Annotated in this window: 107 protein-coding genes and 6 pseudogenes (2 of these 113 only partly in view); 78 read left to right on the forward strand and 35 right to left on the reverse strand. The window is 70.8% G+C overall.

Annotated elements, in window-relative coordinates:
- Together AB0M62_RS15405 and AB0M62_RS15410 are read left to right on the forward strand one after the other, a co-directional pair.
- Positions 1–317 carry the 3' portion of an RNA-binding S4 domain-containing protein gene (locus AB0M62_RS15405; protein ID WP_366074678.1) on the forward strand. Its footprint begins 58 nt before the window's first position, so the window shows 317 of its 375 coding nt (coding positions 59–375); the start codon falls outside the window, past its left edge; its stop codon occupies positions 315–317.
- Positions 318–458: 141 nt separating this feature from the next.
- Positions 459–1,424, forward strand: a complete 966-nt coding sequence (locus AB0M62_RS15410; RefSeq protein WP_366074679.1) for a YihY/virulence factor BrkB family protein — start codon at positions 459–461, stop codon at positions 1,422–1,424.
- A gap of 24 nt (positions 1,425–1,448) precedes the next feature.
- Here AB0M62_RS15410 and AB0M62_RS15415 read toward each other — a convergent pair whose 3' ends face one another.
- The 4 genes from AB0M62_RS15415 to dhaK all read right to left on the reverse strand — a co-directional run bounded on the left by AB0M62_RS15415 (position 1,449) and on the right by dhaK (position 3,808).
- Positions 1,449–1,595 (reverse strand): hypothetical protein, encoded by a 147-nt coding sequence (locus AB0M62_RS15415; protein ID WP_366074680.1) that lies wholly within the window; start codon positions 1,593–1,595, stop codon positions 1,449–1,451.
- A gap of 175 nt (positions 1,596–1,770) precedes the next feature.
- Positions 1,771–2,181 (reverse strand): PTS fructose transporter subunit IIA, encoded by a 411-nt coding sequence (locus tag AB0M62_RS15420; RefSeq protein ID WP_366074681.1) that lies wholly within the window; start codon positions 2,179–2,181, stop codon positions 1,771–1,773.
- Entirely contained in the window at positions 2,178–2,777 is a 600-nt protein-coding gene (gene dhaL / locus AB0M62_RS15425) for a dihydroxyacetone kinase subunit DhaL (protein ID WP_366074682.1), read from the reverse strand. The genes AB0M62_RS15420 and dhaL overlap by 4 nt, the downstream gene beginning before the upstream one ends.
- A 38-nt stretch (positions 2,778–2,815) precedes the next feature.
- Positions 2,816–3,808, reverse strand: a complete 993-nt coding sequence (dhaK, locus tag AB0M62_RS15430) for a dihydroxyacetone kinase subunit DhaK (RefSeq protein ID WP_366074683.1) — start codon at positions 3,806–3,808, stop codon at positions 2,816–2,818.
- Positions 3,809–4,066: 258 nt separating this feature from the next.
- Here dhaK and AB0M62_RS15435 point away from each other — a divergent pair, with 258 nt between their 5' ends.
- The 7 genes from AB0M62_RS15435 to AB0M62_RS15465 all read left to right on the forward strand — a co-directional run bounded on the left by AB0M62_RS15435 (position 4,067) and on the right by AB0M62_RS15465 (position 11,112).
- On the forward strand, positions 4,067–5,341 hold the full coding sequence (locus AB0M62_RS15435) for a phytase (protein WP_366074804.1): 1,275 nt from the start codon (positions 4,067–4,069) through the stop codon (positions 5,339–5,341).
- Between the two features lie 154 nt (positions 5,342–5,495).
- Positions 5,496–6,419: a MurR/RpiR family transcriptional regulator gene (locus tag AB0M62_RS15440; RefSeq protein WP_366074684.1), complete on the forward strand. Its 924-nt coding sequence runs from the start codon at positions 5,496–5,498 to the stop codon at positions 6,417–6,419.
- A 184-nt stretch (positions 6,420–6,603) separates the two neighbouring features.
- A complete protein-coding gene (locus tag AB0M62_RS15445) occupies positions 6,604–7,005 on the forward strand; it encodes an ATP-binding protein (protein WP_366074685.1) in 402 nt (133 codons plus the stop codon).
- Positions 7,006–7,187: 182 nt separating this feature from the next.
- Entirely contained in the window at positions 7,188–7,586 is a 399-nt protein-coding gene (locus tag AB0M62_RS15450; protein ID WP_366074686.1) for a hypothetical protein, read from the forward strand.
- A gap of 131 nt (positions 7,587–7,717) precedes the next feature.
- On the forward strand, positions 7,718–8,752 hold the full coding sequence (locus AB0M62_RS15455; protein WP_366074687.1) for a rod shape-determining protein: 1,035 nt from the start codon (positions 7,718–7,720) through the stop codon (positions 8,750–8,752).
- A gap of 16 nt (positions 8,753–8,768) precedes the next feature.
- Positions 8,769–9,617: a YhjD/YihY/BrkB family envelope integrity protein gene (locus AB0M62_RS15460; RefSeq protein ID WP_366074688.1), complete on the forward strand. Its 849-nt coding sequence runs from the start codon at positions 8,769–8,771 to the stop codon at positions 9,615–9,617.
- A gap of 217 nt (positions 9,618–9,834) precedes the next feature.
- Complete coding sequence (locus AB0M62_RS15465; protein ID WP_366074689.1) at positions 9,835–11,112, forward strand: cation:proton antiporter; 1,278 nt, start codon at positions 9,835–9,837, stop codon at positions 11,110–11,112.
- 9 nt (positions 11,113–11,121) lie between these two features.
- Here the strand turns inward: AB0M62_RS15465 and AB0M62_RS15470 are convergent, their stop codons facing one another.
- Positions 11,122–11,562 (reverse strand): hypothetical protein, encoded by a 441-nt coding sequence (locus tag AB0M62_RS15470; RefSeq protein WP_366074690.1) that lies wholly within the window; start codon positions 11,560–11,562, stop codon positions 11,122–11,124.
- Positions 11,563–11,751: 189 nt separating this feature from the next.
- Here AB0M62_RS15470 and AB0M62_RS15475 point away from each other — a divergent pair, with 189 nt between their 5' ends.
- Both AB0M62_RS15475 and AB0M62_RS15480 read left to right on the forward strand, forming a co-directional pair.
- Complete coding sequence (locus AB0M62_RS15475; protein ID WP_366074691.1) at positions 11,752–12,159, forward strand: STAS domain-containing protein; 408 nt, start codon at positions 11,752–11,754, stop codon at positions 12,157–12,159.
- A 28-nt stretch (positions 12,160–12,187) separates the two neighbouring features.
- Positions 12,188–12,649 (forward strand): ATP-binding protein, encoded by a 462-nt coding sequence (locus tag AB0M62_RS15480; RefSeq protein ID WP_366074692.1) that lies wholly within the window; start codon positions 12,188–12,190, stop codon positions 12,647–12,649.
- A gap of 23 nt (positions 12,650–12,672) precedes the next feature.
- Here the strand turns inward: AB0M62_RS15480 and AB0M62_RS15485 are convergent, their stop codons facing one another.
- A complete protein-coding gene (locus AB0M62_RS15485; RefSeq protein WP_366074693.1) occupies positions 12,673–13,644 on the reverse strand; it encodes a SigB/SigF/SigG family RNA polymerase sigma factor in 972 nt (323 codons plus the stop codon).
- Between the two features lie 122 nt (positions 13,645–13,766).
- On the opposite strand from AB0M62_RS15485, the gene AB0M62_RS15490 reads away from it, so the two are divergent.
- Both AB0M62_RS15490 and AB0M62_RS15495 read left to right on the forward strand, forming a co-directional pair.
- Positions 13,767–14,183, forward strand: a complete 417-nt coding sequence (locus AB0M62_RS15490) for an ATP-binding protein (protein ID WP_366074694.1) — start codon at positions 13,767–13,769, stop codon at positions 14,181–14,183.
- Between the two features lie 152 nt (positions 14,184–14,335).
- On the forward strand, positions 14,336–17,281 hold the full coding sequence (locus tag AB0M62_RS15495; RefSeq protein WP_366074695.1) for a HAMP domain-containing protein: 2,946 nt from the start codon (positions 14,336–14,338) through the stop codon (positions 17,279–17,281).
- A gap of 25 nt (positions 17,282–17,306) precedes the next feature.
- Here AB0M62_RS15495 and AB0M62_RS15500 read toward each other — a convergent pair whose 3' ends face one another.
- Positions 17,307–19,571, reverse strand: coding sequence for a SpoIIE family protein phosphatase (locus AB0M62_RS15500; RefSeq protein WP_366074696.1), 2,265 nt, complete (start codon positions 19,569–19,571; stop codon positions 17,307–17,309).
- Between the two features lie 931 nt (positions 19,572–20,502).
- Between AB0M62_RS15500 and AB0M62_RS15505 the strand changes: the two genes are divergently transcribed.
- The 9 genes and pseudogenes from AB0M62_RS15505 (at position 20,503) to AB0M62_RS15545 (ending at position 28,519) form a co-directional block, all read left to right on the forward strand.
- A complete protein-coding gene (locus tag AB0M62_RS15505; protein WP_366074698.1) occupies positions 20,503–20,895 on the forward strand; it encodes a lipocalin-like domain-containing protein in 393 nt (130 codons plus the stop codon).
- Positions 20,896–21,020: 125 nt separating this feature from the next.
- The gene (locus AB0M62_RS15510) at positions 21,021–21,896 is read left to right on the forward strand and encodes a fumarylacetoacetate hydrolase family protein (RefSeq protein ID WP_366074699.1); all 876 of its coding nucleotides are present in this window, start codon (positions 21,021–21,023) and stop codon (positions 21,894–21,896) included.
- Positions 21,897–21,957: 61 nt separating this feature from the next.
- A complete protein-coding gene (locus AB0M62_RS15515; protein WP_366074700.1) occupies positions 21,958–22,881 on the forward strand; it encodes a VOC family protein in 924 nt (307 codons plus the stop codon).
- A gap of 26 nt (positions 22,882–22,907) precedes the next feature.
- Positions 22,908–24,548, forward strand: a complete 1,641-nt coding sequence (locus tag AB0M62_RS15520) for a bifunctional 3-(3-hydroxy-phenyl)propionate/3-hydroxycinnamic acid hydroxylase (RefSeq protein WP_366074701.1) — start codon at positions 22,908–22,910, stop codon at positions 24,546–24,548.
- Between the two features lie 290 nt (positions 24,549–24,838).
- Entirely contained in the window at positions 24,839–26,143 is a 1,305-nt protein-coding gene (locus AB0M62_RS15525; RefSeq protein WP_366074702.1) for a helix-turn-helix domain-containing protein, read from the forward strand.
- Positions 26,140–26,253 (forward strand): annotated as a pseudogene (locus tag AB0M62_RS15530) (DUF317 domain-containing protein); the annotation flags it as partial. The gene AB0M62_RS15525 and the pseudogene AB0M62_RS15530, both read left to right, overlap by 4 nt.
- A gap of 9 nt (positions 26,254–26,262) precedes the next feature.
- Positions 26,263–26,463 carry a hypothetical protein gene (locus AB0M62_RS15535; protein ID WP_366074704.1) on the forward strand — a complete coding sequence of 67 codons (201 nt, stop codon included), beginning with the start codon at positions 26,263–26,265 and terminating at the stop codon, positions 26,461–26,463.
- Positions 26,464–26,496: 33 nt separating this feature from the next.
- Positions 26,497–26,817, forward strand: a pseudogene (locus tag AB0M62_RS15540) (hypothetical protein); the annotation flags it as partial.
- 142 nt (positions 26,818–26,959) lie between these two features.
- Positions 26,960–28,519 carry an FAD-dependent oxidoreductase gene (locus tag AB0M62_RS15545; RefSeq protein ID WP_366074705.1) on the forward strand — a complete coding sequence of 520 codons (1,560 nt, stop codon included), beginning with the start codon at positions 26,960–26,962 and terminating at the stop codon, positions 28,517–28,519.
- A 51-nt stretch (positions 28,520–28,570) separates the two neighbouring features.
- Here AB0M62_RS15545 and AB0M62_RS15550 read toward each other — a convergent pair whose 3' ends face one another.
- A complete protein-coding gene (locus tag AB0M62_RS15550; protein WP_366074706.1) occupies positions 28,571–28,780 on the reverse strand; it encodes a DUF6381 family protein in 210 nt (69 codons plus the stop codon).
- Positions 28,781–28,953: 173 nt separating this feature from the next.
- On the opposite strand from AB0M62_RS15550, the gene AB0M62_RS15555 reads away from it, so the two are divergent.
- The gene (locus AB0M62_RS15555; protein ID WP_366074805.1) at positions 28,954–29,487 is read left to right on the forward strand and encodes a type 1 glutamine amidotransferase domain-containing protein; all 534 of its coding nucleotides are present in this window, start codon (positions 28,954–28,956) and stop codon (positions 29,485–29,487) included.
- A 332-nt stretch (positions 29,488–29,819) separates the two neighbouring features.
- Positions 29,820–29,996, forward strand: a complete 177-nt coding sequence (locus AB0M62_RS15560; RefSeq protein WP_366074707.1) for a CsbD family protein — start codon at positions 29,820–29,822, stop codon at positions 29,994–29,996.
- 69 nt (positions 29,997–30,065) lie between these two features.
- Here the strand turns inward: AB0M62_RS15560 and AB0M62_RS15565 are convergent, their stop codons facing one another.
- The gene (locus AB0M62_RS15565) at positions 30,066–30,491 is read right to left on the reverse strand and encodes a CBS domain-containing protein (RefSeq protein WP_366074708.1); all 426 of its coding nucleotides are present in this window, start codon (positions 30,489–30,491) and stop codon (positions 30,066–30,068) included.
- Between the two features lie 86 nt (positions 30,492–30,577).
- Here AB0M62_RS15565 and AB0M62_RS15570 point away from each other — a divergent pair, with 86 nt between their 5' ends.
- Both AB0M62_RS15570 and AB0M62_RS15575 read left to right on the forward strand, forming a co-directional pair.
- Positions 30,578–31,078, forward strand: coding sequence for a flavin reductase family protein (locus AB0M62_RS15570; RefSeq protein ID WP_366074709.1), 501 nt, complete (start codon positions 30,578–30,580; stop codon positions 31,076–31,078).
- A gap of 10 nt (positions 31,079–31,088) precedes the next feature.
- Positions 31,089–31,328, forward strand: coding sequence for a DUF5133 domain-containing protein (locus AB0M62_RS15575; protein ID WP_366074710.1), 240 nt, complete (start codon positions 31,089–31,091; stop codon positions 31,326–31,328).
- Positions 31,329–31,368: 40 nt separating this feature from the next.
- Here AB0M62_RS15575 and AB0M62_RS15580 read toward each other — a convergent pair whose 3' ends face one another.
- On the reverse strand, positions 31,369–31,725 hold the full coding sequence (locus AB0M62_RS15580) for a DUF6479 family protein (protein ID WP_366074711.1): 357 nt from the start codon (positions 31,723–31,725) through the stop codon (positions 31,369–31,371).
- Positions 31,726–31,792: 67 nt separating this feature from the next.
- Here AB0M62_RS15580 and AB0M62_RS15585 point away from each other — a divergent pair, with 67 nt between their 5' ends.
- Genes AB0M62_RS15585 through AB0M62_RS15595 form a run of 3 tightly spaced genes read left to right on the forward strand, consistent with a single transcriptional unit; the run spans position 31,793 to position 33,728 of the window.
- Positions 31,793–32,761: an LLM class F420-dependent oxidoreductase gene (locus tag AB0M62_RS15585; protein WP_366074712.1), complete on the forward strand. Its 969-nt coding sequence runs from the start codon at positions 31,793–31,795 to the stop codon at positions 32,759–32,761.
- Positions 32,762–32,773: 12 nt separating this feature from the next.
- Positions 32,774–33,436 carry a HemK2/MTQ2 family protein methyltransferase gene (locus tag AB0M62_RS15590; protein WP_366074713.1) on the forward strand — a complete coding sequence of 221 codons (663 nt, stop codon included), beginning with the start codon at positions 32,774–32,776 and terminating at the stop codon, positions 33,434–33,436.
- Between the two features lie 34 nt (positions 33,437–33,470).
- Positions 33,471–33,728 (forward strand): CDGSH iron-sulfur domain-containing protein, encoded by a 258-nt coding sequence (locus AB0M62_RS15595; RefSeq protein ID WP_366074806.1) that lies wholly within the window; start codon positions 33,471–33,473, stop codon positions 33,726–33,728.
- 14 nt (positions 33,729–33,742) lie between these two features.
- Here AB0M62_RS15595 and AB0M62_RS15600 read toward each other — a convergent pair whose 3' ends face one another.
- Positions 33,743–34,144, reverse strand: coding sequence for a VOC family protein (locus AB0M62_RS15600; RefSeq protein WP_366074714.1), 402 nt, complete (start codon positions 34,142–34,144; stop codon positions 33,743–33,745).
- 180 nt (positions 34,145–34,324) lie between these two features.
- Between AB0M62_RS15600 and AB0M62_RS15605 the strand changes: the two genes are divergently transcribed.
- The 3 genes from AB0M62_RS15605 (at position 34,325) to AB0M62_RS15615 (ending at position 35,869) form a co-directional block, all read left to right on the forward strand.
- Positions 34,325–34,693: a hypothetical protein gene (locus AB0M62_RS15605; RefSeq protein WP_366074715.1), complete on the forward strand. Its 369-nt coding sequence runs from the start codon at positions 34,325–34,327 to the stop codon at positions 34,691–34,693.
- Between the two features lie 6 nt (positions 34,694–34,699).
- Positions 34,700–35,236: an isochorismatase family cysteine hydrolase gene (locus AB0M62_RS15610; RefSeq protein ID WP_366074716.1), complete on the forward strand. Its 537-nt coding sequence runs from the start codon at positions 34,700–34,702 to the stop codon at positions 35,234–35,236.
- Between the two features lie 111 nt (positions 35,237–35,347).
- Positions 35,348–35,869, forward strand: coding sequence for a DUF6328 family protein (locus AB0M62_RS15615; RefSeq protein WP_366074717.1), 522 nt, complete (start codon positions 35,348–35,350; stop codon positions 35,867–35,869).
- A gap of 91 nt (positions 35,870–35,960) precedes the next feature.
- Here AB0M62_RS15615 and AB0M62_RS15620 read toward each other — a convergent pair whose 3' ends face one another.
- The 3 genes from AB0M62_RS15620 to AB0M62_RS15630 form a co-directional block, all read right to left on the reverse strand.
- Positions 35,961–36,752 (reverse strand): hypothetical protein, encoded by a 792-nt coding sequence (locus AB0M62_RS15620; protein WP_366074718.1) that lies wholly within the window; start codon positions 36,750–36,752, stop codon positions 35,961–35,963.
- Complete coding sequence (locus AB0M62_RS15625; protein ID WP_366074719.1) at positions 36,752–38,026, reverse strand: VWA domain-containing protein; 1,275 nt, start codon at positions 38,024–38,026, stop codon at positions 36,752–36,754. Before AB0M62_RS15625 ends, AB0M62_RS15620 begins: the two co-directional genes overlap by 1 nt.
- Positions 38,027–38,138: 112 nt before the next feature.
- Positions 38,139–38,714 (reverse strand): TerD family protein, encoded by a 576-nt coding sequence (locus AB0M62_RS15630; protein ID WP_366074720.1) that lies wholly within the window; start codon positions 38,712–38,714, stop codon positions 38,139–38,141.
- A gap of 215 nt (positions 38,715–38,929) precedes the next feature.
- Between AB0M62_RS15630 and AB0M62_RS15635 the strand changes: the two genes are divergently transcribed.
- The gene (locus AB0M62_RS15635) at positions 38,930–40,060 is read left to right on the forward strand and encodes a PP2C family protein-serine/threonine phosphatase (protein WP_366074721.1); all 1,131 of its coding nucleotides are present in this window, start codon (positions 38,930–38,932) and stop codon (positions 40,058–40,060) included.
- 29 nt (positions 40,061–40,089) lie between these two features.
- Here the strand turns inward: AB0M62_RS15635 and corA are convergent, their stop codons facing one another.
- Together corA and AB0M62_RS15645 are read right to left on the reverse strand one after the other, a co-directional pair.
- Entirely contained in the window at positions 40,090–41,178 is a 1,089-nt protein-coding gene (gene corA, locus AB0M62_RS15640; protein WP_366074722.1) for a magnesium/cobalt transporter CorA, read from the reverse strand.
- Positions 41,179–41,299: 121 nt separating this feature from the next.
- On the reverse strand, positions 41,300–42,109 hold the full coding sequence (locus AB0M62_RS15645; RefSeq protein ID WP_366074808.1) for a UbiA family prenyltransferase: 810 nt from the start codon (positions 42,107–42,109) through the stop codon (positions 41,300–41,302).
- Positions 42,110–42,312: 203 nt separating this feature from the next.
- On the opposite strand from AB0M62_RS15645, the gene AB0M62_RS15650 reads away from it, so the two are divergent.
- From AB0M62_RS15650 to AB0M62_RS15675, 6 genes are all read left to right on the forward strand, one after another.
- Positions 42,313–43,368, forward strand: a complete 1,056-nt coding sequence (locus tag AB0M62_RS15650) for a 3-oxoacyl-[acyl-carrier-protein] synthase III C-terminal domain-containing protein (RefSeq protein WP_366074723.1) — start codon at positions 42,313–42,315, stop codon at positions 43,366–43,368.
- 13 nt (positions 43,369–43,381) lie between these two features.
- Entirely contained in the window at positions 43,382–43,906 is a 525-nt protein-coding gene (locus AB0M62_RS15655; protein WP_366074724.1) for an isoprenylcysteine carboxylmethyltransferase family protein, read from the forward strand.
- Positions 43,903–44,922, forward strand: a complete 1,020-nt coding sequence (locus AB0M62_RS15660) for an NAD(P)/FAD-dependent oxidoreductase (RefSeq protein WP_366074725.1) — start codon at positions 43,903–43,905, stop codon at positions 44,920–44,922. The genes AB0M62_RS15655 and AB0M62_RS15660 overlap by 4 nt, the downstream gene beginning before the upstream one ends.
- A gap of 141 nt (positions 44,923–45,063) precedes the next feature.
- Positions 45,064–46,092, forward strand: coding sequence for an L-threonine 3-dehydrogenase (gene tdh, locus AB0M62_RS15665; protein WP_366074726.1), 1,029 nt, complete (start codon positions 45,064–45,066; stop codon positions 46,090–46,092).
- 151 nt (positions 46,093–46,243) lie between these two features.
- Entirely contained in the window at positions 46,244–47,455 is a 1,212-nt protein-coding gene (locus AB0M62_RS15670) for a glycine C-acetyltransferase (RefSeq protein ID WP_366074727.1), read from the forward strand.
- Positions 47,456–47,539: 84 nt separating this feature from the next.
- Complete coding sequence (locus AB0M62_RS15675) at positions 47,540–48,454, forward strand: LysR family transcriptional regulator (RefSeq protein WP_366074729.1); 915 nt, start codon at positions 47,540–47,542, stop codon at positions 48,452–48,454.
- Positions 48,455–48,520: 66 nt separating this feature from the next.
- Here the strand turns inward: AB0M62_RS15675 and AB0M62_RS15680 are convergent, their stop codons facing one another.
- Entirely contained in the window at positions 48,521–49,300 is a 780-nt protein-coding gene (locus AB0M62_RS15680) for a DeoR/GlpR family DNA-binding transcription regulator (RefSeq protein WP_366074730.1), read from the reverse strand.
- A 137-nt stretch (positions 49,301–49,437) separates the two neighbouring features.
- On the opposite strand from AB0M62_RS15680, the gene AB0M62_RS15685 reads away from it, so the two are divergent.
- The 3 genes from AB0M62_RS15685 to AB0M62_RS15695 all read left to right on the forward strand — a co-directional run bounded on the left by AB0M62_RS15685 (position 49,438) and on the right by AB0M62_RS15695 (position 52,466).
- Positions 49,438–50,322 carry a sugar isomerase gene (locus AB0M62_RS15685; RefSeq protein ID WP_366074731.1) on the forward strand — a complete coding sequence of 295 codons (885 nt, stop codon included), beginning with the start codon at positions 49,438–49,440 and terminating at the stop codon, positions 50,320–50,322.
- 4 nt (positions 50,323–50,326) lie between these two features.
- Positions 50,327–51,190, forward strand: a complete 864-nt coding sequence (locus AB0M62_RS15690; RefSeq protein ID WP_366074732.1) for a ketose-bisphosphate aldolase — start codon at positions 50,327–50,329, stop codon at positions 51,188–51,190.
- Positions 51,191–51,266: 76 nt separating this feature from the next.
- Positions 51,267–52,466: an acyl-CoA dehydrogenase family protein gene (locus AB0M62_RS15695; RefSeq protein ID WP_366074733.1), complete on the forward strand. Its 1,200-nt coding sequence runs from the start codon at positions 51,267–51,269 to the stop codon at positions 52,464–52,466.
- A 118-nt stretch (positions 52,467–52,584) separates the two neighbouring features.
- On the opposite strand, the gene AB0M62_RS15700 is transcribed toward AB0M62_RS15695, so the two are convergent.
- Both AB0M62_RS15700 and AB0M62_RS15705 read right to left on the reverse strand, forming a co-directional pair.
- On the reverse strand, positions 52,585–52,737 hold the full coding sequence (locus AB0M62_RS15700; protein ID WP_366074734.1) for a group II intron maturase-specific domain-containing protein: 153 nt from the start codon (positions 52,735–52,737) through the stop codon (positions 52,585–52,587).
- 103 nt (positions 52,738–52,840) lie between these two features.
- Entirely contained in the window at positions 52,841–53,002 is a 162-nt protein-coding gene (locus AB0M62_RS15705; protein ID WP_366074735.1) for a hypothetical protein, read from the reverse strand.
- 165 nt (positions 53,003–53,167) lie between these two features.
- Here AB0M62_RS15705 and AB0M62_RS15710 point away from each other — a divergent pair, with 165 nt between their 5' ends.
- Together AB0M62_RS15710 and AB0M62_RS15715 are read left to right on the forward strand one after the other, a co-directional pair.
- Complete coding sequence (locus AB0M62_RS15710) at positions 53,168–54,154, forward strand: aldo/keto reductase (RefSeq protein WP_366074736.1); 987 nt, start codon at positions 53,168–53,170, stop codon at positions 54,152–54,154.
- Between the two features lie 28 nt (positions 54,155–54,182).
- The gene (locus AB0M62_RS15715) at positions 54,183–54,836 is read left to right on the forward strand and encodes a zinc ribbon domain-containing protein (protein WP_366074737.1); all 654 of its coding nucleotides are present in this window, start codon (positions 54,183–54,185) and stop codon (positions 54,834–54,836) included.
- Here the strand turns inward: AB0M62_RS15715 and AB0M62_RS15720 are convergent, their stop codons facing one another.
- Complete coding sequence (locus AB0M62_RS15720; RefSeq protein ID WP_366074809.1) at positions 54,837–55,037, reverse strand: PTS sugar transporter subunit IIA; 201 nt, start codon at positions 55,035–55,037, stop codon at positions 54,837–54,839.
- Positions 55,038–55,588: 551 nt separating this feature from the next.
- Positions 55,589–56,062: a carboxymuconolactone decarboxylase family protein gene (locus tag AB0M62_RS15725; RefSeq protein WP_366074738.1), complete on the reverse strand. Its 474-nt coding sequence runs from the start codon at positions 56,060–56,062 to the stop codon at positions 55,589–55,591.
- A 566-nt stretch (positions 56,063–56,628) separates the two neighbouring features.
- On the opposite strand from AB0M62_RS15725, the pseudogene AB0M62_RS15730 reads away from it, so the two are divergent.
- The 3 genes and pseudogenes from AB0M62_RS15730 to AB0M62_RS15740 form a co-directional block, all read left to right on the forward strand.
- Positions 56,629–56,820, forward strand: a pseudogene (locus AB0M62_RS15730) (IS982 family transposase); the annotation flags it as partial.
- A 262-nt stretch (positions 56,821–57,082) separates the two neighbouring features.
- Positions 57,083–59,659, forward strand: a complete 2,577-nt coding sequence (locus AB0M62_RS15735; RefSeq protein WP_366074739.1) for a SpoIIE family protein phosphatase — start codon at positions 57,083–57,085, stop codon at positions 59,657–59,659.
- Between the two features lie 570 nt (positions 59,660–60,229).
- Positions 60,230–60,715: a MarR family transcriptional regulator gene (locus AB0M62_RS15740; RefSeq protein WP_366074740.1), complete on the forward strand. Its 486-nt coding sequence runs from the start codon at positions 60,230–60,232 to the stop codon at positions 60,713–60,715.
- Between the two features lie 384 nt (positions 60,716–61,099).
- Here the strand turns inward: AB0M62_RS15740 and AB0M62_RS15745 are convergent, their stop codons facing one another.
- A complete protein-coding gene (locus AB0M62_RS15745) occupies positions 61,100–61,750 on the reverse strand; it encodes an NAD(P)H-dependent oxidoreductase (protein WP_366074741.1) in 651 nt (216 codons plus the stop codon).
- Between the two features lie 142 nt (positions 61,751–61,892).
- Here AB0M62_RS15745 and AB0M62_RS15750 point away from each other — a divergent pair.
- The 5 genes and pseudogenes from AB0M62_RS15750 to AB0M62_RS15770 all read left to right on the forward strand — a co-directional run.
- A pseudogene (locus tag AB0M62_RS15750) lies at positions 61,893–62,552 on the forward strand (nitroreductase); the annotation flags it as partial.
- A gap of 452 nt (positions 62,553–63,004) precedes the next feature.
- Positions 63,005–63,883: a patatin-like phospholipase family protein gene (locus tag AB0M62_RS15755; RefSeq protein ID WP_366074742.1), complete on the forward strand. Its 879-nt coding sequence runs from the start codon at positions 63,005–63,007 to the stop codon at positions 63,881–63,883.
- The gene (locus AB0M62_RS15760) at positions 63,880–65,103 is read left to right on the forward strand and encodes a macrolide family glycosyltransferase (RefSeq protein ID WP_366074743.1); all 1,224 of its coding nucleotides are present in this window, start codon (positions 63,880–63,882) and stop codon (positions 65,101–65,103) included. The genes AB0M62_RS15755 and AB0M62_RS15760 overlap by 4 nt, the downstream gene beginning before the upstream one ends.
- Before the next feature lie 3 nt (positions 65,104–65,106).
- The gene (locus AB0M62_RS15765) at positions 65,107–65,589 is read left to right on the forward strand and encodes a hypothetical protein (protein WP_366074744.1); all 483 of its coding nucleotides are present in this window, start codon (positions 65,107–65,109) and stop codon (positions 65,587–65,589) included.
- A complete protein-coding gene (locus tag AB0M62_RS15770; protein ID WP_366074745.1) occupies positions 65,586–66,518 on the forward strand; it encodes a hypothetical protein in 933 nt (310 codons plus the stop codon). Before AB0M62_RS15765 ends, AB0M62_RS15770 begins: the two co-directional genes overlap by 4 nt.
- Before the next feature lie 632 nt (positions 66,519–67,150).
- On the opposite strand, the gene AB0M62_RS15775 is transcribed toward AB0M62_RS15770, so the two are convergent.
- Positions 67,151–68,050 (reverse strand): aminoglycoside phosphotransferase family protein, encoded by a 900-nt coding sequence (locus AB0M62_RS15775; protein ID WP_366074746.1) that lies wholly within the window; start codon positions 68,048–68,050, stop codon positions 67,151–67,153.
- A gap of 276 nt (positions 68,051–68,326) precedes the next feature.
- Here AB0M62_RS15775 and AB0M62_RS15780 point away from each other — a divergent pair, with 276 nt between their 5' ends.
- The 4 genes from AB0M62_RS15780 to AB0M62_RS15795 are packed head-to-tail and all read left to right on the forward strand — an operon-like array spanning position 68,327 to position 73,588.
- On the forward strand, positions 68,327–68,779 hold the full coding sequence (locus AB0M62_RS15780) for a hypothetical protein (RefSeq protein WP_366074747.1): 453 nt from the start codon (positions 68,327–68,329) through the stop codon (positions 68,777–68,779).
- A 25-nt stretch (positions 68,780–68,804) separates the two neighbouring features.
- Positions 68,805–69,695: an oxygenase MpaB family protein gene (locus tag AB0M62_RS15785; protein ID WP_366074748.1), complete on the forward strand. Its 891-nt coding sequence runs from the start codon at positions 68,805–68,807 to the stop codon at positions 69,693–69,695.
- Between the two features lie 23 nt (positions 69,696–69,718).
- Positions 69,719–71,974, forward strand: coding sequence for a tetratricopeptide repeat protein (locus AB0M62_RS15790; protein WP_366074749.1), 2,256 nt, complete (start codon positions 69,719–69,721; stop codon positions 71,972–71,974).
- A gap of 39 nt (positions 71,975–72,013) precedes the next feature.
- Entirely contained in the window at positions 72,014–73,588 is a 1,575-nt protein-coding gene (locus tag AB0M62_RS15795) for an NAD(P)/FAD-dependent oxidoreductase (protein WP_366074750.1), read from the forward strand.
- A gap of 40 nt (positions 73,589–73,628) precedes the next feature.
- Here AB0M62_RS15795 and AB0M62_RS15800 read toward each other — a convergent pair whose 3' ends face one another.
- Positions 73,629–75,416, reverse strand: a complete 1,788-nt coding sequence (locus tag AB0M62_RS15800; protein WP_366074751.1) for a serine hydrolase — start codon at positions 75,414–75,416, stop codon at positions 73,629–73,631.
- Positions 75,417–75,564: 148 nt separating this feature from the next.
- On the opposite strand from AB0M62_RS15800, the gene AB0M62_RS15805 reads away from it, so the two are divergent.
- The 3 genes from AB0M62_RS15805 (at position 75,565) to AB0M62_RS15815 (ending at position 79,482) form a co-directional block, all read left to right on the forward strand.
- The gene (locus tag AB0M62_RS15805) at positions 75,565–76,683 is read left to right on the forward strand and encodes a nitronate monooxygenase family protein (protein WP_366074752.1); all 1,119 of its coding nucleotides are present in this window, start codon (positions 75,565–75,567) and stop codon (positions 76,681–76,683) included.
- A gap of 46 nt (positions 76,684–76,729) precedes the next feature.
- On the forward strand, positions 76,730–78,280 hold the full coding sequence (locus AB0M62_RS15810) for an acyl-CoA synthetase (protein WP_366074753.1): 1,551 nt from the start codon (positions 76,730–76,732) through the stop codon (positions 78,278–78,280).
- Positions 78,281–78,384: 104 nt separating this feature from the next.
- Entirely contained in the window at positions 78,385–79,482 is a 1,098-nt protein-coding gene (locus tag AB0M62_RS15815) for an ionic transporter y4hA (RefSeq protein ID WP_366074754.1), read from the forward strand.
- A 60-nt stretch (positions 79,483–79,542) separates the two neighbouring features.
- Here AB0M62_RS15815 and AB0M62_RS15820 read toward each other — a convergent pair whose 3' ends face one another.
- On the reverse strand, positions 79,543–81,981 hold the full coding sequence (locus tag AB0M62_RS15820) for a penicillin acylase family protein (RefSeq protein ID WP_366074755.1): 2,439 nt from the start codon (positions 81,979–81,981) through the stop codon (positions 79,543–79,545).
- Positions 81,982–82,150: 169 nt separating this feature from the next.
- Between AB0M62_RS15820 and AB0M62_RS15825 the strand changes: the two are divergent.
- Positions 82,151–82,756 (forward strand): annotated as a pseudogene (locus tag AB0M62_RS15825) (AMP-binding protein); the annotation flags it as partial.
- Positions 82,757–83,028: 272 nt separating this feature from the next.
- On the opposite strand, the gene AB0M62_RS15830 reads toward AB0M62_RS15825, so the two are convergent.
- Positions 83,029–84,675 carry an FAD-dependent monooxygenase gene (locus AB0M62_RS15830; protein WP_366074756.1) on the reverse strand — a complete coding sequence of 549 codons (1,647 nt, stop codon included), beginning with the start codon at positions 84,673–84,675 and terminating at the stop codon, positions 83,029–83,031.
- A gap of 187 nt (positions 84,676–84,862) precedes the next feature.
- On the opposite strand from AB0M62_RS15830, the gene AB0M62_RS15835 reads away from it, so the two are divergent.
- From AB0M62_RS15835 to AB0M62_RS15865, 7 genes are all read left to right on the forward strand, one after another.
- The gene (locus AB0M62_RS15835) at positions 84,863–85,981 is read left to right on the forward strand and encodes a SchA/CurD-like domain-containing protein (RefSeq protein WP_366074810.1); all 1,119 of its coding nucleotides are present in this window, start codon (positions 84,863–84,865) and stop codon (positions 85,979–85,981) included.
- Between the two features lie 67 nt (positions 85,982–86,048).
- Entirely contained in the window at positions 86,049–86,483 is a 435-nt protein-coding gene (locus AB0M62_RS15840; RefSeq protein ID WP_366074757.1) for a cupin domain-containing protein, read from the forward strand.
- Entirely contained in the window at positions 86,480–87,748 is a 1,269-nt protein-coding gene (locus AB0M62_RS15845) for a beta-ketoacyl-[acyl-carrier-protein] synthase family protein (RefSeq protein ID WP_366074758.1), read from the forward strand. Before AB0M62_RS15840 ends, AB0M62_RS15845 begins: the two co-directional genes overlap by 4 nt.
- A complete protein-coding gene (locus AB0M62_RS15850) occupies positions 87,745–88,995 on the forward strand; it encodes a beta-ketoacyl synthase N-terminal-like domain-containing protein (RefSeq protein WP_366074759.1) in 1,251 nt (416 codons plus the stop codon). Before AB0M62_RS15845 ends, AB0M62_RS15850 begins: the two co-directional genes overlap by 4 nt.
- A 14-nt stretch (positions 88,996–89,009) precedes the next feature.
- A complete protein-coding gene (locus AB0M62_RS15855) occupies positions 89,010–89,267 on the forward strand; it encodes an acyl carrier protein (protein WP_366074760.1) in 258 nt (85 codons plus the stop codon).
- A 1-nt stretch (position 89,268) separates the two neighbouring features.
- Positions 89,269–89,751: an SRPBCC family protein gene (locus AB0M62_RS15860; RefSeq protein WP_366074761.1), complete on the forward strand. Its 483-nt coding sequence runs from the start codon at positions 89,269–89,271 to the stop codon at positions 89,749–89,751.
- A 60-nt stretch (positions 89,752–89,811) separates the two neighbouring features.
- Positions 89,812–90,144 carry a TcmI family type II polyketide cyclase gene (locus AB0M62_RS15865; protein ID WP_366074762.1) on the forward strand — a complete coding sequence of 111 codons (333 nt, stop codon included), beginning with the start codon at positions 89,812–89,814 and terminating at the stop codon, positions 90,142–90,144.
- A gap of 123 nt (positions 90,145–90,267) precedes the next feature.
- Here the strand turns inward: AB0M62_RS15865 and AB0M62_RS15870 are convergent, their stop codons facing one another.
- The 4 genes and pseudogenes from AB0M62_RS15870 to AB0M62_RS15885 form a co-directional block, all read right to left on the reverse strand.
- Positions 90,268–91,341, reverse strand: a complete 1,074-nt coding sequence (locus tag AB0M62_RS15870; protein WP_366074763.1) for a methyltransferase — start codon at positions 91,339–91,341, stop codon at positions 90,268–90,270.
- A gap of 35 nt (positions 91,342–91,376) precedes the next feature.
- Positions 91,377–92,438 (reverse strand): right-handed parallel beta-helix repeat-containing protein, encoded by a 1,062-nt coding sequence (locus tag AB0M62_RS15875; RefSeq protein ID WP_366074764.1) that lies wholly within the window; start codon positions 92,436–92,438, stop codon positions 91,377–91,379.
- 75 nt (positions 92,439–92,513) lie between these two features.
- A pseudogene (locus AB0M62_RS15880) lies at positions 92,514–92,925 on the reverse strand (DUF3626 domain-containing protein); the annotation flags it as partial.
- Between the two features lie 22 nt (positions 92,926–92,947).
- Complete coding sequence (locus AB0M62_RS15885) at positions 92,948–94,576, reverse strand: acyl-CoA synthetase (RefSeq protein WP_366074766.1); 1,629 nt, start codon at positions 94,574–94,576, stop codon at positions 92,948–92,950.
- Positions 94,577–94,744: 168 nt separating this feature from the next.
- On the opposite strand from AB0M62_RS15885, the gene AB0M62_RS15890 reads away from it, so the two are divergent.
- The 7 genes from AB0M62_RS15890 (at position 94,745) to AB0M62_RS15920 (ending at position 100,413) form a co-directional block, all read left to right on the forward strand.
- Entirely contained in the window at positions 94,745–95,545 is an 801-nt protein-coding gene (locus AB0M62_RS15890; RefSeq protein WP_366074767.1) for a crotonase/enoyl-CoA hydratase family protein, read from the forward strand.
- A 110-nt stretch (positions 95,546–95,655) separates the two neighbouring features.
- The gene (locus AB0M62_RS15895) at positions 95,656–96,624 is read left to right on the forward strand and encodes an OB-fold domain-containing protein (protein WP_366074768.1); all 969 of its coding nucleotides are present in this window, start codon (positions 95,656–95,658) and stop codon (positions 96,622–96,624) included.
- The gene (locus AB0M62_RS15900) at positions 96,624–97,679 is read left to right on the forward strand and encodes a thiolase domain-containing protein (RefSeq protein ID WP_366074769.1); all 1,056 of its coding nucleotides are present in this window, start codon (positions 96,624–96,626) and stop codon (positions 97,677–97,679) included. Before AB0M62_RS15895 ends, AB0M62_RS15900 begins: the two co-directional genes overlap by 1 nt.
- Positions 97,676–98,842 (forward strand): thiolase domain-containing protein, encoded by a 1,167-nt coding sequence (locus tag AB0M62_RS15905; protein WP_366074770.1) that lies wholly within the window; start codon positions 97,676–97,678, stop codon positions 98,840–98,842. Before AB0M62_RS15900 ends, AB0M62_RS15905 begins: the two co-directional genes overlap by 4 nt.
- Before the next feature lie 108 nt (positions 98,843–98,950).
- The gene (locus AB0M62_RS15910; RefSeq protein WP_366074771.1) at positions 98,951–99,190 is read left to right on the forward strand and encodes a DUF397 domain-containing protein; all 240 of its coding nucleotides are present in this window, start codon (positions 98,951–98,953) and stop codon (positions 99,188–99,190) included.
- A gap of 35 nt (positions 99,191–99,225) precedes the next feature.
- A complete protein-coding gene (locus AB0M62_RS15915) occupies positions 99,226–99,633 on the forward strand; it encodes an ACT domain-containing protein (RefSeq protein ID WP_366074772.1) in 408 nt (135 codons plus the stop codon).
- 279 nt (positions 99,634–99,912) lie between these two features.
- On the forward strand, positions 99,913–100,413 hold the full coding sequence (locus AB0M62_RS15920) for a hypothetical protein (protein WP_366074773.1): 501 nt from the start codon (positions 99,913–99,915) through the stop codon (positions 100,411–100,413).
- A gap of 60 nt (positions 100,414–100,473) precedes the next feature.
- On the opposite strand, the gene AB0M62_RS15925 is transcribed toward AB0M62_RS15920, so the two are convergent.
- Positions 100,474–102,396: a peptidoglycan recognition family protein gene (locus AB0M62_RS15925; RefSeq protein WP_366074812.1), complete on the reverse strand. Its 1,923-nt coding sequence runs from the start codon at positions 102,394–102,396 to the stop codon at positions 100,474–100,476.
- Positions 102,397–102,774: 378 nt separating this feature from the next.
- Between AB0M62_RS15925 and AB0M62_RS15930 the strand changes: the two genes are divergently transcribed.
- Positions 102,775–103,206 (forward strand): VOC family protein, encoded by a 432-nt coding sequence (locus AB0M62_RS15930; protein ID WP_366074774.1) that lies wholly within the window; start codon positions 102,775–102,777, stop codon positions 103,204–103,206.
- A gap of 45 nt (positions 103,207–103,251) precedes the next feature.
- Here the strand turns inward: AB0M62_RS15930 and AB0M62_RS15935 are convergent, their stop codons facing one another.
- Together AB0M62_RS15935 and AB0M62_RS15940 are read right to left on the reverse strand one after the other, a co-directional pair.
- On the reverse strand, positions 103,252–103,743 hold the full coding sequence (locus AB0M62_RS15935; RefSeq protein WP_366074775.1) for a GNAT family N-acetyltransferase: 492 nt from the start codon (positions 103,741–103,743) through the stop codon (positions 103,252–103,254).
- A gap of 353 nt (positions 103,744–104,096) precedes the next feature.
- Positions 104,097–105,236, reverse strand: coding sequence for an aminoglycoside phosphotransferase family protein (locus AB0M62_RS15940; RefSeq protein ID WP_366074776.1), 1,140 nt, complete (start codon positions 105,234–105,236; stop codon positions 104,097–104,099).
- A 233-nt stretch (positions 105,237–105,469) separates the two neighbouring features.
- On the opposite strand from AB0M62_RS15940, the gene AB0M62_RS15945 reads away from it, so the two are divergent.
- Positions 105,470–106,978 carry a hypothetical protein gene (locus tag AB0M62_RS15945; protein ID WP_366074777.1) on the forward strand — a complete coding sequence of 503 codons (1,509 nt, stop codon included), beginning with the start codon at positions 105,470–105,472 and terminating at the stop codon, positions 106,976–106,978.
- 59 nt (positions 106,979–107,037) lie between these two features.
- On the opposite strand, the gene AB0M62_RS15950 is transcribed toward AB0M62_RS15945, so the two are convergent.
- Both AB0M62_RS15950 and AB0M62_RS15955 read right to left on the reverse strand, forming a co-directional pair.
- On the reverse strand, positions 107,038–108,483 hold the full coding sequence (locus tag AB0M62_RS15950; protein ID WP_366074778.1) for a SpoIIE family protein phosphatase: 1,446 nt from the start codon (positions 108,481–108,483) through the stop codon (positions 107,038–107,040).
- A 174-nt stretch (positions 108,484–108,657) separates the two neighbouring features.
- A complete protein-coding gene (locus AB0M62_RS15955; RefSeq protein WP_366074779.1) occupies positions 108,658–109,431 on the reverse strand; it encodes a class I SAM-dependent methyltransferase in 774 nt (257 codons plus the stop codon).
- Between the two features lie 216 nt (positions 109,432–109,647).
- Between AB0M62_RS15955 and AB0M62_RS15960 the strand changes: the two genes are divergently transcribed.
- Positions 109,648–110,535 (forward strand): ABC transporter substrate-binding protein, encoded by an 888-nt coding sequence (locus AB0M62_RS15960; RefSeq protein WP_366074780.1) that lies wholly within the window; start codon positions 109,648–109,650, stop codon positions 110,533–110,535.
- A 97-nt stretch (positions 110,536–110,632) separates the two neighbouring features.
- Positions 110,633–112,275: the 5' portion of a methylmalonyl-CoA mutase family protein gene (locus AB0M62_RS15965; protein WP_366074781.1), read on the forward strand. It continues 262 nt past the right edge of the window; the window shows 1,643 of its 1,905 coding nt (coding positions 1–1,643); the start codon lies at positions 110,633–110,635; its stop codon lies off the right edge, out of view.

Consider the following 112,275-nt stretch of genomic DNA (forward strand, 5'->3'; position numbering starts at 1 on the left):
CCAAGACACGTTCGCAGGCCGCGGCCGCGTGCCGGGCCGGCCACGTCCGCGTCAACAATGACCGGGCGAAGCCGGCCCAGCCGGTGCGCACCGGGGACGAGGTGCGGCTTCACCACGCGGGGCGCGAGCGCGTCGTGGTCGTCTCGCGGCTGGTGTCCAAGCGCGTGGGCCCGCCCGTCGCCGTGGAGTGCTTCGTCGACAACAGCCCACCGGCGCCGACGCGCGAGGAAGCCGCGGCCGTCGGACACCGCGACCGCGGCGCCGGCCGTCCGACGAAGCGGGACCGGCGCGAGCTGGAACAGCTGCGCGGCCGCTGACCACGCGCCCACTTCCGTGACCGTGCGGGTGCGCCTCGTGGTCCGCCTGCGGTCGGCCTGAGCTCCCCGGCGATGCGGCTGCTCGAAATCCAGCCGCGCGATTCTGCTGCGCCGCAAGCGCCGGGATGTGATCGTTGCGGCATGGGGACTGTGGTGCACGTTCCGCAGACGCGGGACATGATCGGTGCGGAACTTTCCGGTGACGAGGCGCTGATGGCGCTGCGGCACTACGGGGGGCGCCAGCTGCTGCTCGACGCCTTCTCGCGGTTCCGCTACGCCGACGGCTTCAGCAATGCCCGCTCCCTCGCCTACCAAGTGGTCCTGGCCATGGTGCCCTTCACCATCGCCCTGGTCGGCGTGGCCACCACCGTGCACACCGAAAGCGTCGGCCGAGTGATCGAGTTGACGCTCGCACGCATCGCGCCCGGTGCCAGCGTCGAGCTGATCGAGGACGCCCTCGCCGACACCCGGCGCAGTGCGGGCACGGGCGTGGGGGGCGCGATCGCGATGTGGGTGGGCCTGGGGTTCGCCCTGCTGAACCTGACCTCGGCGATGGCGCAGATCGAGCGGGGCATCAACCGGATCTACGGCATCGAGCGGGACCGGCCGTTCCTGGCCAAGTACGCGCGGGCCCTGGTGCTCACTGTGACCGCCGGCGCTCCGATGGTGGTGGGTTTCCTCGTGCTCGTCGCGGGCGACGCCGTGAGCAGCTCCCTCGCCGAGGTACTGCACTGGCCGGAGAGCCGGCTCATGTGGTGGGAGGTGCTCCAGCTGCCGGCCGGTGTACTGCTGGTGTGGGTCGCCTCGGCGGTCATCTTCCGCTGGGCTCCTCGCCGGGATCAGCCCGGCTACACCTGGCTGGCCTTCGGCTCGGCCGTACACCTCGTGCTCTGGGTCACGGCGACCTGGCTGCTGGCCGTCTACGTGGCGAGAAGCGGCGGGTTCGGTGCGGTCTACGGGCCCCTCACGGCGTTTGTCGCCCTGTTGATCTGGGCGAACCTGACGGCCGTCGCGCTGTTCCTCGGCGTCGCGTTCGCCGCCCAACTGGAAGCGGCCCGGGCCGGGATCACCGACGCGGTGCAGCCCGACCCGGGCCCCGGCCCATGACGGTGGCCGTCGAGGCTGCCCGCCTCAGTGGCCCTTGCGCAGCTTGCTGAGCGCCTGCCTGGCCTGAGCGCGCTTCCTGGGATCGGCAGCCGCTCGCCTGCCCTGTTCCGTCAGCCTGCGCCCCTTGGGGCTGCGCGCGAACGCCTTGATCCGGCTCACGATTCCCGCCACGAGTCCTCCTTTGCCGTAGGTGCAGGTGTCATAGCGCGTACCCCGATCGGCCCGGCAGATGCCTGCCCGTCGATGCCTGCCGATGGCTGCCTGCCGACGACCGCGGACCAGGGACCCGGACCGCGCCGCGCCCGCGCCACCCGAGCCGCGGGGAAAGCGCCGAGGGTACGAGCGCTCAAGCCTTGCGGTACTCGTACGCCTCCGCGGCGGCGGCCGCCACCGCGTCGAGGTCCGCCCCGGCCGAGGCGGTGACCACCGCGGCCACCGCGCCCTCCACGAACGGTGCGTCCACCAGCCGTGCTCCGGCCGGCAGTTCGTCACCCTCGGCCAGCAGGGCCTTCACGGTCAGCACCGCGCTTCCCAGATCCGCGAGGACCGCGACGCCCGCGCCGCGGTCGACTGCTGCGGCCGCCTCCGTGATCAGGTCGGAGCTGGTGCCGAAGCTGCCGTCGGGCGCGCCCCCGGCCGCCGCCACCGGCGCGATCGTGCCGCCGCCCGCGAGCCCCTTCGCCAGTTCGGCGACGGAGGCCGCGACCTGTGCGCTGTGCGAGACCAGTACGACCCCGACGAGCTTCTCCCCGCTCATGCCGCCGCCACGTCGGCCAGGGCCCCGATGATGAGCGCGGAGGAGGTCGCGCCCGGATCCTGGTGCCCGATGCTGCGTTCACCCAGGTAGCTCGCACGGCCCTTGCGGGCCTGCAGGGGTACGGTCGCCAGTGCGCCGTTCTCCGCCGCTTCGCGAGCCGCCTCGTACGACGTGGCCAGCGCGTCCACGGCGGGTACCAGGGCATCGAGCATCGTCTTGTCGCCCGGCGCCGCCCCGCCCAGCTGGGCCACCGCGTCCACGCCGGTACGGAGCGCGTCCCGCAGCTCTTCGTCGGACACTTCGGCGGCCTCCCCGAGCGCCTTGCCGGTACGGCGCAGCAGCGTGCCGTACAGCGGTCCGGATGCCCCGCCCACCGTGGAGATCAACGTCCGTCCGGCCAGCGTCAGTACGGCGCCCGGGGTGTCCGGCACACCCTTCTCCAGCGCCGCGCCGACGGCCGTGAAACCCCGCTGCATATTCGCGCCGTGGTCGGCGTCCCCGATCGGCGAGTCGAGTTCCGTGAGGTGGGCCGCCTCACGGTCCACGGCGGCCGAGGCGGCCGCCATCCAGCGGCGGAAGAATGCCGTGTCGCGCACCTGGTCTCCTCTGTGCTGTGAGTTGCGTACCGAACTGCTCAGCGGCCCCAGCGGAGCCCGGGCGTCTGCACGGGCGCGTCCCACAGGCGCAGCAGTTCCTCATCGACCTGGCAAAGCGTCACCGAACAGCCCGCCATGTCGAGTGAGGTGACATAGTTCCCGACGAGGGTACGGGCCACGGTCACCCCCCGCCGGGCGAGTACGTCATGCACCTCGGCGTTGAAGCCGTACAGTTCCAACAGCGGTGTGGCACCCATCCCGTTGACGAGTGCCAGCACCGGCTGCTTGGGCCGCAGGTCCTCCAGCACCACGTCCACCGCGTACTCGGCGATCTCGCGGGCGGTCATCATGGGCCGCCGCTCCCGTCCTGGCTCGCCGTGAATGCCGATGCCCAACTCCAGCTCACCGGACGGGAGATCGAAGGTCGGGCTGCCCTTGGCAGGGGTGGTGCAGGCGCTCAGGGCGACTCCGAAACTGCGAGAGGACTCGTTGGTCTGCCGGGCGACGGCCTGCACCCGCTGCAGCGGCGCGCCCTCCTCGGCCGCGGCGCCCGCCAGCTTCTCGACGAACAGGGTCGCGCCGGTGCCTCGCCGGCCCGCCGTGTAGAGGCTGTCGGTGACCGCGACGTCGTCATTGACGAGGACCTTGGCGATCTGGATGCCCTCGTCCTCGGCGAGTTCGGCGGCCATGTCGAAGTTGAGTACGTCACCGGTGTAGTTCTTGACGATGAAGAGCACGCCCTGACCGCTGTCGACGGCGGCCGCGGCCCGCGCCATCTGGTCCGGCACGGGTGAGGTGAACACCTCACCGGGACAGGCGGCCGAGAGCATCCCGGGTCCCACGAACCCGCCGTGCAGCGGCTCGTGCCCGGACCCGCCGCCCGAGACCAGCCCCACCTTGCCCGCCACGGGCGCGTCCCGGCGCACGATGACCCGGTTCTCGACGTCCACCTTCAGCTCCGGGTGGGCGGCGGCCATCCCGCGCAGCCCGTCCGCGACGACCGTCTCGGGAACGTTGATCAGCATCCTCATGGGAACCTCCTGGTGGAATCCATCGGCTCACGGCCAGTATCGAGGGAACGGGCCCGGCCCGCTCCTTCGCCGGCGAGCGCGATTCCCCAGGGGCGAGTTCACGCGCTCAACACCCGGGTATCACCGGGACGACCACCGGGCGCCGTCCGCACGCAGCACGCTTCCCGACGGACCAACAGCCCAGTCCCCGACCTTGAGGAAGCGTCTGTGAGAGCGTCTGTGAGAACGCATCGCCGCGCCGGGGTGGCGGCCGCCGCCCTGGGCCTCGCGCTGGTCACCCTCCTTCCGTCGTCTCCCGCGCAGGCGGGCCCGGCTGCCCTGCCGGCCGTGCAGCCCACCTCGGAAACGCCCGCCCTGTACGACGACGAGGACGGCGGGAACGCCAACGCGGACGACCCCGCGATCTGGCGGAATGCCGCAGATCCGGGTCGCAGCCTCGTCGTCGCCACCGCCAAGGAAGGCGGCCTGCGCGTCTACGACCTGGGCGCGCGGCTGGTGCAGTCCATACCCGCACCGCCGCCGGTCTCCGCCGGTGACGCGCCCGGCCGGTTCAACAACGTCGACCTCGTCACCGGACTGCGGCTGCCGTCCGGCCGGGCCGACGTCGCCGTCGTGAGCGACCGCGGGCACGACCGCCTGCGGATCTACCGCATCGATCCTGCCCGGCGGGACAGCCCGCTGAGGGACATCACGGATCCGGCAGCCGCGCCGGTGTTCTCCGCGGACCAGTCGGAGGTCAACGAGCAGCGGACCGCGTACGGTCTGGCGGCGTGGACGGACCGTGGCACCAACCGTTCGTACGCGCTGGTCAGCCGGCGCAACGAGACCCGTGTCGGCCTGCTCGAACTCACGGTGAACACATCCGGGACCGTGGGCTACCGCAAGGTCCGCACGCTCGACCTGCCCGCCTCGTTCCGGCTGCCGAACGGCGACAGGTGGACCCCCTGCGCGGAGCCCGGCGAACGGCCACAGGTGGAGGGCATGGTCGTCGACCCGGCCAACGGCACCCTCTACGCCGGCCAGGAGGACGTCGGCATCTGGCGGCTGCGTGCCGATCTCACCGGAACCCCGGTGCTCGTGGACAAGGTCAAGGAGTACGGCGTCCCCGGCGTCTACGACGAGGAGAGCGAGGAGTGCGGGCCGGGCGCCGATCCCGGCTACGGCGGCAAGCGCCTGGCAGCCGACGTCGAGGGCCTGACGCTCTTCCAGGAGCGCGACGGCGACGGATACCTACTCGCCTCGAGTCAGGGTGACAACACCTTCGCGCTGTACGACCGTGAGGTCGGCGACGACAACGAGTACGAGGGCGGCTTCCGTGTCCCGGCGGCGACGGCGGTGCTCGACGGTTCGGAGGAGTGCGACGGAGCCGCGGTGCTCAACGCTCCCCTGGGAGCCCGCTACCCCCGTGGCCTGCTGGTCGTCCAGGACGGCCATGACACGCCCGAAGTACCGGACGGCGAGGGCGGCACGCGGGAGGCGACGGGCTTCAAGTTCGTGGACCTCGGAGCAGTGGTCGACGCCGCCGGCATGTGACGCCGCCGGCATGTGACGCCGGGGGAGCGGGGCACGCGGATTCCGGCCGTGTGCCCCGCGCACCGGCCCCGGCGGGACCTCCTGACGAGCTGCCCTGTGCCCACAGCGAGTGAGCTATGTTGAAGCACGAGTGGGACGAGAAGGAGGCACGCCGGTGCCATCAGGGCAGCAGGCACGCGCACAGGCGTCTGCGATCACCTCGGGACAGCAATCTTCGGACAACGAGGGAGCCCCGACGTCCAGGCTGCTCGCCCTCTTCGACGGCCACCGGCTCTCCCCCGCCCAGCGGCGCATCGCGCAGTACATGGTCGACCACCTTCCCGAGGCGGCCTTCCTGTCCATCACGGACCTCGCCGAACGCGTGGGCGTGAGCCAGCCGTCCGTGACGCGATTCGCCTCCGCCCTGGGGTTCAGCGGCTTCCCGGCGCTCCGCGAGGCCCTGCACCCGATCGCGCTCAGCGCAGTCGCGGGTTCGCCCGACACCCCGGAGGAGATCCGCCGCAACGAGCTCCAGGCGGCCATCGACACCGAGATCGAGAACCTGGAGAACCTGCGCCGACTGCTCGGCGATCCGAACCGGGTCATCGAACTGGGCCGCGACCTGGCCCGGTCGGTGCCGCTGACGGTCCTCGGCCTGCGTATCTCCGTCTCACTGGCGGAGTACTTCGCGTACGCGGCGAGACGGATCCACCCCGATGTACGGCTGGTGACCCGTGGCGGCAGCGTCGCCTTCGACGCGCTTCTCCAGTCCCGGGAGGCCGGCGGGACATGGGTGCTGGCGTTCTCGATGCCCCGGTACGCCGAGGAAACCCTGGCAGCGATCCGGGACGCCCGCAGCACGGGGCTCCGCGTCGCGCTGATCACCGATCAGCCGCTGGGACCGTTCGTGGACGAAGTGGATGTGGCGCTCAGCGCGAGCACCGGATCGCGGCTCGTCTTCGACTCCTACGCGGCTCCTGGAGTGCTGTCCGCGGCGGTGCTCCAGGCGATGGCCGACGCCGACCCTGAGCGCACCCAGGCTCGTCTTGAGGGGTACGAGCAGGTCGCGGAGCAGCACCACTTCTTCCACGAGGGCTGACGGCGGAGGGCCCGACCAGGGCGAGCGGGGCGGCGCTCGGGTTTTCATCCGAAAATATGCATGAATTTTTTCATGCCCTTGCTTACTCGACGGTATATATATTTACTGCGTCTGCGCGGCTTCGGGATGTCCCCGCAGTCCCGAGCAGGTCCATACCCTCAGCAAGGAGCCGGCGGTCCGCACCATGTACTCAGTCATCGCCGCACCCGCACGCGAGCGGCATGTGTCCACGGTCCGGCGTCATGCGGCCGCCTGTCCGCACGCATGGTGCCTCGCCGAGGACGACCAGCACTACAGCCTCCTCATCGTGGGGGAACTGGCCGGGAACGCGGCGGTGCACGGGCGGGACACCATGACGCTGGGCCTCGCGCCGGCCGCCCCGCACCGGACCCTGTGCATCCAGGTGACCGACTACAGCGGCCCGTCCCGGATCACGCCGAGGGCCTCGCTCGACGATCTCGACAAGGAATTCGGCCGCGGACTGGGCATCGTGTGCAGCCTGGCGCAGTCGGTGGACAGCACCACAACCGTCAATACCAACCAGGTGCGGGCCATTCACCGCATCGAGCCCCTACGGGCCACTTGAACGGACACCCGGGGACGACGCGGACTCCTCTCGTCGGCTCCCAGGTGTTCTACCCGGGCGCTCCGCTTCCGCGGACGCCCATGGCGGCCCCGGTCATCCCCTAGGCCGGGGCCGCCAGAAACCGCGCCACCAGCGCCCGTTGCACGTGCCTCCGCACCCCATCCGCACCTCACCCGGAAGCGATGACGATGCCTCAGACCCTCTCCCCGACCGCCGCCGACTGGCCGCGTCAGGTCAAGGCCCCCGGCAGCCACGACTGGGAGCGCACGGCCGCCCGGTGGCTGCGGGATCTGCTGCCCGCCCGGTACGCCGGCTACTCCACGCTCACCCGCAATCACGTCATACTCGCCCGCCACGCGCATCTCCACGTCCAGCACGAGATCCGTGCCGTGCGCGTGGCGCTGCAGACTTCGCGGGCCGAGCTGCCGACCCTGGGTGTGTCGGAGAGCGTCATCGAGAACACCATCCGGCTGTACGCCCTCGAACTGGACGAGCTCAGCCGTATCGCGCGTGGCGTCCGGGTCATCAGCGAGGCCCTCCTCGCCGGCAGCGGCGTCCGGCGCGGACGGCTGCGCGTCTGAGTCACGCGCCCGGCCCCACTTCGCGAACCGCCGCATCGGGCGGGACGGCCACGCCCGGAGCACCCTGATGGGCGGCCGACGCCAAACGCCCGCAGGGTGGGAGGTACGTGCCGCTCAGCGAGGGAGGTCCCGTGGAGGACATACGCGTCAGCGATCCGATCCTGGCCGTGCGAGAGCGCCTGCAGCGCTGCTCCGTCGCTGTCGACCTGGCCGCGGACCGGACCCGCATCTATCTGAGGAAACGCGGCCTGGTCGCCGACGAACCCAGCCTGGTCGCCGTGAACCAGGAGTGCGGCACCGTCGTCGCGGTCGGCACCAGGGCGGAGCAGATGGCCGGCCGCTCGCCCGGCCACATCGCCGTCATACGGCCGATCCTCGGCGGCATGGTGGTCGACGTCGATCTCGCCCGGAGTCTGCTGCGGCACGTGGCCGGGGCCAGACTGCGCCGGGTCTGGCAGCGCGCCCCGCTCACCAGGGCGGCGGTGTGCCTCCCCTACGGCAGCCCGCCCGTGGCCTGCCGCTCCGCCGTCGAGACCCTCAGCGGCGCCGGGATACGGCGGGTCGAACTCGTCGACAGCCTGCTGGCCACGGCGGTCGGGTGCGGACTCCCCGTCGAGCGCCCCGAAGCGGCCATGATTGTGGTGGCCGGCCCCGACCGTACCCAGGTGGCCGTACTCTCCCTGGGGGCCGTCGTCGCGTGGTCGAGCGCTCCTGTGGGCAGTGATGTGGTCGCCCAGAGCGTCGTCGAGCACTTCCGCGCCCGGTACGGACTGTCGGTCCACAGCCAGTCCGTTCGCGCCCTGCTCCACCAGCTCAGCGCCACGTCGCACGAAACGGATCCCAGGATCGAGGTCAGCGGCCGGGACGTGAGCAACGGAACGGTGCGCTCCGTGACCGTCGACGTCGCCGCCCTCCGGGAGGCGACGGGCGCCCCGCTGGGCGCCGTCATGGACAGCGTGTTCACCGTGCTGCGCCGCTGCTCGCCCGACCTCGTCGTCGACATAGAAGACCGCGGCATCGTGCTCGCCGGCGCGGTGACCCGCCTGCCGGGCCTCGACGTGCTGCTGCGGCAGGCCGTCACCGTGCCCGTCCACATTGCCGACGCTCCCGAGGAGTGCGCCGTCCTCGGGCTGGGAGCGATGATCGACGGCAGGGCCGCGGCCTGAATCCCGGACGGCGCAGATGACCCCGAGGCGCTGGGATGTGGCGCACCACGCCCGGCGGATCCCGCACCTGCCAACGAGGCTGCGCGCCTCCTGGGCCGGCCTCGCCTGGAGTCGCGGGCGCGAGATGGAGCTGATGCACCGCGCCATGGGCTTCGCGGCACTCGCCTTCCTGACCATGGTGCCGCTCCTCATCGTCGTCGCGGCGGCGGATCCGGCGAGCGGGCAGGGCTTCGGCCGGTGGCTCGGGCACGCGCTGGGAGTGTCGAAGTCCTCTCAGGACGAGGTCGAGCGCCTCTTCGGACTGCCGGGGCAGGCGTTGCAGCGCACGACCGCCTTCGGTCTCGGCGCCCTCACGGTCTTCGGCCTGACCTTCGGATCCGCCGTACAGACCGGCTACGAGAAGGTCTGGGACCTGCCGACGGCCCGCTGGCACACCATGTGGCGGCACGTCGTCTGGCTCGCCATGCTCATCGTCGGTCTCGTGGTGTTCGTCAACACACCCACCCCCGGCGAGTCTGCCGGCGTCGACCTGATCGTGGTCCTGGGTGACCTGATCGGCACGTTCCTGTTCTTCTGGTGGTCCCAGCGGCTGCTTCTCACCGGCCGGGTCCGCTGGCGTGCCCTGCTCCCCGGCGCGGTGGCCACCGCCCTGGCCCTGCTGGGGCTGCGCATATTCTCTCAGCTCGTCTTCTCACCCCTGATCGCCTCCAACGCCATCGTCTACGGCCCCTTCGGGACCTTTCTGGTCATCCAGTCCTGGCTGGTCGGCGTGGGCGTGGTCGTCTACGGCGGAGCCCTGATGGGACGCCTCTTCCACGAACACCGCACGCACCGCCGACTGCGGCGCGAGGCGGCAGCCGAGTGACCCCCCGGCGACGGGCGGGCATGCCCCAGTGATCGCCGGGTAGCCGCACCTCCGCGTTGCGAGAGAGCCCGCGCCGCGCCACGGTCGAAGGGGCGAACCGGCGGAGGGGACGACGAATGCGCGACGGTCGTTATCGCGCAGTACGGCTGTCAGCGGCCCATGCACCGCCCCGGCCGCCGCGGGCCGGCTCGCCTCGGCCACGGGACGGGCGGTTGCGATGACGATGACGCATGTGGGGTACGCCTGTCTGGGCCTGGGTGCGCTGCTGGCCGCGGTCCTGCCCCGGGTGGTGGCGAGACGCCCCCTGTCCGTGCCGATGGTCTTCCTCGGGGTCGGCGTGCTGGTGTTCCTGCTGCCGGTCGAGCTGCCGGATCCCGACCCGGTGCGGGACCGGGAATGGGTGGAGCATCTGAGCGAGGTGTGCGTGATCGCCTCGCTGATGGGCGCCGGGCTCGCCATCAACCGGCCGTTCGGCCTCCGCATGTGGTCGACCACCTGGCGGCTTCTGGGCATCACCATGCCGCTGACCGTGATCGCTACGGCACTCACCGCCTGGTGGCTGCTGGACTGGCCGCCCGCCGTGGCGCTGCTGCTGGCCGCGGTCCTCGCACCGACTGATCCCGTGCTCGCCGCGGAGGTCAGGGTAGGGGAGCCGACCGACGCCGAGCACGACGAGGACGAGGTGCGGTTCGCGCTCACCAGCGAAGCCGGCCTCAACGACGGACTGGCCTTTCCGTTCGTCCTCGCGGCGATCGCGTTCTTCACGACTGCCGGGACCGGCTGGTCCGGCCGATGGATCGGGCCCTGGCTCTGGAGCGACGTGGCGCTCAGGGTGGCTGTGGGTGTGCTCACCGGTCTTGCAGTGGGACGGCTGCTCGGCTGGATGCTGTTCCGGGCCAACTGGGAAGCGCTGCGGCTGTCCGAGCACCGGGAGGGCTTCGTCGCACTGGGCGCCACCTTCCTGTCGTACGGGCTGACGGAAGTCCTCCACGGATACGGCTTCCTGGCGGTGTTCACGGCCGCCTGCGCCATCCGGGCCGCCGAGCGGGCGCATGGCTATCACAAGGTGCTGCACGCCTTTATGGAGCAGGTGGAGCGCCTGCTCACCGCGGGGGTTCTCTTCCTCCTGGGCGGTTTCATCGCCGTGGGAGGGTTGTCGGCGCTCACTTGGCGCGGCGCCGCGGCCGGACTGCTCCTGATCCTGGTGATCCGCCCCCTCACCGGCTGGGCGGCTCAGCTCGGCGGCAGGACTGAACCCAGGGAGCGCGCGGTGGCGGCTCTCTTCGGAATCCGGGGCATCGGGTCGGTGTACTACATGGCCTACGCCCTGGGAGAGAGCAGCTTCGGCGGCTTCGAGCGGGAACTGTGGGCGGTCGTGACGTTCACCGTCCTGGTGTCCGTGGTGGTGCACGGGACAGCCGCCACCCCGGTCATCTCCCGGCTCGACCGGCTGAACCGGAGAGCTGGGCGCATCGCGGGTCCGCCTCCCGAATGAGGACGGGGGTCAGCTGTCGCGCCAGTCCTTCATGATCACGAAGGCGTGGTTCTCATGGCCGAGGATGTGGCCGTCGGAGTCGACGAAGGTCCCGGTCACCTCGTAGGTGTCGCGGGCCAGATGGCCGATGGGCAGCCGCTCCGGCGGCAGTACCACCTCGTACGGGCCGCCCGGCCGGTAACCGCCGAGGAGCACCTCGGAGCAGCCGATCACCGACCCCTGCCGGTGCCGCACATCCGTGAACGTGAGGCCTTCGACGGGCTTGCCCAGGCGGAAGGCCAGCATGACGCGGACTTCCGCACCCTCCTTCAATGTGAAAGGAGCAGTTCGGGGAACGATGGAGGTTTCCCCGGGTACAGGAAGCGGGACATCGATGTCCTCGTGCCCCTCCGCCTGCAGGGTGACACTCAGCAGCTCGAATTCCTGAACGCTGCCGATCGGTTCTTCCACGGGCGTTCTCATCGGTCAACCAGCTTTCGGGACGACGGTGCCAGCATATGCGTAAGTCCGCTTGTTCGGGGCACGTGCATGCCGAGGCAGTGACTCATCGACTGGTACCGCTGGTTGGCGTACGGGCCTCTGCCGCAGCGGCGGGCGCCGCGGACTCCGATGGATCCGCACTGAACGGGAGTGTTCCGCATGGTGTCGGGAGTGACCGGGCAGCCGGAGGGTGAAAGCGTTCTGCCGGCGAGATTCAGCGTCCGACGGAGAGCGGCCGCCGGCACTGTGGTGCTGGCGCTCGCGGGCGAGCTGGACCATGACACCGCCGGTCCGCTGCGCGAAGCCCTCGGCGACGCGCTGGGCGCCGGAACGGACCGGATCGTGGTCGACTGCGCCGAACTGCGGTTCTGCGACTCGACGGGGCTGAATGTCCTCCTTCGGGGCAGGCTGGCCGCCCAGGAGGCGGGGGCACGGCTCGAGCTCGCCGCTCTGCAGCCGCCGGTCGCCCGGATGTTGCACATCACCGGAGCCGACGGTGTGTTCCGGGTGCACACAGAGCTGGCCGAAGCGCTGGCGGAGAGTCCGCGGGCAGAGCGGCAGACGTAGCGGGAGAGCAGCGGCGGGAGGACAAGTGATGAGCGGGAGCCTCCTGGCACAGGGCCAGACCCGGCGTCTCGCGCTGTACGGCACCAAGGGCCTGGTGACACGGTGCCGCGACTTCACCCGCGAAGCCCTGGCGGACTGGGGGTGGACCCCGGCCCGGAACGAGGAGCACCAGGCCGTCGTCGACGATGTGCTGCTGCTGGTCTCCGAATTGATCACCAATGCCTGCCTGCACACCGACGGACCGACGGAGTTCGTGCTGCACTGCACGGACGAGCGGCTGCGGGTGGAGGTCGCCGACGCCAGCCCCGAGCACCCGCGACCCCGCCCGCCCGGCAGCGCCGCGATGCCCGGCGGGCACGGTCTGGTGGTGGTGCAGCGGCTGGCGCTGCGGTGGGGTTCGGCAGCGCGGAAGGACGGCAAGACCGTGTGGCTGGAGGTGGCGTCACCGGTTCGCGGCGCCGGGCAGCGGCAGCCCGTTCCGCGCCGGTAGCCGGCGGGCGTGGAAGGGGAGGGCTATGCGTCGTCGCCGGCGGCCTGCGCGGCTTCCGCCGGCAGGTCCTCCAGCAGGCCGACGCGCAGTGTGGCCAGGGCACGGGCGAGCAGTCGCGAGACATGCATCTGGGAGATGCCCAGCCGGGCGCCGATCTCCGACTGAGTGAGCTCCTCGCCGAAGCGCAGCGACAGGATCGTGCGGTCGCGCTCGGGCAGGGCCGCGATCAGAGGCTTGAGGGACTCCAGGCACTCGATGACATCGAATGCCCGGTCCTCTTCGCCGAGCGAGCGGTTCACCGCGCTGCGGGCCTCGTCCTCCTTCAGCGGAGCGTCGAGCGAGCGGGCGATGTAGCCGTTGGCCGCCTGCTGGCCCTCGACCACTTCCGCCTCGGTGAGTCCGAGGCGCTCGGCGAGCTCGGCCGCGGTCGGTACGCGGCCCAGGCCCTGCTCCAGGGTGTCGTACGCCTTGGCCAGGTCGATCCGCAGCTCCTGGAGCCGGCGCGGCACCCGGACCGCCCAGCTGGTGTCCCGGAAGAAGCGTTTGATCTCGCCCACGATCGTCGGCAGCGCGAACGACGCGAACTCCACCTCGCGCTCCACGTCGAACCGGTTGATGGCCTTGATCAGGCCGATCGTCCCGACCTGAATGATGTCCTCCACCGGCTCGCTGCGGTTGCGGAACCGCGTCACGGCGTACTTCACCAGGCTGAGGTTGAGTTCGACGAGGGTGTTGCGGACGTAGGAGTACTCCGGAGAGCCTTCCTCCAGCCTGCGCAGCCGCAGGAAGAGGGCCGTCGAGAGCGTCCGCGCGTCCAGGGTGCTCAGGGTCCGGAAGTCGGGGATCTCCGGGAGTCCGGCGAGAGGGGAGGCCTCCCGCCGACGCGGTCGGCGCGGCACGAGTTCTGTGGACACCGGAGTACGGCCGGACGCCCTGGCGGTGCGGGTGGTTCCGGCGGTACGGGCGGCTCTGGCGGTACGGGCAGTACTGGACATGAGGCTCCTCCGACGGAAAGCGGCCGGCGCTGTCGGCTGCAGCGGGACCGTCGCGTGAGCGTCCCTAGAGGCCTTACCCAATTATGCCGATTTGACCCTTTTTTGCTGGGCAGGCGTATCGCATGGAGGGAGCACAGAGCCGGACCCGCACCCGTCGGTTCCCGCTGGAGGGCGGGCCGGGCGCCGTGGGGCGGTGCCGTGACCTGACCCGCCAGGTGCTGGCGGATTGGTTCACCCTCTCCGGAGCGGCCGGTCGAGTGATGGCCCAGGACGTCCTGCTCCTCGTCTCCGAGGTCGTCACCAACGCGTGCAGGCACGGCGGCGCTCCGTACGAGCTCAGACTCGACCGCGCACCCGGAAGGCTCCTGGTGCAGGTCAGTGACACCGGGCCCGGACAGCCGACGCCGCACGGGCCGCACCGTGCCGCCCGCGCGTCCGGCCACGGCCTCTATCTGCTGGAACGGCTGTCGTCGCGATGGGGATGGGTCCGGCGGGAGGCCGGCAAGACGGTCTGGTTCGAGATGACCGTCCCGGAGTGATCGGACCGTGTCACAAGAGGCTCGTTCCTACCGCCCCGACCCCGGATGACCGGCGCGCGGCCGCGTGCCACAGTGGAGCCCAGGCCGTGGAGGACCCTCGCCCTGCGGGGACCGAATGCCCGGCGTCGTGAGTCATGAGCGCGAGGTCAGCCATGGAAGAGTCCGACCGGATCAGCGGGGCCGGGCCTGTCCGCCCCACCGCGGAGCTGAGCGAAGAGGGACTCCGCAGGCTGCTGGCCGGGCTCACCGCCGTACGTGACGGAGACTTCAGCACCCGCCTCCCCGAAGACGCCGACGGTTTGCTGGGCGAGATCGCGTCGGTCTACAACGGGATGGCCGACCAGCTGTCGCTGGTCACGGCCGAGGTCACCCGGGTGGCCCGGGAAGTCGGCGGACAGGGCCTGCTCGGCGGCCATGCGCGGGTGCCCCGGGTCAGCGGCGTGTGGCAGGAGCTCACCACAGGCGTCAACACCATGGCCGACAACCTCACCTCGCAGGTACGGTCCATCGCACAGGTCGCCACAGCCGTCGCGCGGGGAGACCTGACCCAGAAGATCAGAGTCGACGCACGTGGGGAGATCCTCGAACTGAAGGAGACCATCAACACGATGGTCGAGCGGCTCTCCTCGTTCGCCGAGGAGGTGACCCGCGTCGCCCGTGAAGTCGGCACCGAGGGAGACCTGGGCGGGCAGGCGACGGTCCGGGGCGTTTCCGGCACTTGGAAGGACCTGACCGACAACGTCAACTCCATGGCGACCAATCTGACCAACCAGGTCCGCAACATCGCCCAGGTCACCACGGCGGTGGCGCAGGGTGATCTGACCAGGAAGATCGACGTCGACGCCCGGGGCGAGATCCTCGAACTGAAGACGACCATCAACACCATGGTCGACCAGCTGTCGTCCTTCGCCGCCGAGGTCACCCGGGTGGCGCGCGAGGTCGGGAGCGAGGGCAGGCTGGGCGGCCAGGCAGAGGTGGCAGGCGTTTCCGGCACCTGGAAGCGGCTCACCGAGAACGTCAACGAGCTGGCCGGCAACCTGACCCGCCAGGTGCGCGCCATCGCCGAGGTGACCAGCGCGGTCGCCGAGGGAGACCTGACCCGCTCGATCACGGTCGAGGCCCCCGGAGAGGTCGGCGACCTCAAGGACAACATCAACGCCATGGTGGAGTCGCTGCGCGCGACCACCCGTGCCAACGAGGAGCAGGACTGGCTCAAGACCAACCTGGCCCGGATCGCCGGACTGATGCAGGGCACCCGGGACCTCGGCGCGGTCGCCGAGCTCATCATGGACGGTGTCCCTCCGCTGGTCTCCGCACAGTACGGAGCCTTCTTCCTGGCCCAGGAGAGCGCCGCCGGCACCGAACTCGTCAGGATCGCCGCGTACGGAGCGCCGGACGACCCCGCCACCGGTCCCCGGCGCTTCCGGATCGGGCAGTCCCTGGTCGGCCAGGCCGCGCAGAGCCGCCGCACCATCACGGTCCACGAGGTGCCCCCCGGCTACGCGACGATCGCCTCGGGCACCGGCTCCCTCGACCCGAGCACCTTGATCGTGCTGCCGATCGTGGCGGAGGAGCAGGTCCTCGGCGCCATCGAACTGGCCTCGCTGCGCCCGTTCACCGCCATACATCTCGACTTCCTGGAGCAGTTCATCGAGACGGTCGGCGTCAACGTCAGCTCACTCATCGCCAATGCGCGCACCGACGAACTGCTGGACCGCTCGCAGCGGCTCACGGCGGAACTGAGCGCCCGGTCCCAAGAGTTGCAGGCCCGGCAGGAGGAGCTTCAGCAGTCCAACGCCGAACTCAAGGAGAAGGCGGCCCTGCTGGCGGACCGCAACCGCGACATCGAGCGCAAGAACCTGGAGATCGAGCAGGCCCGTCAGGAGCTGGAGACCCGGGCGCAGCAGCTCTCCCGTACGTCAATGTACAAATCCGAGTTCCTGGCCAACATGAGCCACGAACTTCGTACCCCGCTGAACAGCCTGCTCATTCTCGCCCAGCTGCTCGCACAGAACCCCGAGGGCAATCTGACGGAGAAGCAGGTCGACTACGCGGAGGTCATCCACTCCGCCGGTTCCGACCTGCTCCAGCTGATCAACGACATCCTGGACCTGTCGAAGGTCGAGGCCGGAAAGATGGACATCCATCCCGAGCCGGTCTCGCTGAACCTCCTCGTCGAGTACGTCGAGGCCACATTCCGCCCGGTGGCGAGTGAACGCGAGCTGGACTTCCGGGTGATCGCCGGACCGGGAATACCCGACGAGCTCATCACCGACGAGTCCCGGCTCCGGCAGGTGCTGCGCAACCTGCTCTCCAACGCACTGAAGTTCACCGACGAGGGACACGTCGAACTGCGCGTCGACCTTGCCGGGGACGAGGAACTGCCGCCGGCCCTCCGTGGCGGCGGGCCGGCGCTCGCCTTCCGCGTCACCGACACCGGCATCGGTATCCCGGCCGAGCGCCTGGAGACCATCTTCGGGGCCTTCCAGCAGGGTGAGGGCACCACCGCCCGCCGCTACGGCGGCACCGGCCTCGGCCTCTCCATCAGCCGGGAGGTGGCGCAGCTCCTCGGCGGCGCCGTCGTGGCCGAGAGCAGCCCGGGGCGGGGCAGCCGCTTCACGCTCTACCTTCCGGTACACCTGGAGCACAGCCCGGAACGGCCCCACGCCGGCGGCAGAATGCGCTGGGAGCTGGAGGGTGCGCCGCCCCCGGGCGCTCCGGCGGCCGGCCGCACGGTCCTCGTGGTCGACGACGACAGTCGCAACGTCTTCGCACTCACCGAAGTCCTGCAGCGGGAGGGGATGCGCGTCCTGCAGGCGGACAACGGCAGGGCCGGACTGGATCTGCTGGCCGTGCACGACGACGTGGACCTCATCGTGATGGACGTGATGATGGCCGGAATGGACGGCTACGCCACCACCGCCGCCATCCGGGAGATGCCTCGGTTCGCCGACGTCCCTGTCATCGCGGTCACCGCCAAGGCGATGCCCGGCGACCGGGCCAAGGCGCTGGCGGCCGGTGCCAATGACTACGTCACCAAGCCCGTCGACACGGATGACCTGGTCGGCCGGATACGCAACTGGCTGACCGGCGGCTGACCGGACCGGGACGGCGGCCGACCGGTCAGGACACCTTTACCACCACCAGACTGGTGTCGTCGTCCGTGTCGCCGATGACGGCCCCCATCAGCCGGTCAGCGTGCTCGTCCATCCCGCCGGGACCGAGCCCCTCGGCCGCGCGCCGCAGGATCGCCAGGCTCTCGTCGAGGCCCGTGTGGCGCCGCTCGATGAACCCGTCGGTGTAGAGCAGCAGCGTGTCCCCGGGCATCAGCTGCGTCACGGTCTCCTGATAGCGCGCGGACGGGACGGCTCCGAGCAGGATGTTGCGCGGGGGTTCCAGGAACTCGGCCATTCCCTCCCGCAGCAGCAGCAGAGGCAGGTGGCCCGCGCTCGACCAGCACAGGGTTCGGTCGGCCGGGTCGTACAACGCGCACACCGCGGTGGCCGTCGGATGCCCGTGCGTGTGCAGCGTGACCTCGTTCAGCCACGTCATGAGCCGGCCGGGGGAGTGGCCGGTGAAGGCCAGCCCGCGCAGCGCGTTGCGCAGGGCGACCATCCCGGTCGCGGCGTCGATACCGTGCCCGGCGATGTCACCGACCACCACCAGCACCTGGCCGCTGGGCAGCGGCAGCACGTCGTACCAGTCGCCACCGATGCGGTACTCCTCCGCCGCCGGCCGGTAGCGGGCCGCGACCTGGAGCCCCGGCGACTCCTCCAGCCTCGGCACCTCAGGGACGATCGCCTGCTGGAGCTGGAGGGCCAGCTGATGGCGCAGCGCCGACTGCGCCTGAACGGCGGTCAGCTGGTCGAAGGTGGCGGTCAGCGCGACCTCGGTGTGGTGCCGGGCGGAGACGTCCTGGTAGATACCGGTGACGCCGGTGAGTACGCCATCGGTCAGCAGCGGCTCGGCGGCGATACGCACATGGCGCAGTCCCCCGTCGTCACGGATGACGCGTACCAGGGTGTGCGCACCTTCCAGCCTGCCGGTCACCTCGGTGAGCAGCTCCTCCAGCCGGCCGGTGTCCGCCGCGTGCAGCCGCGGCCCGAGCTTGCGCAGGGGCACCGGGTCGGTGTCCCGGGGGATCCCGAAGATCGTGTACGCCTGGTCGCTCCACCGGGAGTCGCCGGTGATCAGGTCGTCCTCGAAGGAGGCGACGTATTCCAGACGGCTCAGCGCCCGCGCGACCGAGAGACCCGAGTCGCTGCTGGCGTGCCAGAGCACGGCCGAGTGACCCCGTCCGGCAGGCAGCACCCGGACGTCGAGCATGGGGTCCGGGCCTCCGTGCCGGTAGGTGCCGGGTATCCGGCCCGCGCGCTGCGGCGCCGCGGTGGACTCCACGTCCGCCACCAGGCGTGCGAGATCGCCGTCGACGTGCGGGAAGACCTGCGCCAGCGGACGTCCCACGGGCGCGTGCACCCCGCCCGCGGCCTTCATCGCCACCGGGTTGAGGTGCTCCACGTACAGCGCCGAGGTCTCCGGCTCCGTACGAAGAAGCATGGCCGGGTGCGCCAGCAGATCCAGGAGGGCGCCGAGCGCCGGCGGCTCCGCCGGATCCGTGCCCGCCTCGTCGAGCATCCGGGCGGCTGTCTCGGTCAGTCCCACGAGGGCCCGGCGTACCGGCTCGTCGAGGTGGGCGGGACCCGGCCAGACCGCCAGCGCCATCCCCGCAAGGGAACCCCTGTGCCACAGCGGAACGATCGCGCGGCCCGCTTCGGGAGAGGGGCCCGGCAACCGCTCGCCGGACGGCGGTCCGGCCGGCAGCCAGGCCGGTTCCGCCGCGGCCAGCGCGCGGTGCAGCGGCCCGCCCCCCTCCGGGGGGATCCACCGCCAGTGGGACGCCTCCGTTGAACTCACCCCCGCGTGCCCGGCGAGCTCCAGGCAGTCCGTGGAGGTACGGCGCCACAGCCACAGGGCCTGCGCGCCGAGCGGGCGCAGACCGCCTTCGAGCAGCGCGGCCGCCACATCGCCGACCGTGTCGCCCGATTCCGCCGCGGATGCCGTCCGGCGGAACCGGCGCGCGTGTGCGGCCCCGTCCGCGCCGTCGGCTTCGGCGACGACCGTCCCCGCTGCGCCGTTCACTATGTCGGCCGCGAGGTCCTCCGCACTCACCCCGGTGGACTCGGCGAGACGCAGCAGGTGGTCCGCGGCGTCGAGCGGGGTCGTCGAGAGCTGGGCGACCAGGACGCCGGCCGCGAGGTCGAGCAGGTGGCGGCGCGCCCGTTCGGCGTGCAGGGCGGCGACCTCCGCCGAGAGCTCGGCCACAGCCGTGGAGAGGTCGCCGTCTTCGGTGGCCGGTCCCGGGGGTGGCCCCAGCTCGGGCATGATCATGACTTCTCCGTCTCGAGGAGGCCATGGGCGCCATAGGACTGTGCGGTCAGCTGCCGGCACCTGACGGTACGTGCTGCTGGCGAACACGATTGCGACGCACCGGATTCTACTCGGGCAGGCCGTGCCAGGCAGGGGCAGCGGAGCGCTTCCTGGCCGTACCGCCGATTGGGCGACACCTGGCGGGGTAGCCGCAGCGCGGGGGGAGTGAGCAGGCCGGCCGGGTGACCGCGAGGCAATCCGGCGGCGGAAGGGCACATCGTCATGAGTATTCCCGTCCCGCCTGACCCGGACGTCAGCCCGGTGCCCAGGCCGTCCCCGCGACCGGATGAGCCGGGACCCGAACCCAGGCCCGGCCCCCGGCCCGACCCGAGGCCGGGCCCGTACCCCGAGCCTCGTCCTCGCGAGACCCGCCCCACGCCGCCGGGCCCCGCCCAGCAGACGGCCTCCCCGACGCCCCGACGCCGCTGAACTGGAAAGGCACCCATGGCCAATCTGGCCGACGAGTACGGCAACCGACGTCGAGATCTACGTCAAGGCCCTGACCACCACCATCCACGCTGACACCCGCACCGGCGCCCCCGCCAAGCGGCTCGCCTGTTGTTGCGACGGCAAATGATGACCTCGCAAGACCTGCCCAGCGAGCGCCACGAGCACCTGATGGCGATGCGCGGCGCGGAGCGCAGGTACATCGACGGTTCGGACGTCAAAGCGCAGGTTGCGGATCGGCGCTGGTCACATGGGCGCTGTCAGCCCAAAGCAAGCGGACTTTTGAGTACCGGGGACCAAGAGTCGGTGCCGCGGTCGCGGGTTAACTGCTCTGTGTGGGTGGCAGGAGCCAGCCACTCGGCCCGGCCGCTGGGGCGTCACCGTGGTGCTGTGACGGTGCCTGCGCGGTCGGGCCGACGGTACTGGAGCACGGTGCGAGGCAGACATGAACAGTTTGGTCGGAGCCTGGGTCCTTGAGGACTTCTCGCTCACACGTGAGGGGACGGTCGTCCATCCGCTCGGGGAGCGTCCCAGTGGGATGCTGCTCTACACCGCCGACGGGTGGATGAGCGCACTGCTGACCGTCCATCCCGATGATGCCCCGGTCGCATCCGTGTTCGAGGAGACGGCCAGCGGAACCGTGGCCTATGCCGGACGCTGGGAGCGCGAGGCGGACGGGCCGGTCGTGCACCGTATCCAGACCAGTCACTACACACCGTGGACGGGGACGGCCTTGGTGCGCGATGTCCGGCTCAGCCCGGGACGGCTGGAGCTGACAGTTGCCGGGGCCGACGACGAGTCCCTGACGCGCCTGCGCTGGCGACGGGCCGACGCCTGACGGCGTGGGACCGGGCCGGCCGCCCGCCACGCAGCCGGAGCAGCGACAACGACCGCCTGGCTGATCATCCCCTCATCCTTTTTCCCCTTTCCCGTTTTTCCCCTTTTCTCAGGAGGTGTTGTGCCATGCGCACAGCCAATTTCAACGGCCGTCTGGTGCTCGTCCTCGACAACGGTGTGGTGGACGTGGAGAAAGCCAGTGACGGGCTGTTCTCCTCGGACCCGCAGGCAGTCTTCGACCGCTGGGCCGAGTTCCGCGACTGGGCCCAGTCCGCGGCCGCGACCGGCCACGAGCGGATGCCCTTGGAGGAGCGGCGGCTGGGCGCGCCGGTTCCGCGCCCGCGGCAGGTCTTCGCGGTCGGGCTGAACTACGCCGACCACGTGGCGGAGTCGGGGGTCGCCGTACCGGAGCGTCCCGCTGTCTTCACCAAGTACGTCACGTCCCTGACCGGGCCCTACGACACGGTCGCGCTGCCGAGTGCCTTGGTCGACTGGGAGGTCGAGCTGGTAGCGGTGATCGGTCGTGAGGCGTCCCAGGTCGCCGCCTCCGAGGCGTGGCAGTACGTGGCGGGCCTCACGCTCGGCCAGGACCTGTCCGAGCGCGGCATCCAGTTGTCGGGACCGGCGCCCCAGTTCTCCCTGGGCAAGTCGTTCCCCGGCTTCAGCCCGACCGGGCCGGTGCTGGTCACCCCGGACGAGTTCGACAACCCCGACGACCTCGCGCTCGGCTGCGCGATCGACGGCGAGACCATGCAGGAGTCGCGCACCTCCCAGCTGATCTTCTCGGTGTCCCAGCAGATCGCCTGGATGTCGTCGATCTGCCCGCTGCTGCCCGGCGACCTGATCTTCACCGGCACACCGGCAGGCGTGGGCGGTACCCGGGACCCGCGCCGCTTCCTGGCCCCCGGCGAGGAACTGCGCAGCTGGATCGACGGCATCGGTGAGCTGCGCAATCCGCTGGTCGCCGGCCCCAGCTACCCCGAAGGCCCGCAGGCCGTCTGACGCGCGGTCGCACACCTTCCCGCGCCCATCACCGCACACCGAAGCTTTTGAGGAGACTGCCATGGCCCTGCACCGCGTGGCGCACATCACGATGGGCGTGCCCGATGTGGCCGCCACCTCGGCCTACTACGCCGATTTCGGGCTGACCGACCTCGGCGACGGCCGTTTCGCCACGGCCGACGGCGGCGAACAGCTCAAGATCGTTCAGGCGGCGCGGCGCCGCCTTGAGGAGCTCACCCTGAGCGCCGACGACCCCGACGACCTGGGCCGGATCGCCGCCTCCCTGGACCGGCTCGAGGTGCCGTTCGTCCGGGAATCCCACCGCCTGCGCGCGGTCGACCCGGGCACCGAGGTGACGGTGACCGTCGAGGTGCAGCCGCGCATCGTGCAGCCCGCAGCCGCGCGGATGCCGTACAACGCTCCCGGGCGGATCGAGCGGACTGGCGAGCGTGCCCCCGGCGTACTGCGTGAGGGGCCGGTGCGCGTCCGCCGCCTGGGACACGTCGTCCTGGGCTCCACCGACCAGGAGGCTTCCCAGCGCTTCTTCACCGACGGGCTCGGCTTCAAGGTCAGCGACCTGGTACCGGGCGCGGCGTTCCTGCGCTGCTCCACCGACCACCACAACGTCCTCGTCCAAAAGGCCCCCATCTCCTTCCTGCACCACACCTCCTGGCAGGTGGACGACGTGGACGAGGTCGGACGCGGCGCCACCCGGATGCTGGAAGGCCACCCCGAGCGCCATGTGTGGGGCCTGGGCCGCCACCAGCTGGGGTCGAACTTCTTCTGGTACCTCAAGGACCCGGCCGGCAACTTCTCCGAGTACTACTCCGACATGGACTGCATCGTCGACGACCAGCTGTGGACCCCCGGTGTGTGGGAGGACGAACGCGTCGCCCTGTACAACTGGGGCCCGCCGGTATCGCCGTCCTTCCTCCGCCCCGAGGACCTTGCCGCAATGATGACCGGCGCGCACGACGCCGGCTGAACGAACGAAAGGAACGCAGGCACGTTATGCGCACCTCTACCAAGGGCCTCGCCGCGGAGGCCTACGACGTGCTGGTGGTCGGCGCCGGTCCGGTCGGGCTGGCCACGGCCATCCAGCTGGCCACCCGAGGCCGCCGGGTCGGCATCGTCGAACGCTGGCCGCAGCAGTACCCGCTGCCGCGCGCCGTCGTCTTCGACCACGAGGCCGGCCGCATCCTGGCGTCGCTTGGGGTGGACATGGCCGCTGTCAGTGAACCCGCTGTGGACTACGAGTGGCGCAACGGAGAGGGTCAGCAACTCCTCCATTACGACTTCTCGGACGGCAGCCACTCCGGCTGGCCCAACCTGAGCGCGTTCAACCAGCCCACCTTGGAAGTGGCCTTGAACGAGCGCGTCCAGTCGCTGCCGGGGATCGACATCCTGCGCGGCTGGGAAGGCGTGGGCGTCCAGGCGGGCCTCACGGCGGTGGAAGTCACTGTGGCGGAGAGCTCGGGAGACGAGCCCCTGCTCCGTGACGGAGAACGCGCGCAGCGTACTCTCCGGGCCGCGTACGTCGTCGGCTGCGACGGTGCCAACAGCTTCATCCGCTCGTGCATGCGCACCTCGGTCACCGACCTCGGCTTCAAGTTCGACTGGCTGGTCCTCGACGTCATACCCCATGACCGGGACCGCGAGTGGACGCCACGAAACCTGCAGCTCTGCGATCCCGCCCGGCCGACCACGGCGGTGGTCGGCGGCCCGGGCCGCCGTCGCTGGGAGTTCATGCGCCTGCCCGGCGAGTCCATCGCCGAGCTCAACAAGGCCGAGACCGCCTGGAAGCTGCTCGAGCCGTGGGACCTGCACCCGGACAACGCCACCCTGGAGCGGCAAACCGTCTACACCTTCCAGGCGCGCTGGGCGGACTCCTGGCGCGAGGGTCGGCTGCTGCTGGCCGGGGACGCGGCCCACCAGATGCCGCCGTTCGCCGGGCAGGGCCTGTGCTCGGGCCTGCGTGACGCCATCAACCTGAGCTGGAAGCTCGACCTGGTGCTGTCCGGGAAAGCCGAGGACAGTCTGCTGGACACCTACACCACCGAGCGATGCCAGCATCTGCAACATGCGATCGAGAAGTCTGTGGGCCTGGGGAGGGTCATCTGCGAGCCGGACCCGGCCGCGGCCGCCGAGCGCGACGCCCGCATGATCGCCGACCAGCAGGCAGGCCGCGTACCACAAGGAGATCAGTTCCTGGTGACCTTCACCGGCGGACTGCTGGACCGCGACTGCACCGGCGCCACGGCGGAGCCGACCGGGCAGCTCAGCCGGCAGGGACGGGTGCGCTTCGGGGACCGTACCGGCCTCTTCGACGAAACCGTCGGCATCGGGCTCACCTTGCTCACCACCGGTGATCCGCGTGACGGGCTCGACGAGGACACCCTGGCCTGGTGTGAAGAGGTCAGGCTCCGCCTGCTGAGGATCACCGACGACCCGGCGGCGAACGGCCCCGACGACGTCGTCGATCTCGACCGCACCTACCTGGCCGACCTGGCCCGTACCGGCCTTGAGGCCATGCTGGTGCGCCCCGACTTCTACATCTTCGGCGGCGCCAAGAGTGCGGCCGACATCCCGCGTCTGGTGGCTGCGCTGCGCGGCCGGCTCACGGCGGTACCCGCCCCGGAGGTCACCGCTTGAGCCACGGGCGCCACAGCCGGTGCCCATGGCCGGCCTCGCCGAGCACAGCGACGCTGACACGGCCGGCGCTCACCGCGCCGCGCCGTGCCGACGCGCGGAGTGAACCAGCCCGGCCGGTGAACGGTGCGACCGTCCCGGCCGGGCAGTAAACCGTCGGCCGCAGGGCGGCGCTCGTCAGCGGCGGGCTCCGCGGCTGCTCGACTCTCCGGGGAAGATATGGTCCCCTGACCTGGGCGGCAGCAGCGAGCGGCCCGCTCGCGCGCCTCCCCGGCGACGGAGGGACGGGAAGCGTGACGGGACAGTGGCTCCAGTGGTTGCGGCCGGATCCCGGCCGCCTGACCGAGCCCGTCCTGTCGCCGGTGGAGCTGGCCGCGGCACGCACGGAGCTTGGCGCGGCCCCGGTCGAGTGGGCGCTCCAGAGCGCCGACGCCATCGCAGAGGAGGTCCTCAGGAAGGTGCCCGAGCACGGTGGCGGTCGCGCTGCCGCGACCACCCTGCGACGTGTGACCCAGTCCGCGGTGCTGACGGGCTTGCACCTGATGGCGTCCGACTTCAGCCGGCCCATCCCCACCCTCGCCGAGGATGCGCTGGAAGGATGCCGGGAGTTTGCGCGCCGCGGAATCCCGCTGGAGCTCGTCCTGCGGGGAGTGCGGCTCGGGCACGCGCAGCTGGCGCAAGGCCTGGCAGCAGGAGTTGAGGAGCACGTCCCGGCCGACCAGCGCATGGCCGAGCTGCGCCGGATCGACGACCTGATGTTCACCTACGTCGACGCCCATTCGAGCGTCATGGCCGAGGAATACATCGCCGAACGGGACCGCTGGCGCGGCAGTGACGAAGCCGCCCGCCGCGCCGTCATCGACGAACTGCTGGCCGCCCGCCCGGTCGACCGGGAAGCCGCCGCCCTGCGTCTGCGGTACGACCTGTCAAGCACGCACGTGGCCGCGGTGCTGTGGGGCGACGACACCGCCACCTCCGCGCCCGCCGCAGAACGGCTGCACCACGCGGCCTCGACCATGGCCCGCGCCCTGGAAGCGGCCAGGACGCTCGTCATCCAGGCCCACGACAACAATGTGTGGGTATGGTTCGCCGTCAGCGGCGAGACCGCCGAAGACCACATCCGACACCTGCGCAGCTCCCTGCCCGAGCCGGCAGGGGTGCGTGCGGCTCTCGGCCCGCCCGCACCAGGGCCCCACGGCATGCGCCGCAGTCATCTGGGGGCGTTGCAGGCACAACGGATGGCCTTGCACGCTTCGGGCTCCTGGCTCTGCGACTACCGGGACATCCGCCTGGCAGCCCTCGTCACGGCTGACTCCGAACACGCACGCTGGTTCGTACAGGAGGTCCTCGGGCCGCTGGCCTCCGAGGGAGCCCGCCTGCATGAGCTGCGCGAAACCCTGCGCATCTACCTCGCCGAGGAACGCAGCCCCCGCACCGCGGCCGAACGCCTGCACATTGCCCGCAACACCGTCACTTACCGCGTCAAACGCGCGGAGGAGCTGCTGCCCGTGACCACCACAGCAGTCAGCTCAATGGAAGTGCGCGTAGCGCTCGAAATCGCGGCTGCCTCGCCAACCGGCACGTCGGCCATTAGCTGAGGCGTAGCGGCGGGCCTCGTACTGGTCCAGGCCGCACTCGTTGGCAGGCCCGCATCAGCGAGCACACGCCGCCCCACCTGGTCGCAGCGTTCACCGCCGCGCTCGCCGACCCGACCTCCGTGCCGCGGACCGACAGCCTGCGCAGCCTCCCGACCCGCAACCCGAACATCGTCACCCGCAGGTCCCGGGAGGTACTCGCCGTGCACGTCGCCTCCGCCCTGGAAGAGCGCGTCCGCTCCCTCGCCGCCCGCCGCGACGGCCCGTGGGCGAGCCCGAGCCCTCCGCGACAGGCACCGGCCAAGAACAGCCGCAGCCGCTGATCCCTCCGCCCCCGCCCGAAGTACGAGCCCTGGCTGCTCGCCATCGTTGTCCCCCTGTCCCACCTCGCCTGGCTCTCCGGCAACATCGCCGCCTACCTGACCGGAGCAGCCTGGGCGCCCTACCAACCGACCGACGCCCTGCTCCACCCCGAACAGCTCTGGCCCGGAGCCGGCGAAGCGCCCCTGCTGATCGGCACCCGCATCGTTCCCGTTCTCCTCCTCCTGGCCCGCGGAGCAACGGCCGGCGTCCTATGGGCCCGGCACAAGAACCGCGGCGGCGGCGGCCGGAAGAAGATCACCGACATGGCCAAGGCCCGGGACATCCAGCCGCCTGGCGTGGCCAGGTCTGACACCCGCTGTGGTGAGGCCGGCAGGCTCCCGGCGGCGGGTTGAGCCGATAGAGGTCCGCCGGGTGCCCGGACCGTTAGCGGGAACGGGCACGGGGAACCCGTTGGGCATGGCAGCGCACCGGTCCACGGCCCATGAGTCGTATTGGATGGCCACCACTCCGCCCACCGGCCATCCCTCCCTCGAAGCCGATCTCACCGTGGACACAGCGGTCGTCGGCGGCGGCATCGCGGGCCTGTGCACCGCCTGGGAGGTGGCCCGGGCAGGCCGCGAGGTCGTCGTCCTCGAGGCAGGTCACATCGCCTCCGGAGTCACCGGCCACACCACGGGAAAACTGACCGCGCTGCACGGTCTCGGCTACGCCCGGCTGCGGAAGGCGCAGGGCGCCGAGGCTACGGCCCTGCACGCACGTGCCCAGCAGGAGGCACTGGACCACGTGGCGGTGCTCTGCTCCGAGTTGGGCATCGACGCGGAGCTGGAACGACTGCCGGCCTTCACCTACGTCCGTGACGAGCGGCGGACGGACGAGATCAGGGCGGAGGCCGAGGCGGCCCGGGAGGCCGGCCTGTCCGCCTCCTTCGTCACCGAGACGGACCTGCCCTACCCAGTGGCCGCCGCCGTCCGCGTCGACGGACAACTCCAGTTCCATCCCCGCAAGTTCCTGCTGGGTCTGGCGGACGCCTTTACCGCCCTCGGCGGGCGGATCTTCGAACAGACGCGTATCACCGCGCTCCACGACGGCGCGCGCTGCCGGCTGACCACGGAGCGGGGAGCAACCGTTCACGCGAAGGACGTCGTCGTCGCCACCCACTTCCCGGCATTCGACCACACCAGCCTCATCGCGCGGCTCACCCCTCGGCGGGAGCTGGTCATCGCCGCGCCGGTACCGGCCGATATGGCTCCGCAGGGCATGTACATCACCCCCGAGGAGGGCACCCGCTCGGTGCGCACCGCCCCCTACGGCTCGCAGCGACGGCTGCTGATCGTCACGGGGGAGTCGTTCGTCCCGGGGTCGGGTGACGTCGTCGAGCGGCTCGGCCGGCTCGACTCCTGGGCGTGCGAGCACCTCCCCGGCTTCGCCGACGCGGATACGCGGTACCACTGGTCGGCCCAGGACAACGACTCCACCGACCATCTGCCCTATGTCGGCCACGTACACCCCGGGACACAGCATGTCTTCGTCGCCACCGGGTTCGGTGGCTGGGGGATGAGCAACGGTGTGATGGCGGGCCGGCTGCTCGCCGCGCATCTCACCGGCGGGCCCCGGCCCGCCTGGACCGAGCTCTACGATCCGCGCCGGCTGGTGCCGCTGAAGGAGATGCCCGGGTTCCTCAAGGCCCAGACCTCCGTAGTGGAGCACTTCGTCGGGGACCGCCTGCATGTCGCGCACGACGGTTCCGCCGAGGACATCAGGCCGGGCAGCGGAGCCGTGGTACGGGTCGAGGGCCGGCGCTGCGCGGTGTACCGCAACGACTCGGGAGCCGTCAGCGCGGTGTCCGCCCGCTGTACGCACATGGGCTGCCTGGTCGGATTCAACGACGACGAACGGGTCTGGGAGTGCCCGTGCCACGGCTCACGTTTCGCCACCGACGGCTCGGTCGTGCAGGGTCCGGCGACCCGGCCGCTCGAACGCCGCGACATCCCCGCGGAAGGACTGGGGCCGACAGGAGACGAGTCCACCGGAGTGGCAGGAAACCCGGGCGCATGACACGTGTCGGCGCCGGATTTCCGGCCGTCTCCGCGGCCACGGCTGCCGGGGCTACTGGGGGTACTCCTCCCGGATGTCCCCTGGCTCCTGCTCCGGCTCGTGCCGCAGCGCCGCCTCGCTGTGCTCCTTCATCTGTTCCGCCCGGTAACGCAGCCGCTCCGCCTCCTCCGGGTTCGCGGAACTCCGTGCCCTGCGCAGCAACTGCTCGGCCTTGTCGCGTTCGTACTCGGCACGCACGCGGGATTCTGGCTGGTCGCTCATTGTGGCCTCCGGTGGGGAGCGGGACGCCCTGGGCAGTGGAGCGGCTGCCCCGGCGAGGGGCGGCAAAACCGGGGCAGGCCCGGCACGTCGTTTACGCGTGAACCCCACCGCGAGGGGCAGACGGGGTGCGTAGACGGCTGTGCACATTGAGGAGAGGAAAGGACGTGGGCCGCATGCGAGTGGCGTTTCTCATGGCCCCCGAGGGAGTCGAGCAGGTGGAACTGACCGAACCCTGGCAGGCGGTCATCGACGACGGCGGCGAACCGGTCCTGCTCTCCACGAAGCCGGGCCGGGTCCAGGCGTTCAACCACCTCAACAAGGCGGACACCTTCCCGGTCGACCGGACGGTCGACGACACCACGGCCGAGGACTTCGACGCGCTGGTCCTCCCCGGCGGTGTCGCCAATCCGGACCTCCTGCGCATGAACCCCCAGGCCGTGGCATTCGTACGGCAATTCTTCGACCTCGCCAAGCCGGTCGCGGCGATCTGCCACGCCCCATGGACGCTGGTGGAGGCCGAGGTGGTGCGCGGCAGGACGCTGACCTCCTGGCCCAGTCTCCGGACCGACATCCGCAACGCGGGAGCGACCTGGGTCGACGAGGAGGTGAAGGTCGATCAGTCCGCCCCCGGCACTCTGATCACCAGCCGCAAGCCCGGCGATCTCAAGGCCTTCTGCGCCACGTTCATCCAGGAGTTCCGAGGCTGAGAGAGAACCGCGCCGAGCGGCGCCCCGGCGAGCCAAGGACAGCAACTATGACCACAGAACCGCCTCCGGACGGCCCCGGACCCGTACCCACCCGGCCGGACCCGGTACCGCACGACCCACAGCCGTCGGAGCCGGAACCCGCCGCGCCCGGTCCGGAGCCGGACCGGAAGCCGGCCGCGGATCCGGAGCCCGGTACCCGGCCGGTTCCGGAGCCGCCCGACTGACTGCGGCGGACAAGGCCGACATACCAGATTTGTGCCCGTTTGCGGACTCAGAGTGAGCGGCGCACTGTGGATACGCCAGTCCATCCCCACCGTGAAAGGACATCCGCCATGGCTAAGGCGAAGGCGAAGGCGAAGCAGATGAAGGGCAAGATGAAGGAGACGGCCGGCAAGGCCATGGACGCCCGGAGCATGGAGGCCGAAGGCCGCGGCGAGCAGATGACGGGCAAGGCCCAGGAAGCCGCGGAGAAGACCGCCAAGCAGATGAAGAAGTCGTCCGGACAGTAATCCGGTCCCGCGCGTCCGACGGGGCCCAGGCTCCGTCGGACGCTCGCCCCCCGGCGCGGCGTCGTGCGGTCACATGTGGTTGTCCGGTGTGGCCTGGCTGATTTCGGCGAGTGCCGATTCCGGGTCACGTGCCGCGGCCAGATCACCGAGGCTGACCACGCCCTTCACGTGACCTTTCTCGACGACCGGCAGCCGGCGCACCGCGTGAAGCCGCATCTTGCGAACCGCGTCGGAGACCTCGTCGTCCGGCCCCACGGTGACGACCTCCGCCGTACACACTGAACGGACTGGCACCGTGTGCGGGTCATGCCCTTCGGCGACTCCCCGCACCGCGATGTCGCGGTCCGTGAGCACACCCAGCACCTGGTCTCCCTGGGTGACGAGCACATCGCCGATGTGCCGGTCGCGCATCAACTGGGCGGCTTCCACCAGCGAGGCATGCGGCGGCAGGGTCGCGACTCCGGTCGTCATCACGTCTCTCACGAGCTGTGTCATGGCCACTCTCCCCTCTGTACGTAGCGCCTCTGCCCCCGCTGATCGGCGATATCCCTGGAACCGGCCAGGCGCCGGAAAGGAGAGCCATGACGGGGCTGGACACGTTCACCGATCGCCTCGACTACCCGATGTACGTGGTCACGGCAGCCGCAGACGGGGAGCAGTCGGGGTGCCTCGTGGGGTTCGCCTCGCAGAACTCGCTGCACCCGCCCCGTTTCGTCGTATGGCTCTCCAAGGCGAACCACACCTTCGGAGTGGCCCGGCGCGCCGGCTTCCTGGCCGTACATCTGCTGGGCCGCGACCAGGACGGGCTGGTGGCGTTGTTCGGCGGCCTGACCGGCGACCACGTGGACAAGTTCGCCGAGGTCCGGTGGCGGCCGGGCGAGGGGGGCGCCCCGGTGCTGGAGGACGCCCGGGCCTGGTTCGTCGGCCGGGTGGAGGACCACGCCGACTGGGGCGACCATGTGGGCTTTCTCCTCAGCCCCGTAGAGGTCGGCCCGGCCGGAGAAGAAGCCGCCGCACAGCCAAGGGGGGCCCTGCTGAGCCTGAGCGACGTCGTCGGTCTCACGCCCGGCCACCCGGCTTAAGGAGACGACCATGCTGCTTCCCGACAAGGCCCTCCTCGCTGCCCTGCTGCGGCGCTACCGCGTGTGGGAGCGTCTGGTCCTCGCGGAGCCGCGCGATCTGACCAGACGGCGAAGGCTCGAGGACATCGCTTACACCCTGTGCGTGCTGATGGGGAAGCGCACGGCCCGGGACGCCATCGCCGAGGCGGAGTCCTACCTCGGGCGGGCCGGGGCCGTCATACCGCCCGCCAACGCCCTCCGGGACCGTTGAGGCCCTGGCCGGAGGGCGTTGGCGGGAGCTGCGCGGACGGTCAGCCGCGCCCGCCCGACGTGTCGCCGCGGGGTTCCTCGCCGCCCGGATGAGCGACGTCGTTGCCGTGACCCTTGAGCTGGTAGGGCATCAGCCGGTCACCCCCGGCCGGGAATGCGGCGGTCGAGTGGTGGCCGGACTCTTCGATGTGTGTCCGGTGGTCCGGTCGCTCCGGCTGGTCCTCGGGACGGGGTACCGGCGGCTCCTGGGCCCGGCGTTTCTTGCCCCACCAGAAGGCGCCGAGGAGGAAGGCCACCATGGCCAGCCCCACGACGAACGGCGCGATGCCGATCAGGTGGTCCCTGGCCGCGAGGACGACGTCGGGAGCGGTGTCCTGGAGTCTGTTCGGAGTGTTCATGCACCGCGGGTACCCCGGGCCCCGACGGCTCATGTTTCACGGAGCAGAGATCGGCAAAGCGTGTTTCATGGTGCAAATCGGATACACGATGATGACCGAGCAGGCCGGCCCGCGAGAGCTTGTGGACCATGTGGTGGGCGCCGAGCGGGCCGGGTTCGACTTCTCCGTGACGTCGGATCACTACTTCCCGTGGCTGGACTCCCAGGGCCACGCGCCGTACGCGTGGAGTGTGCTCGGCGCCGCGGCCCAGGCCACCTCACGGATCCCCCTGATGACGTACGTGACCTGCCCGACGGTGCGGTACCACCCCAGCGTCGTCGCACAGAAGGCGGCGACGATGCAGCTGCTGTCCGAGGGGCGCTTCCGCCTCGGTCTCGGGTCGGGTGAGAACCTCAACGAGCACGTGGTGGGCGTCGGCTGGCCTGCCGCACACGTCCGCCTGGAGATGCTGGAGGAGGCGGTCGAGATCATCCGCGCACTCTTCCGCGGCGGCTACGTCAGCCATCACGGCACCCACTTCGACGTGGAGAACGCGAAGCTGTGGGATCTGCCCGAGGAGCCGCCGCCGATCGGCGTCGCCGTCTCGGGGGAGCGGTCCTGCGAGATCGCCGGCCGGCTCGGCGACCTCGTCATCGCCACCGAGCCGAAAAGAGAGCTGCTGGACGCCTTCGACCAGCACGGAGGCACCGGCAAACCTCGCGTCGGCCAGCTGCCGGTCTGCTACGACACCGACCGGGAAGCGGCCGTGGCCCGGGCGCACGACCAGTTCCGCTGGTCTGTCGGCAACTGGCGGGTCAACTCCGAACTGCCCGGTCCGGCAGGGTTCGCCGGGGCGACCGCATACGTCCGGCCCGAGGACATCCAGGAAGCCGTCCCGTGCGGCGCCGACGTCGAGACGTTCGTCGAGGCGGTACGCCCGTACGTCGATGCCGGATTCACCGAGGTCGCCCTCGTCCAGATCGGCGGCGACCACCAGCAGCCCTTCCTCGACTGGGCGGAGAAGACCCTGCTGCCCGCCCTGCGGGAACTGCGCTGACGGGCCGGCCCCATGTTCCCCATCAGCCCTCCCGGGGTCTACGCACCGCAGGCGGACACCGCGATGCTGATGTCCGCCCTGCGGCGCGAACTCCTGCCCCCGGACGCCGAAGTGCTCGACATCGGCACCGGTACGGGGGTCCTGGCGATCGAGGCCGCCCGGCACGGCGCGGCCCGGGTCACCGCGGTGGACGCATCGGCCGCGGCGGTGCTCACGGTGCGTCTGAACGCGCTGCTGTCCGGGTACGCCCGCACCGTGCGCGCCCGGCGCGGAGACCTGCTCGCACCGGTCGCCGGTGAGCGCTTCGACCTGGTGCTGGCGAACCCGCCGTACGTACCGTCCCCGCACCGGGGCCTGCCGCGCCGGGGTGCCGGCCGTGCCTGGAACGCGGGGCCCGACGGCCGGGGCGTGCTGGACCGGCTCTGCGAGCAGGTGCCCGACCGGATGCGGCGCGGGGGAGTGCTGCTGATGGTCCACTCGGCGCTCAGCGGACCCGCGTCGACGGTCCGCCGGCTGACGGAGGCCGGGCTGGACGCCGCCGTCGTCGACCGCCGGTACGTGCCGTTCGGGCCCGTCCTGCGAGGACGTGCCGCGTGGCTGCGGGACGCGGGCCTGATCGAGCCCGGCCAGGAGAAGGAGGAGTTGGTGGTGATCCGTGCCGAACGGCCGCACTGAGCCGTATGCATGGCCAGTGCCCGCCGGGCGCCGTCTGCTGCAGGAGCCGGGCGGCCCGCTGCTCGTCGAGGGGCCCGTCGAAGTCGTGCTGGAGGACGGCCGGACGGCGCGTTCGGACCGGCCGGTGGTAGCCCTGTGCACATGTCGGCGTAGCCGGCTGTTCCCGTGGTGCGACACCAGCCACCGAGGCAGGAAGAAGCCGCCGGTGGCGCGGCAGCAGTCCCCGGACGCGCGGGACACGCGGGAGTCCCGGGATGCGCAGGACGCGCAGGACGCTCAGGACCCGCAGTGACGACACCCGGGGCGTCAGCGGGCGGCCGGCTCCTTGCGCGGCGTCACCGCGAGGGAGAAGGAGTGCCCGGCCGGATCGGCGTAGATCCGTACGTCCCGAGGTCCGCCGTTGTCCCGGGTGACCACCGGCTTCGCCCCGAGGCTGACGGCCTCGCGTTCCGCCTCGTCCATGTCGCCGCGCGCGACCAGGATGCGCAGATGAGCCTGCAGGGAGTCCTCCGGCCGCGGCCAGCTGGGAGGGGCGTAGCCGTGGTCCCGGCGAACCGCGAGGTGCACTCCGCTGTTGCCCACGACCTCCACGAAGTCGGGGTCGCTCGCCACCCGGATGTCGGCCCCGAGCAGCGCGGCGTAGAACTCCGCCAGCGGTTCGGGTTCGGCGCAGTCCAGGACAAGAACACTCGTTTTCGCAACGGTCATGTCGGTTCGGGTACCCCTCGCGGTCGGACGCACACAGCAGGCGACCGGTGGTTTCCCCGCGGCTCGGCGGGTACGTGAACGCCGACCTTCCGGTCGCACGGGCACGGCCGCGGGGAGAGCCTGGAAGCGCGGCCCCCGGCGGGCGGCACGAAACCGGTGAGCGCCAGAGGAAGGACCCACGTGGACAGCACACAGCATCCCGCGACCCAGGTCGTCGTGGAACTCAGCAGTTGCTCGGCACAGGATGCCCACGCCGTGTTCCGCGTGCTGGGACGGTCGTTCGACTCCGACCGTGACGCCGACGACGTACCCCACGAGGCAGCCGGTGGGCGGCCGACCGTGTGGACCTCGACGTTCGACGTCGCCGAGGTACGGGAAACAGCCGAACCGGTGCACCTGACAGCGCCGGTCACGGTGGCGGCCCAGGGCGGCTACTGGGCGGTGGACCGGCTGCGGGAAGCGCTGGCCTCCGCATTCGCCGTCGAAGAGGAAGGCATGGCCGCCGGAGATCAGGAGAAGGATGTCGTCCTGCGGCTCGCGACCCGGTAGCCGGTCATGGGACAGGCCGCTCTCATCGTCATCGACATGATCAACAACTATGAGCACCCCGATGCGGAGAAGCTGCTGCCGTCTGTGCGGGAGGCCCTGCCCGCGGTGGTGCGGCTGCTGGCGGCCGCCAGGAGTGCCGACGTCCCGGTGATCTACGTCAACGACAACTTCGGCCACTGGCGCTCCCACCTTGGAGAGATCCTCGAGACCGCCCTCTCGGGCCCGCACGCCGACCTGGTGGAACAGGTGCGGCCCGACGAGAAGTCGCTCTTCGTCCTGAAGGCCAGACACTCCATCTTCTTCGAGACCCCACTGGGATATCTGCTCGGTGAACTGGGCGTCGATCACCTCGTCCTGTGCGGGCAGGTCACCGAGCAGTGTGTGCTCTATTCGGCACTGGACGCGCACATCCGCCGTCTGACGGTCACGGTGGCCGGGGACGCCGTCGCCCATATCTACGCCGATCTGGCCCGGGCAGCGCTTCGGATGATGGAACGGAACATGGGTGCGGAGATCCGTTCGGCCGATGCGATCGAGCTGTGACGGCCCGCCCGGGACCGGCCCGCCCGGGACCGGCCGGGCCGACGGCTGTCGCGTTATGAGAACGCCTGGGACGATGGATCCGAGGCACCGTACGAGGAGAGGGCGGTCGCGGTGGCGGGAGGAACAGGGCCGGCCCGGAAGCGCACCCGCGCTCATGGCCGCGACGAGACGGAGGAGGAGCGCGCGGACCGGTTGTGGGCGGAACTGCTCCAGGAGCTTCGTGTCGCGCAGACCGGCGTGCAGATCCTCTTCGGCTTCCTTCTCACCGTCGTGTTCCAGCAGCGCTTCGTCGAACTGTCCACGACGGACCGGAACATATACGTGGTCACGGTGGTCCTCGGCGCGGCCACGACCGGCGCCCTGATCGGCCCGGTGTCGTTCCACCGCCTGCTGACCGGGCGCCGCCTGAAACCGCAGACGGTCCAGTGGGCCTCGCGCCTGACCGTCCTCGGACTCGTCCTGCTGCTCTGCACGATGGCGGCCGCGCTGCTGCTCATCCTGCGCGTGGCGACGGACGACACCTGGGCCGTGTGGCTGGTCGCCGGCATCGTGGTGTGGTTCGTGGTGTGCTGGTTCGTCCTGCCGGCCTGGACCCTTCATTCGGAGGCCACCGGGCCCCCGCCCGAGAAGTGACCGGCCCGCACCGCCCGGCCCCGCCGGGTTCACACCGGTGGCCCGGTGTGAACCCGGCGGCACGTCGCCGCTGTTCCGGCGGGCCGGGCGCTCAGACGGCGGGCGGTACCCGCGTGGGCCGTCCCGAACCGCGGGTCAGGCTGTAGCCGCCCACCCCGGCAAGGGCTGCCAGTACGCCCCCGGCCGCGGTCCAGATCCACCGGTCCGTCCACCAGCCGGAGGCCCAGCCGTCCGCCGGCTCACTGCTCGCGCGGGCGGAAACCCCTTGCACCAGTGGCGTTGCGAGGGTGCCGTCGACGGCATGAGCGCCGCCCGCGTCGGCAGAGGTCGCCTCCACCTCGGCCCGAACCGGAAGACCCAGGTCCTCTTCCGGCGCCTCGACGACCGTCAGCCGGATGTAGTAGCTGCCCGGCAGCGGATCGTTGGCCCACGGCTCGGCCCAGGCCCGGACCGTGCGCAAGGTGCACGAAAGTTCCACCGAGGGAGCGGCGGCGGGCGCGGCCTTCGTCTGCATGCCGTACACACAGGACTGGCGACGGCGCAGCCCGTCGTACACGTCGAGCTGCCAGGTGGACGCGCCGTGCCGGACGGCGGACTCGGGCAGCGTCACAGTCGCCCTGACGGTGGGCCGTCCGCCGGCGTCGGCGGGGAACACCCAGTAGAGGTAGTCGCCGGTGGACGCGGTGGCCGTGGCGCGCCTGCCCTGCTCGATCGCCGTCGCGTCGCGGAAGGCGGTGCCGGCCTCTGTCGGCGCGGTGGCGTCGTCGCCGGTCGACGACGCGCTCGGGGAGGGGCTCTCCGCCAGAGCCTGACCGGTTGTCCCCAGCCATGCGGTGGCAGCCAATAGAGCGCCGGCCGACAGCGGTATCCATGTCCTACGCATCAGTTGGACCTCCAGACAGCGACGCGCCAGCGGGAGACCCAGCCCCACAGCAGACCGGCCGCGAAGCCTGTGAGGATCAGGGCGCCGAGCAGCCACCAGCCACGGCCGAGGCCGAAGGCGGCCACGTCGGACGGCCCGTCGGGCGAGTCCACCAGGTCGACGGTGAGCTCGACGGGCAGGCCCGGAGTGGTCTTCACCGTGGGTGGCGCGGAGAAGGAGTTGCCGACCTGCAGGCAGACGGTCTCCGCGGCCGGTTTCGCGTCCGCGTCGGCATCGTCCCGCGGGGCCTTCGGATAGCGCAGGCCGGACGAGATGACATCCGTGCGCCCGGTGCCCGCCTCCGCCCCGCGGACGATCTCCCGGCCGTGCACGGTCACCGCACGCAGCAGTACGCCGTAGTCGGCGTTGACCGCCCGGTCGGCGGCGACACTGACCGAGGCACGCAGCTCCTGGCCGGGCAGTACGTCCACCCGGTACCAGCGGTGCTGGGCGAACTTCGCCCGGTCGGTGTAGAGACCGGCCTCGAGCCGGGGCGCCTCGGCGCACTCGGCAGCGCCCTCGGTGGCCACCGGGACGGCCACCGGGTCCGCCGCGCGGTCGACCAGCTGCTTGACGCGGCCGGAGAGTTCATCGGTGTGCTGCACGGAGGTGTACGTACCGCCGGTCGCCTCCGCGATACAGCTCAACTGGCTTCGGGTCTTGGCGTCCGGGACCAGCCCCAGCGTGTCGATGACGAGGTGGATGCCCTTGGCCGCGATCTCGCGTGCCACCTCGCACGGGTCGAGCGGGGCGCACGTGTCCTCGCCGTCGGTGATGAGCACGATCCGGCGGGGCGCGTCTCCGCCTTCTAGGTCGTCGGCCGCCTTCAGCAGGGCGGGTCCGATCGGTGTCCAGCCGGTGGGGGCCAGCGTGGCCACGGCGGTCTTCGCCTCGGTCCGGTCGAGCGGACCGACCGGATAGAGCTGCTCGGTGTCCTTGCAGCCCTGCTGCCGGTCGTCGCCACGGTAGTTGGCGCCCAGGGTGCGTATGCCGAGCTGCACCTCCTCGGGCACCGCGTCCAGCACTTCGTTGAACGCCTGCTTCGCCGCGGACATGCGGCTCTGGCCGTCCATGTCCCGGGCCCGCATGGAGCCGCTCACGTCGAGCACCAGCTCGACCTTCGGGGCTTGCTTCGGTGAGGGTTCGTCAGCGGCGGCGCCGACCGGGAGCATTCCCGTGGCCAGGGCGGCGAGCAGGACCCAGGTCCTGACCGCCGGCCGTTCTCTTGTGATCATCGCCGGATCGTATTGACGATCACCTCAGGGCCCAAATCGGGGGACACTTGTGCCCCGGCAGGCATGCGGGCTGCTGTCCGGCAAGCCGGACAGCAGCCTCCCGGCGCGGGGATCAGATATTCACGCCGAAGTCCTGCGCGATGCCGCGCAGGCCCGACGCGTAGCCCTGACCGACCGCGCGGAACTTCCACTCCGCACCATTGCGGTAGAGCTCGCCGAAGACCATCGCAGTCTCGGTCGAGGCGTCCTCGCTCAGGTCGTACCGCGCGAGCTCATTGCCGTCGGCCTGGTTGACCACGCGGATGAACGCGTTGCGGACCTGGCCGAAGCTCTGCCCGCGGCTCTCGCCCTCGTGGATCGACACCGGGTAGACGATCTTGTCGACCTCGGCGGGGACCGTTGCGAGGTTCACCTTGATCTGCTCGTCGTCCCCCTCGCCCTCACCGGTGAGGTTGTCGCCGGTGTGCTCGACCGAGCCGTCGGGGCTCTTGAGGTTGTTGAAGAAGACGAAGTGCTGGTCGGACACCACCTTGCCGTTCGAGTCCACCAGCAGGGCGCTGGCGTCCAGGTCGAAATCGGTGCCGGTCGTGCTGCGTACGTCCCAGCCCAGGCCCACGGTGACCGCGGTCAGGCCGGGGGCCTCCTTGGTGAGCGAGACGTTGCCGCCCTTGGAGAGGCTGACACCCATGAAAATCCCTGCTCAATCCGGCGCGGGCCACGCCCCTTGACGGTTTCTTTGCCCAAGGGGGCAACGCCTGTCCGCGGCGATCGGTTCCCGGAAGTCACCCGGTTGCCCTTCGCTCCTGCCGTCACCGTCGCCCGGTCGGGCGAAAGACGGCAGGAGCCCGCGGGCCGGGCCGCCGCCGCGGGGCACGGCGGACCGCCGTGGTGTAAGCAGGAGGCATGGATCTCCGGCGCCTCCACCGGGATCACCGCTGGTCGTGGCAGCCGAGCCATGCGCTGGTCGTGGTGCCCCTCGCGCTGATCGTGATCGTCACCGTGGTGGACATCCTGGCGCCGCCCGAAGTGCACCTCGGCCCGTTCCTGGTAGCCGCCCCGGCCGTCACAGCCTCTTTCGCCGGCCCCCGGACGACGGCGCTCATCGGCGCCATCGCCGTTCTCGCCCAGTCGGTGGTCGCCGTCGCGCGCACCAGTCTGACCGACCTCAACCACACCGTCCAGATCATCGCGCTGATCCTGATCTCGCTGTTCGTGACCTTCTTCGCCCATCTGCGGGAGCGCCACGAGAAGGAGTTGACGCGACTGCGCTCGGTGGCCGAGGCGGCGCAAAGGGTGGTGCTCCGGCCCATTCCCCATCGGATCGGTCCGCTGAACATCGCCTCCGTCTATCTGGCCGCCGAGGCCGAAGCGCAGATCGGCGGTGACCTCTATGCCGCCGCGCGCACCAACCAGGGGACCCGGCTGATCATCGGTGATGTCCGGGGCAAGGGCCTGGAGGCCATCGGCGATGCCGCTCTGCTCCTGGGCGCATTCCGCGGGGCCGCGCACCGGCAGGCCGAGCTGCCCGTACTGGTGACCTATCTCGAGGGGACCGTCTCCTCGGACCTGGACGATCCGGCGGCCGGCGACGAGAGCGGCGACCGCGAGGGGAGCGAGGACCGTGGTGAATCGTTCGTCACGGCGGCCGTCCTCGACGTCCCCGACGACGAGCCGGTCCTCCACCTGATCAGCTGCGGACACCCGCCGCCGTTGCTGCTGCGCGGCGGCAGGGCGACAGCGCTCGAAGTGCGCAGGCCGGCTCCTCCGCTGGGACTCACCTCGTTCGACGAGTCCGACTTCGCCGTGGAGACGTTCGCGTTCGAGCCGGGAGACGTCATCCTGCTGTACACGGACGGGGTCATCGAAGCCCGCGATCGCTCCGGCACCTTCTACCCGCTGGCCGAGCGGGTGACGACATGGCCGGACCAGGACGCCGACACGCTCCTCGAGCACCTGTGCAAGGACCTGCTGGCGCACGCCGGAGGGTTTCTCGGCGACGACGCGGCCATGGTCGCGATCGAGCGGATGCGCTAGGCGCCGAGCCGTCACCCCGATGGGCGCTGTCAGAGCCAGCCGTTGCGGCGGAAGCCCCGGTGCATGGCGAAACACGCGACGGCGATCAGCCCGAGGACGAGGGGATAGCCGTACTTCCAGCCCAGTTCGGGCATGTGCTCGAAGTTCATCCCGTACACCCCGCACACCATCGTGGGGACGGCGACGATGGCGGCCCACGCGGTGATCTTCCGCATGTCCTCGTTCTGCGCGACAGTCACCTGGGCCAGATGTGCCTGCAGGATCGAGTCGAGCAGCGCGTCGAAGGAGGTGATCTGCTCGGTGATCCGGGCCAGATGGTCGGCGACATCCCGGAAATACGCCTGGTAGTCCGGGTCGATCAGTGGCATCGGCCGGGTGGCCAGGATCTGCAGCGGTCGGTCCAGAGGCGCCACTGCCCGCTTCAGCTCGAGAAGTTCCCGCTTGAGCTGGTAGATCCGGCCCGCGTCTCCGCGACTGGCCTGCTCGCTGAAGACCTCGGTCTCGACGGCGTCGATGTCGTTCTGCACCGCGTCGGCGACCGTGAGGTAGTCGTCGACCACATGATCGGCTATCGCGTGCAGCACGGCGGACGGTCCCTTGGCAAGCCGCTCCGGAGCCGCCTCCAGTGCCTCGCGCAGCGGGCCCAGCGAGCCGTGGCCGCCGTGCCTGATGGTGATGACGAAGTCCGGGCCTGTGAAGACCATCAGCTCACCGGTGTCCACCACCTCGCTGGTGGCGGTCAGTTCCTCGTGCTCGACGTAGCAGACCGTCTTGAACACGGCGAACAGCACATCGTCGTACCGCTCCACCTTCGGGCGCTGGTGCGCATGGACGGCGTCCTCGACGGCGAGCGGGTGGAGACCGAACAGCTCGGCCATCCCCTCGAGCTCCGCCTCGCCGGGCTGGTGCAGGCCGATCCAGACGAAGCCGTTCCCGGACTTGCGGACCTGCCGGAGCGCCTCGTCGGCCGGCCCGTCCCCCGGCCGGCGCACCCCGTCGATATAGACGACGCAGTTCTCCACCGTGTTGCCGAGGGGGGACCGCGCGGGATGGCTGAGGTCCACGGTTCGGCGGTACGCCCGGCTCACCGCTCGGCGGAGGTTGCGGATGACGGACACAGGCGGGCTCCTTCGGCTGATCGGCGGCCAGTGTGCCACCGGTGCCGCGGTACCTGCACGTCTGCCCCCACAGATGCCCAGGCCAACCCTGCTGTGATGCGGGACTCCGGTGCCCCACAGGTCAGGCGGGCGAGGTGCCTTGGGCCAGGAGCAGCGTCACATCCACCGCTGCCACGGCGACCGTCCCGGCGAACGCCGCCTTGCGCCAGTACCGGCCCAGTGACAGGCCGGCGAGGGCCGCCAGGGGCGACACCGACAGGGCGACCGCCCCCCATCCGCCCACCGGCCCGGCGGGGCCGAGTGCCAGAACCGCCGTCGCCGCGACCAGCGGGACCGGCAGCAGCAACCGGGTTCCCGTGGTACCCAGCCGGTGCGGCAGCCCGCGTACACCTGTTTCCAGATCGGCGGGGATGTCGGGGAGGACATCGCCCAGATGGGCCGCGAGACCGAGCAGCGCCCCGGCTGTCACCGCCCACCAGGCAGGCCACGGGCGACCCGGCAGGCTCAGCGCGACGACCGCGGGCAGACTCGCGAAGCCGAGCATGTACGGAAGCCAGGACACCGCCGTCGCCTTCAGCCTCAGGTTGTACGCCCACGCGCCCGCCACCGCGGCCAGATGCGCCGTACCCGCGAAGGGGCCGCACGCCAGCGACAGCGGCACGCACAGCACGAGCGCGCAGCAGGCGGCGGTCCACACCGCCGTCCTGCTCACCACTCCGTCGACGACCGGTTTGCCGCGACGGCCCGCGGCCTTGTCGCGCCGGGCGTCGAACGCGTCGTTGCACCAGCCCACCGACAGCTGGCCGGTCAGCACGGCCGAGCCGATCAGCGCGCAACGCGCTTCGCCGTGCCCGGCGCTGACGGCCAGTGCGGTCGCCAGAACGGTCACCGCGACGACCGGTCCCGGATGGCAGGACAGCGCCAGCCCCATGACACGGCGCAGTGCGGCAGCCACCGCGACGCGGGGGCGCCATACGGTCGGGCCGCACGTCTGCGGCCGGTCGGCAGTGTCCATCGGCCGATGGTAGCCACGCCGCGCGGGGCGAAGTGGCAGCCGGACGGGCGACTTGCGGTGTCGCACGCCTGTGCGCGGGCAGGGATGGGGGGCATGAGACCCCCGAGGCGGGACCAGAGATGACCCGGATCGCAGCTGTCCACGGCTGCCTCGCGCCGCACCGCCATACCCAGAGTCAGATCACCGACATGGTGGCCCGTACCTGCCTGGCCCCCGGCGCGGACCGGCGCGTGCTGGACCGGTTGCACCGGAACGCCGGGGTGCGGACGCGCAACATGGTGCTGCCGCTGGAGCGTTACCCCGAACTCGACGGATTCGGCGCCGCCAACGACGTCTTCATCCGGGCCGCCACCGAGCTGGGCACGAAGGCGGTACGCGGCGCGCTGCGGACCGCCGGGCTCCGGCCCGAGGACGTGGACCTGCTGCTGTTCACCTCCGTCACCGGGGTGGCCGCTCCGTCCATCGACGCCCGGCTGGTGGGGCGCCTGGGGCTGCGGCCCGACGTCAAACGGCTGCCGGTGTTCGGTCTCGGCTGTGTCGCGGGGGCGGCGGGTGTCGCGCGGTTACACGACTACCTGCGCGGCTGGCCGGACCAAGTGGCCGTGCTGCTGTCGGTCGAGCTGTGTTCGCTCACTTTTCAGCGCAACGACCCCTCACCCGCCAACATGGTGGCCACCGGACTGTTCGGCGACGGGGCGGCCGCCGTGGTCGCCGTCGGCAGCGGGCGGGCGTCGGCGCCGGGCCCCGAAGTGGTGGCCACCCGCAGCCGGATGTACCCGGACACCGAAGGTGTCATGGGCTGGGACATCAAGAGTTCGGGGTTCCGCGTCGTTCTCGATCCGGCCGTGCCCGAGGTGGTCCGCCGGTACCTGGCCGACGACGTCAACGGCTTCCTGGAGGAGCACGGCCTCAAACCGAAGGACGTGGCCCACTGGGTGTGCCATCCGGGCGGCCCCAAGGTGCTCGAAGCCGTGTCCGAGGCACTGTCGCTGCCCGAAGCGGCGCTGGACGTCACGTGGAAGTCGCTGGCCGAGGTGGGGAACCTGTCCTCGTCCTCGGTCCTGCACGTGCTGCGGGACACCATGGAGCACCGGCGCCCCGAACCCGGGACCCCCGGGCTCCTGATGGCCATGGGCCCGGGCTTCTGCTGTGAACTCGTCCTGCTGCGCTGGTAGTTCGGAGGACAACATGATCTGGTACACCGCCCTCGTGCTCGCAGTCGGGGCCGAGCGCGTCGCCGAACTCGCCGTGGCCCTGCGCAACACGCGCTGGAGCCTCGCCCGCGGCGGCACCGAGGCCGGCCGCGGCCACTATCCGGCGATGGTCGCCCTGCACACCGCCCTGCTGGCGGGCTGCCTGGCCGAAGTGTGGCTGGCCGGGCGTCCGTTCCTGCCTCTCCTCGGCTGGACGGCGGCGGCCGTGGTCGTGGCCGCACAGGCGCTGCGCTGGTGGTGCATCCGTACGCTGGGCCGGCAGTGGAACACCCGGGTGATCGTCGTGCCCGGGCTGCCCCTGGTGGCCGGCGGCCCCTACCGGTGGCTGCGGCATCCCAACTACGTCGCCGTCGTGGCGGAGGGCCTGGCCCTCCCGCTGGTCCACGGAGCCTGGGTGACCGCCACGGCCTTCACGGTCCTGAACGGGGTGCTGATGGTCGTCCGGATCCGGTGCGAGGAGGCGGCGCTGGCGACCATGACCGCGCAGGTCCGGACGTGATCGACATTCTGGTGGCGGGCGGCGGACCGGCAGGCCTGGCGACGGCCGTCCACGCGGCACTCGCCGGTATGGAAGCCGTCGTGGTGGAGCCGCGAGCCGCTCCCGTCGACAAGGCATGCGGCGAAGGCATCATGCCGAGCGGTGCGGAGGCACTCCGCGCGCTGGGCATCGTGGTCGGTGGGCATCAACTGCGGGGCATCCGCTACCGGGACGGCGACCGGACCGCCGAGGCCATCTTCCGGGAGCGGCCCGGCCCGGGGCTGGGCGTGCGGCGGACCGTACTGCATGCGGCCCTGCACCGGCGCGCGCTGGATCTCGGCGTCCGGATCGTGCCCGGCAAGGTGGACGGCGTCCGGCAGAGCGACGACCGCGTCACCGGCGCCGGTCTTACGGCACGTTGGCTGGTGGCCGCGGACGGCCTGCACTCTCCGCTCCGCCGGGGCCTAGGCCTCGACGCGCCGGTCCCCGCGCCGCGCCGGTACGGACTGCGCCGGCACTACCGGATCGAGCCGTGGTCGGACTTCGTCGAGGTGCACTGGTCCCGCCACGGTGAGGCGTACGTGACCCCGCTCGGCGACGGCCTGGTGGGGGTCGCCGTACTCAGCCGCGACCGGCGGCCGTACGAGGAGCACCTCACCGCGTTCCCGCACCTGGCGCCGTTGCTGGGCGGCCGGGCGTCCGGCCCGGTCCGCGGAGCCGGTCCGTTGCGCCGGCGGGCCCGGAGCCCGCTGGCCGGCCGGGTCCTGCTGGTGGGTGATGCGGCGGGGTACGTGGACGCCCTGACCGGCGAGGGGGTCGCCCTGGCCCTCGCGACGGCGGGAGCGGCCGTGCGGTGCCTGGCGGCCGGCGCCCCGTACGCGTACCCGGCCCGCTGGACCCGGCTGACCAGACGTCACCGGTTGCTGACCGAAGCCCTGTTGTACGCGGCCGGGCGCCCGGTCACGGCGCGCCTGATCGTCCCGGCGGCGTGCCGCGTGCCTTCGGCATTCCGGGCCGCCGTGCACGCACTCCAGTAGGAATCACCCGGGAGGAAGAGCCACGCCGTGAAGCTGCGCTGTTGACCCGCTTAAGAAATCCTCGATGGACTTCACGGTCATGGCTCGGCAGATTGGTGTCGCATCGATCACTGCACCGTCACCACGCCTGGAGCCGCAGCCATGAAGGCACTCGTCAAGCACAAGGCCGAGCCCGGGCTGTGGCTCATGGACGTGCCGGAGCCGGAGACCGGCCCGGGCGACGTCCTGATCAAGGTGCTGCGCACCGGGATCTGCGGTACCGATCTGCACATCCGGTCCTGGGACGGCTGGGCCCAGCAGGCGGTCCGGACGCCGCTCGTCCTCGGCCACGAGTTCGTCGGCGAGGTCGCGGGCGTGGGCGCGGACGTACAGGACATCGCGGTCGGCGACCTGGTCAGCGGCGAGGGTCACCTCGTGTGCGGCAAGTGCCGCAACTGTCTGGCCGGCCGCAGGCACCTTTGCCGCAGCACGATCGGCCTGGGAGTCGGCCGCGACGGCGCCTTCGCCGAGTACGTGGCCCTGCCCGCCTCGAACGTCTGGGTGCACCGGACCAAGGTGGACCTGGACGTCGCCGCGATCTTCGACCCGTTCGGGAACGCCGTTCACACCGCGCTCTCCTTCCCGCTGGTGGGCGAGGATGTGCTGATCACAGGGGCGGGTCCGATCGGCATCATGGCGGCGGCCGTCGCCCGGCACGCCGGCGCCCGCAACGTGGTGATCACCGATGTGAGCGAGTCCCGGCTGGCGCTGGCCCGCAAGGCCGGGGCGACCCTCGCGCTCAACGTCGCCGAGGCGCGCATCGCGGATGCCCAGCGGCAGCTGGGGCTGAAGGAGGGCTTCGACATCGGCCTGGAGATGTCCGGCAGGCCGGAGGCCATGCGCGACATGATCGACAACATGACGCACGGCGGCCGGATCGCCATGCTGGGCCTGCCGGCCGAGGACTTCGCCGTCGACTGGTCCAAGATCGTCACCTCGATGATCACCGTCAAGGGGATCTACGGCCGTGAGATGTACGAGACGTGGTACGCCATGACCGTGCTGTTGGAGGGTGGTCTCGACCTGACCCCCGTGATCACCGGCAGCTACTCGTACCAGGACTTCGACGCCGCCTTCGACGAGGCCGCCACCGCGCGCAGCGGAAAGATCATCCTCGACTGGACCGTCTGAGTCCGTCCGGGCCGGGCCACCCGGGCATCCGAGACCGTTCGGACCACCTGAGCGTCCCGGACCGCCCAGGACTTCCAGGACTCTCCGCAACGTGCGGGACCGATCCGCCCCAGCCGGGCACCGACCACCCCTCCCACAAGGAGCCTCTCTCATGTACGCGTCCGTCCGCGACGACCTCAGCGCCACCCTCGACGAGATCCGCGCCGCCGGTCTCTTCAAGCCCGAGCGCGTCATCGGCACCCCTCAGAGCGCCGCCGTCTCCGTCACCGCAGGTGGGCGCCCCGGCGAGGTTCTCAACTTCTGCGCCAACAACTACCTCGGCCTCGCCGATCACCCCGAGGTGGTCTCCGCCGCCAAGGAGGCTCTGGACCGCTGGGGCTACGGCATGGCGTCCGTACGCTTCATCTGCGGCACGCAGGACGTCCACAAGGAGCTCGAGCGGCGGCTGTCCGCCTTCCTGGGCCAGGAGGACACGATCCTGTACTCCTCCTGCTTCGACGCGAACGGCGGAGTCTTCGAGACGCTGCTCGGCGCCGAGGACGCCGTCATCTCCGACGCACTCAACCACGCCAGCATCATCGACGGCATCCGCCTCTCCAAGGCCCGCCGTTTCCGCTACGCCAACCGCGACCTCGCCGACCTCGAGCAGCAGCTCAAGGAGGCCGTCGCGGGCGGCGCCCGCCGCCGTCTCATCGTCACCGACGGCGTCTTCTCCATGGACGGCTACGTCGCGCCGCTCGCGGAGATCTGCGACCTGGCCGACCGCTACGACGCGATGGTCATGGTCGACGACTCGCACGCCGTCGGCTTCGTCGGTCCCGGCGGCCGCGGTACCCCCGAGCTGCACGGCGTGATGGACCGCGTGGACATCATCACGGGCACCCTGGGGAAGGCGCTCGGCGGCGCGTCCGGCGGCTATGTCGCCGCTCGCGCCGAGATCGTCGCCCTGCTGCGCCAGCGCTCGCGCCCGTACCTCTTCTCCAACTCCCTCGCCCCGGTCATCGCCGCCGCCTCCCTGAAGGTCCTCGACCTGCTGGAGTCCGCCGGCGACCTGCGCGAGCGGCTGAACGCCAACACCGCGCTCTTCCGGACGATGATGAGCGAGGCGGGCTTCGAGATCCTGCCCGGCGACCACGCCATCGCGCCCGTGATGATCGGCGACGCCGCCGAGGCCGCCCTGATGGCCGAACTGCTGCTGGAGCGCGGCGTGTACGTGATCGGCTTCTCCTACCCCGTCGTCCCGATGGGCCAGGCACGCATCCGGGTCCAGCTCTCCGCCGCGCACTCCACCGCCGACGTCGAGCAGGCGGTAGCCGCGTTCATCGACGCGCGTCAGGCCCTGAGCGGCTGGGCCGACGTCTGACGTACCGGCCGGGGGTGACCGCGGCCGGACGGAGCCGCCGTCGGCCCGGGCTTCCGGTCCGGTCGAAGCTGGCAAAATGGCCGGGTGATCGACCCTCGGCGGCTGCGCATCCTGCGGGCCGTGGCGGACCACCGTACGGTGACCGCCGCGGCCGCGGCACTGTACCTGACCCCCTCGGCCGTCTCCCAGCAGCTTGCCGCGCTGGAGCAGGAGACCGGCCACGTGCTGCTGACCCGCAGCGGCCGCGGGGTACGGCTGACCGCGGCCGGCGAAATCCTGCTGACCCACGCCCATGAGGTCGTGGCGCAGCTGGAGCGGGCCGAGGCCGAGCTCGCCGCCTACGCGGGCGGCGCGGCCGGCGATGTGACGGTGGCCGCCTTCGCGACCGGCATCGCCGAGGTTCTGGCGCCCGTCATCGGCCTGCTCGCCGACCGCAACCCGGGCATCCGCCTGCGGGTTCGGGATGCCGAGGGCGACGAGAGCCTGCCACTGGTGCTCGCCGGAGAGGCGGATCTCGCCCTGGCGGTCGAGTACCGGGGCGCGCCCCGCGAGGACGACCTCCGGCTGGTCCGCGTCCCGCTGTACGCGGAGCCCTTCGACGCCGTGCTGCACGCCGCCCACCCGCTGGCGCAGGGCGCCCACGTATCCCTCGCCGAGCTGGCCGACAGCGACTGGGCCGGACCGTACCCGGGCAACCCCTGCCACGACGTGATGGTGCTCGCCTGCCAGCTCGCCGGCTTCGAGCCGCGCCTGGTACACCTCTCCGACGACTTCCGCGCCGTCGTGGCCCTTGCCGGAGCGGGCGCCGGCGTCGCGCTGGTGCCGCGGTCCGCGCTGCGCGGCATGGAGCTGAAGGACACCGTGGTACGCCCGGTGGAGGGGCCGGCCGCGACCCGCCGGGTGTTCGCCGCCGTACGGCGGGGCGCGCAAGACCATCCGCTGATCCGGCCGGTGCTCGACGCCCTGACCGAAGTGGCGGGCGGACTCCCGCCGGACTGATGTCCCGCATCGCCGAAACCGGCCGGATCCGCGGCCGAGCGGGAGGGCGGGTTTGTGGCCGGGCGGTCAGGCGCGGATCAGTTCCACGCCCGCCTCCGTGAAACTCTCGGCGGTCTCCCGCGTCACGGCACCGTCGGTGACCAGCGTGTCCACCTCGGCCGTCGCGCAGATCCGGGCGAAGGCGCGCTTGCCCAGCTTGGTGGAGTCGGCGGCGATGACGACTCGCTGCGCCCGCTCGCAGAGCAGCCGGTTGATGGCGGCCTCGTCCTCGTCGTGGGCAGCCGCGCCGTGAACCACGTCGAACGCGTCTACCCCCAGGACGGCGGTGTCGATGGTGATCTGGCTCAGCACCCCGTCCGCCAGCGGTCCGATGAGCTCGTACGACTGCGGACGGGCCACCCCGCCGGTCACGACGATCTTGAACTGGGGCCGGATGGCCAGTTCGTTGGCGATGTTCAGCGCATTGGTCACCACGGTGAGCGCCGGTGATCCGGAGGCCAGGTCGGGGCGCGCGGCGAGCCGGCGGGCGATCTCGGTCGTCGTGGTGCCGCCGGTGAGACCGACGGCCTCGCCAGGGGCGATCAGTGCCGCGACGGCCGTACTGATGCGCTGCTTCTCGGCGGCCCTGCGCGACGTCCGGTAGCGCAGGGGCAGTTCGTAGGAGACCCCGTGGACGACCGCGCCGCCCCGGGTCCGGACCAGCATCTGCTGTTCCGCGAGCTGGTCGAAGTCGCGCCGGATGGTCGCGGCCGACACGTCGAGCGCCGTCGCCGCCTCCTCGACATCCAGCCGGCCCTGCTCGACGAGCAGATCCAGCAGTACCTTCCAGCGGGCGTCGCGGGACATGCGCGGCTCCCTTCCTCGATCGTCGAAATGACCTTAACGCACCCCACGTTCCGGAATCGATGCTTGAAGTTGCTTGAAAAGTGGCAATATCTTGCAGGAACGAGCAGCAGACCATCAGTCGAGGGCGGGAGTCCGGCGTGAGTCATGTCGAGAAGGAGCTGGCCGGTCAGCCGCAGTGCTGGCAGCGTGCCGCCGAAGTGGCCGTGGAGCGGTCCGGGGCGCTCCCCGCGCCGGGCGAGCGGGTGGCAATGGTCGGCTGCGGGACCTCGCTGTTCATGGCGCAGGCCGCGGCGGCCCTGCGGGAGGGCGCGGGCCAGGGCGAGACGCACGCCTTCGCGGCCTCCGAGTTCCCCGCCGGGCGCTCGTACGACCGCGTGGTCGCCCTGACCCGCTCCGGCACCACCACCGAAGTGCTGGAGCTCCTCGCCGGGCTGCGCGGCCGGACCCGTACGACCGCTGTGACGGCGGATCCGGAGACCCCGGTGATGTCGGCCGCCGACGACGTGGTCGTACTCGACTTCGCGGACGAGAGGTCCGTCGTCCAGACGCGCTTCGCCACCACCGCCCTCACGCTGCTGCGCGCCCACTTCGGCCTGCACACCGAGGCCGTCGTGGACGACGCCCGGGACGCGCTGGCCGAGCCGTTGCCCGACCGGCTCGTGCGGTGTTCGCAGTTCACCTTCCTCGGCCGCGGCTGGACGGTCGGCCTCGCCAACGAGGCCGCGCTCAAGATGCGCGAGGCGGCGCTGTCCTGGACCGAGGCCTACCCGGCGATGGAGTACCGGCACGGTCCGATCAGCATCTCGACCCGCGGCACGGCCACCTGGATGATCGGGGACGCTCCTTCGGGCCTCGCCGACGAGGTGCACGCCACCGGAGGCATGTGGGTGGCCGGCGGGCTCGACCCGCTGGCCGAGCTCGTCAGGGCGCAGCGCCTCGCGGTGGCTGTCGCGGCGGCCCGCGGTCTGGACCCCGACCGCCCGCGCCACCTCACCCGCTCCGTCGTACTCGCCGGAGGCTGAAGCCGTGCCCCTCGCAGAGACAGGCACCCTCGTCACCGAAGCCGCCGCGCGCGGCCGGGCCGTAGCCGCGTTCAACATCGTGACCCTCGAGCACGCCGAAGCCGTGATCGCCGGAGCGGAGGCCGTCGGGTCGCCGGTCGTCCTGCAGATCAGCGAGAACGCGGTGAAGTTCCGGTACGGGCGGGTGCTGCCCCTCGCCCGGGCAGCCGCCGCGGCGGCCCATGCGGCGGCCGTGCCCGTCGCGTTGCATCTCGACCACGTCAAGAGCGACGAACTGCTGCGGCAGGCCGCGGACGCCGGGTTCAGCTCCGTGATGTACGACGCCGCGCACCTGCCGTACGAGGAGAACCTCGCCGCCACCCGCGCCGCGGCCGACTGGGCGCACAGGCACGGCCTCTGGATCGAGGCCGAGCTGGGCGAGGTCGGCGGCAAGGGAGGCGCCGCGCCGCTGGACGCGCACGCACCGGGTGCGCGCACCGATCCGGTCGAGGCACGGGCCTTCGTCGCCGCGTCGGGAGTGGACGCCCTGGCCGTCGCGATCGGCAGTGTGCACGCGATGACGTCTCGCACCGCCACGCTCGACCACGGGCTGCTGGGCCGGCTGGCCAAAGCGCTGCACGTGCCGCTCGTCCTGCACGGTTCCTCCGGCGTGCCGGACGGCGAGCTGGCCGCTGCGGTCTCCGGCGGCATGGCGAAGGTCAACATCGGCACGGCCCTGAACGTCGCGATGACCGCGGCGATCCGCGACTACCTGGCCTCGAACCCGGAGGCGGTCGACTCCCGTACCTATCTCTCGGTCGGCCGAAGGGCGATGTCCCGCACCGTCACCGCACTCATCGGCGTCCTGGGGACGGCGGAAACCGGCTGAGGGTGACATCGCCATTCACAAAGAATGAAACACGTTCTACTGTGCCCCTCGACCGATCCCGCATCAAGGAGGGGCCGTGCACCTCGAATACACGCCCGAGCAGCAGCAGTTGCGCGCCGAGCTGCGTGCGTACTTCGCCGAACTGGTGCCGGAGAACGTCTACGCACGGTACGCCGACCCGGCCGCCCAGAAGCGCTTCTACCGGGAGACGATCCGCCGCCTCGGAACGGACGGCCGGCTCGGCGTGGGCTGGCCCGAGGAGTACGGCGGCCGTGGACTCTCGCCCATGGAGCAGTTCATCTTCTTCGACGAGGCTGCGCAGGCGGGGGTCCCGCTGCCGCTCATGGCCCTCAACACCGTCGGACCGACGATCATGCAGTTCGGTACCGAGGAGCAGAAGGCCTTCTTCCTGCCGAAGATCCTCTCCGGGGAGATCGACTTCGCGATCGGATACAGCGAGCCCGACGCCGGCACCGACCTCGCCGCCCTGAAGACGCGCGCCGTCAGGGAGGGCGACGAGGCCACCGGCCACTACACCGTGAACGGCCAGAAGATCTGGACCACCAACGGCGACACGGCCGACTGGGTGTGGCTCGCGGTGCGCACTGCCCCCGTGGAAGCAGACGCCCCGCCCCACAAGGGCATCACGATGCTGCTCGTGCCGACCTCCGACCCCGGCTACTCCTGCACCCTCATCAACACCCTTGCCTCGCACGACACCACCGTCAGCTACTACGAGAACGTCGTGGTCCCTGCCTCCCGCCGGGTGGGGGCGGAGAACAAGGGCTGGCGGCTGATCACCAACCAGCTCAACCACGAGCGCGTCACCCTCGCCGCCCACGGCACCATGGCCATCCGCGCTCTGCACAACGTCCAGCGCTGGGCCGCTGACACCAAACTGGCCGACGGCCGCCGGGTCATCGACCTCGGCTGGGTGCGCGGCCGTCTGGCCCGTACGCACAGCAGACTCGACGCGATGAAGCTCCTCAACTGGCAGATGGTGAACGCGGTCCAGGACGGCACCCTCGCCCCGCAGGACGCCTCTGCCGTCAAGGTGTACGGATCGGAGGCGCGCCGCGACGCCTACGCATGGCTGATGGAGGTCGTCGCGGCGGCGGGGCCGCTCAAGGAGGGCTCGGCCGGCGCCGTGCTCCACGGAGAACTGGAGCGTGGCTACCGCAGCGCCGTCATCTTCACCTTCGGTGGCGGCAACAACGAGATCCAGCGGGAGATCATCTCCTGGATCGGCCTCGGCATGCCCCGCGTACGACGTTGAATCCTTGCGGTCGGGTAGCCGGATCACGTTGCCGTGAGCCGGCCTCCTCAGAACCGGACGTGCACCTTTCAGCGCATCCGGCTCAAGCAAGCCCTGAGGGCTTCGCAGGTCAGCAGGGTTATGTGGCCCGTTCGCCGTCGCCAGCATGGTGATCCAGCGACGAGAACGTCGTCGTGGAGGCCACCGCCCGGTAGTAGGCAGTCCAACCGCGAACGATCGGGATCAGCCTGCGCAACACGGCCTCGGCATTGGACCCGTGCATGTCACTCATGTCACACGCTCATGGGAACCGTCCGCGCGACCACCTGTTCGGCGAGTGTGCCGCCCATGACGTGGTGGTCTACGGAAGGTGTGACACAGTGTCGGACAAGGACTCAGTGCACGGCAACGGAGACGGCGGGCACGGACACGGGACCGGCGTGCGACGGGCTGAGCTGGACGCGAGCAGCGAAGACGGTGCAGGACGCGTCGCCGATCACCGTCCCCGAGGGTGCCTCGGCGATGACCATCCACGTCGCCGCCCATACCGTGTGCAAACAATTGCACCATGTGCGTTTCGGTCATGCTGTGTACAGTGCGTGTGCCGGGCTGGTGGGGTCTTCACGAGCCCCCACCCTCGGCACGTCGCTCCGGCGGCGACAGGCAACCGGGACCGAGCGGCAAGCAGCACTGTGCGACACCAGGGCAGCGGGAGACAAGCGATGAAGACAATTGAACTGGGCAGTCAGGGACTGACCGTGTCCGCTCAGGGATTCGGTGCCATGAGCATGAGCGGGGTGTACGGCGCCAGTCATGACGAGACGGAATCCATCGCCACGCTCAACCACGCCGTGGACCTCGGGATCACCCTCTTCGACACGGCGGAGTCCTACGGCCCCTTCGAGAACGAACGGCTCCTGGGCCGCGCGCTCGGCCATCGCCGCGACGAGATCGTCCTGGCGACGAAGTTCGGCCTTGACTTCACCGACGACGGCGGGCCCGGGCCGCTGGACGGCCGGCCCGAACACATCCGCCGAGCCGTCGAACGGTCGCTGCGCCACCTGGGCACCGACGTTATCGACCTCTACTACATGCACCGGCTGGACCCCGACACCCCCGTCGAGGAGACCGTGGGGGGCATGGCGGAACTCGTCGCGGCGGGCAAGGTGCGCTACATCGGCCTGTCGGAAGTGTCTGCGGCGACGATCCGGCGCGCCCACGCGGTGCACCCGCTGACCGCCGTGCAGTCGGAGATGTCGCTCTTCAGCCGCGACCTGCTGGACAACGGGACCAAGGCCGTCCTGGACGAACTGGGCATCGGGATGGTCGCCTACTCGCCCATCGGCCGCGGATTCCTGTCCGGCTCCATCCGCAGTGTGGACGACCTGGCCCCCGACGACTCGCGCCGTGGACTTCCCCGCTTCTCCCCGGAGAACATCGCGGCCAACCTTGCGCTGGTCGACCACGTGCGCGGCATTGCCGAGCAGCGCGGCGCGACCCCAGCCCAGGTGGCGCTGGCCTGGGTGAGCGCACAGGGAGCGGTGCCGATCCCCGGAACCAAACGGCGCGGCTTCCTCGCGGAGAACGCCGCTGCCGGCGACATCGAACTGACCGCGGAGGAAGTGTCCTTCTTGGACGAAGCCGTCCGGCCGGACACCGTCGGCGGCGCCCGGTACACCCCGCAGCAGCTCGCCTCCACCAACCGCTGACCGCCCGGACGGGACGATCGTGGACCGTATGCGTCACCTCGCCGCCGAGACCGGCATCGCCGTCGTGACCGTGCCCGCACGTAACACCTCGAAGCTCTGCCCGCAGTGCCTCGTTCCGCTGCGGCACCGCAGATCCCCCGACCGGCCCACCACCCCCGGCTGGAAATGGGCCATCTGCCGCTCGTGCGGATACCAGGGAGACCGCGACCAGGGCGCGTGGAAGCGTATCGCTGCACGCGGACTGACCCACCAGGCAAAGACCGTCACCGACCGCGCAGGCGGTGCCATGACGATCCGCTCGGTGGTGGACACACTCGAAGCCAAAGCAGTCGTCACACCCGCTGTCGACAAGACCAGCCGGAACGACCGGTCCAAGACCGGCCCCACCCGGCACCGAACCACACGTCCGACGCCCAGGCGACGCCGGACACCCTCCCCCACCAGGCCATGCGGTCCGGCGGGCAAGCGTCCGGAGGGACACGCTCACACGGACCGGACCCGGCTGCCCCGCGCATCCCACCGGCACCAGGGCATGACGACGATCAGCACGCCCACCACCAGCCGACACAGGCCGCGAGGGGCAGCACTGGGCGTGGGCTTCCACCCGCACGCTCACGCTACCGCCCCACGGTGGGAAACCCCCTTGCCAGACACAACGTCTGACATGGAATCGCTTAGCTGATCAGAGACGCTGCGCTTCGCCGTCGGCGGCACCCGAGCTTCCCGCGTCGGCGGGGCGGCTGCCGTCGAGTACGGCGAGAACGTCGTCGGGTGATGCGGCCTGCTGCAGCGCACGGGCCCTGTCCGGATCGGCGAGCACGCGGGCCAGCGCGGACAGGGCCGTCGTGTGGGCCTCGGCGTCGGAGGCGGCCAGCGCGACCACCAACTGGACCGGGTCGTGACGATGTAAGGACCGTTGTCCTCGACGTTCTGCACCATCGCTTCGGTGTATTCGGGAGTGCTGATGGTGTCGTCGACCAGGACCTGGCCGGCCACGCGTATCGCGGCACCCCAGTCCTCGGCGTCGGCATTGAGTCGGACGGCATCGGCCGACAACAGGTCGGTGAAGGCGCTCATGGCGGTATGGACTCCTGTAGGGCGGTCCGCTCGCGCGTGACTGCCGGTCGTGCTCGAACTGATCCGAAGGCGGACAGAGTTCCGCCCGGACGTTCCCGGTGACGGATGCGCACCTACGGTGTGCCCGCGTCTTCCCTCACGTCGTTTCATGGTTGAACGACGGTCCCGAAATCGTGGCCGCTCCCCGAGACTCCCGGTCCGTTGGGCAGATTCCCGCGGAACGAAGCGGCGTTCGGTGACACCGCGAGAAGTGGGGGAACGGCCCGCTTCGGCGCGGCGACCGGGGGCCCGTCTCCCCGTCGTGTGCCTAAGCGACGAGGAGACGGACGTTAGGTGTCCGGCGAGGGCCGGACCGTCTCAGCCGAACATGCCGGGCTTGTAGTCCCCGGCAGGCTGCTGGTTGATGACGTTGATGCGGTTGTAGGCGTTGATGATCGCGAGCAGCGAGATCAGCGCGGCGAGCTGGTTCTCGTCGAAGTGTTTGGTGGCGTTCGCCCAGGCCTCGTCCGAGACACCGCCCGCGGCGTCCGCGATGCGGGTGCCCTGCTCGGCTATCTCCAGGGCCGCGCGCTCGGCGTCGGTAAAGACGTTGGCCTCGCGCCAGGCCGCCACCAGGTTCAGACGCTGCTGGGTCTCACCCGCGGCGATGGCGTCCTTGGTATGCATGTCGGTGCAGAAACCGCAGCCGTTGATCTGACTGGCGCGGACCTTCACAAGTTCCTGGGTAGCGACCGGCAGGGCCGAGTCGGCCACCACCTTGTTGGCCGAGTAGAGGTGCTTCATGACCTTGCCCGCAAGGGGATTACCGAAGTAATTGACACGCGAATCCATGGTGGGATCTCCTCGGTGTGAAGGCAGTTACACCGTACTGACCGGGATCACCGGCAAACTGTGACAGCAAGGGACCGTGACGTGCGTCTCCTTCGGTGTCCTCGCACCACTGCGCGCGGGCCGCTCCGCGCGCCCCGGCCCCATCATGTGCGGCGCGCACGGCATGCCTTGGCCGCCCCGCGCGGAAGGCCCGGAGCCTCTCACGGTCGGTGACGACAAGGCTGGGACGTGCGGGCTTCCACCGACCGCGGCACACGGGTCCGGCCGGCCGCCCCGGAGCGTCCGCGCGGCCACCGTCCTCGGCCCTCGCCCCCATGACACGGTGAGCACCGACACCCCCTTCGCCCACCCCATGGCGCACACCGTTTGACGGCACTGCTGCCCCTTGCCCCACAGCCCCACCGTCCGCTGTCCCGCACCGTCGCATGCGCCCCGAGCACCAGAGCCGGGTGGGCCTCACCCTCCAGGTCGTACGCGAGCGCCCGCCCCGCGGAGACACCGGCCACCGACGCCACGTAGCCATGCGCTGGGAGAAGAAACGCAAGGGCAAGGGCCCGCTGAAGGCGGTGCGCCAACTGATCGAATCAGTCAACGACACCCTCAAAGGCCAGCTTGACCTGGAACAACACGGCGGCCGCACCTTCGAAGGCGTCGCCGTCCGCGTCGCCCAGCGCATCCTCGCCATGGCCACCGCCAACTGGCACAAAGACAAGACCGGCGCAACCGTCACCCGATCACTCACCGCCTACGACCACTGATCACATAGGGCTTGATCGTCTCTAGGTGACCTAGCTCAGCCACGGCTCCGGCGCTGTCACAGATCAGAGCGCCATCCGGTCAATTGCCGAAAAGGTGCACATCGCGTCAGCCTAATGGCTGCGGCTGCGGCCGGAATCGAGAACGGTGATGAGGGTTGCTCCAGATGCCCACCCTGCCGTGGTTCCGGGTCACCAGCCGTCCTACGCATCGGCTTTCGGCACCCATTCGGCCCCTCCCCACCTACCTGAGGACAACAGCTCGATGACCAGTACTGACGAGGTGACACTCCGTCGCAAGAAGCCGAATACGCGCGAGACATCCGAGTCGGCGATCGCGATGGTCGACGAGCGGGGGACGGTGGTCGCGTGGACGCAGGCCGCCGAGCAGCTTGTCGGATATTCCGCCGGGGACGTGGTAGGCCGGTCCACCGCACTCGCATTGCCATCCTTCGGTGAAGCGCCGACGACATCGGCGTTCGTCGACCAGTGCCGTGCCCAGAACGGCTGGCCGGGCGCGACGGCGGTGCGCCACCGAAACGGCCACATGCTCAACATCAACCTGCGGATCTCGATGTTGCGGGGGCAGGACGGATCCGTCCGGTGGCTCCTGTCCGTGAGCGACGTCGGCACGCTCGCCGGCCAAGCGGAGAACGGATCTGTGCGGGAGTCGCTTCTCATCCGCGCTCCGATCGGCATCTCCGTTCGTGACCTGCAGCTGCGCTGCACCTGGGTGAACGACACGATGGAAAGCCACGACGGCATTTCCCGTGACCGACGGCTCGGCCGTCGTTTCACCGACGCACTGCCCGGTGCCAAGCCCGAAGCGCTCGAGGCGGTGATGCGGCAGGTACTGGAGGGCGGCACCACCAGGGTCCACGAGTACCGGACGTGGGTGGCGACGGGTCCTCTTCGGGAGCACACCTTCGCCGCTTCGTTCTTCTGCCTCCGGGACGCCGACGGCCAAGCGCTGGGGGTGTGCACCATCAGCATTGATGTCACGGAGAGCCGGCGCGTGCGCGAGCGCCTCGCCGTCCTCAGTCAGGCCAGTACGCGCCTTGGCAGAACCCTGGACGTCATGCAGACCAGTCAGGAACTGGCCGACATTGCCGTGACGCTGTTCGCCGACTACGCCGCCGTCGACCTGGAGCAATCGGTCCCGTTCGGCGAGGGGCCCCCGGCCCGCATCGCCCCGACGGGTGAGCGCCTCCCCGCATTCCGACGTGCCGGCGTGGCCTCGATCCACCAAGGGGCCCCGGAATCCCCGTGGATGCGCGGTGAGCCGGTCCCCGTGCCGCCCGCTTCGCCCATTGCCGACGTCCTGCGCACCGGCAGCTCCCACCTGGAGCCGATCGTGGACACCGCCCCAGGTACATGGACCGACCAGGACCCGGTACGGGCGCAGAAGATCCATGAGACCGGCATGCACTCCCTGATGGTCGTACCCATCCGCGCGCGGTGCGCCCTGCTGGGCGTGGCGGTGTTCATCCGCACCGGAAACCCGGCGCCGTTCCAGGAGGTCGACCTGCTCCTCGCCGAAGAACTCGTCAGCCGCGCCGCGACGTCACTGGACAACGCACGCCAGTACGCGCGCGAGCACTCCGTGGCCCTCGCGCTCCAACGCCAGCTGCTCCCGCACCGCCTGATGGGCGGTGTGGCGGTCGAGGCGGCCTCGCGCTACCTGCCCGCCGACGTGGACCACGGCGTCGGCGGCGACTGGTTCGACGTGATCCCGCTGTCCGGCGCCAGGGTGGCCCTCGTCGTCGGCGATGTGGTGGGGCACGGCATCAACGCTGCCGCGACCATGGGCAGGCTCCGCACCGCCGTCCACACGCTTGCCGACATGGAACTGCCCCCCGACGAGCTGCTGGCCCGCCTCGATGACACGGTCCAGCGACTGGCGGAGGGGGACGCCGACCCGGACCAGACCCCCGCGGTAGTGGGCGCCACGTGCGTCTATGCCGTCTACGACCCGGTCACCCGGAAGTGCACCATGGCAGGGGCCGGGCACCCTCCGCCCGCGATCGTCGACCCGCAGGGCCGGGTCACCTTCGCCGACCTTCCCACCGGAACCCCACTCGGCATCGGGCTGGGGGTCCCTTTCGAAGCCGTGGAGCTCGAACTGCCCGAGGGAAGTCTCCTCGCCCTGTACACCGACGGCCTGATCGAGACCCGTGACGACGACATCGACGTGGGGATGCGCCGTCTGGGCGCCGCCTTGGCGCAACCGGGTCGATCCCTGGAAGACCTCTGCACCCGCGCGATGGACACCGTCCCGAGTCAGGGACCGTCCGACGACGTCACCCTGCTCGTCGTCCGGACCCGTTCACTCAGCCCAACCCACGTCGCCTCCTGGACGCTGCCGAACGACCAGACCGCTGCCCGCATCGCCCGGCACATGGCGGCCCGTCAACTGACCGAATGGGGCCTGGAAGGTCTCGAGGACGCCACGAAGCTCATCGTCAGTGAACTGGTCACCAACGCCGTCCGCCACAGCACCGGCCCGATCCAACTGCGCCTGATCCAGCACCAAGTCCTGACTTGCGAAGTGTCCGATACCGATCTCTGCTCGCCACGTCTGCGTCGCGCACGCACCTTCGACGAGAACGGCCGCGGCCTCGGCCTGGTCGCCCAGCTGTCCCGCAGGTGGGGCTCCCGCTCGATACCGGACGGCAAGGTCGTCTGGGCTGAAGAAGACTTGGTTTCCGCACACCCTCACACGCGCGGGTTTCGGCCGCCGCCCCTGACCGAGGGGCACCGGATCCCGCGTCCCCATCGCGCCGGCACGCATGTCAACCAACAAAGAGTGGCAGGGCGTGTGCCGCCCCGGCACCTCCTCTGAACGAGTACGCCGGCTTCGCGAGACGGACGGCTCAGCCGGGCCGACCATTTCCTGCACGGAACCGGCCTTCAGGTCTCTCCGCTCCAGGAGCGGGGCCAGGGCTCGCGTGGCGTGAAACGATCACAACATGTGTGAGCCTATGCAATGTTGTGCAATGCGCCGTGGGTCGAGCGATGTGGTCACCGCGGACGTCACCTGCCGGCACGGTGCTCAGGGTGCTGGAGCGACCCAGAGACCCAGAGACCCAGAATCCTGCCCTGACTGAGCGGTGAAGCCCCGCGAGCCCGAAGTGCGGGGACGTGTGTGTCGGCCGGGTCGGCTGTGGGGGAAGTACGCCGCGGCCGGGGGAGAAGGGCATGGCGCTCGCCGAGTTCCTGCGCGACCAGCTCGGGGCCTGGCTGGCGCGTCGGTAGCGTCACCAGTGCAGGCGGTGCTCGTTGCTGGGGCCGCGTCGCGCTTCGCGGTCTTGACCAAGGTCCTTCAGGTGTGGGGTAGCAGGGCCGTAGACGCAGCCGCATTTGTTTCAAGCGATACCGTATCGAATGAAAAGGTAACTGGTAATGTGCCGTCATGGCCGCCGACGTTTCTCACGAAACCACCGCCTCGCGTGCGACCGACCGCCCCGGGGATGCCTCGCCATTCGCTCTCGGCTTGCTGCTGCGCCGGGCGCACTGGCGCGCGGCCGCGGTAATGGCGGAGGCGCTTCGGCCGCTCGGCATCGAGCTGCGGCATTTTGCCGTGTTGATGGTGCTGGTCGACCGTGGCGCCACGGTGCAGCGGGACTTGGCGGTGGCGACGGGGACGGACAAGGCGGGCATCATGCGAGTGGTGGACGACCTGGAGCGCAGGGGGCTGGCCGCACGCAAGGCTGTTCCGGGGGACCGGCGGGCGCGGGCAGTGGAGATCACGCCTCAGGGCGCCGAGCTTTTCGATGCAGCTCATGTGGCGGCGGCGCCGTTGGCCGAGCGTCTGATTACCGAACTGGGGCCCGGCGAGCCCGAGAAGCTGACGGATCTGCTGACCCGTTTTGCCTACCCCGCTGACGGTGAGGCGTAAGCGCGCCCGTGCACCGGTTGCCTGCCGCGTGGGCGTCGCTTCGACTGATGCGGCTTTCACCGCAAACCCGGCCTTGAGGGCTGCGGCCTCGCAACCACACGCCGGACCTGGCTGCCGCGGCGGTCATGGCTCGTAGCCAACGGGGTGCCGAGCTGTCCGCACACCGCGCGGCATATTTGGGCGGCGGTGTGCTTTTCGCCTCGCGCGCATCGCTTTCGTCTCGATGCGCGGCCCGGGCCGGCAGGCCGAACGCCCGGCCGCCCCAGCGCCGGGCCACCGTCCCCAGGGGCGGGGCGCCACCGTCACCGTCCGAGAGGGCGCAGTCGACGAAGACGCCGCGTGACGTCCTGGGGCGAGGCGTCACACGGCGTCCATGGCCTTGGGCTACGCGGCGAGGCGCTTCGCGAGCTCCTTGGCCTTGGTGGTCGCGTCCTCGAAGGCGCGCTCGCGAGAGGCCCGATAGAGAGGGATCAGTTCAGACATGGCCGGGTTCCGGGGGGCCATGGTGAGTTCCGGGACGATGAAATCGGTGTCCAGACCGAGGATGCCCCCCAGGACGGCCTCCAGATAGTTCTGTACGTACTCGAAGCTCTCCTTCGGGGTGCCCGGCGCGTAGGAGCCGCCTCGGCTGGCGACGACGGTGACCGGGGTGCCCTGGGCGGAGGGGTTCTCGCCCGCGGTACGGCCGAGCAGGATCACGTTGTCCAGCCAGGCCTTGAGGGTCGACGGGATCGAATAGTTGTACATCGGGGCGCCGATCAGGACGGCGTCCGCCTGCTCCAGCTCCTCGATGAGCTTCACGCGCGCTGCGAATGCGGCGGACTGCTCCGGGGTGTGCGCGGACGGGGTGGTGAATCCGGCGGTGAAGGCGTCGGCGGTGATGTGCGGGACAGGGTTGGCGGCGACATCGCGGTAGATCACGGTGCCCTCCGGGTGCTGCTCCTCCCATGCGTTGCGGAAGGCGTCCGTGACCGAACGAGACGAGGACGCTTTGCCGGGGAACGCAGACGAGTCGATGTGCAGCAGTGTGGCCATGGGCTTCCTCCAAAGTGCGGTCCCCGAAGCGGGGCATCAAGGGCTGGCTTCGCGTCGGAGATAGTTGCATACGAGATTGTCTTGAATGATACCATCACGAGTGTAACCAAGGCAGGGACGTGGAGCGGACGGGATAGCGATGTTGGACGTCTATGAAGCGGTCACGAGCCGACGGGCGGTGCGCGGATTCACCGACCGGCACGTCCCGAGGGAGGTGCTGGAGCGCGTGCTGTCCGCCGCGGCTTGGGCGCCGTCTGCATCGAACCTCCAGCCGTGGCGCGCTTACGTGCTGACCGGCGGGCCGCTGGCCGAGCTCAAGAAGCTCGTCGGCGAGCGCGTGTCCGCGGGTGACCCCTGGGACGAACCGGAGTACGAGCAGTACCCGCCCGGGCTGAAGTCTCCATACCGCGAACGCCGAGCCGCCTTCGGCGAGCAGCGCTACGGCGCACTCGGTGTTCCGCGCGACGACCTGGAGGCGCGCCAGAGGGCCGCAGCCGCCAACTGGGAATGTTTCGGCGCGCCCGCCGCCCTGTTCTGCTACATCGACCGCGACCTGGGCCGGCCCCAATGGGCCGATGTCGGCATGTATCTGCAGACGGTCATGCTGCTGCTCCGCGCCGAAGGGCTGCACAGTTGTGCGCAGATGGCGTGGGCGAAATATCACGCGACCGTCGCGGAGGTCCTGTCACCCCCGGACGAGCTCATGCTCTTCTGTGGCATGTCGATCGGGTTCGAAGACGTGACGGTGGGTGAGACCCGTACGGGCCGGGCGCCGCTCGACAAGACGGTCACGTTCGTCGACACGGTCGACACCGCATCCCGAGTTCGCTCCGCGGCGGGGACAGCGGCGACCTACTCGACCTCGAAGCTTCGCGGTCCAGGGACCAGAACCACGGATCTCGCGAGGCGCCATGCACCTGACGGCCGACGGATGCGGCGCGTTGCCGCAAGTCTCGGTGACGCCTTCACCAGACGCATCGATCGGTTGGTGTCACAGATCGGGCTGCCGCCCTGACATGGCTGAGAAACCAATTTCGATTCCGCGGTGTGGTGAGAAAGTTGATCATGAAGATTGCTTGTGGCCGGAGTCCGGTCTCATGGGCTCGCTCGGGCTTCCGTGGGGGTGACTCGACGAGTGGTCGTGGCCATGAGAGGCGTCGAACCATGACGGGCGACGAGGGGGCGTGTCCCCTGTCATCGAGCCTCCCGCCCGAGGAGCCCACGTCGGCGGGCTTGCGCGCCCTTCCTCGTCCCGTGGCCGGAGTGGTGGGCGCCGGTGGCGTGCTCGGAGCGGCGCATGTTGGTATCGGGCGCGCGTTGGAGCAGCGCGGATTCGTCCCGGACATGATCATCGGCACCTCGGTGGGCGCCCTCAACGGGGCCATCGCGGCCGCCCATCCCGACAGGGCCGCGCCGTGGCTGGACGACATGTGGACCCGGTTGCGGCGCCGTGAGGTGTATCCGCTCGGCTACCTGTCCTCACGAGCCAGTATCTTCACCGATCGCGGCCTGCGTCGACTGATTGCCCAGTCCGGGCTGCCGTCTCGGATCGAGCAGCTGGCGGTCCCGTTCACCGCGGTGGCCATGGACCTGGTCACCGGCGCTCCGGCGTTGCTCGACCACGGAGACCTCGAGTCCGCGCTGCTGGCCAGCGCGGCCGTTCCCGGGATCCTGCCCCCGGTGGACCGAGAGGGCAGAACGCTCGTCGACGGCGGGGTGATCGCCTATGTCCCGGTATTGGCGGCCCTGCAGGCCGGGGCGGCCAGCGTGGTGGTGCTGTCGACCGGACCGGAGTGCTCGCCGTTGAGCCCGACTGTCCCGCGCCGGCGGGCCGGCGCGATCGCCGCCAGGGCCGGGCTGCTGTTGATGCACCATCAGATCGAGCGTGATTTGCACGAGGTGGCCCGGCACATCCCGACCGTCGTGCTGCCGACCGGCATCGAGGCCTGGCCCGCCCCGTGGGACTTCGGCCATTCCCAGCGGCTGATCAGCACCGCTTCCCGTACGGCGGGACGCTTTCTCGACGGGCTGCGCGTCAGCGGGCCAGGCCTGTACCGGGTCGACGGCCCTCCGGCGGCGTCGGTCGGCCTGGGCGAGGCATCGACTTCCTCAGTATCGGCGGTCGCCCTGTGAGTACCATCGCGTTCCTCAACATCGCCATGCACGGGCGCGTCAACCCGACGCTGCCGGTAGTGGCCGAGCTTGTTCGGCGCGGCCACTCCGTCACGTACCACACCTCGCCTGCCTTCCGTGAGGAGATCGAGGCTGCCGGCGCGACGGTGTTCCTTTACCCCGGGGGCGACCAGCCGCTCCCCGATCCGCCGACGCCGGTCACGTTGATGGAGGGGCTTGCAAGCACAGCCGTCCGCTTGCTGCCTGCGGTGCTCACCGACCTGCGCCGCATTCGGCCCCACCTGATCGTTCACGACAACGCCTGTCCGTGGGGCGCAGTCGCCGCCCGCGAACTCAAGGTGCCGGCGGCGTCGTCGTTCACCACGTTTGCTTTCAACCGACACGTGCCCAGCCCTACCCGCGGCTCGTGGGACCTGCTGGCCGCGGCGACGACTCGACCAGGCAGCCTCCAGGGCTACCTGCGGTCGCGCTGGGGGTTGCGCCGCCGCTTCGACACGAGTGGGCTGCCCCGGCTCGACTTGGGGAACATCCGCCAGCCGCTCAATCTGGTCTACACCTCGCGGGCGTTCCAGCCTGCCGCCGAGGATTTCGACCAGTCCTACCAGTTCGTAGGCCCAAGCATTGGCGCCCGTCCGGTCGACCCGTCGTTCCCGGCCGATCGGCTGCGGGACCCGGTGCTCTACGCGTCGCTGGGCACGGTGTTCAACGCCAACCCGCAGCTGCTGCGCAGTTTCGCCACTGCGCTCGCCTCACTGGGCGGCACTGTCATCGTCTCCACCGGGCAGACCGATCCCGCCGCACTGGGTCCGCTGCCGGCCAATGTGCTCGCCCGCCGCTTCGTCCCGCAACCGGAGGTGCTGGCCCGCGCGGCGCTGTTCGTCACCCACGGCGGGATGAACAGCGTCAATGAGGCCATGTACGCCGGGGTTCCGATGCTGGTGGTCCCACAGGGCGCTGACCAGCCGATGGTGGCCCGTCGCGTCGTAGAGCTCGGCGCCGGCCTGTCGATCCGTACCCAGGAAGTCACCAAGGACTGCGTACGTGCCCTCGCCGGGCGCCTGCTCCACGACCCCCGGTTCCGGGCAGCCGCGGCCACCCTGCAGGTTGCCCAGCACGAGGCGGGTGGATATCGGCGCGCCGCCGACGAATTCGAACGGTACCTGCATGCGGCCGGCCCGGCCGGCCGGTCGGCTCCCGTCGATCCGTCACAGCGAGGCTGAGCAATGCCACTCGTCGTCCTGTTGCTGTTCGCCGGAGTGTCGGAGGCCGCCGGGCGGATCCTGCCTCTGGTAGTGCGCCGACCTGGCATGTCGCGGACTCTGGTGGCCGGGTTGCTCTGTGCCGGTGGCCTCGTCGAGGGTGCTGTGTTCGCGTTGTGGCCGCTGACCGCGTGGACCCTGGCCGAGCTGGTGCTGTCCTCTCCACCGGCAGGCGCCGGGTTGGTTTGGACACCGGAGCTGGTCGCCCCGCTGGTGCTCGCTGCCGTCCTTGCGTTCCCTTTGCTCGGGCCCCTTCTCCACCTGTTGCTCTTTATAGGGGTCGGAGCTGGTCTGGTCAGCCCGCTCGCCGCGGCGACCGAGCTGGGCTGGTGGGGCGCCGCTGGTTGCGTGGCCGTCGCTGGGGCCGGGCTTGGTGTCGCCGTAGAGGCCGTGCGGCGTCTGGTCGTGAGGATCAGCGCGGCCGAGGCACGGGAGTCGATCGCATGAACGGTTTCCTGCTCTGGGTCTTCGCGATTGGGCCGGCTCTCCTCGCCGAAGCTCTACTGGCCCGCTACGAGGTGCTGGCCTACGGCGCCGGCTGGCGGGCCCCCCTCACCGAGCTCCCGGAGGGTGTGCCCTACGCCCGGGGCGCGGCCCCTGATAGTCCCCCGGATGCCTACCTGGTCTACCTGGACGGCATCGGCAAACGCCGCGTTCGCGACAGCCGGGACGGCGGCCAGCTGGTCAAGGCCTTGATCGCCGGAGCGCCGGAGCTGCGGGTGCTGGGTCAGGTACAGCCCTACTCGCCACTGGCCGACCCGCTTGCTGAGCGGCCGGTGTGGGCGTGGCTGCGCCGCCGCATCGGGCTACTGCTGTTCCTGCACAATGTCATGCAGATCTTCGTCGCCGCCGACCAGCGGTACCGCCCCTTGTACAACCGGGCCGTCGGCTCCCAAATCTCCACGCAGCTCCGGCTCGCCGGCTACCAGCCCGATACCGGTATCCCCGTGGTGCTGCTCAGCTACAGCGGCGGTGCCCAGGTCGCCAGCGGCGCGGTTGACGAACTGCACACCCAACTGCGCTCCCCGCTCCTGCTGATCACGCTCGGTGGGTTCCACAACGGCGCCAACGACCTCACCCGTGCCGAGCACCTGCATCGGCTGACCAGTGCGAGCGACCGGATTGAGCGGGTCGGTACCTGGATCTTCCCTCAGCGCTGGCGGCTGTTCAGGGGTAGCGCATGGAACCGGGCCGGCCGCGCCGGGAAGATCACCGTGCATCGGCTCGACCCTGCCACGCACGTCGGGCCGCGCAGCTACATGAGCACGACGGCTCAGTTGCCCGATGGCCGCAGCCACCTTGACCGCACTGCCGACACCGTGATCGCGCTCATCCGCGCCCACCACAGCGCGACCGTGGCGACGGATCACCCGTAGCCATGAGTGCCTCGGCCAGAGTGCGTAGTGCAGGGTAGACCTTGCCGGGAACCTCCACCGCGACGTCGCTGAACGAGTTGCTCGTCCTCGCCATCGAGGTCCTCTTCGACCGGCCCCAGGAGTAGGCGCGGGCCCTCGGGGCATAACGGCCGGCCAGGCGGCAGAGGCTTTGATCATGCCTGGTTGCTGTCTACCAGGCACTCGGGATGGCCGAACCGTTCCCCGAGTGTCGTGAACGCGTCGCGACTGTTCCGGTCGATCTCCACGAAGTACGCCTCATGGCGCGCAGGACCAGCCGGCAACCGAGGTCTGCGCAGGCCCGGTGACGACCTGCTCCAGCGAAGGAAGCAGACCCGGAAGCACAGATCCGTGGCCGGGCGTGGCAAACGCGCGTGCCAGGGTCGTTCACGACCGGGCGGATCACCTCGAGGACAGCCTGTCGCAGGCCCTCGTCCGCCACGGGCCGGGGCGGCGGCGCGAACGCAGGGTGGATGCGGCAGACCGCCGCCAGCCGGACGTCCTCGATTCTCCGCAGCAGGTACGGGCGTCCACACCGTGCTCTGCGGGGTCGAAGCAGCCGTGGGTGGCGCCGAGCCGCACTGTGCGGATCGTCTCGTCCGGCAGCGTGGGCCTCAGCCCCCTCCCAGCACCGCCCGGATCACGTGCCGGGCGTTGTGAGCCATCGCCGGGTTCGTCCTCCGGTAGTACGGCAGAGCGATCAGCGCCTGTGAGAGCGTCCGCCCCCGGCCGCGGTTCCAGGTCGCGTCGTCCACGCCGAGCGCCTCACGGAAGACCTCCCTTGCATCGGCCGGCAGCAGATTCCACGCCGGGAACAGGTCGCAGGCCGGATCGCCGACCCCCATGCACCCGAAGTCGATCACCGAGGTCAGCCTGCCACCGTCCACCAGCAGATTGCCCGGCATCAGGTCGGCATGCAGCCACACCGGCGGCCCGTCCCAGCCCGGGGCCCGCAGCGCGTCCTCCCATACGGCGGTCACGGCGTCGCAGTCGACGCGCTCCTGCGGGATCCCGCGCAGTTCCTCGATCGCCGCACGGGTCGACGCGTCGAGCGAGGCGAGCGGCCCGCCGCGGTGGGCCTCCGGCGCCCCCGGGAGGGTGATGTTCCGCATCGCCGCCACGAACTCGGCCAGATCCTCGGCCAGCGTCACGGGATCGTTCAGCGCCCCCGTGTCAGGGTTCTCCCCCGCCAGCCAGCGGTACACCGACCACGGCCACGGATAGCCCTCGGCGGGCTCCCCGGCCCCGAGCACCTCGGGGAGAACCGTGGGCAGCCGGGGCGCTAGGCGCGGCAGCCACTCCTGCTCCATCGGTACGTCCTTGGCTCCGCCCTGCACCAGCGGTAGCCGTACGACCATGCCGTCGCCCAGCCGGTACATGGCGTTGACCGTGCCGCCGGACGGAAAACGCTCCACCGCCAGCCCCGCCCACTGCGGGAACTGCCCGGCGATCAGACGGCGTACGAGGTCGTCGTCGATGGGGTGCACGTCGGGATGCATCTGCCCTGTACTCATGGGCCGCCATCCGACCGCCGGACACCGACGGACGTCAAACGCTTTTCCGGCCGGTACTGCAGCCGCGGTCACGGGGGTCGGTGACCACGGCCCGCAAGCACCGCTCCATCGCCCAGCGGCCCCGGCCGCCTCGGGTCGCAGGTGGTGAGAGACGGTTGGCATCACTTCAGGTCGGAGACACCACCTGGTGCAGCGTGGCAATCGTGGTCACAATCCCGTGAGGAACCGGCGGGATCCCTCCCTCGTCCCACCGGCGCTCCCGACGGAAGGCACCCCATGACGTACACCACCGGACGCCTCGCCGCGCTCGCCCTCGGCGCCGCCCTCCTGCTGGCAGGCTGCTCCGGCCCGAACGGCGGCGGCCCGGGCGAAGACGCCCCCGGCGAGCGTGACGGTTCCGAGGCGCGGCCGCGGCCCGCCCTGGCGCAGGCCGACGACAGCGCACCGCGCACGGGGCCCGCGAAGGCCAGGATCGGCACCTGGTACCCCTACGACCTGTTCAGCCACTGCGGCATCAGCACCATGAAGTTCTCCGGGCAGTGGTGGCGGCTCACCACCCTGCGCACCGACCTGGACTCGCAGGTGGCCGGGGACCCGGTGGACTGGGGAGAGAACTACACACCCGGCTACATCCAGCTGGAGTCGGCGAAGGTCGCGGTGTTCGAGGCAGCCGGTCACCCTCCCCTGATGTTCGCCCCGGGGGCGGAACCGACCACGCCCTGCAAGTAGCGTTCGGAGCAGGAGGTGCACGGCGATGAACGACACCGACACCGACCCGGGACTCTTCGGGCCCACCTCGGTGACCTGGCAGATGCACGGCGACCCGATGATGTGGGTGGCCGGTGTGCGCGCCCTCTACCTCCAGGCCCTGCATCCCCGTGCCGTCCGCGGAGTCATCCAGAACTCGGACTTCAGGCAGGACGCGTGGGGCCGGCTGCTGCGCACCGCCGATTTCGTCGGCACGGTCACCTACGGCACCACCGAGGCCGCCGAGCGGGCCGGCGCCCGGGTCCGCGGGATCCACAGCCGGCTCGGCGCCACCGATCCGGACACCCGGGAACGGTACGGCGTAGGTGAGCCCGCCCTGCTGCTGTGGGTGCACTGCGCCGAGGTCGACTCCTATCTGCACGTCCTGCGCCGCTCCGGCTTCCGGCTAACCGACGCCCAGGCCGACCGGTACATCGACGAACACCGCGAGAGCGCCCGGCTGGTCGGCCTCGACCCGGCCGGCGTACCCGCGGACACCGCACAGCTGGCCGCGTACTTCCAGGACGTCAGGCCCGAGCTCGCGGCCGGCCCCGAGGCGCACGAAGTCGACGACTTCCTGCGCAGCCCGCCGGTGCATCCGCTGCTCGTCCCGGCGCGCGCACTGCTGTGGAGGCGCGTGGCGGCGCTCGCGTACGCCGCTCTGCCTCCGTACGCCCACGAGCTGTACGGCAGGGCCGCGCCCGCCCCACGAACCGTCACCCGTCGCCTGACCCTCATGGGCACCGCGCTGCGCTGCGTCCCCGCCCGGCTGCGCTGGCAACTGCCTCCGGGTCACATCTTGAAAGCAATGGCCCGTCTGGGCCCCGGAAGCCGCCCCGCCCCGTACACACTCCGGAAGGAGGCGGCCATACTGGACGGGCCGGGGAGGGCGCAGTAACGCGACGGGGGCGACAGCACGCGATGGCGGAGTCCAGGCTGATCCAGGGCCGCTACCGGCTGCTCGATGTGATCGGGCGCGGGGGCATGGGGGAGGTGTGGCGGGCGCGCGACGAATCGCTCGGCCGCCACGTCGCGGTCAAGTGCCTCAAACCGCTGGGCCCGCGACACGAGGAGTCTTTCACCCGAGTCCTGCGGGAACGCTTCCGCCGGGAGGCCCGGGTGGCCGCGGCTCTCCAGCACCGGGGCGTCACCGTCGTCCACGACTTCGGCGAGTACGAAGGCGTCCTCTATCTCGTGATGGAGCTGCTGGACGGGCGCAACCTCAGCCAGCTGCTGGCGGAGAACAAGCAGCACCCGCTGCCGGTGGCGGACGTGGTCGACATCGGGGAACAGGTCGCCGCCGCCCTCGCCTACACGCACGAACAGGGCATCGTGCACCGGGACCTGAAGCCCGCGAACATCATGCGGCTCACCGACGGCACGGTGAAGATCTGCGACTTCGGCATTGCCCGCCTCGGTGACGACATCGGCTTCACCGCCAAGCTCACCGGGACCGGAATCGCCATGGGCACGCCGCACTACATGTCGCCCGAGCAGATCGGCGGCTCCGAGGTGGACCACCGCAGCGACCTCTACTCGCTGGGCTGTGTCCTGTACGAGATCGCCACCGGCGCCCCGCCCTTCGACCTGGACGACGCCTGGGGCGTGCTGGTGGGACACCGCGACACGCCTCCGCGGCCGCCCCGGGACCACCGCGCGGAACTTCCCCCGTTCTTCGACCGCATCGTCCTCGACCTGCTGGCCAAGACCCCGCAGGAGCGGCCGGCCGACGCCCGGGAACTGGGCCGCCGGATCGTCGAGGGGCGGAGCCCGCAAATGCTGCCGCCTCCCCTGGCGGGGCGCCCGGAACCGCTCTCGCGCGGGCACCGGCTGCCGTCCTGGACGCGCGGCATGACGACCGGCCACAAGGCCGGCGGCACCTGGACCACGGGCGTCGTGCCGGACAGCACCGCCGCCCTCACCGGCCCGTGGACGACACCGCGCACCGGCCCGGGCAGCCCGGGCACAGGCAACCCGTCCCCGGACCGGGTGTCCGAGCGGCCGGACCGGCCCACCCCGTCGCCCGAACTCCTCGCCGTACTCGCGGGCCGCCACAGTGCCGGGCTCAGCCTCAGCAGGCTGGGTCGCTGGGAGGAGGCCGGCGAGGTGCACCGCGCCGTGGCCGCCGAGCGGGAGCACGTGCTCGGCCCCGACCATCCCGACACCCTCGCCAGCCACTACGAGGTCGGCTTCACCCTCAGCCGCACCGGCCGGCCCGCCGACGCCCTGCGCGAGTACCGCCGGGTGGCCGAGGGCCGCACCCGCGCACTCGGCCCGGACCATCCGGAGACCCTTGCGGCCCGCCAGGAGATGGCATACGTACTGGGACAGCTCGGCCGACACTTCGAGGCCCACCAGGCGTACGCGTCGGTGCTCGCGTTCCGCGAGCGCTCCATGGGCCCCGACCACCCGGACACCCTGCGCTGCCGCCACAACCTGGCCTTCAACCTCAGCAGGCTCGGCCGGCTGGAGGACTCGTACCGGATGGCGCGTGACGTCGCGGAGGCGCGGGCCGGGGTACTGGGCGCCAACCACCCCGACACCCTGGTCACCCGGTACGAGGTCGCCTACGCACTGGGCCAGTTGGGGCGCTGGACGGAGGCACTGGCCACCTACCGCGAGGTGGCGGCCGCGCGTGAGCAGGTGCTCGGCCGCGACCATCCGGAGACCCTCGCCGCCCGCTACGAGGTGGGCATCAGCCTCGGCCGGCTCGGCCGCAGCGCGGAAGCCCTCGAGCTGTACCGGGACCTCGTCGACGACCGCACCCGCGCACACGGCCCGGACGATCCCGAGACTCTGCGTGCCCGCCACGGCCTCGGCGTCAATCTGGGCCGGCTCGCCCGCTGGGAGGAGGCCCTGGCCGAGGCCCGCGACGTGTGCGCCATCCGGGAACGTGTCCTCGGTCCCGACCACCCCGACACCCTCGTCAGCCGCCGCGAGGTGGCCGTCGGACTGGGGTGGCTGGGCCGCTGGGCCGACGCGCTGGCCGTCTACCGGCAGGTGGCCCGGTCCCGGGAGCAGGTCCTCGGCGCCGACCACCCCGACGCTCTGGCCAGCCGCAACGACGAGGCGCACTGTCTGGAGCAGCTGGGCCGTGGCGCGGAGGCCGTAGAGCTCTACCGACAGGTGGCGGCGCTGCGCGGGCGGCACGACGCGAGCGGCTCGGAGGGCCACTGACCTCTGGTCATGGGTCATCGGCGCGTGTTACCAAGGGCCATGCCCGCACCCGCTGAGATCCAAAAAGACGTGTACGACGCCGTGATCGTCGGCGGCGGCCACAACGGTCTGGTCGCCGCCGCCTACCTCGCCCGGGCCGGGCGCTCCGTCCTGGTCCTGGAGCGCCTCGGCCATACCGGTGGAGCCGCGGTCTCCACTCGTCCGTTCGCCGGCGTCGACGCCCGGCTCTCGCGCTACTCCTACCTGGTGAGCCTGCTGCCGCAGAAGATCGTGGACGACCTGGGACTGCGCTTCGCCGTCCGCAAGCGCACCGTCTCCTCGTACACGCCCGTGGAGCGGGCGGGGCGGGCCACGGGCCTGCTGGTCGGTGGCGGCCCGGACCGCACGCGCGAATCCTTCCTACGCCTCACCGGCTCGGACCGGGAGTACGAGAACTGGCAGGCCTTCTACGGCACCACCGGCCACGTGGCCGAGCGGGTCTTCCCCACGCTCACCGAGCCGCTGCCCACCCGGGCGGAGCTGCGCGCACGGATCGGCCAGGACGACGCCTGGCGGATGCTGTTCGAGGAACCGCTGGGCGTGGCCGTCGAGAAGACCTTCGCCGACGACCTGGTCCGCGGCGTCGTCCTCACCGACGGCCTGATCGGTACGTTCGCCGACGCCCACGACGCCTCACTGCTGCAGAACCGCTGCTTCCTGTACCACGTGATCGGCGGGGGCACCGGCGACTGGGACGTGCCGGTCGGCGGTATGGGGGCCCTGACGGACGCGCTGGCCGCGGCCGCCCGCTCGGCGGGCGCGGAGATCGTCACCGGGCACGAAGCGATCCGCATAGCGACCGACGGAAGCGCTGCCGAGGTCACCTTCCGTACCCCGGACGGCGAAGGCGCCGTGGCCGCCCGCCGGGTTCTGGTGAACGCCTCGCCCCAGGCGCTCGCGGCCATGCTCGGCGAGGAGCCTCCGGCGCCGGCCGAGGGCGCGCAGCTGAAGGTCAACATGCTGCTGCGCCGGCTGCCTCGGCTGCGCGACCGCACGGTCGACCCGCGCGAGGCCTTCGCCGGAACCTTTCACATCGCCGAGGGGTACGGGCAACTGGCCGACGCCTACCGGCAGGCTGCGGCCGGCGAACTGCCCAGTGCCCCGCCTTCGGAGATCTACTGCCACTCGCTGACCGACCCGTCGATCCTCGGCCGGGATCTCGTCGAGCAGGGTCACCAGACTCTGACGCTGTTCGGACTGCACACTCCCGCGCGGCTTTTCGGCGGAGGCGGCAAGGACAACGACGCCGTGCGCGCCGAACTGCTCGCCGCCACACTCGCCGAGCTGGACGCCCATCTCGAGGAGCCGATCGCCGACTGCCTCGCCCTGGACGAGGACGGACGCCCCTGTATCGAGGCCCGGACCCCACTCGACCTCGAACGCGACCTGCGACTGCCCGGCGGCAACATCTTCCACCGCGATCTCGCCTTCCCGTACGCCGGTGAGGGGACCGGCCGGTGGGGGGTGGAAACGGCGCACGCGAACGTCCTGTTGTGCGGGGCGGGCGCCGTGCGCGGCGGCGGGGTCAGCGGGATCCCGGGCCACAACGCCGCGATGGCGGCCCTGGGTCAGTAGTCCCGGTCGGCCCCGGTCCGAGCCCGACCGGTCCCGGCCGTCAGTCCGCGGACGCCGTCCAGCCCGTCGCCACCACACGGGCGGAGTCCGCGGACCTTCTCTCGTCGAACACCGTGCGGTGCCCGTCGGTCACCCGCATGCCGTCGACGTACACCCCGCGCCCGACGTAGAGCGTGTCGGTGGTGCAACGCCAGCGCACCCTCACGGGCGCACCGCGCCACGCCGCCAGATCCGCGTCCAGGCGGTGCCAGACCCGTCCCGAGTACCCGGTCACCGAACCGGACGGGCGCTCCACAGGACGCTGTCCCCGGCGTGCGGTGGTGAAAGGCACCGGTTGCCAGGTCGCGCCGTCGTCGGCCGAGGCTTCGAGGAAGAGCGCGTCGGAGCTCGGCTCGGTGTCCCACCACAGGGCACAGCGCAGCCGCGCGCGGTCGGAGGCGAGGGTGAGCGGCGGCAGCGTGAGCGTGGCGGTGGTGGCGCTCGTCATCCCGGCGAACCAGGCCGTGCGCCCGTGTGCGGGCCGCACCGGGACGGCTCGTGCGAGGTTGTTGGCCGCGGCGACGCGCGGGGCGCTGCCCGAGCGCCAACTGCGCACGGGGTGCACCGAGTTGCCGAGCACCACGAGGAACGAGTCGGTGGACGGGTCCAGGACGAGGCTGGTGCCGGTGAATCCGGTGTGGCCGGCGGTGCGCGGAGTGGCCAGCGCGCCCATGTACCAGTGCTGGTAGAGCTCGAAGCCCAGGCCGTGTTCGTCGCCCGGGAAGGCGGTGTTGAAATCGGTGAACATGAGCTCCACCGACTCGGGTGTGAGGACGCGAGCGCGGCCGTACGAGCCGCCGTTGAGCAGCGTCCGGCCGAGCACCGCGAGGTCCCAGGCGCAGGAGAAGACGCCGGCGTGTCCGGCGACGCCGCCGAAGCTGTACGCGTTCTCGTCGTGCACCTCGCCCCACACCAACCCCCGCTGGAGGCCTGACCAGGGCTGCCGGGCGTCCTCGGTGGCGGCGATCCGCGGCTTCCAGGAAGCGGGCGGGTTGTAGCGCGTGCGGTGCATCCCGAGCGGAGCGGTGATCTCGTCGTGAAGCAGCACATCCAGAGGGCGACCGGTGATCTTCTCCAGCACGAGCTGAAGGGAGATCAGGTTGAGGTCGGAATAGAGGTACCTGGTGCCTGGCGCACTGGCCGGCATCTCGTTCCACAGCAGGCGCAGCTTCCCTTCCCGAGTGGGCTCCTTGTACAGCGGAATCCAGGCCCGGAAGCCGGAGGTGTGGGTGAGCAGCTGCCGTATGGTGACGTCCTGTTTGCCGCCGCCCGCGAACTCCGGCAGGTAGGAGGCGACTTCCGCCTCCAGCTCCAGCGCCCCCCGCTCGATCTGCTGCACCGCCAGGATCGAGGTGAACAGCTTGGACACGGAAGCGAGATCGAAAACCGTGTCTTCCGCCATCGCGATCTGCCGGTCCGCGGGGAACTCGACGCCGGTGTCGGTCTTCTCGTCGTACGCCGAGTACCGCACGGCTTTGCCGATCGGATGATGCAGTGCCACCGTGCCGCCCCGGCCCGCGAGCAGGACGGCTCCGGCGTACCAGGGGTGCTTGGGGGAGGGGCCGAGGAACTTCTCCGCATCGGTGACGAGCCGGCCCAGGTACTCGGGCCGCAGCCCCGCCCGCTCCGCGGAGCCGCGCCGCAGGGTGGCCGTCCGGACCCTGCCCCGCCCGGCGGCCGACGCCGCGCCGAGGGGGAGTGAACCCACCACGAGTGCGCCTCCCAGAGCCATGGCCCCACCGGCCAGTTGTCGTCGGCTGATTCTTCCGCCCGCAGCGTCCCCACCCATGGCGCGACCCTTCGTGAAAGTATCTTTCGGGAGAGCGATCGATACGTGAAACTTTCTTCCCTCGCGCGATCGGCTGTCAACACAATGAATCTGACGCTGCATCAGTAAATCTCTTCCCTCGGCCGCCGGGCTACGGCATCCTGCGCCCATGGAGACGGAGCTGAGCAGAAAACTGGGAGTCGAGCACGCCATCTTCGGCTTCACGCCCTTCCCGGCCGTCGCGGCGGCCATCACCCGGGCCGGCGGATTCGGCGTGCTCGGCGCGGTCCGCTACACCGCGCCCGACGACCTCGCGCGCGACCTCGACTGGATGCAGGAGCACACCGACGGCAAGCCGTACGGACTCGACGTCGTCATGCCCGCCAAGAAGACCGGGGGTGAGGGAAACCCCGCGCCGACCGAGGCCGATGTCGAGGCGATGATCCCTGCCGCCCACCGCCGCTTCGTCCAGGAGACCCTGGCCAAGCACGGGGTGCCCGAACTCGCCGACGGCGAGGCCTCCGGCTGGCGGATCACCGGCTGGATGGAACAGGTCGCCCGCAACCAGCTCGACGTCGCCTTCGACTACCCCATCAAGCTGCTCGCCAACGCGCTCGGCTCGCCGCCCGCCGATGTCATCCAGCGCGCCCACGCCCATGACGTGCTGGTGGCGGCCCTGGCAGGCAGCGCCAAACACGCCCGGCGGCACGCCGAGGCGGGCATCGACATCGTCGTCGCCCAGGGCTACGAAGCCGGCGGCCACACCGGGGAGATCGCCTCCATGGTGCTCGTCCCCGAGGCCGTGGAGGCCGTGTCCCCCCTGCCCGTCCTCGCCGCCGGCGGCATCGGCAGTGGTGAACAGATCGCCGCCGGGCTCGCGCTCGGCGCCCAGGGAGTCTGGCTCGGCTCACTCTGGCTGACCACCACCGAGGCCGACCTCCACTCCCGCGCGCTCACCCGGAAGCTCATCGACGCGGGATCCGGCGACACGGTCCGCTCCCGCGCACTGTCCGGCAAGCCCGCCCGCCAGCTGCGCACCGAATGGACCGACGCCTGGGACGACCCGAACGGCCCCGGCGCCCTGCCGATGCCCCTGCAGGGCCTGCTCGTCGCCGAGGCTCTTTCCCGTATCCAGAAGTACGAGGTCGGGCCGCTGCTCGGCACCCCTGTCGGCCAGATCGTCGGCCGGATGAACTCAGAGCGCAGTGTCCAGGCCGTTTTCGACGACCTGACCAGCGGGTTCGAGCGGGCCGTCGACCGCATCAACCGCATCGCCGGCCGGTCCTGACCGCCCGGCATCCCGATGAACCCGGCGACCCTGACGGAGGAGTCCCATGTCCCGAGCACCCAACGGCTTCTGGGCCCAGGCGGCCGCGGACCCCGGTCGTACGATCCTTGTCGCGCCGGACGGTGAGGAGTGGTCCGCCGGACGGCTGCACGCCGCCGTGAACCAACTCGTCCACGGGCTGCGCGCCGCAGGCCTGGAACAGGGCGACGCCTTCGCGGTCGTCCTGCCCAACGGCGTCGAGTTCTTCACCGCCTACCTCGCCGCGTCCCAGGCCGGCCTCTACCTCGTCCCGGTCAACCACCACCTCGTCGGACCCGAGACAGCCTGGATCGTCGCCGACTCCGGTGCCAAGGTCCTGATCGCCCACGAGCGCTTCGCCGAAGCGGCCACCGCGGCGGCCGACGAGGCCGGGCTGCCCGCCACCCACCGCTACGCGGTGGGCAGCATCCACGGCTTCCGCCCCTACGCCGAGCTCCAGGACGGCCGGCCCACGACCGTGCCCGATGACCGCACCCTCGGGTGGGTCATGAACTACACCTCGGGCACCACGGGCAGGCCCCGGGGCATCCGCCGCCCGCTGTCCGGCAAGCTCCCCGAGGAGACGTACCTCGGCGGCTTCCTCGGCATCTTCGGTATCCGGCCGTTCGACGGCAATGTGCATCTGGTCTGCTCGCCGCTCTACCACACCGCCGTGCTCCAGTTCGCGGGTGCCTCCCTGCACATCGGGCATCCGCTGGTGCTGATGGACAAGTGGACCCCGCAGGAGATGCTGCGGCTGATCGACCAGTACCGGTGCACCCACACCCATATGGTCCCGACCCAGTTCCACCGCCTGCTCGCACTGCCCGAGGACATACGGGGCGCGTACGACGTGACGTCGATGCGGCACGCCATCCACGGCGCAGCGCCCTGCCCCGACCACGTCAAGCGGGCGATGATCGACTGGTGGGGCCGGTGCGTGGAGGAGTACTACGCCGCCAGCGAGGGCGGCGGTGCCTTCGCCACCGCCGAGGACTGGCTGAAGAAACCCGGCACGGTCGGCAAGGCCTGGCCGATCAGCGAACTCGCCGTGTACGACGACGACGGGAACAGGCTGCCGGCCGGGGAACTCGGCACCGTCTACATGAAGATGAGCACCGGCGGCTTCAGCTACCACAAGGACGAGGACAAGACGAGGAAGAACCGCATCGGTGACTTCTTCACCGTCGGAGACCTCGGCCTTCTCGACGAGGACGGCTACCTCTTCCTCCGCGACCGCAAGATCGACATGATCATCTCGGGCGGGGTCAACATCTACCCCGCCGAGATCGAGTCGGCGCTGCTGACCCACCCCGCCGTCGCGGACGCGGCCGCGTTCGGCATCCCGCACGCCGACTGGGGCGAGGAGGTCAAGGCGGTCGTCGAACCGGCCCCGGGCCACCGGGCGGGCGACGCGCTGGCCGCCGGGATACTGGCGCACTGCGCTCAGCAGCTGGCGGGATACAAGCGGCCCAGGACCGTCGACTTCATCGACTCGATGCCTCGCGACCCCAACGGCAAGCTGTACAAACGCCGGCTGCGCGACCCGTACTGGGACGGCCACGACCGCGCCATGTGACGGGACGCGCGGCCGTGACCCCATGCGGCCGGCCCGCCACACCGCCCCGCCGGCCGGCCCGCCACACCGCGCGGCCGCCGCGCGCCTCTGGCAGCGTGTCGTCCATGAGCACGGTGAACCGGTTCGCAGCCCTCCACTGGACCGTGCTGGTCCCGCTCGTCGCCGTGGTCGCCCTGGCCCTCAGCTGGGGCCGTGACCTCGCCCCCGCCGCGGTCGGTGTCGTCGCGCTGTGCCTGGCCGGCGCGGTGCTCGCCGCCGTGCACCACGCCGAGGTGGTCGCGCACCGGGTGGGCGAACCGTTCGGCTCACTCGTCCTCGCGGTGGCAGTGACGGTCATCGAAGTGGCCCTCATCGTCACCCTGATGGTCGACGGCGGCTCCAAGACCTCCTCACTCGCCCGGGACACGGTCTTCGCCGCCGTGATGATCACGTGCAACGGCATCGTCGGCCTGTCCATCCTGGTGGGCTCGGTGCGCAACCGTGTCGCCGTGTTCCACGCCGAGGGCTCCGGGGGCGCGCTCGCCACGGTGGCGACCCTGGCCACCCTGAGCCTCGTCCTGCCGACCTTCACCACCAGCAAGCCGGGGCCCGAGTTCTCCACGGCGCAACTGGCGTTCGCGGCGGTCGCATCCCTGTGTCTCTACGGCCTTTTCGTCGCCGTACAGACGGTCCGGCACCGCGACTACTTCCTGCCCGTCGGCCGGCCCGCGAGGGACGACGCCCAGGACCACGCCCCACCACCCGGACGGCGTACGGCGCTGCTGAGCCTCGCCCTGCTCGTCGTCGCCCTGGTGGCGGTGGTGGGAGACGCCAAGGCGGTCTCGCCCGCGATCGAGTCGGGGGTGGCGAGCGCCGGCCTGCCGAACGCGGTGGTCGGGGTGGTGATCGCCCTGCTCGTGCTCCTGCCCGAGACCCTCGCGGCCGTACGGGCCGCCCACCGGGACCGGATGCAGACCAGCCTCAATCTCGCCCTGGGCTCGGCCATGGCCAGCATCGGACTGACCATCCCGGCCATCGCGCTCGCCTCCGTCTGGCTCAGCGGCCCCCTGCTGCTCGGCCTGGGGGCGACCCACATGGTGCTGCTCGCGCTCACCGTGGTGGTGGGCGCCCTCACGGTCGTACCCGGCCGGGCCACGCTGCTCCAGGGCGGGGTGCACATGGTGCTCTTCGCCGCGTTCCTGTTCCTCGCCGTCAGTCCCTGACCGCGTGCCGGGTTCCCCGCCGCCGCACCCATGCGGCGGCGGGGAACCCGGTGGACCCGCTCAGCGGCGCTCGCGCGCCCACACCACCCGGAGACCGGGGGAGGTGAGGATGTCCTTCTCGCAGAACCGGGAATTCACCCATCGCTCGGCCGAGTAGAGGCCGGTCTGATCGCTGAAGTACGGCGACTGGGGATTCGAGGACTGCGCGTAGGTCAGCAAGGTGCGGGCCACCGGGCAGCGGCCGCCGTCCCAGCCGACCGCCTGGACATAGCTGGAACCGTGCGCCACCTCCGTGTAGCCGCCGTCGGCCGGGTTCCACGCGGGCTCGATCTTGTTCCAGATGCCGAGTGCCTCGGTGCCGCCGTGGACCGGGATGTGCTTGCCGTCGCGTACGACGAACTGGTGCTCGCCCAGCGGGGAGTCCAGCGCGATGCCCGCCTTCCGCAGCTCACCCACCGCGTCGGCCAGCGCCCGGGCCAGTCCCGGCGATGCGGTGTTGAGTGTGTTCGGGGTCCGCACCGGGTCGGCCGGTGAGAACGGCACCTTCCACAGCTCCGCGGCCGGGACGGTCGCTACGAGCCGGCGCCAGAAACGGTCGAAGAGCAGCGCCCCGCGGCTGCCGGTGTCCACCGTCCGGTCCCAGCCCTTGAGCACCGCACACGCCTGTGACACGTCGACGGCGCTGCCGTCGCTGCCCACGGCACTGCCACCCGGCAACGCGGCACAGGCCGCGGCCGCGTCGGCGGCGGCCAGGTCCCCGGCCGGCGCCCGGTTGGCGAACTGCTGCCGCTGCAGATCGGTGACGGTCAGTCCGCCCTTCCGGGCCATCGCCGTGACATCTTCCACGGCGCCCCGGGTCCGCAGTGAGCGCGGGGTTCCGACGGTGCCGAACACCCGCGGGTAGCCGGTGAGCGGCTGATCGGCGTTGGCGAGCCACGCGCTGTCGTTGGAGTTCTCCGCGTACGGTGCGTCCTTGAGCGTCGGCATCGCCGACGGCCCGAAGATCCCGGGCTGGAGAGCTTCCGGGTCCGAGCCGAGTGCGCAGTCACCGCGCGAACCGTCCAGCACCGCCAGACCCGCTGCCGGATACGTGGCCCTGCCAAGAGGGGTGGAGCAGCGCTGCGCCAGCTCGTCGGTGATCCGGGGGAGCACCTGTGACTGGGTGAACAGCGAATGGCCGTCCGCGTCCGCCGCGATCGTGTTGACCCAGGGAATGCCCTGGGTGCGGCGCAGCGCGTCGAGAACGCCCTCCGTGTCGCGGGCCTTGCTGAAGCCCAGCGCGGTGTCCGAGGCACGCAGGTTCACCGCGTTCGGGTCGTTCAGCGCGTACGCCGTGCTCGTAGTCCACGGCAGTGGCAGCGTGGAGCCCAGGGAGGTGACGACCGGGCCGTACCGCGTCCACCACTGGGTACGGCTCACCGGGGAGCCGTCCCGTACCGGCACGGTGACGGTCCGCGGGGTCATGCGCTCAGGCCTGCCGTCGACGAGATACGCCGTCGGGTCGGCCGGGTCCAGGGTCAGCTGGTGCAGGTTGAGGGTCACCCCGGTGGCGACCGTGTGGCTCCAGGCGACCTTGGAGTTGTGCCCGATGGAGATGGTGGCAGAGCCCAGCAGGGAGCCGCCCGAGACATTGAGTTCGCCCGGAATGGTCTGCTGAGACTGCCAGAAGCGACGGCCGCCCTGCCACGGGTAGTGCGGATTGCCCAGCAGCAGCCCGCGCCCGTTCGCCGTCGTGCTGCCCCGGAAGGCGACGGCGTTGGAACCCATGTCCGCGCTCTCGGAGGCGAACAGCTCGCGGGCGGCCCGCCCGGCGTCGGCCGGTTCGGGACTCTGCGCCGTACGGGCCACCGTGCGGGTCGCCGTGGCACCCGGCGGCTGGGCTGCGGTGATGCCGTCCACGCCCCGCCCCTGCCCGCCGAGCACAGCGAGGGCGAAGCCGCGTGCCGCGACGTCCAGGGTCGTGACGGGCCCCACCCACACCGCGCCCTTGCACGCCGGATCGGTGATCCTGTTCTGCTTCAACCAGGCGTTGTAGCCGGCCGCCCAGCCGCGCATCAGGTCCTGTACCTCGCGGCCCGGCCCCGCCGGGGCGGGCCGCGCGAGCAGCTTCTCGACCGTGCCCGCGTCCCGTACACCGCGGAAGAAGAGGTCGCTGGAGAGGTTCCGGCCGGCCGAGGAGAGCGACCCGTCGGGCGCCGCGTCGTCCCCGAAATACCGGGAGCGTTCGCCGCGCAGGGTGACGAAACCATCGGCGAGCGTGCAGACCTGATCTGCGGCCTGCGCCCAGCCGGTGCCGAAGCCGAGGTTCGCGTAGTCCTTGGCGAGAATGTGCGGGATGCCGTACTCGGTGTACCGGATGACGGCGGAAAGGCCGCCCCCGGACGGGCGATGCCGACCGTCGCGGTCGTCCGCGGCGGCGGCCGGCGGCAGCGAGGCGGTGGCGGTCACCAGCGCGAGAGCGGTGAGGGCGAGACGTCCGATGCGGGTGCGGAGGTGCAACGTGCCTCCCAAATGGGCGATGAGCCACGGTGGTTGCTCGTGACACGGAAGTGTCACCGGTCACTCATTCAGCAGAGGTGAGCACCTGTCAACATCCCGTTCGGTATCTCCGGTCTTGACCTGTCCCGCCCGGCCGCAACAGGATCGGGCCATGACGGAAGGGCGCGCGATGCGGGGACTGCGCAACAACACGGTCGACGGGGTCGTGCGGGTCAGCGCCGGGCGGGTGCCCGGGCGAACGGCGGTCCACTACCGGGACCGGACGTGGACCTACGCACAGTTGAACGAGGCGGTCTCCTCCGCGGCGGCCGTCCTGACCGCTCACGGGCTGGAGCGGGGCGACCGGGTCGCCGCCTACGGCCACAACTCGGACGCCTACCTGATCGCCTTCCTCGCCTGTGCGCGCGCCGGCCTGGTGCATGTGCCGGTCAATCAGAACCTCACCGGCGACGACCTCGCGTACATCCTCGAGCAGTCCGACAGCGCGCTGGTCCTCGCGGACCCCGACCTGGCCGGCCGGATCCCGGACGGCTTCGCCGTTCGCGCGCTGCGCGGCACGGACGACTCGCTGCTCGCCGCGCTGAGCGAGCCGGAGGAGTTCGACCCCGACCGGGACCAGCACGAACTGGTCCAGTTGCTCTACACCTCCGGCACCACCGCCCTGCCCAAAGGCGCGCAGATGACGCACCGCGCACTGGTGCACGAGTACGTCAGCGCGATCACCGCCCTGGACCTTCACGAGGACGACCGGCCCGTCCACTCGCTGCCGCTCTACCTCTGATCTTGGCCAGTGCTCCGCCCTTCAGGGCGGGGGTGAAGGCCGTCCTCTGTTCCGGATCAGTAATCCAGGATGTCGCACCTCGTGCAAGGGGCTGGCCGCCCTTTGTCGCGGGGAGGGGCACCGGGAACCGCCTTGCGGTCGCGGCCGGCGGCGGTCACTTCCATGGCTCGACGCCCCGGTGGCTCGTCGCGACCACCGGGGCGTTTCCAGGTCCGCACAGACGCGTCGCCCAGGCTCCGGGCCCGCCCGGGACCCGGGTGGCGAGGTCAGGCCCGGTCGAGCAGTGTTGCCAGGATGTCGTGGAGAGTCGCCTCCGGATCGGTCACGGCACCCGCCGACCGCCAGGCCACGAAGCCGTCCGGACGGACGAGTACGGCACCCTCGTCCGTTGTGCCGTGGACCTCGGCCCAGTCCGCCCCGTTCGCGTTTCCGGTCTCGGGCGTCAGATCGGCGTCCGGCCCGGCCCCGACCCGGTAGGCGTCGAGCCGTACGGACATCCGGTCCGCGACCCGCTGCGCGGCCGAGTGCCACCCCGCGCCCGCGGACCCGGTGAGCAGTACGAAGGAACGCTCGTAGAGGTCGAGCGTGGACTTCCGCTCGCCCCGGTGGAGGAGCCACATGTGCGGCGCCCGGGTGCCCGGCGCCCCGGTCAGCTCCATCCGCTCGGGTACGACGGGCAGTTGCGGGTCGACGCCGAGCACCGCGCCCCGGATGTAGCGGTAACCCATGGCGACCGAGAGGATCCCGCCCTGCCTTCCGCCGCCCACGCCGGGAGCGGGTGCGTAGCCCGGGTGACTGTGCTCGCTCGACCGCGCGGAGGCCCGCGCGCTGGTCGCCCGCGCCACCGGCCGGCGCTCGGCGTCGTAGGACTCGAGCAGTGCGGGGCCCGCCCAGCCGTCCAGGACGGCGGCGAGCTTCCAGGCCAGGTTGTGCGCATCCTGGATACCGGTGTTGGAGCCGAACGCCCCGGTGGGGGACATCTCGTGGGCGGAGTCCCCGGCCAGGAAGACCCGGTCGGCCGAGTACCGCTCCGCGACCCGCTCGGCGGCGTGCCACGGCGCCCGGCCGGTGATCTCCACGTCGAGGTCGGCCGCGCCGACCGCCTGGCGGATGTGCTTCGCGCACCGGTCGTCGGTGAAGTCCTCCAGGGTCTCCCCGCGGTCGGGTTGCCAAGGCGCGTGGAACACCCACCTCTCCAGGTTGTCCACCGGCAACAGAGCGCCGTCCGCGAGCGGGTTGGTCAGGTAGCACACGATGAAGCGCCGGTCGCCCAGCACGTCCGCCAGACGCTTGGAGCGGAAGGTGATGCTCACGTTGTGGAACAGATCACCGGGCCCGGTCTGCCCGATCCGCAGATGTTCACGCACCGGACTGCGGGGCCCGTCGGCCGCGATGAGATAGTCCGCGCGGATTGTGCTGAGTTCACCGGTTTCGCGGCTCTTCACGACCGCGGTCACTCCGGTCGAGTCCTGGTCGAAGGAGACCATCTGGGTGGAGAACCGGATGTCCGCCCCCTGTCGGCGGGCCTGGGCCAGCAGGACCGGTTCCAAATCGTTCTGACTGCAGAGGCACCAGCCCGTCGGGCTGAAGCGCGCGAGCCCGCCGCCCGGGTCGATCTCCTTGAACAGCCACTCCTGGTCGTCGCCTGTGAGTGACCCCGCCTGCAGGATCCCGTGGTTGTCCGCGAGGACCGACGCGGCCTCCCGGATCCCCGGCTCGGCGCCCGCCGTGCGGAACACCTCCATCGTGCGCACGTTGTTCCCGCGCCCGCGCGGGTGCATCGACGTGCTCGCGTGTTTTTCGACCAGCAGATGCCGGATGCCGAGCCGGCCCAGAAACAGTGAGGCGGACAGGCCCACCAGGGAGCCGCCCACGATGAGGACCGGCACCCGGTCGTCGATCTTCTCGTTCATCAGTCGCTCCAGCTCGCCCTACGGGATGCAGTGTCCATGCCCTTGTGGGACTGGTTCGGACGCCCATTCACCCGCTTGGTTCACACATCTCGCGCCACCCGTACCAGCGGCCCACGATCGACTCGGGAGAGCCGCCCGCGACGTGGGGGGCGGACCGTCCGCATCCGCCATCGGAGGAGTGAGAATGATGACAACCTTGTCGGAACGGATATCGCAGTCCGCCTTCGACGGCTCCAGGCTTCGGGTCGTTCTGCTGCTGGACCTTCACGAAGGTGCCCAGAAGCAGTTCCTCGAAGCGTACGAGCACCTGCGCAACCAGGTCGCGTCCGTTCCCGGACACCTCAGCGACCAGTTGTGCCAGTCGATAGAGAACCCCTCGCAGTGGCTCATCACCAGCGAATGGGAGAGCGCACCGCCCTTCCTCGCCTGGGTGAACAGCGAGGAGCACGTCAAGACGGTCCAGCCGCTGCACAACTGTGTACGCGACACCCGATCCCTGCGCTTCAGCATCCTGCGGGAGACCGGGAAGAGCTTCACCGGCGACCCCGAGCCGGCCAAGGGCCACCTCCAGACCTCCCCCCGTCTCGGCGACGGTGTGGTCCGACACGCCCTCACCTTCACGGTCAAGCCGGGCAGCGAGGCGACCGTCGCCAAGATCCTGGCCGGATACACCCCGCCGGAGTCGAGGGTCGACGAGATCACCCGGCTGCGCCGCACCTCGCTGTTCATGCACGGCAACCGCGTCGTACGAGCGGTCGAGGTACAGGGCGACCTGCTGGCGGCCCTGCGTCACGTGGCGCAGCAGCCGGAGGTCAGGGCCGTCGAGGAGGCCATCAACCCCTACCTGGAGCAGGACCGCGATCTCAGCGATCCCGACTCCGCCCGGGTGTTCTTCACCCGCGCCGCGCTCCCCGCGGTCCACCATGTGGCCGCGCGCGAGCACGACCCGTCGGCCGTCACCCGGCACGCGATGCTCTACCAGGCCAAGCAGGGCTGCGGCATGGCACTGGCCCGGCTGCTGGCCGGCCAGGACGAAGCGGCGGCCGATGACGCCACGAGCCCCATCGACAGCAGCACGATCTTCCAGCGTGACGACATCGTGGTCAGGCTCATCGACATCAGTGGCCCGATGAACGCCAGGCCAGCGCTGGCGCTCGGCGTCGAAGGCGCCCGCAAGGCGGCCGTGCTGGCGCGTCTGCTGGAAGGCCCGGCGGACAACGCGCCGAGGAGCGACGCGGAAATCGCGCGGTTCCTCGAGCGATCCGACATGAACCTGATCACCGACCGGCTGGCCCGGGACTCCTGATCCGGCACCGGGCCCAGAGGGTCACCCGCTCAACGCCGCCGGCACAACGCACCTGGAGGAAGTACCCATGACCATGCACCGCCCACGCATCGTGGACCTCAGCGAGACCCAGCCCAACCGCAGGCGCGGAGGCGACCTGCGCGCCATGCTCACGCCGACCGCGGTGGGCGCCACGAGTGGCTTCATGGGCCTGGCCATCGTGCAGCCCGGTGACCGCATCGGCGAGCACTACCACCCGTACTCCGAGGAGTTCGTGTACGTCGTGAGCGGACTCCTCGAGGTGGACCTGGACGGGGAACCGCACCCGATCCGGCCCGACCAGGGCCTACTGATTCCCCCTCATGTGCGACACCGCTTCCGCAACGTGGGCGACGTCGAGGCCCGCATGGTCTTCCACCTCGGCCCGCTCGCCCCGCGCCCTGAGCTGGGGCACGTCGACACCGAGCACACGGACAGCACCGAGCAGGGCTGGCCGCCAGAACGTACGGAGGTGGTTTCGTGACCCGGCGGGTGGCGATCACCGGGGTCGGCATCGTCGCCCCCGGCGGAGTGGGCGCACCGGCGTTCTGGGACCTGCTCTCGAACGGCCGCACGGCGACGCGGGGCATCACCCTCTTCGACCCGGAGGGCTTCCGCTCCCGTATCGCGGCCGAGTGCGACTTCGATCCCGCGGCCCACGGGCTCGACAGCGAGCAGGTGGCGCGCTCGGACCGGTACATCCAGTTCGCCCTGGTGGCCGCCAAGGAGGCCATACGTGACGCCGGCCTGGACCCGGAGAAGGAGGACCCCTGGCGCATAGGGGTGTCCCTGGGCACCGCGGTCGGCGGCACCACACGCCTCGAACACGACTACGTGGCCGTCAGCGGTAGCGGCTCGCGCTGGGACGTGGACCACCGGCCGGCGGGCCGTCATCTGCACCGGGCGTTCTCACCGAGCTCCCTCGCCTCCGCGGTCGCCGAACAGGTCGGCGCACACGGCCCCGTCCAGACCGTCTCGACGGGATGCACCTCCGGTCTCGACGCGATCGGGTACGCCTTCCAGTCCATCGAGGAGGGCCGGGTCGACGTGTGCATCGCAGGCGCGTCGGACTCGCCGATCTCCCCGATCACGGTGGCCTGCTTCGACGCCATCAAGGCGACGTCGGCGAACAACGACGACCCGGCGCACGCCTCGCGGCCGTTCGACGCCAACCGGGACGGCTTCGTCATGGGCGAGGGCGGGGCCGTGCTCGTGCTGGAGGACCTGGACCACGCACGGGCCCGCGGCGCCACCGTGTACTGCGAGATCAAGGGGTACGCCACGTTCGGCAACGCCTACCACATGACCGGACTGACCCGCGAGGGCCTGGAGATGGCCGAGGCCATCAACAACGCTCTCGACCACGCCCGCCTCGACAGCTCACAGATCGACTACGTCAACGCGCACGGCTCGGGCACCCAGCAGAACGACCGGCACGAAACGGCCGCGGTGAAGCGGTCGCTGGGCGCACACGCTTACAACGTGCCCATGAGCTCGATCAAATCGATGGTGGGCCACTCGCTGGGCGCCATCGGTGCGATCGAGATCGTGGCATGCGTGCTGGCGCTGGCCAACCAGGTCGTGCCGCCGACGGCGAACTACGAGACCCCGGACCCGGAGTGCGACCTCGACTACGTGCCACGCACCGCGCGCCCCCTGAAACTGCGCAGCGTGCTCTCGGTCGGCAGCGGGTTCGGCGGATTCCAGTCCGCGGTGGTCATGACCCGACCAAGTGGGAGGACACGATGAGCTTCCGGCAGGATCGGCGTTCGGTCGTCACAGGAATAGGTGTCGTCGCCCCCAGCGGGGCGAGCACCGAGGTCTTCTGGAAGACGACGCGGGAAGGCATCAGCGTTCTCGACCGGGTCACCCGTGAGGGATGCGAGCATCTGCCGCTGCGCGTGGCCGGCGAGGTGCGGGGCTTCGACCCGATGGCGCTCATCGAAGAGCGCTATCTCGTCCAGACCGACCGGTTCACCCACTTCGCGATGGCGGCGGCCGACCTCGCGCTGGACGACGCCCGGCTCGGCCGCGCCGACTACGACGGATCACCGTTCGCCGTCGGGGTGGTGACCGCCGCCGGATCGGGCGGTGGCGAGTTCGGTCAGCGGGAGCTCCAGCGGCTTTGGGGCCAGGGCTCCCGCTACGTCGGGCCGTACCAGTCCATCGCCTGGTTCTACGCCGCCAGCACCGGCCAGATATCCATCCGCGGCGGCTTCAAGGGACCCTGTGGTGTCGTGGCCAGCGACGAGGCCGGCGGTCTGGACGCGCTCGCACACGCCGCCGGCGCCATCGGCCGGGGCACCGACGCCGTCGTGGTCGGTGCCGCCGAGGCACCCCTGGCCCCGTACTCGGTGGTCTGCCAGCTCGGGTACGAGGATCTGAGCACCTGCGACGACCCGGCGCGTGCTTACCGGCCGTTCACCGCCGAAGCCTGCGGCTTCGTCCCCGCCGAGGGCGGAGCCATGCTGGTCGTCGAGGAGGAGCAGTCGGCCCGTCGCCGCGGCGCCCGGATCCGGGCCAAGCTGGCCGGCCACGCCGCGACCTTCACGGGTGCGTCCCGCTGGGAGGAGTCCCGGGAGGGACTCGCCCAGGCGATCCGCGGCGCGTTGCGGGAAGCCCACTGCGCGCCGGAGGAGATCGACGTCGTCTTCGCCGACGCGCTCGGCGTGCCGGCGGCGGACCGGGCAGAGGCCCTGGCGATAGCCGACGCCCTGGGCGCCTACGGGCCGCGCGTACCGGTCACGGCTCCCAAGTCGGGTATCGGCAGGGCCTACTGCGGTGCGCCCGTCCTGGACACGGCCGCCGCGGTGCTCGCCATGGAACACGGCGTCATACCGCCCACGCCCAACGTCTTCGACGTGTGCCACGACCTCAACGTGGTGACCGGCGCCGCTCGTCCCGCCGAACTGCGGACGGCGCTCGTGCTCAGCCGTGGGCTCATGGGGTCGAACGCGGCCCTGGTGCTGCGGGGCGCCACCGACACCACCACGTGAGAAGGAGAACTCTCATGAACGCTCAACTGACCATGGAAGAACTGGCCGTGCTGATGAAGAAGGGCGCCGGCCTGACCGTCGATCCGAACGAGATGGCGAGCCGCCCCGACTCCAAGTTCGACGAGTTCGGCCTCGACTCGCTGGGCCTCCTCGGCATCGTGGGCGAGCTGGAGAACCGGCACGGCCGGCCGCTGCCCCCCGACGCCGACCGGTGCAAGACGCCGCGTGAGTTCCTCGACCTCGTCAACAACACCCTCATGACTGGAGCCTGACGTGCCCGGACACACCGAGAACGAAATCACCATCGCAGCCCCCCTGGACCTCGTCTGGGACGTGACCAACGACATCGAGAACTGGCCTCGGCTGTTCAGTGAGTACGCGTCGGTCGAGATCCTCGCCCGGGAGGGCGACAAGACGACCTTCCGGCTGACCATGCACCCCGACGAGAACGGCAAGGTCTGGAGCTGGGTCTCGGAACGGGAGACCGACCGCGCCGGGCTCTGCGTCCGCGCCCGCCGGGTCGAGCCCGGCCCGTTCCAGTACATGGACATCCGCTGGGAGTACGAGGAGGTGCCGGACGGTATCCGGATGCAGTGGACGCAGGACTTCGCGATGAAGCCCGAAGCCCCGGTCGACGACGCCTGGATGACGGACAACATCAACCGCAACTCCCGCATCCAGATGGAACTGATCCGCGACCGGATCGAGCAGCACGACCGCGAAGGCCACACGCCCGCCCCGGTCACGCCGAACTGACGCCCGCCGCCCGCCGCCTACGTGCCGCCGGTTCCCGGCGGCACACGAAGGGACCCCCCGATGCACCACGCTCTGATCGTCGCCCGTATGGCGCCGGATTCGGCTCCGGACATCGCCGACCTGTTCGCGGCCTCCGACGGCGGTGAACTGCCACACCTCGTCGGAGTCAGCCGGCGCAGTCTGTTCCAGTTCGGCGATGTGTACCTGCACCTCATCGAATCGGAGCGGCCGCCCGGCCCCGAGATCGCGAAGGTCACGGAACACCCGGCCTTCCGGGACATCAGCGACAAGCTGTCCGCCTTCGTCAGCCCGTACGACCCCGAAACCTGGAAGAGCCCGAAGGACGCCATGGCCCACCAGTTCTACCGCTGGGAGCGCGACCGTACCGCGTGACGAGCATGAGTTCGCCCCGAGCCCGGCGATGAGCCGGGCTCGGGGCGTTTCGGTTCGTTCCCCGCGGGGTTCGTTCCTCGCGGTCTCGCGGATTCGTTTCGCGAGACCGCGAGGGAAGAGGGCTCAGCCGGGGACGGTGCACTCGAACGCGTGCAGATACGCGTTGACCGGCCGGATTTCGCCGATGAGCAGACCGGCATCGGTGATCCGGTCGACCAGACTCTCCTTGGAATGCTTGGCGCCGCCGACATTCAGCAGCAGAAGCAGGTCCATGGCGGTGGTGAACTTCATGGAGGGCGTGTCGTCCACGAGGTTCTCGATGACCACGACCCTGGCTCCCGGGCGAGCCGCCGCGACGACGTTCCCCAGAGTTCTGCGGGTGCTGTCGTCGTCCCATTCGAGGATGTTCTTGATGATGTAGAGATCGGCCTTGACCGGGATGCTCTGCCGGCAGTCCCCCGGTAGGATGCGGACCCGCTTGGCGAGCGGCCCGCCGTCGGACAGCCGGGGATCGGACTTGGCCACCACGTCGGGCAGGTCGAGCAGTGTGCCGCGGACCTGGGGATGCCTCTCGAGCAGGCTCGCGAGCACATGGCCCTGACCGCCTCCGATGTCCGCGACCGACGAAACGCCGGTGAGGTCGAGGAGTTCCGCGACGTCCAGCGCGGACTGCATGCTGGACGTCGTCATGGCCTGGTTGAACACATGCGCCGACTCGGGCGCGTCCTGATGCAGATGTTCGAAGAAGCCCTTGCCGAACACCTCGTGGAAGACGCTGGAGCCGGTGCGCACCGCATCGTCGAGCCGTGGCCAGACGTCCCAGGTCCACGGCTCCGTGCACCACAGGGAGATGGAGCGCAGGCTGTTCGGGTCGTCCTCGCGCAGCATCCGCGACATGTCGGTGTGGACGAATCTGCCGTCCTCGGTCGCGGCGAAGATCCCGTAGCAGGACAGGGTGTGGAGCAGCCTCCGCAGCGACCGCGCGTCGCATTTCACGGCCGCCGCGAGGTCCTCCGCGCCCGTGGGCGTCTCGCCCAGCGCGTCGGCCACGCCCAGGCGGGCAGCCGCCCGGACGGCCGCCGCGCACGCCGCCCCGAAGACGAGTTCCCTCAGCCGCATGGAGGACTGCGGGGCGGGAGAGGCAACCGCGGGGGTGGTGGAGGTAGTGGTCGTGGGGGTCGGACTGGCGATCGTCATACCGCCTCGATTCTCCTGGTGAAGAGGAACACCGGTCAGCACATCCCCGCGGGTTCGGAGGCCTGGCACATGTTGCCGGAGAACGTGTTGCCCGTTCCGGTGTCCCGGTTGGCCAGGTCGGCCGAACCGTTGCGGAGCACCACGTTGTCCCGGATGACGTTGTTGGTGTTGAGGGCGCCCACGAAGCTCTTGAACAGCACGATGCCGCCGGAGAGCGGTGACGAGCCCACGTTGTCCGTGACCACGTTCGAGCGCACGACGGTGTCCTCGGCGCCGGTGAGGACGATGCCGGAGCCCTGGATGACGGGGAGCCTGGTGTTGCCGGGGCAGAACTTGTTGTTCTTGTGGATCAGGTTGTTGCGGATGGTCATCGCGCCCGCCCAGGGCTTCGTCTCGTCGCCCACGACGAACACCCCGCCACAGTTGCCCGTAAGGGTGTTGCGGGCCACGGACAGGTTTCTGACCCGCCTGACCGTGACACCGATCCGGTTCCCCGTCAGACGGTTGTCCCGCACCACCGCCCCCTCGGTGTCGATGGCACCACCCTCCCGGTCGATGGTGTTGGCGATGAAGATGCCGGACTCGGCGTTGTCCCGGGCGATGTTGCCCCGGAACACCCCCCGGGTGGACCTCTCCTGGGCAATGCCCCATACGCCGTTCTTCTCGGCGATCACCTTCCGGACGGTCAGCCGGTCGGTGCGGGTGGCCCAGATGCCGTTCTTCTTGAATCCCGAGAGCGTCAGCGCGCGGATGCGTACGCCGTCGACGGTTGCTTTCTCCGTACCCATGACACAGATTCCGTTGCCGGCCTGCGCGCAGGCGTTGGCGGACCGTTTCGCCGCCCCTGGCACGATCACCGTGCGCGCCCCCGCACCCCGCAGGGTCAGGTTCGGCTTCGTGATCAGGACGCTCTCACGGTAGGTGCCGGGCGAGATCACAATGGTGTCTCCCGGCTTTGCGGCGTTCACCGCTTCCTGGATCGATTCGCCCGGACGCACCACGTGCCGGCTGTCGGCGGCGGACGGCGCGGCTGCGCCCAGTCCGGTGGCCGCGACGACTGCGATGCATGCGAGGCTCTTGATCTGTCGTTTCGTCATGAGCCGAAGCTATGGGCGTTCATCGCGGCTCGCCACACGGGGTAAGCGGATGGATACATCGCGTGCGCAAACGGCTTACGCCGTGCGCGGGGCGCTGAAGCGCGCCTCATAGTGCCACACCTTCTTGAGCGCCTGGGGGTCGTAGTGGCCGGTGCGGGCCGGCTCCCCGATGACCCGCGGATCCAGCCTGCCACCGACCGCGATCTCCGCCCCCGGGCCGGCACAGTCCTGTCCGCGGTACTCCGGACGGCGCCGGAGTTCCTCGACCGTCGGCCTGACGCCCGAGTGCCACTCCACCGGACAGCCGAGGCGGCGGGCGGGCCGCCTGTGCGTCGGAGCCGCGGTGGCCCGGATCCAGTACCAGCGCCTCGACGTGCCGGTGCAGCACCACCGGCCCGTGTACCTGTGCCTCGATGTAGTCGTCGAGGGCGTCCCGGCTGTCGGCCTCGGCGACTGCTATGAGCGACATGGCGGTCGCGACACCGAAGTGCATGCTCCGAACGCCACACCTATGCCGGTGGCCCGCCGTCCGTCGCGGCCATCGTGCGGGCCCAGCGGTAGTCCGCCTTGCCGCTCGGGGAACGCCGGATCTCCGGGGCTATCACCAGCTGCCGCGGGATCTTGTACCCGGCCAGACGGGTCCGGCAGTGCGACTGGATCTCGTCGAGCGACGGCTCCGCCGCCCCCTGGCGCAGCTGCACCACCGCCGCCACATGGTTGCCCCACTTCGGGTCGGGTACACCCGCGACCAGCACGTCGTACACGTCGGGATGCGACTTCAGGGCCTGCTCGACCTCTTCGGGGTAGACCTTCTCGCCGCCGGTGTTGATGCACTGCGAGCCGCGCCCGAGCACGGTGACGATGCCGTCCTCGTCGACGGTCGCCATGTCGCCGAGCAGTACCCAGCGCTCGTCGCCCTTGCGGAAGAAGGTGTCGGCCGTCTTCTCCGGGTCGTTGTAGTAGCCCAGCGGCACATGTCCGCGCTGTGCGACGCGTCCTGGTTCGCCGACCGCGACCGGCTCGTACGTGGCCGGGTCGACGACGGCGGTGCGGGCGTTGACCCGCAGCCGGAAGCCCTTCTCGGGGCCGGAGTCGTCCGTCGCCGTGCCGTTGAAGCCGGATTCGGAGGAGCCGAAGTTGTTCAGCAGCATCACGTGGGGCACCAGCTCGTGGAACTGGGCGCGCACGGTCTCCGACATGATCGCCCCGGAGCTGGAGACGCTGAACAGGGCGGAGCAGTCTGTTCCGCCGAGTGGCCCCTTCAGCGCGTCGACGAGCGGCCGCAGCATCGCGTCGCCCACCAGCGACACGCTGGTGACTTTCTCCTTCTCGATGGTGCGCAGCACCTCCTCCGGCACGAATTTGCGGTGGATGACGATGCGCTGGCCGAAGTTGAAGCCGATGAACGCCGTCAGCGTGGAAGTGCCGTGCATCAGCGGGGGAGTGGGGAAGAAGGTGATGCCGTCACCGCCCGCCGCCACCCGCTCGGCCAGCTCCTCCGGAGCCTTGACCGGGTCGCCGGTCGGCGCGCCGCCGCCGAGGCCGGAGAAGAAAAGGTCCTCCTGCCGCCACATCACGCCCTTGGGCATCCCGGTCGTGCCGCCGGTGTAAATGATGAAGAGGTCGTCCGCGGACCTTGGCCCGAACCCTCGTCCGGGAGATCCGGACGCCTCGGCTTCGGTGAACGCGGTCGCCCGTACCTCGGGGGCGTCCTCCGGCGGGGTCCCCACCCGCACCAGATGCCGCAGCTTCTCCGTCCGTGGCAGAGCGCCCGCGACCCGCTCGGTGAACTCCGCCTCGAAGACCAGGGCCGCCAGGTCCGCGTCCCGGTAGAGGTAGACCAGCTCCTCCTCGACGTAGCGGTAGTTGACGTTCACCGGCACGATCCGGGCCTTCAGACACGCCAGCACCGTCTGCAGGTACTCGATGCCGTTGTAGAGGTGCAGGCCGAGGTGCTCGCCCGGCTCGATCCCGCTGTCCAGGAGGTGGTGGGCGATGCGGTTGGCCGCCACGTCGAGCTGGGCGTAGGTGAGCCGGCGCTCCGCCCCGGTGCCGGGATGGTCGACGTACACGAGCGCCTCGCGGTCGGGGACCACGTCGACGACCGACTCGAACAGGTCGGCAAGGTTGTACTCCACCGTTCCTCCTGACCCCGGCAACCAACTGGCTCGGCGGTCATTAGAGCGCCGTGCATCCCAACTGGGAAGAGGGACCGTCAAAGAAATCTGACTACCTGTCAGAAAACTATTGAACTGCATCCGCGTCTCCTGCAACCTGTTCTAGGTCTTGAGACGGGAGAAACGGCGATGGCTGGTACCGAACACCTCACCGTGCAGCGCGAAGGCGCCACGCTGGTACTCACCTTGAACAGGCCCGAGGCGAAGAACGCGCTCTCGCTGCCACTCCTGGTAGGGCTGTACGACGGCTGGCAGGAGGCGGACGAGGACGACGCGATCCGCTCCGTGGTGCTCACCGGCGCGGGCGGCGACTTCTGCGCCGGCATGGACCTCAAGGCCCTGGCCGGCAAAGGGATGGAAGGAGAGCGGTACCGGGACCGGCTGAAGGCCGACCCCGATCTGCACTGGAAGGCGATGCTGCGCCACCACCGCCCTCGCAAGCCCGTCATCGCCGCCGTCGAGGGTTACTGCGTCGCGGGCGGTACGGAGATCCTGCAGGGTACCGACATCCGGGTGGCCGGCCGGAGCGCCACCTTCGGCCTCTTCGAGGTGAAACGGGGCCTCTTCCCCATCGGCGGCTCGACCGTACGCCTCCAGCGCCAGATCCCGCGCACCCACGCACTCGAAATGCTCCTCACCGGCCGCCCGTACAGCGCCGAAGAGGCGGCTCGTATCGGACTCGTCGGCCGTGTCGTGCCCGACGGCACCGCACTGCAGACGGCGCTCGCCCTAGCCGAACAGATCAACGCCTGCGGCCCGCTCGCCGTCGAGGCGGTCAAGGCGTCCGTCTACGAGACGGCGGAGATGACGGAGACGGACGGCCTGAAGGCCGAACTCGAGCGTGGCTGGCCCGTCTTCGACACGGCCGATGCCAAGGAGGGCGCCCGGGCTTTCGCCGAGAAGCGCCCGCCGGTCTACCGGCGAGCCTGAGCCGGCGACCCCGCGCCCGAAGCCGGCGACCCCGCGTCGCCTGAGCCGGCCACCCCCTTCCGGCGTCCGCCGGAGCGACCACCCGTCCGCGGAGAACTGGAGTTCCGCCCATGACAGCCGCCCCGCCACCAGAGGTGCTGCGCGCCCCGCTGGTCGTCGAGTTCCCGTTCACCCGCTCCCTCGGGCCCGTCCAGGGCGCCTTCCTCACCGCTCTGCGCGAACGCACCGTCCTAGGCGTGCGCACGAGCGACGGCCGGGTGCTCGTACCGCCCGTCGAGTACGACCCCGTCGACTCCGCCGAGCTGCGCGATCTCGTCGAGGTCGCCCCAACCGGCACGGTCACCACCTGGGCCTGGAATCCGGACCCCCGCCCCCAGCAGCCGCTGCCGACCCCCTTCGCCTGGGTGCTCGTCAGGCTCGACGGAGCGGACACCGCCCTGCTGCACGTGCTCGACGTACCGGCACCGGACACCGTACGCACGGGAATGCGCGTCCGGATCCGCTGGGCCGGCGAACGCTCCGGCGCGATCACCGACATCGCCTGCTTCGAACCCCACGACGGGCACGACGGTACGGAAGCCGCCCGGCCCGGCCCGTACAGCGCCGGGTTCCCGGACCCCGTCACCGGCATCGTCGTGCCGGCCCGGCTCGACTACACGTACTCGCCCGGTCGCGCCCAGACCGCGTACATCAAGGCCCTCGGCGACCGGAAGACAGTCGGCGAGCGCTGCCCCTCCTGCCGCAAGGTGTACGTCCCGCCCCGCGGCGCCTGCCCCACCTGCGGCGTGGCGACCGGGGAGCAGGTCGAGGTCGGGCCGCGCGGCACCGTCACGACCTTCTGCATCGTCAACATCAAGGCGAAGAACCTGGACATCGAAGTGCCGTACGTCTACGCGCACATCGCCCTCGACGGCGCGGGGCTCGCCCTGCACGGCCGCATCGGCGGAATCCCCTACGACCAGGTGCGGATGGGCCTGCGCGTAGAACCGGTGTGGACCGAAGGCGGCCGCTTTCCCGACCACTACCGGCCCACCGGCGAACCGGACGCCGACTACGACGCGTACAAGGAGCTGCTCTGATGCCGTACGCCAGGGACGTGGCGATCGTCGCCTTCGGGCAGAGCGACCACCGGCGGCGCACCGACGAGCTGTCGGAGGTCGAGATGGTCATGCCGGTGCTGCACGACGTCCTCGCGCAGACCGGCCTCCAGGCGAGCGACATCGGCTTCACCTGCTCCGGCTCCAGCGACTACCTCGCCGGCCGGGCCTTCTCCTTCACCATGACCCTCGACGGCGTCGGTGCCTGGCCGCCGATCTCCGAATCGCACGTCGAGATGGACGGCGCCTGGGCGCTGTACGAGGCCTGGGTCAAGATCCAGACCGGCGAGGCAGACACCGCTCTCGTCTACTCCTACGGCAAGTCGTCACCGGGCGAGCTCCGCGACGTACTGACCCGCCAGCTCGACCCGTACTACCTGGCACCCCTGTGGCCCGACTCGGTGGCGCTCGCCGCGCTCCAGGCCCAAGCGGTCATCGACGCGGGTGACGCGGACGAGCGCGCACTCGCCGCGGTCGCGACCCGAAACCGTGCTTCCGCCGAGGCCAACCCGCACGCCCAGCTGCGCGGTCCGGTGCCCGCCGGCGACTACCTCGTCCGCCCGCTGCGCACCGGGGACTGCCCACCCGTCGGCGACGGCGCCGCCGCCGTCGTCCTGGCCGCGGGGGACACGGCACGCCGGCTCTGTTCCCGACCCGCCTGGATCCGCGGTCTCGATCACCGGATCGAGGCGCACAGCCTCGGCGTCCGCGACCTCACCGACTCGCCGTCCACCCGGCTGGCCGCCGAGCGGGCCGGCGCCTTCGGCCGGCCCGTCGACACCGCCGAACTGCACGCGCCCTTCACCTCCCAGGAGGTGGTGCTGCGCAAGGCGCTGCGGCTCGGCCCCGCAGTGAACATCAACCCCTCGGGCGGCGCGCTCGCCGCCAACCCGGTGATGGCGGCAGGGCTCATCCGCCTCGGCGAGGCGGCGGCCCGCATCCACCGGGGCGAGTCCGACCGGGCGCTCGCACACGCGACCTCGGGGCCGTGCCTTCAGCAGAACCTGGTCGCCGTACTGGAGGGGGAGCAGTCATGAGCAAGGAGCCAGTGGCCGTCGTCGGCGTCGGCCAGACCAAGCACGTCGCCGCCCGCCGGGACGTCTCCCTCGCCGGGCTGGTCCGCGAGGCGGCCCGCAGGGCGCTCGACGATGCCGAGTTGGACTGGTCGGACGTCGACGCCGTCGTCATCGGCAAGGCCCCCGACTTCTTCGAGGGCGTGATGATGCCGGAGCTCTACCTCGCCGACGCCCTCGGAGCCGTCGGCAAGCCGATGCTCCGGGTCCACACCGCGGGCTCGGTCGGCGGCTCCACCGCGCTGGTCGCCGCCAGCCTCGTCGCCGCGCGCGTCCACCGGACGGTACTGACCCTCGCCTTCGAAAAGCAGTCCGAATCCAACGCGATGTGGGGCCTGTCCCTGCCCGTCCCGTTCCAGCAGCCGCTGCTGGCCGGCGCCGGCGGCTTCTTCGCCCCTCATGTACGGGCGTACATGAGGCGCACGGGAGCCCCCGGGACGGTCGGCTCCCTCGTCGCCTACAAGGACCGGCGCAACGCGCTGAAGAACCCGTACGCGCATCTGCACGAGAAGGACATCACCCTGGAGAAGGTCCAGGCGTCGCCGATGCTCTGGGACCCGATCCGGTACTCGGAGACGTGCCCGTCCTCGGACGGGGCGTGCGCCATGGTCCTCACCGACCTGGCCGGCGCCGCGCGTTCGCCGCACGCGCCCGCCTGGGTGCACGGCGGTGCGATGCGCAGCGAGCCGACACTCTTCGCCGGCAAGGACTTCGTCTCCCCGCAGGCGGGCAAGGACTGCGCCGCCGACGTCTACCGGCAGGCCGGGATCACCGATCCCCGCCGGGAGATCGACGCCGTCGAGATGTACGTGCCGTTCTCGTGGTACGAGCCGATGTGGCTGGAGAACCTGGGATTCGCCGCCGAGGGGGAGGGCTGGAAGCTCACCGAATCGGGAGTCACCGAACTCGACGGCGATCTGCCCGTCAACCCGTCGGGCGGGGTGCTGTCCACCAACCCCATCGGTGCCTCCGGCATGATCCGCTTCGCCGAGGCGGCGCTCCAGGTCCGTGGCCTGGCGGGCGAACACCAGGTGGAGGGCGCCCGTAAGGCGCTCGGCCACGCCTACGGGGGCGGGGCGCAGTTCTTCTCCATGTGGCTGGTCGGTGCCGAGCCGCCGCCCTCCTGACAGGGTCCGGCGCAGGGACGCGCCGCGGCACACGTTCCGCGGCCTGTCCGCCACCGGCGGTGATGGCTAGTCTGGGCCCCGGACGACGGAACCGGGAGGAGCACGCACGTGACCGAGAGCATGACGCAGCAGCCCCTTGCAGGTTGGGACAAGCCGGAACTCGATCTCAGCACAGCGGACTGGCAGTCGAGCAGCCAGGGGGCGGGTGACGTCCAGATCGCATTCGTAGAAGGGTTCATCGCCATGCGCAACGGCGGCAAGCCCGAGAACCCGTCGCTGATCTTCTCGCCGGCGGAGTGGCGGGCATTCGTCCTCGGCGCGCGCGACGGGGAGTTCGACCTCACCTGATCAGGCCCGATCCGCAGGACCCCTAGCCTGGAGGCATGGGCGGCGAGAGCGACCTGCGGAAACTGCTGAGCGGCATGCGGCCGGAGCTGAACCCCGGCCGGTACGTCTTCACCACCACGGCCACGATCCACGGTGGCGCACCGCACGGGGTCACCCCTGTCGTCAGTGTCACCGAGAACGAGGGACTGACCCTCGTCGTACGCCAGGAGGAAGCCGAGGCCGCAGGCCTGGCGTACGACTACGTGGCCGGCTGGATCACGCTTCGCGTGCACTCCGCGCTCGATGCCGTCGGCCTCACCGCAGCCGTCGCCCGCGAGCTCGCCGAAGCGGGCCTGAGCTGCAACGTCGTCGCCGGGTACCACCACGATCACCTCTTCGTGCCCGCCGAGCGTGCGGCCGAGGCCGTGGGCCTGATCGAAGCACTGGCGGCGCGCTCCGCCTGACGCGCGTCCCGGGAACACCGCCGGAACCGGCCGTGGTCGTGACGGCGGGCTCACGGTGCGCCCCCCCTCGGCCCGTGCCGGGTGCCGCGGGAACATGCCGGGCCCGGCCGGCCGGACCCCTTCCGTGACCCCGGCGGCGCCACCGCCCGAGAGGTGTCCCGGCCCTGTCCGGCGCCGTCGGCGCAGCGCCGTATGCGGACGGGAAGGGCTGATCAAGGGCGGTACGGACGGCCCCGCCCCCGTCTCCGCACGGTGGCCCGGGGCACGTACCATGGCGGCATGTCCTTCCTCCGCCGCCGCAGCGCCGCCTCCCCCGCGGGCCCGGACTTCGATGTCCTGGCCATGGACCCCGGGGACTGGCCCGGCAACCTCGGGGCCGGTCTGCTGCCGGCTCCCGACGGAAGCTGCCAGGGTGTCTTCCTCCGTTACGACCTGTTCGGCGGACGCGGTCCCGCGATGATCATCGGGAACCTGCCCGAAGGCTCCCCGGCGCGTGAGCTCGCCGACAAGCAGGTGCCGTTCGAAGTGGCACAACTGCTCGTGGCCCTCGAGAACGACGAGGACATCGAGGTCGTCGGTACCGAGGACATGCCGGTGATGCAGGGCGACAACCTCCTGATCGTCCGGCGGGTCAAGCTCTCCGAGAGCCGCATCTCGTGCGTGCAGTTCGACCGCAGCGACAACGTGCTCGTCACCATCGCGAGCTGGGACCGGCCGATCACCGACGACCTGTACGCGCTGCTGAAGCCGCTGCCCGCCGAGCTCTTCCAGCAGGGCTGAGCCGCCGGGCTCCCGGCCCGGCCGCCGCCACGCCCCGGCCCGAACGGCCTAGTTGCAGTACTAGGACCTCAGCAGCCGTACATCGGACGCCTTCACATAGGCGACACGGTGTCCGAACTGGATCTCGTAGTACGTCTCCTCGCCGCGTACCACCCGGTGCCCCGTCGTATCGAACACCGGCGCGAAGTAGTACTCGGGAGCCATCCGGTCGCCCACCACATACCTTTGCCCCGCGAGCAGCTTGTACGGCAGCGGCGTCACGGGCTGGACAGGCACACCCGCCGGGTACGCCGCCGGCTCGGGGTAGGCCCGTCCGTACACCGGGATTTCGGCCGCGCCGTCCTTCGGCGTCAGCACCAGGCCCCGGGCGCCCACCGCGGCAGGCTGCTTGCGCGGATTGTGGAACCAGGCCTTCTGGCCGAGATACCAGATCGCGGTCCAGTCGCCCGCGCGCCCGGCGACCGCGTACTGCTGGCCGGCCGAGGCCCGGGCGCCGGTGTCGTTGACGCCCGTCGTCGAGTCCTGGCCACCCGGCCGCAAGCCGATGTCCTTCACCAGCGGCGCGTTCGCCCGGGGCGCGATGTGCAGCCGGACCGCGCCCGATCCGTGCGTCGCGCACACCTCGCCCGCCCGCACACAGCCCGTGTACACCGGCCGGTGCTCGTCATATTCCGGACGGATCGTCACCACGCCGGCCTCGGCGCCCGCCGTCGGATGGAACGGCCTGCCCAGCAGCCTGAAGTAGTGCGCCCAGTCCCAGTAGGGCCCGGGGTCCGTGTGCATCTGGCGGATGCTCGCCGTGGTGGGGCCGGGCACGTTGTCGTGGCCCAGGATGTGCTGCCGGTCCAGTGGAATGTCATATTTCCCGGCGAGGTACTTCACCAGCCGGGCGGACGTGCGGTACATCGCCTCCGTGTACCAGGCGTCGGGCGCCGTGAGGAAGCCCTCGTGTTCCAGGCCCACCGACTTTGCGTTGAGGTACCAGTTTCCGGCATGCCAGCCCACGTCCTGCAACGCCAGGTGCTGGGCGATGTGCCCGTCCGAGGAGCGCAGCGAGTACTGCCACGACACATAGGTGGGGTCCTGCACCAGTTGGAGAGTGACGTCCCAGGTGGCCTCGGTGTCATGGATGACGATGTAGTCGATGCTCTGCTTCGCGGGCCGCCCGGCTTTGTCGTGGTTGCCGTAGTCACCCTCCCCGAACTCCTCGTACGGTGCCGGGATCCACTCGCAGGCCACGGTCGGCGGGCACTCGGCCGGCCCGGCGTCGGCGGTCCGGAGTCCGAGCCGTCCGGCCTGCGCGGTGTCCGGCTCCAGCCCGGGCGAGGCGGGCAGGACCACCCGCTGCCCGCTGTCGGTGGTACGCCGCTCGCCCGCGCGGATCACCGCGAAGACGTCGTCGGCGTACGTGGTGGCGGTGGCGGTGTCGTCGGCGCCCGAGTAGCGGGCCACCGCCCCGTACCAGTCGGCCGGGTCCGCGCTGAGCGGCTGTTCCAGCTGCCTCTGCGCCGCCGCGAGCAGCGCCGCGCCACCCCGGACGTTGGCGGAGACGCTTTCCCTCAACCGCCGTGCAGGCAGCCCGGTGAGAGCTGCCGCCCGCTCCAAGGTCCGCAGCCGATCGGGCAGTTGCGAGGCGGCAGGCAGCTCCGCGTGGCCGGTTCTGGCCGGACGCGACTCGTCGCCCCGGGCATCCTCCGCCCCGTGTGAGTGGTGGGGAGCTTCTGCGAGGGCGGTCCTGGCATCCGTGAGATGCATGGGCCCGTACCCTCCCGTCACGCTGGCCGCCCCGCCGTGCGAGTCCCACCGGGACTGCAGGTACGACACAGCGAGCAGCACGCTCTGCGGTACGCCGTAACGCTGAGAGGCGGCGGCGAAGTCCCGCTGCAGCGTGTCCTGGGCGGGCAGTTCGACGGTGGCCGAGGGACCGGCCGAGACGAGGGGCAGCACAAGGGCCGCGGACGCCACGGCACCCGCCGTGCGCAGCCGCCACCGGGCGGTCGGATGGGGTGGGGGCGCGGCGGGTCTCTGCAAGGCGGGCCTCCTGGGACGAGGTGGGGCTCGATGGGGCGTGCGGTGCCGGACTCGCCTACAGGGGTATCGGGTGTCCGACGATCCGTCAATCACGCCTCGGAGCAAGGAAAATGCACGTCGCGGGCCTGCGAGGCGTCAGTGGAGTGGACCACTGGAGCGGGCAGGCGGTGACGTCGTCCCGCCGCGACGTACCGAACGTCATGGCCGGCGGAGTGACCGGACCGCGCCGTCTGCGCCCTCGTTCTGAGTATTTGTCAGTGGGCAGTGGCACAGTTCTCATGCTGACTGCGGAACAGCCCGCAGCCGGACACGAAGGGAAGAAGGCGCCCCATGGACTACACGATCGAGGTCCTCACCATCCCCGTTGCCGACGTCGACCGGGCCAAGGAGTTCTATGCGGACAAGTGCGGTTTCCACGTCGACGTCGACACCGAGGTGGCGCCGGGCATCCGCATCGTGCAGATCACGCCGCCGGGCTCGCGGTGCTCGATCGCGCTTTCACAAGGTATGCCGACCTCGCCGGCACAGTCGGAGATGAAGCCAGGCACCCTGCGCGGCGTGCAGATCTGCGTGACCGACATCGCCGCCGCGCACCGCGACCTGTCGGAGCGCGGAGTCGACGTCAGCCCGGTGCAGCACGTGGGGCCGGCGGGCTGGGAGGAGGGGAAGGGTGAGACCTGGAACTCCTTCGCCTTCTTCGCCGACCCGGACGGCAACGGCTGGGTGCTCCAGGAGGCGCCGTCCCCGCTGTCCGAGCGTTAGAAGGCAAACGCCCGGTGAGATTGGTGGAGCGCCGCTGCGAGGCGATCAGTGAGTGACCTCGAGCAGGCGTTGGCAGCGGACCCCCGGGCGCCCGTCGAGCCTGATGTTCTCCACGACTGCGAACCCGTTCCGTGCGAGCACGGACATGGACGCCCGGTTGTCGAGCGTGGTGACTGCCATGAGCGCGGCCAGCCCGTACGACTCAGCGGCCAGGCGGCACACTGCCTCGACCCCGGCCGTCGCGACGCCGCAGCCCGCGGCCCGCTCGCCGATCCGGTAGCCAAGTTCGGCGACACCTTGCACGACGTCCACGAGATTGACACGACCGATCAGGCTCCCCTCATCGTCCATGACGACATGGAAGTGATGCAGGCCGGCGTCCTGTTCGGCGAGCAGGGCACGGTGACGGGAGGGGAACTCGGCGAAGTAGGCGTCGCCTCGATCCGGCACAGACCGCGCGAAGTACTCCCGGTTCTCCTGCTCGAAAGCCAACAGCGCAGGCGCGTGGTCATCCCGCAGTCGCTCCAACCTCACCATGCCCAGGAGCATACGTAATCGAAGCCGTCCCGCGCACTGCGGCCGCGTCACCTCGGTCGGGCGGCTCTTGGCCGGCCGGGTCCGCCGTCAGCGAACCCGCCTGAGTGCTCGGAGTTGGCGGTGCTTGGGTGTCGGGATGGAGATCCTGGTTCTGGGCGGAAAAGCATGGGTCGGCCGGGACGGTCCGGTGGTTACCGCCGACTCGGCATGGCTGCTCGCGAACGGCGTCTGCGGCCGGTTTGCGACGGGGTGCCTCTCCGGCGATCCGATGCCCCGGCCAGTCCAAGGGTTCACCATGGCGCGGCGGTCCGTGACGCGCCCGGACCACGGGGCGTCACGGACCGCCGTCAACTTCAGCGGGTGCCGACCGCCGCACGCACGGCCCGGCGGGCCAGCGCACAGTCGTCGTGCAGCCGCCGCAGCAGCAACCGCTGCTCCTCGCCGGACGGCGGCACACCGACAGGGGCCGTAGCCGGTGCCGCCGGGGCCGTGTCGCGCATCGAGCGCTGTACGGCCGTCTCGTACGTACGGATCTCCTTGGTCAGTACCAGCATCAGGTTGACCAGGAAGGCGTCCCTGGCCGTGGGTCCAGCCGCCTGCGCCAGCTGGCTGATCTGACGCCGCGCCACCGGGGCGTCGCCCAGGACGGCCCACAGGGTCGCCAGGTCGTACCCCGGCAGGTACCAGCCCGCGTGTTCCCAGTCGACCATCACCGGACCCGCGGGGGAGAGCAGGATGTTGGAGAGAAGCGCGTCACCATGGCAGAACTGGCCCATCGCCTGCTTTCCGCCTGCCTGGGCGAGACCGTGCAGAAGCTTCTGCAGATCACCCAGGTCCCGGTCGGTCAGCAGACCCAGTTCGTGGTAGCGGGAAATCCGTGACGCATAGTCGAGTGGCCTGCCGAACATCTCCGCCGGCGGCCGCCACAGATTGATCCGGCAGATCGCACCGAGGGCTGCTCGCAGATCGGCTCGGGGCGGGGCCTCGGCCGGGTGCCGCTGGAGGGCCGCGACCCGGCCCGGCATCCGCTCGACCACCAGGGTGCAGTTCTCGGGATCCGCGGCGATGAGCCGAGGCGCCCGCACAGGTGGACGGTGCCGGACGAAGGCGCGGTATGCAGCTATTTCGTGCCGGTACCGCTCGGCCCACGCGGGGGAGTGGTCGAGTAAGCACTTGGCGACCGCGGTCGAGCGGCCGGTGGTGCCGACGAGCAGTACGGACCGTCCGCTGCGGCGCAGCACCTGGACCGGGTTGAACTCCGGACAGATGCGGTGCACCGAGGCGATCGCCGTGCGCAACTGCCCGCCCTGGGGGCCGGACAAGTCGAGTCTCCCACTGAGCGGTTGGGTGCCGAGCCCCGGGGTTCGCCGCGGCCGGCCGGCGGTGAGGGTCGTCGCTGCCGGACGGTTGGGATCGAGATAGGGACCGCTGCCCGCCGGGAAGGAACGGTGCGGCCGGGGCGGGGCGGACACGGAGGACGATGCTGCGTACATGGGAGATACAGATCCCTTCGTGTGCCGACGAGTTGCATGCGCTGCCCCGGCCGGCGGCCGTACTTCACCCTGGGGAATGCGGTCCGGCCGTCGGACGGGGTGGCGCGTTCCTACCTGACACCCGCCCGCGGGTGGCACACCATCTGGCGCACCCTGGCGAACCCTGGCGAATAGTCCCAGCGCATCTGACAGGGGGTTACTGTCGAACTCAGCCGAGAACCTGGGGGCTTGAAGTGACCGGAGAACCCAACACCCGTCTGAACGACCTGTTCGGCCTCGCCGGCTGGTCCAAGGGCGAACTCGCGAGGCTGGTGAACCGGCAGGCGGCGGCGATGGGCCACCCCCAGCTGGCGACCGACACCTCGCGCGTGAGGCGCTGGATCGACATGGGCGAATCGCCCCGCGATCCCGTGCCCAAGGTGTTGGCAGCTCTGTTCACCGAGCGACTCGGCCGTGTCGTGACCATCGAGGACCTCGGGTTCGGCCGGCACGGGCGTACAGGTAGACGGCGCGACGTCGGGAAACCCGACAACCCCGACGGCCTGCCGTGGGCGCCCGAACGGACGGCAGCGGTCCTCACCGAATTCACGGGAATGGACCTCATGCTCAACCGACGCGGCTTGGTGGGCGCGGGCGCCGCGCTCGCCGCAGGCTCCGCACTCAGCAGCGCCATGCACGACTGGCTCCACACCGATCCGTCCCTCACCACCGCCACCTCACCCGCGGGCGGCACCCGCTTCGACGATCCCCTGCACGCCGACCCCGCTGGGTTCGACCGCTATGAGGCCGCCCCCATCGGGTCGCAGGAGATCGAGGCCCTGGAGCGCTCGGTCGAGGTCTTCCGCGCCTGGGACGCGTCGCGTGGCGGCGGGCTCCAGCGCAAGGCCGTGGTGGGCCAGCTCAACGAGGTGGGCGGCATGCTCGCCTACCGTCATCCCGACCATCTCCAGCGCCGCCTCTGGGGCGTCGCCGCCAACCTGGCGGTGCTCGCGGGCTGGATGTCCCACGACGTCGGCCTCGAACCCACAGCCCAGAAGTACTTTGTGATCGCCGCCCACGCGGCCCGCGAAGGCGGTGACCGGCCCCGCGCGGGCGAAGCACTCTCCAGGGCAGCCCGGCAGATGGTCCACCTCGGCAAGCCGGACGACGCCCTGGACCTCATGAAGCTCGCCAGGTCCGGCTCGGGCGAGCAGACCCTTCCGCGCACGCGCGCCATGCTGCACACCATCGAGGCCTGGGCTCAGGCGTCTATGGGGCGCGGCCAGGCGATGCGGCGGACCCTCGGCGAAGCCGAGGAACTCTTCGTCTCCGACAAGGGCGACGTACCGCCGCCGAGTTGGATGCAACTGTTCGACGAGGCGGACCTGCACGGTATGCAGGCGCTGGCCTTCCGGACACTCGCCGAGCACGACCCCTCCGCCGCCGCCACCGCGCAGCGGCACGCCAAGGAGGCGCTCAAGCTCAGGGAGAACGGCCGGCAGCGTTCGAAGATCTTCGACTACATCTCCCTCGCCTCGGCCTGCTTCATCGCCGACGACCCGGAGCAGGCCGACCGCTACGCGAGGCTGGCCCTGGTGTCGATGGGTGAGACCTCCTCGCACCGCACCTGGGACCGGCTGCGCGAGATGTACCGGCTCACCGGCCAGTACGCGGGATACGCGAAGATTCAGGATCTGCGCGAGGAGATCGAGCTGGCCCTGCCGCGGAGCCCCGCCAAGAGAAGCAGGACCTCGAAGATCTGACTCGGCCTACAACTACGCCTGGCATCTCCCACTACGAAGCGAAATCCACCTACGGTCGGCTACGAACCGATCCGGGCGACCAGCACACAGGCGTCGTCCTCACGCTCGGTCTCACCGAACTCCTCGACGATGGTCCGTACGCAGTCCTGCGCGCTGCGCGCCAGGGCGAAGCGGGGGGCGAGAGCGAGAAGCCGGTCGGGACCGCCCGTCTCACTGAACTGCACGCTCCGGGCCGACAGTCCGTCCGTGTGCAGGATCAGTACATCGCCGGGCTGGAGCTGTTCCTCCTCCTGTCCGTACGTGGCGCCCGAGGTGGCTCCGAGCAGTACGCCCTCCGGAGGTGTCAGCGCCCGCCCCGCCCCGCCGCGGAACAGCAGCGGGGCGGGGTGTCCGGCCTGGGACCAGGTGAAGGTTCGGGTCGCAGGGTTGTAGCGGCAGCACACTGCGCTGCCCAGCGACGGCTGTACGGAGTTCTCGAGCAGCTGGTTGAGCCAGCCCATCAGGGGGCCTGGCTCGATGCCGGCCACGGCCATACCGCGCAGCGCCCCGAGCAGCATGGCCATCCCGGAGGTCGCCGTCACTCCGTGCCCGGTCAGGTCACCGACCGTGAGCATCGACTGGCCGTTGGGCAGTTCGAGTGCGTCGTACCACCCGCCGCCGATCAACGCGCTGCTGGCCGAGGGGAGGTAGTGGGCGGCCAGATCCAGCGCGCCGGACCGGCCCTGCGGCAGCTGGAGGGAGCCACGCCACGGTGGCAGAACGGCCTCCTGCAGCTCAACCGCGAGCCGGTGCTCGGTCTGCGCGATGTGGCGCTGGCGTTGTAGGGAGTCACGGGTCTCGCGTACCGCCCGCTGGCTGCGGCGGAGTTCGCTGACGTCGCGCAGCACCGCCCACATGGACGCCGTACCGCCGTCCTCGTCGAGTACCGGCTCGCCCATCATGTGCAGCGTACGCACGCAGCCGTCCGTGCGGACGATGCGGAACTCACCGTCTATCGGCTTCCCGTCGACCAGGCAGTCCGTCACCATGCCGGTCAGCAGGCCCTGGTCCTCGACGAACAGCATGGAAGGCAGTTCGTCCAGCGACAGCGGACCGCTCTCCGGAGACCGGCCGAAGATCTGGAACAGCTCCTCGGACCAACTCACCTCGTCCGTGAGCAGGTTCCACTCCGCGCTGCCCACCCGGCTGAGCAGGGAGCCCTGCCCGCTGTCCGGCGGCAGAGCGGCCGAGGAGACCGGCTCGGCGGCCGCTTCCTCCGCGGGTGGGGGCGGAAGACCCTCTTTCAGCTGGCCCAAGTGCTCGCCCAGATCGTCGAGATGATGGACCGCCAGGTCGCACAGGGCCCGCTGCCAGCGCCCCTGCGCATCGTCCTCGTCCACCACCGCGTCGCGCCGCACCGCGTCCACGTCTCCGCGCAGTCTGCGTGTCTGCGTGATGAGCTCATCGACGGAGCCGCGCTCGGGCGGCTGTGCGGCGGGACGGTCCGCGAACAGATGGGACGGCATCTCGAACTCCGATACATGGCGCGGCGCGGCCAAGTCTGAGGGAAGGACCAGTTACGACTGTTGCACAGGCAGCGATGGCCCGTAAGTGATTTGGCAACACCCGTTACGGTGGTGCTTCTGGCATATGCCAAAGGCCTTCCGGTGACCATGGCCTAGGACCGCCGCGCCGTGAACTCAGCCGACCGGAATCAGCGTGAGGTAGGCGAATCCGAGAATACCGCGATAGCCGCGCAGCCAGGAGGCGCGGTGCCGGTCAAGCCGCTCCCGGGTCGCCTCGGCCGCAGGGTGACTCGGATGGGCGGCCAGCCATTCCTCCGCGTCCGCTTGGTAGCCGGACTCGAACTCCTCCCATTCGTCGTTGCTTGCCGTCTCGATCCACTCCGGACGGAATCCCGCCTCGACCGCCGCGTCGACGAGGCCGGCGAGATCATGATGGTCCTGTGCCGAGGCACCCGGCCACATGGCGGACAGTTCGGCCGGTTCGGGCGTGCGCTCCCAGAAACCCTCGCCGAACAGGACACGGCCGTCGGGCGCGACCATCCGGCGCAGCGCCTTCAGCGCCTCCGCCGTCTGACGGGGCGGTTCGGCATCGCTGAGGGCCTGCCCGGCGCCGACGCACAGCACCACGTCGGCGGGTCCGCGTCGTGTACCGAGGGCGGACTCCTCGGCGAACTCGACGCGTCCGCCGAGGCCGCGGGCCGCGGCGAGCTTGCGGCCACGGGCCAGGTCCTCGGCGTTGAGGTCGATGCCGAGGCCGGTGGCACGGGGGGCGGCGGGAAGAACCCGGAGCATCAGCTCGCCCCAGCCGCAGCCCACATCGATGACGGTGGCGGGATCTCCGGCCCGCGTGAGCCGGTCGACGAGCCGTCCGGCGCGGGCCTCGGACAGCGGTCCGTGGAAGGTGAGACGGGTGAGGCGGGGCGGGAGGTTGGTGTCGGTGTCGCTCATGGGCGGGGACGGTAGCCGGGGAACGCCGGTGCGCACAGTGAATATCGCCCCCGCGCGGCACAGGAAGCGGCGCAGGAAGCGGCACAGGAAGCGGCGCAGGGAAGCGGCGCAGAGAGTTGCGTGCCGTATGCGTGACGACTGGAGCCGCGGGGCAGGGACCCGCTGACGGTCTCGCGCTGTCATCACCATCGGCGGGGCGTACGAGGGGGGCACTTCATGGGACGACAGACCGGCTGGCAATTCCTGGACGACCGCGGGCATCTGGCCGCGACGGCGCACACACCGGCACGGGTGGTGGCCTACATACAGGCTGGGGCGACGCTCTTCGACCACGGCTTATGCCCGGTGGGACTCTTCGGCTCCCGGCACGACGGCGAGAACCCGGACACGGCGAAGGCGGGGTCGCTCCCCTTGGCGGACATCGCGTACCTCGGGTCGGGCAGCGCGCTCGACACCGATGCGCTGCTGCGCGCGGCGCCCGACCTGGTGGTCGCCGTCACTTACGGCGGCGGACAGGTCTACGGCATCGACGCCGAGACGGCGAAACACGTCGAAGAACGTGTCCCGTTGGCCGTCATCGACGTGGGCCAGGGCCGCTCTCTCGGTGAACTGCGCGACCGCTTCACCGAACTGGCCCGGTCCCTCGGGGCGGCGACGGGCGGGCCCGCCGAAGCCGAACTCGACCGCGCCGCGGGACGGCTGCGTGACGCGGCCGGGGCAGCCGCCCATCCCCGGATCCTGGCGCTGTCGCCCGCGGGCCCGGACAGCGTCCACCTCGCCAGGCCGCCGGCCTGGCCGGATCTGCGGGAGCTGACCGAACTGGGCAGCACCCTGGCGGAACCGCCGAGCGGACCGGGCACCGGATGGTCGACCACCGGGTGGGGCGGCGCACAGTCGCTGGAGCCGGACATCATCCTCACCGACATCCGGGGGAACGCGTATCCCGTCGACGAGCTTCGCGGCGTGGCCGACTGGCAGGCGCTCGAGGCGCGGGCGCGGCTCGTTCCGTGGAATCCGGAGGTGCCGTGCAGCCTTGCCGCGCACGCGCGGTTCCTGCACACCGTGGCCGATGCCGTCGAGGCGTTCGGGGACCCCCGACTCTGACTCGTGCAGGCGTGCTGGATCAAGACCGGACCGAAGAGTGCAAGGTCACAGTCGTGGGCCCTGCTTACCCTCCGGGGCGCTGGCCTAGCATGCGGTCATGACGGTCATGCCTGACGACGGGCTCTCCCTGGCCGCCGAATTCCCGGATGCGACCCACGAGCAGTGGCAGAGCCTTGTCGAAGGCGTGCTGCGCAAGGCGGGCGCCCATGATGTCTCGGGTACGGCGGTCGAGGACGCTTTGTCCACTGCGCTCCAGGACGGGCTCTCCACCCGCCCGCTGTACACCGCGCGAAGCGCCGCGGACGCCACCGAGGACACGGACGAACTGGGTTACCCCGGCTTCGCGCCCTTCACCCGAGGCGGCCGGCCGGAGGGCGGTGCCGTCTCCGGGTGGGACGTACGGCAGCGTCATGCCGGGCGCGACCCCGCCCGGATCAACGAGGCCGTCCTCGCCGACCTCGAGAACGGGGTCACGTCCCTGTGGCTGTCCGTGGGCGCCGCCGGTGTGCCGGTGACCGGTCTGAACGCCGCGCTGGAAGGCGTCTATCTCGACCTGGCACCCGTCGTACTGGACGCGGGCGCCGAGTTCGACGCCGCCGGGCGCGAGTTGCTCCGGATCTACGGCGAGCGTCAGGTGCCGCCGCAGGCCGCGGCCGGCAATCTCGGCGCCGACCCGCTCGGCCATGTGGCACGTACCGGCCGGAACTCCGGCCTGGACGAACAGTTTGCCGCGGCCGCAGAACTCGCCCGGGTGTGCCATCGCGATTTCCCGGGTGTGCGGGCTCTCAACGTGGACGCACTGCCGTACCACGAGGCCGGTGGGTCCGCCGCCGAGGAGCTGGGCTGCTCACTCGCCACCGCGGTCGCCCATCTGCGGGCACTGACCGAGGCCGGACTGCCGGTGGACGCGGCCTGCGGCCAGCTGGAGTTCCGGTACGCGGCCACCGCGGACCAGTTCCTGACGATCGCCAAGTTCCGTGCGGCCAGGCGGCTCTGGGCGCGGGTGGCGCAGGCGTGCGGGGCGTCGGCGTCCGCCGGTGCGCAGCGCCAGCACGCTGTGACGTCCTCGGTGATGATGTCCCGTCGTGACCCCTGGGTGAACATGCTGCGGACCACGGTCGCCGCGCTGGGCGCCGGAGTCGGCGGCGCCGACTCGGTCACCGTGCTCCCCTTCGACCACGCGCTGGGCCTGCCGGACGCGTTCGCCCGCAGGATCGCCCGTAATACCTCCACGATCCTGGTGGAGGAGTCGCACCTCGCCCGGGTCGTCGATCCGGCGGGCGGCTCCTGGTACGTCGAACAGCTCACCGACGAACTCGCCCGCGCGGCCTGGTCCTGGTTCCAGGAGATCGAGCGGGCGGGCGGCCAGGCGGCCGCGCTGCACAGCGGACTGGTGGCCGAACGGCTGGCGGGCACCTGGGAGAGCCGTTCCCGCGAACTGGCCCGCCGTCGCGAGCCTGTCACCGGCGTGAGCGAGTTCCCGAACCTGGCGGAAGCACCCGTGGAACGGGAACCGGCCCCGGCCGCGGAGGCCGGCGGACTGCCGAGAGTCCGCCGGGACGAGGCGTTCGAGACACTGCGGGCCCGCTCCGACGCGCATCTGGCCGCCACCGGGGCCCGCCCCCGGGTGTTCCTGGCGACGCTGGGACCGGCTTCGGCGCACACGGCGCGCGCGACGTTCGCCGCCAATCTCTTCCAGGCCGGCGGCATCGAGCCGGTGCACAGTCCCGTCCCGGTCGA

The organism is Streptomyces sp. NPDC051219 (genome assembly GCF_040682335.1).
Classification (GTDB): Bacteria; Actinomycetota; Actinomycetes; order Streptomycetales; family Streptomycetaceae; genus Streptomyces.

Excerpts from the sequence above, each read along its gene's own strand:
- AB0M62_RS15410 (WP_366074679.1), top strand. The coding sequence starts at position 459 with ATGGGGACTGTGGTGCACGTTCCGCAGACGCGGGACATGATCGGTGCG.
- AB0M62_RS15420 (WP_366074681.1), bottom strand. The coding sequence starts at position 2,181 with ATGAGCGGGGAGAAGCTCGTCGGGGTCGTACTGGTCTCGCACAGCGCA.
- dhaK (WP_366074683.1), bottom strand. The coding sequence starts at position 3,808 with ATGAGGATGCTGATCAACGTTCCCGAGACGGTCGTCGCGGACGGGCTG.
- AB0M62_RS15445 (WP_366074685.1), top strand. The coding sequence starts at position 6,604 with ATGTACTCAGTCATCGCCGCACCCGCACGCGAGCGGCATGTGTCCACG.
- AB0M62_RS15450 (WP_366074686.1), top strand. The coding sequence starts at position 7,188 with ATGACGATGCCTCAGACCCTCTCCCCGACCGCCGCCGACTGGCCGCGT.
- AB0M62_RS15460 (WP_366074688.1), top strand. The coding sequence starts at position 8,769 with ATGACCCCGAGGCGCTGGGATGTGGCGCACCACGCCCGGCGGATCCCG.
- AB0M62_RS15465 (WP_366074689.1), top strand. The coding sequence starts at position 9,835 with ATGACGATGACGCATGTGGGGTACGCCTGTCTGGGCCTGGGTGCGCTG.
- AB0M62_RS15475 (WP_366074691.1), top strand. The coding sequence starts at position 11,752 with ATGGTGTCGGGAGTGACCGGGCAGCCGGAGGGTGAAAGCGTTCTGCCG.
- AB0M62_RS15480 (WP_366074692.1), top strand. The coding sequence starts at position 12,188 with ATGAGCGGGAGCCTCCTGGCACAGGGCCAGACCCGGCGTCTCGCGCTG.
- AB0M62_RS15485 (WP_366074693.1), bottom strand. The coding sequence starts at position 13,644 with ATGTCCAGTACTGCCCGTACCGCCAGAGCCGCCCGTACCGCCGGAACC.
- AB0M62_RS15490 (WP_366074694.1), top strand. The coding sequence starts at position 13,767 with ATGGAGGGAGCACAGAGCCGGACCCGCACCCGTCGGTTCCCGCTGGAG.
- AB0M62_RS15495 (WP_366074695.1), top strand. The coding sequence starts at position 14,336 with ATGGAAGAGTCCGACCGGATCAGCGGGGCCGGGCCTGTCCGCCCCACC.
- AB0M62_RS15500 (WP_366074696.1), bottom strand. The coding sequence starts at position 19,571 with ATGATCATGCCCGAGCTGGGGCCACCCCCGGGACCGGCCACCGAAGAC.
- AB0M62_RS15505 (WP_366074698.1), top strand. The coding sequence starts at position 20,503 with ATGAACAGTTTGGTCGGAGCCTGGGTCCTTGAGGACTTCTCGCTCACA.
- AB0M62_RS15510 (WP_366074699.1), top strand. The coding sequence starts at position 21,021 with ATGCGCACAGCCAATTTCAACGGCCGTCTGGTGCTCGTCCTCGACAAC.
- AB0M62_RS15515 (WP_366074700.1), top strand. The coding sequence starts at position 21,958 with ATGGCCCTGCACCGCGTGGCGCACATCACGATGGGCGTGCCCGATGTG.
- AB0M62_RS15520 (WP_366074701.1), top strand. The coding sequence starts at position 22,908 with ATGCGCACCTCTACCAAGGGCCTCGCCGCGGAGGCCTACGACGTGCTG.
- AB0M62_RS15545 (WP_366074705.1), top strand. The coding sequence starts at position 26,960 with ATGGCCACCACTCCGCCCACCGGCCATCCCTCCCTCGAAGCCGATCTC.
- AB0M62_RS15550 (WP_366074706.1), bottom strand. The coding sequence starts at position 28,780 with ATGAGCGACCAGCCAGAATCCCGCGTGCGTGCCGAGTACGAACGCGAC.
- AB0M62_RS15555 (WP_366074805.1), top strand. The coding sequence starts at position 28,954 with ATGCGAGTGGCGTTTCTCATGGCCCCCGAGGGAGTCGAGCAGGTGGAA.
- AB0M62_RS15560 (WP_366074707.1), top strand. The coding sequence starts at position 29,820 with ATGGCTAAGGCGAAGGCGAAGGCGAAGCAGATGAAGGGCAAGATGAAG.
- AB0M62_RS15565 (WP_366074708.1), bottom strand. The coding sequence starts at position 30,491 with ATGACACAGCTCGTGAGAGACGTGATGACGACCGGAGTCGCGACCCTG.
- AB0M62_RS15570 (WP_366074709.1), top strand. The coding sequence starts at position 30,578 with ATGACGGGGCTGGACACGTTCACCGATCGCCTCGACTACCCGATGTAC.
- AB0M62_RS15575 (WP_366074710.1), top strand. The coding sequence starts at position 31,089 with ATGCTGCTTCCCGACAAGGCCCTCCTCGCTGCCCTGCTGCGGCGCTAC.
- AB0M62_RS15580 (WP_366074711.1), bottom strand. The coding sequence starts at position 31,725 with ATGAACACTCCGAACAGACTCCAGGACACCGCTCCCGACGTCGTCCTC.
- AB0M62_RS15585 (WP_366074712.1), top strand. The coding sequence starts at position 31,793 with ATGGTGCAAATCGGATACACGATGATGACCGAGCAGGCCGGCCCGCGA.
- AB0M62_RS15590 (WP_366074713.1), top strand. The coding sequence starts at position 32,774 with ATGTTCCCCATCAGCCCTCCCGGGGTCTACGCACCGCAGGCGGACACC.
- AB0M62_RS15600 (WP_366074714.1), bottom strand. The coding sequence starts at position 34,144 with ATGACCGTTGCGAAAACGAGTGTTCTTGTCCTGGACTGCGCCGAACCC.
- AB0M62_RS15610 (WP_366074716.1), top strand. The coding sequence starts at position 34,700 with ATGGGACAGGCCGCTCTCATCGTCATCGACATGATCAACAACTATGAG.
- AB0M62_RS15620 (WP_366074718.1), bottom strand. The coding sequence starts at position 36,752 with ATGCGTAGGACATGGATACCGCTGTCGGCCGGCGCTCTATTGGCTGCC.
- AB0M62_RS15625 (WP_366074719.1), bottom strand. The coding sequence starts at position 38,026 with ATGATCACAAGAGAACGGCCGGCGGTCAGGACCTGGGTCCTGCTCGCC.
- AB0M62_RS15630 (WP_366074720.1), bottom strand. The coding sequence starts at position 38,714 with ATGGGTGTCAGCCTCTCCAAGGGCGGCAACGTCTCGCTCACCAAGGAG.
- AB0M62_RS15635 (WP_366074721.1), top strand. The coding sequence starts at position 38,930 with ATGGATCTCCGGCGCCTCCACCGGGATCACCGCTGGTCGTGGCAGCCG.
- AB0M62_RS15645 (WP_366074808.1), bottom strand. The coding sequence starts at position 42,109 with ATGGGGCTGGCGCTGTCCTGCCATCCGGGACCGGTCGTCGCGGTGACC.
- AB0M62_RS15650 (WP_366074723.1), top strand. The coding sequence starts at position 42,313 with ATGACCCGGATCGCAGCTGTCCACGGCTGCCTCGCGCCGCACCGCCAT.
- AB0M62_RS15655 (WP_366074724.1), top strand. The coding sequence starts at position 43,382 with ATGATCTGGTACACCGCCCTCGTGCTCGCAGTCGGGGCCGAGCGCGTC.
- tdh (WP_366074726.1), top strand. The coding sequence starts at position 45,064 with ATGAAGGCACTCGTCAAGCACAAGGCCGAGCCCGGGCTGTGGCTCATG.
- AB0M62_RS15670 (WP_366074727.1), top strand. The coding sequence starts at position 46,244 with ATGTACGCGTCCGTCCGCGACGACCTCAGCGCCACCCTCGACGAGATC.
- AB0M62_RS15680 (WP_366074730.1), bottom strand. The coding sequence starts at position 49,300 with ATGTCCCGCGACGCCCGCTGGAAGGTACTGCTGGATCTGCTCGTCGAG.
- AB0M62_RS15700 (WP_366074734.1), bottom strand. The coding sequence starts at position 52,737 with ATGAGTGACATGCACGGGTCCAATGCCGAGGCCGTGTTGCGCAGGCTG.
- AB0M62_RS15710 (WP_366074736.1), top strand. The coding sequence starts at position 53,168 with ATGAAGACAATTGAACTGGGCAGTCAGGGACTGACCGTGTCCGCTCAG.
- AB0M62_RS15715 (WP_366074737.1), top strand. The coding sequence starts at position 54,183 with ATGCGTCACCTCGCCGCCGAGACCGGCATCGCCGTCGTGACCGTGCCC.
- AB0M62_RS15725 (WP_366074738.1), bottom strand. The coding sequence starts at position 56,062 with ATGGATTCGCGTGTCAATTACTTCGGTAATCCCCTTGCGGGCAAGGTC.
- AB0M62_RS15735 (WP_366074739.1), top strand. The coding sequence starts at position 57,083 with ATGACCAGTACTGACGAGGTGACACTCCGTCGCAAGAAGCCGAATACG.
- AB0M62_RS15740 (WP_366074740.1), top strand. The coding sequence starts at position 60,230 with ATGGCCGCCGACGTTTCTCACGAAACCACCGCCTCGCGTGCGACCGAC.
- AB0M62_RS15745 (WP_366074741.1), bottom strand. The coding sequence starts at position 61,750 with ATGGCCACACTGCTGCACATCGACTCGTCTGCGTTCCCCGGCAAAGCG.
- AB0M62_RS15765 (WP_366074744.1), top strand. The coding sequence starts at position 65,107 with ATGCCACTCGTCGTCCTGTTGCTGTTCGCCGGAGTGTCGGAGGCCGCC.
- AB0M62_RS15770 (WP_366074745.1), top strand. The coding sequence starts at position 65,586 with ATGAACGGTTTCCTGCTCTGGGTCTTCGCGATTGGGCCGGCTCTCCTC.
- AB0M62_RS15775 (WP_366074746.1), bottom strand. The coding sequence starts at position 68,050 with ATGAGTACAGGGCAGATGCATCCCGACGTGCACCCCATCGACGACGAC.
- AB0M62_RS15780 (WP_366074747.1), top strand. The coding sequence starts at position 68,327 with ATGACGTACACCACCGGACGCCTCGCCGCGCTCGCCCTCGGCGCCGCC.
- AB0M62_RS15785 (WP_366074748.1), top strand. The coding sequence starts at position 68,805 with ATGAACGACACCGACACCGACCCGGGACTCTTCGGGCCCACCTCGGTG.
- AB0M62_RS15790 (WP_366074749.1), top strand. The coding sequence starts at position 69,719 with ATGGCGGAGTCCAGGCTGATCCAGGGCCGCTACCGGCTGCTCGATGTG.
- AB0M62_RS15795 (WP_366074750.1), top strand. The coding sequence starts at position 72,014 with ATGCCCGCACCCGCTGAGATCCAAAAAGACGTGTACGACGCCGTGATC.
- AB0M62_RS15800 (WP_366074751.1), bottom strand. The coding sequence starts at position 75,416 with ATGGGTGGGGACGCTGCGGGCGGAAGAATCAGCCGACGACAACTGGCC.
- AB0M62_RS15805 (WP_366074752.1), top strand. The coding sequence starts at position 75,565 with ATGGAGACGGAGCTGAGCAGAAAACTGGGAGTCGAGCACGCCATCTTC.
- AB0M62_RS15810 (WP_366074753.1), top strand. The coding sequence starts at position 76,730 with ATGTCCCGAGCACCCAACGGCTTCTGGGCCCAGGCGGCCGCGGACCCC.
- AB0M62_RS15815 (WP_366074754.1), top strand. The coding sequence starts at position 78,385 with ATGAGCACGGTGAACCGGTTCGCAGCCCTCCACTGGACCGTGCTGGTC.
- AB0M62_RS15830 (WP_366074756.1), bottom strand. The coding sequence starts at position 84,675 with ATGAACGAGAAGATCGACGACCGGGTGCCGGTCCTCATCGTGGGCGGC.
- AB0M62_RS15835 (WP_366074810.1), top strand. The coding sequence starts at position 84,863 with ATGACAACCTTGTCGGAACGGATATCGCAGTCCGCCTTCGACGGCTCC.
- AB0M62_RS15840 (WP_366074757.1), top strand. The coding sequence starts at position 86,049 with ATGACCATGCACCGCCCACGCATCGTGGACCTCAGCGAGACCCAGCCC.
- AB0M62_RS15850 (WP_366074759.1), top strand. The coding sequence starts at position 87,745 with ATGAGCTTCCGGCAGGATCGGCGTTCGGTCGTCACAGGAATAGGTGTC.
- AB0M62_RS15855 (WP_366074760.1), top strand. The coding sequence starts at position 89,010 with ATGAACGCTCAACTGACCATGGAAGAACTGGCCGTGCTGATGAAGAAG.
- AB0M62_RS15865 (WP_366074762.1), top strand. The coding sequence starts at position 89,812 with ATGCACCACGCTCTGATCGTCGCCCGTATGGCGCCGGATTCGGCTCCG.
- AB0M62_RS15870 (WP_366074763.1), bottom strand. The coding sequence starts at position 91,341 with ATGACGATCGCCAGTCCGACCCCCACGACCACTACCTCCACCACCCCC.
- AB0M62_RS15875 (WP_366074764.1), bottom strand. The coding sequence starts at position 92,438 with ATGACGAAACGACAGATCAAGAGCCTCGCATGCATCGCAGTCGTCGCG.
- AB0M62_RS15890 (WP_366074767.1), top strand. The coding sequence starts at position 94,745 with ATGGCTGGTACCGAACACCTCACCGTGCAGCGCGAAGGCGCCACGCTG.
- AB0M62_RS15895 (WP_366074768.1), top strand. The coding sequence starts at position 95,656 with ATGACAGCCGCCCCGCCACCAGAGGTGCTGCGCGCCCCGCTGGTCGTC.
- AB0M62_RS15900 (WP_366074769.1), top strand. The coding sequence starts at position 96,624 with ATGCCGTACGCCAGGGACGTGGCGATCGTCGCCTTCGGGCAGAGCGAC.
- AB0M62_RS15905 (WP_366074770.1), top strand. The coding sequence starts at position 97,676 with ATGAGCAAGGAGCCAGTGGCCGTCGTCGGCGTCGGCCAGACCAAGCAC.
- AB0M62_RS15915 (WP_366074772.1), top strand. The coding sequence starts at position 99,226 with ATGGGCGGCGAGAGCGACCTGCGGAAACTGCTGAGCGGCATGCGGCCG.
- AB0M62_RS15920 (WP_366074773.1), top strand. The coding sequence starts at position 99,913 with ATGTCCTTCCTCCGCCGCCGCAGCGCCGCCTCCCCCGCGGGCCCGGAC.
- AB0M62_RS15930 (WP_366074774.1), top strand. The coding sequence starts at position 102,775 with ATGGACTACACGATCGAGGTCCTCACCATCCCCGTTGCCGACGTCGAC.
- AB0M62_RS15935 (WP_366074775.1), bottom strand. The coding sequence starts at position 103,743 with ATGGTGAGGTTGGAGCGACTGCGGGATGACCACGCGCCTGCGCTGTTG.
- AB0M62_RS15940 (WP_366074776.1), bottom strand. The coding sequence starts at position 105,236 with ATGTACGCAGCATCGTCCTCCGTGTCCGCCCCGCCCCGGCCGCACCGT.
- AB0M62_RS15950 (WP_366074778.1), bottom strand. The coding sequence starts at position 108,483 with ATGCCGTCCCATCTGTTCGCGGACCGTCCCGCCGCACAGCCGCCCGAG.
- AB0M62_RS15955 (WP_366074779.1), bottom strand. The coding sequence starts at position 109,431 with ATGAGCGACACCGACACCAACCTCCCGCCCCGCCTCACCCGTCTCACC.
- AB0M62_RS15960 (WP_366074780.1), top strand. The coding sequence starts at position 109,648 with ATGGGACGACAGACCGGCTGGCAATTCCTGGACGACCGCGGGCATCTG.